This is a genomic window from Pseudomonas sp. CIP-10, from assembly GCF_020911845.1.
Classification (GTDB): Bacteria; Pseudomonadota; Gammaproteobacteria; order Pseudomonadales; family Pseudomonadaceae; genus Aquipseudomonas; species Aquipseudomonas alloputida.
The window spans coordinates 5,332,744-5,446,315 of record NZ_CP087160.1; the positions used below are offsets into that span (position 1 = coordinate 5,332,744).

107 protein-coding genes, 2 tRNA genes and 1 pseudogene (2 of these 110 running past the window's edge) are annotated in these 113,572 nt (G+C 62.3%); 48 read left to right on the plus strand and 62 right to left on the minus strand.

What is annotated here, in order from left to right:
• The 12 genes from lipA to LMH93_RS24105 all read right to left on the minus strand — a co-directional run.
• Window positions 1-215, minus strand: the 5' end (the start) of a protein-coding gene (lipA, locus tag LMH93_RS24050) for a lipoyl synthase (RefSeq protein WP_003249742.1). Its footprint begins 802 nt before the window's first position; only the first 215 of its 1,017 coding nucleotides appear in the window; its start codon is at window positions 213-215; its stop codon lies beyond the left edge, outside the window.
• A gap of 2 nt (window positions 216-217) precedes the next feature.
• Window positions 218-865, minus strand: coding sequence for a lipoyl(octanoyl) transferase LipB (gene lipB / locus LMH93_RS24055; RefSeq protein ID WP_003249738.1), 648 nt, complete (start codon window positions 863-865; stop codon window positions 218-220).
• Window positions 865-1,140, minus strand: a complete 276-nt coding sequence (locus LMH93_RS24060) for a DUF493 domain-containing protein (protein ID WP_003249736.1) — start codon at window positions 1,138-1,140, stop codon at window positions 865-867. The genes lipB and LMH93_RS24060 overlap by 1 nt, the downstream gene beginning before the upstream one ends.
• 73 nt (window positions 1,141-1,213) lie before the next feature.
• A complete protein-coding gene (locus tag LMH93_RS24065) occupies window positions 1,214-2,374 on the minus strand; it encodes a D-alanyl-D-alanine carboxypeptidase family protein (protein ID WP_003249733.1) in 1,161 nt (386 codons plus the stop codon).
• A gap of 220 nt (window positions 2,375-2,594) precedes the next feature.
• Entirely contained in the window at window positions 2,595-3,596 is a 1,002-nt protein-coding gene (locus tag LMH93_RS24070; protein WP_003249731.1) for a septal ring lytic transglycosylase RlpA family protein, read from the minus strand.
• The gene (gene mltB, locus LMH93_RS24075) at window positions 3,596-4,606 is read right to left on the minus strand and encodes a lytic murein transglycosylase B (protein ID WP_108191014.1); all 1,011 of its coding nucleotides are present in this window, start codon (window positions 4,604-4,606) and stop codon (window positions 3,596-3,598) included. The genes LMH93_RS24070 and mltB overlap by 1 nt, the downstream gene beginning before the upstream one ends.
• Window positions 4,607-4,623: 17 nt before the next feature.
• Entirely contained in the window at window positions 4,624-5,727 is a 1,104-nt protein-coding gene (rodA, locus tag LMH93_RS24080) for a rod shape-determining protein RodA (RefSeq protein ID WP_003249727.1), read from the minus strand.
• A gap of 38 nt (window positions 5,728-5,765) precedes the next feature.
• Window positions 5,766-7,655, minus strand: coding sequence for a penicillin-binding protein 2 (mrdA, locus tag LMH93_RS24085; RefSeq protein WP_003249725.1), 1,890 nt, complete (start codon window positions 7,653-7,655; stop codon window positions 5,766-5,768).
• Window positions 7,656-7,671: 16 nt separating this feature from the next.
• On the minus strand, window positions 7,672-8,139 hold the full coding sequence (gene rlmH / locus LMH93_RS24090) for a 23S rRNA (pseudouridine(1915)-N(3))-methyltransferase RlmH (RefSeq protein WP_003249722.1): 468 nt from the start codon (window positions 8,137-8,139) through the stop codon (window positions 7,672-7,674).
• A gap of 10 nt (window positions 8,140-8,149) precedes the next feature.
• A complete protein-coding gene (gene rsfS, locus LMH93_RS24095) occupies window positions 8,150-8,569 on the minus strand; it encodes a ribosome silencing factor (RefSeq protein WP_009685825.1) in 420 nt (139 codons plus the stop codon).
• A gap of 43 nt (window positions 8,570-8,612) precedes the next feature.
• Window positions 8,613-9,305 (minus strand): nicotinate-nucleotide adenylyltransferase, encoded by a 693-nt coding sequence (gene nadD / locus LMH93_RS24100; RefSeq protein ID WP_014592538.1) that lies wholly within the window; start codon window positions 9,303-9,305, stop codon window positions 8,613-8,615.
• Window positions 9,274-10,545, minus strand: coding sequence for a glutamate-5-semialdehyde dehydrogenase (locus LMH93_RS24105; RefSeq protein WP_004576854.1), 1,272 nt, complete (start codon window positions 10,543-10,545; stop codon window positions 9,274-9,276). The genes nadD and LMH93_RS24105 overlap by 32 nt, the downstream gene beginning before the upstream one ends.
• 330 nt (window positions 10,546-10,875) lie before the next feature.
• On the opposite strand from LMH93_RS24105, the gene LMH93_RS24110 reads away from it, so the two are divergent.
• Together LMH93_RS24110 and LMH93_RS24115 are read left to right on the plus strand one after the other, a co-directional pair.
• Window positions 10,876-11,544 carry a DNA-3-methyladenine glycosylase gene (locus tag LMH93_RS24110; protein ID WP_012053813.1) on the plus strand — a complete coding sequence of 223 codons (669 nt, stop codon included), beginning with the start codon at window positions 10,876-10,878 and terminating at the stop codon, window positions 11,542-11,544.
• Between the two features lie 2 nt (window positions 11,545-11,546).
• Window positions 11,547-12,863: a bifunctional DedA family/phosphatase PAP2 family protein gene (locus LMH93_RS24115; RefSeq protein ID WP_230064684.1), complete on the plus strand. Its 1,317-nt coding sequence runs from the start codon at window positions 11,547-11,549 to the stop codon at window positions 12,861-12,863.
• 111 nt (window positions 12,864-12,974) lie between these two features.
• Here LMH93_RS24115 and LMH93_RS24120 read toward each other — a convergent pair whose 3' ends face one another.
• Genes LMH93_RS24120 through LMH93_RS24130 form a run of 3 tightly spaced genes read right to left on the minus strand, consistent with a single transcriptional unit; the run spans window position 12,975 to window position 14,650 of the window.
• Window positions 12,975-13,565: an LON peptidase substrate-binding domain-containing protein gene (locus tag LMH93_RS24120; protein ID WP_003249708.1), complete on the minus strand. Its 591-nt coding sequence runs from the start codon at window positions 13,563-13,565 to the stop codon at window positions 12,975-12,977.
• 9 nt (window positions 13,566-13,574) lie between these two features.
• Window positions 13,575-14,291 carry an LrgB family protein gene (locus tag LMH93_RS24125; RefSeq protein WP_004576852.1) on the minus strand — a complete coding sequence of 239 codons (717 nt, stop codon included), beginning with the start codon at window positions 14,289-14,291 and terminating at the stop codon, window positions 13,575-13,577.
• Window positions 14,288-14,650, minus strand: coding sequence for a CidA/LrgA family protein (locus tag LMH93_RS24130; protein WP_014861016.1), 363 nt, complete (start codon window positions 14,648-14,650; stop codon window positions 14,288-14,290). The genes LMH93_RS24125 and LMH93_RS24130 overlap by 4 nt, the downstream gene beginning before the upstream one ends.
• Window positions 14,651-14,793: 143 nt before the next feature.
• Between LMH93_RS24130 and LMH93_RS24135 the strand changes: the two genes are divergently transcribed.
• The 9 genes from LMH93_RS24135 (at window position 14,794) to LMH93_RS24175 (ending at window position 25,891) form a co-directional block, all read left to right on the plus strand.
• Window positions 14,794-15,249, plus strand: a complete 456-nt coding sequence (locus tag LMH93_RS24135; RefSeq protein ID WP_019752601.1) for a MaoC family dehydratase — start codon at window positions 14,794-14,796, stop codon at window positions 15,247-15,249.
• Window positions 15,250-15,366: 117 nt separating this feature from the next.
• Window positions 15,367-16,245 (plus strand): 50S ribosomal protein L11 methyltransferase, encoded by an 879-nt coding sequence (gene prmA, locus LMH93_RS24140; RefSeq protein WP_003249700.1) that lies wholly within the window; start codon window positions 15,367-15,369, stop codon window positions 16,243-16,245.
• 42 nt (window positions 16,246-16,287) lie between these two features.
• Entirely contained in the window at window positions 16,288-17,643 is a 1,356-nt protein-coding gene (locus LMH93_RS24145) for a DUF3426 domain-containing protein (RefSeq protein ID WP_230064685.1), read from the plus strand.
• Between the two features lie 207 nt (window positions 17,644-17,850).
• Complete coding sequence (gene dusB / locus LMH93_RS24150) at window positions 17,851-18,864, plus strand: tRNA dihydrouridine synthase DusB (RefSeq protein ID WP_047604682.1); 1,014 nt, start codon at window positions 17,851-17,853, stop codon at window positions 18,862-18,864.
• A complete protein-coding gene (gene fis / locus LMH93_RS24155) occupies window positions 18,861-19,181 on the plus strand; it encodes a DNA-binding transcriptional regulator Fis (protein WP_003249693.1) in 321 nt (106 codons plus the stop codon). Before dusB ends, fis begins: the two co-directional genes overlap by 4 nt.
• A gap of 81 nt (window positions 19,182-19,262) precedes the next feature.
• Entirely contained in the window at window positions 19,263-20,870 is a 1,608-nt protein-coding gene (gene purH, locus LMH93_RS24160) for a bifunctional phosphoribosylaminoimidazolecarboxamide formyltransferase/IMP cyclohydrolase (RefSeq protein ID WP_003249687.1), read from the plus strand.
• A gap of 146 nt (window positions 20,871-21,016) precedes the next feature.
• The gene (gene purD / locus LMH93_RS24165) at window positions 21,017-22,312 is read left to right on the plus strand and encodes a phosphoribosylamine--glycine ligase (protein WP_003249685.1); all 1,296 of its coding nucleotides are present in this window, start codon (window positions 21,017-21,019) and stop codon (window positions 22,310-22,312) included.
• A 135-nt stretch (window positions 22,313-22,447) separates the two neighbouring features.
• A complete protein-coding gene (locus LMH93_RS24170; protein ID WP_004577053.1) occupies window positions 22,448-25,219 on the plus strand; it encodes a hybrid sensor histidine kinase/response regulator in 2,772 nt (923 codons plus the stop codon).
• A gap of 75 nt (window positions 25,220-25,294) precedes the next feature.
• Window positions 25,295-25,891, plus strand: coding sequence for a MarC family protein (locus LMH93_RS24175; protein ID WP_003249681.1), 597 nt, complete (start codon window positions 25,295-25,297; stop codon window positions 25,889-25,891).
• An 18-nt stretch (window positions 25,892-25,909) separates the two neighbouring features.
• On the opposite strand, the gene LMH93_RS24180 is transcribed toward LMH93_RS24175, so the two are convergent.
• The 7 genes from LMH93_RS24180 to cobG form a co-directional block, all read right to left on the minus strand.
• The gene (locus LMH93_RS24180; protein WP_230064686.1) at window positions 25,910-26,566 is read right to left on the minus strand and encodes a hypothetical protein; all 657 of its coding nucleotides are present in this window, start codon (window positions 26,564-26,566) and stop codon (window positions 25,910-25,912) included.
• Window positions 26,559-27,248 carry a hypothetical protein gene (locus tag LMH93_RS24185; RefSeq protein ID WP_185279937.1) on the minus strand — a complete coding sequence of 230 codons (690 nt, stop codon included), beginning with the start codon at window positions 27,246-27,248 and terminating at the stop codon, window positions 26,559-26,561. The genes LMH93_RS24180 and LMH93_RS24185 overlap by 8 nt, the downstream gene beginning before the upstream one ends.
• A gap of 51 nt (window positions 27,249-27,299) precedes the next feature.
• On the minus strand, window positions 27,300-27,983 hold the full coding sequence (locus tag LMH93_RS24190; RefSeq protein ID WP_003249674.1) for a hypothetical protein: 684 nt from the start codon (window positions 27,981-27,983) through the stop codon (window positions 27,300-27,302).
• Window positions 27,984-28,101: 118 nt separating this feature from the next.
• Entirely contained in the window at window positions 28,102-29,799 is a 1,698-nt protein-coding gene (gene cobJ, locus LMH93_RS24195) for a precorrin-3B C(17)-methyltransferase (protein WP_070096413.1), read from the minus strand.
• Window positions 29,787-30,518, minus strand: coding sequence for a precorrin-2 C(20)-methyltransferase (locus tag LMH93_RS24200; RefSeq protein ID WP_026031823.1), 732 nt, complete (start codon window positions 30,516-30,518; stop codon window positions 29,787-29,789). Before LMH93_RS24200 ends, cobJ begins: the two co-directional genes overlap by 13 nt.
• Complete coding sequence (locus LMH93_RS24205; RefSeq protein WP_003249670.1) at window positions 30,518-31,144, minus strand: precorrin-8X methylmutase; 627 nt, start codon at window positions 31,142-31,144, stop codon at window positions 30,518-30,520. Before LMH93_RS24205 ends, LMH93_RS24200 begins: the two co-directional genes overlap by 1 nt.
• Window positions 31,137-32,468: a precorrin-3B synthase gene (gene cobG / locus LMH93_RS24210; protein WP_047604679.1), complete on the minus strand. Its 1,332-nt coding sequence runs from the start codon at window positions 32,466-32,468 to the stop codon at window positions 31,137-31,139. Before cobG ends, LMH93_RS24205 begins: the two co-directional genes overlap by 8 nt.
• 240 nt (window positions 32,469-32,708) lie before the next feature.
• Between cobG and cbiE the strand changes: the two genes are divergently transcribed.
• The 17 genes from cbiE to LMH93_RS24295 all read left to right on the plus strand — a co-directional run bounded on the left by cbiE (window position 32,709) and on the right by LMH93_RS24295 (window position 50,524).
• Entirely contained in the window at window positions 32,709-33,920 is a 1,212-nt protein-coding gene (gene cbiE / locus LMH93_RS24215; protein ID WP_230064687.1) for a precorrin-6y C5,15-methyltransferase (decarboxylating) subunit CbiE, read from the plus strand.
• Window positions 33,913-35,007 carry a cobalt-precorrin-5B (C(1))-methyltransferase gene (locus tag LMH93_RS24220; protein ID WP_004577047.1) on the plus strand — a complete coding sequence of 365 codons (1,095 nt, stop codon included), beginning with the start codon at window positions 33,913-33,915 and terminating at the stop codon, window positions 35,005-35,007. Before cbiE ends, LMH93_RS24220 begins: the two co-directional genes overlap by 8 nt.
• Window positions 35,004-35,723 (plus strand): cobalt-precorrin-6A reductase, encoded by a 720-nt coding sequence (locus LMH93_RS24225; protein WP_014861028.1) that lies wholly within the window; start codon window positions 35,004-35,006, stop codon window positions 35,721-35,723. Before LMH93_RS24220 ends, LMH93_RS24225 begins: the two co-directional genes overlap by 4 nt.
• A 128-nt stretch (window positions 35,724-35,851) precedes the next feature.
• A complete protein-coding gene (locus LMH93_RS24230) occupies window positions 35,852-36,289 on the plus strand; it encodes an NfeD family protein (protein ID WP_012053829.1) in 438 nt (145 codons plus the stop codon).
• Between the two features lie 26 nt (window positions 36,290-36,315).
• Window positions 36,316-37,170 carry an SPFH domain-containing protein gene (locus LMH93_RS24235; protein WP_012053830.1) on the plus strand — a complete coding sequence of 285 codons (855 nt, stop codon included), beginning with the start codon at window positions 36,316-36,318 and terminating at the stop codon, window positions 37,168-37,170.
• 269 nt (window positions 37,171-37,439) lie between these two features.
• The gene (locus tag LMH93_RS24240) at window positions 37,440-37,829 is read left to right on the plus strand and encodes a DUF2946 domain-containing protein (protein WP_108191006.1); all 390 of its coding nucleotides are present in this window, start codon (window positions 37,440-37,442) and stop codon (window positions 37,827-37,829) included.
• A gap of 47 nt (window positions 37,830-37,876) precedes the next feature.
• Window positions 37,877-38,362 (plus strand): copper chaperone PCu(A)C, encoded by a 486-nt coding sequence (locus LMH93_RS24245; RefSeq protein ID WP_108191007.1) that lies wholly within the window; start codon window positions 37,877-37,879, stop codon window positions 38,360-38,362.
• Between the two features lie 22 nt (window positions 38,363-38,384).
• Window positions 38,385-38,816: a DUF2946 domain-containing protein gene (locus LMH93_RS24250; RefSeq protein ID WP_230064688.1), complete on the plus strand. Its 432-nt coding sequence runs from the start codon at window positions 38,385-38,387 to the stop codon at window positions 38,814-38,816.
• 66 nt (window positions 38,817-38,882) lie between these two features.
• A complete protein-coding gene (locus LMH93_RS24255) occupies window positions 38,883-40,949 on the plus strand; it encodes a TonB-dependent copper receptor (RefSeq protein WP_230064689.1) in 2,067 nt (688 codons plus the stop codon).
• Between the two features lie 56 nt (window positions 40,950-41,005).
• The gene (locus LMH93_RS24260) at window positions 41,006-42,373 is read left to right on the plus strand and encodes a PepSY-associated TM helix domain-containing protein (RefSeq protein WP_230064690.1); all 1,368 of its coding nucleotides are present in this window, start codon (window positions 41,006-41,008) and stop codon (window positions 42,371-42,373) included.
• Between the two features lie 221 nt (window positions 42,374-42,594).
• Window positions 42,595-44,001, plus strand: coding sequence for a D-serine/D-alanine/glycine transporter (gene cycA, locus LMH93_RS24265; protein WP_003249645.1), 1,407 nt, complete (start codon window positions 42,595-42,597; stop codon window positions 43,999-44,001).
• Between the two features lie 296 nt (window positions 44,002-44,297).
• On the plus strand, window positions 44,298-45,563 hold the full coding sequence (urtA, locus tag LMH93_RS24270) for an urea ABC transporter substrate-binding protein (protein ID WP_003249642.1): 1,266 nt from the start codon (window positions 44,298-44,300) through the stop codon (window positions 45,561-45,563).
• A 140-nt stretch (window positions 45,564-45,703) separates the two neighbouring features.
• Window positions 45,704-47,191 (plus strand): urea ABC transporter permease subunit UrtB, encoded by a 1,488-nt coding sequence (gene urtB / locus LMH93_RS24275; RefSeq protein ID WP_003249640.1) that lies wholly within the window; start codon window positions 45,704-45,706, stop codon window positions 47,189-47,191.
• Complete coding sequence (gene urtC / locus LMH93_RS24280; protein WP_230064691.1) at window positions 47,191-48,270, plus strand: urea ABC transporter permease subunit UrtC; 1,080 nt, start codon at window positions 47,191-47,193, stop codon at window positions 48,268-48,270. Before urtB ends, urtC begins: the two co-directional genes overlap by 1 nt.
• Entirely contained in the window at window positions 48,267-49,124 is an 858-nt protein-coding gene (urtD, locus tag LMH93_RS24285) for an urea ABC transporter ATP-binding protein UrtD (protein WP_010955450.1), read from the plus strand. Before urtC ends, urtD begins: the two co-directional genes overlap by 4 nt.
• Before the next feature lie 154 nt (window positions 49,125-49,278).
• Window positions 49,279-49,977, plus strand: coding sequence for an urea ABC transporter ATP-binding subunit UrtE (gene urtE / locus LMH93_RS24290; protein ID WP_230064692.1), 699 nt, complete (start codon window positions 49,279-49,281; stop codon window positions 49,975-49,977).
• A 31-nt stretch (window positions 49,978-50,008) separates the two neighbouring features.
• Complete coding sequence (locus LMH93_RS24295; RefSeq protein ID WP_003249631.1) at window positions 50,009-50,524, plus strand: GNAT family N-acetyltransferase; 516 nt, start codon at window positions 50,009-50,011, stop codon at window positions 50,522-50,524.
• Between the two features lie 143 nt (window positions 50,525-50,667).
• On the opposite strand, the gene LMH93_RS24300 is transcribed toward LMH93_RS24295, so the two are convergent.
• Window positions 50,668-50,973: a chaperone modulator CbpM gene (locus LMH93_RS24300; protein WP_003249630.1), complete on the minus strand. Its 306-nt coding sequence runs from the start codon at window positions 50,971-50,973 to the stop codon at window positions 50,668-50,670.
• Window positions 50,974-50,975: 2 nt separating this feature from the next.
• A complete protein-coding gene (gene cbpA, locus LMH93_RS24305; RefSeq protein ID WP_003249627.1) occupies window positions 50,976-51,935 on the minus strand; it encodes a curved DNA-binding protein in 960 nt (319 codons plus the stop codon).
• 164 nt (window positions 51,936-52,099) lie between these two features.
• Between cbpA and LMH93_RS24310 the strand changes: the two genes are divergently transcribed.
• Window positions 52,100-53,371, plus strand: coding sequence for an Hsp70 family protein (locus LMH93_RS24310; protein WP_003249625.1), 1,272 nt, complete (start codon window positions 52,100-52,102; stop codon window positions 53,369-53,371).
• A 351-nt stretch (window positions 53,372-53,722) separates the two neighbouring features.
• Here the strand turns inward: LMH93_RS24310 and LMH93_RS24315 are convergent, their stop codons facing one another.
• The 3 genes from LMH93_RS24315 to LMH93_RS24325 form a co-directional block, all read right to left on the minus strand.
• On the minus strand, window positions 53,723-54,730 hold the full coding sequence (locus LMH93_RS24315; protein WP_003249623.1) for an AI-2E family transporter: 1,008 nt from the start codon (window positions 54,728-54,730) through the stop codon (window positions 53,723-53,725).
• Window positions 54,731-54,799: 69 nt separating this feature from the next.
• A complete protein-coding gene (locus tag LMH93_RS24320; protein WP_003249621.1) occupies window positions 54,800-55,087 on the minus strand; it encodes a PsiF family protein in 288 nt (95 codons plus the stop codon).
• A gap of 63 nt (window positions 55,088-55,150) precedes the next feature.
• Window positions 55,151-55,939, minus strand: coding sequence for an AraC family transcriptional regulator (locus tag LMH93_RS24325; protein ID WP_003249619.1), 789 nt, complete (start codon window positions 55,937-55,939; stop codon window positions 55,151-55,153).
• A gap of 224 nt (window positions 55,940-56,163) precedes the next feature.
• On the opposite strand from LMH93_RS24325, the gene LMH93_RS24330 reads away from it, so the two are divergent.
• On the plus strand, window positions 56,164-57,045 hold the full coding sequence (locus LMH93_RS24330; protein WP_004576960.1) for a DMT family transporter: 882 nt from the start codon (window positions 56,164-56,166) through the stop codon (window positions 57,043-57,045).
• 1 nt (window position 57,046) lies between these two features.
• On the opposite strand, the gene LMH93_RS24335 is transcribed toward LMH93_RS24330, so the two are convergent.
• Window positions 57,047-57,937 carry an esterase/lipase family protein gene (locus LMH93_RS24335; RefSeq protein WP_003249615.1) on the minus strand — a complete coding sequence of 297 codons (891 nt, stop codon included), beginning with the start codon at window positions 57,935-57,937 and terminating at the stop codon, window positions 57,047-57,049.
• Window positions 57,938-58,060: 123 nt separating this feature from the next.
• On the opposite strand from LMH93_RS24335, the gene osmE reads away from it, so the two are divergent.
• Complete coding sequence (gene osmE, locus LMH93_RS24340) at window positions 58,061-58,402, plus strand: osmotically-inducible lipoprotein OsmE (protein WP_004576961.1); 342 nt, start codon at window positions 58,061-58,063, stop codon at window positions 58,400-58,402.
• A gap of 43 nt (window positions 58,403-58,445) precedes the next feature.
• Complete coding sequence (locus LMH93_RS24345; RefSeq protein ID WP_004576962.1) at window positions 58,446-58,976, plus strand: ferritin-like domain-containing protein; 531 nt, start codon at window positions 58,446-58,448, stop codon at window positions 58,974-58,976.
• A gap of 38 nt (window positions 58,977-59,014) precedes the next feature.
• On the opposite strand, the gene LMH93_RS24350 is transcribed toward LMH93_RS24345, so the two are convergent.
• The gene (locus LMH93_RS24350; protein WP_060545173.1) at window positions 59,015-61,081 is read right to left on the minus strand and encodes an AsmA family protein; all 2,067 of its coding nucleotides are present in this window, start codon (window positions 61,079-61,081) and stop codon (window positions 59,015-59,017) included.
• 340 nt (window positions 61,082-61,421) lie between these two features.
• On the opposite strand from LMH93_RS24350, the gene LMH93_RS24355 reads away from it, so the two are divergent.
• The 4 genes from LMH93_RS24355 to LMH93_RS24370 all read left to right on the plus strand — a co-directional run bounded on the left by LMH93_RS24355 (window position 61,422) and on the right by LMH93_RS24370 (window position 64,184).
• Window positions 61,422-61,919: a phage infection protein gene (locus LMH93_RS24355; RefSeq protein WP_230064693.1), complete on the plus strand. Its 498-nt coding sequence runs from the start codon at window positions 61,422-61,424 to the stop codon at window positions 61,917-61,919.
• Between the two features lie 122 nt (window positions 61,920-62,041).
• The gene (locus LMH93_RS24360; protein ID WP_003249603.1) at window positions 62,042-62,677 is read left to right on the plus strand and encodes a TetR family transcriptional regulator; all 636 of its coding nucleotides are present in this window, start codon (window positions 62,042-62,044) and stop codon (window positions 62,675-62,677) included.
• A gap of 52 nt (window positions 62,678-62,729) precedes the next feature.
• The gene (locus LMH93_RS24365; RefSeq protein WP_230064694.1) at window positions 62,730-63,830 is read left to right on the plus strand and encodes an AGE family epimerase/isomerase; all 1,101 of its coding nucleotides are present in this window, start codon (window positions 62,730-62,732) and stop codon (window positions 63,828-63,830) included.
• A gap of 105 nt (window positions 63,831-63,935) precedes the next feature.
• A complete protein-coding gene (locus LMH93_RS24370; RefSeq protein WP_010955465.1) occupies window positions 63,936-64,184 on the plus strand; it encodes a hypothetical protein in 249 nt (82 codons plus the stop codon).
• 49 nt (window positions 64,185-64,233) lie between these two features.
• Here the strand turns inward: LMH93_RS24370 and LMH93_RS24375 are convergent, their stop codons facing one another.
• The 6 genes from LMH93_RS24375 to LMH93_RS24400 form a co-directional block, all read right to left on the minus strand.
• A complete protein-coding gene (locus LMH93_RS24375) occupies window positions 64,234-64,998 on the minus strand; it encodes an SDR family oxidoreductase (protein WP_003249597.1) in 765 nt (254 codons plus the stop codon).
• Between the two features lie 593 nt (window positions 64,999-65,591).
• A complete protein-coding gene (locus LMH93_RS24380) occupies window positions 65,592-66,308 on the minus strand; it encodes an ABC transporter ATP-binding protein (protein ID WP_004576969.1) in 717 nt (238 codons plus the stop codon).
• The gene (locus LMH93_RS24385) at window positions 66,305-67,180 is read right to left on the minus strand and encodes an ATP-binding cassette domain-containing protein (RefSeq protein WP_003249594.1); all 876 of its coding nucleotides are present in this window, start codon (window positions 67,178-67,180) and stop codon (window positions 66,305-66,307) included. The genes LMH93_RS24380 and LMH93_RS24385 overlap by 4 nt, the downstream gene beginning before the upstream one ends.
• On the minus strand, window positions 67,177-68,478 hold the full coding sequence (gene livM / locus LMH93_RS24390; RefSeq protein ID WP_003249592.1) for a high-affinity branched-chain amino acid ABC transporter permease LivM: 1,302 nt from the start codon (window positions 68,476-68,478) through the stop codon (window positions 67,177-67,179). Before livM ends, LMH93_RS24385 begins: the two co-directional genes overlap by 4 nt.
• Before the next feature lie 2 nt (window positions 68,479-68,480).
• The gene (locus tag LMH93_RS24395; protein WP_003249590.1) at window positions 68,481-69,395 is read right to left on the minus strand and encodes an ABC transporter permease subunit; all 915 of its coding nucleotides are present in this window, start codon (window positions 69,393-69,395) and stop codon (window positions 68,481-68,483) included.
• A 154-nt stretch (window positions 69,396-69,549) separates the two neighbouring features.
• The gene (locus LMH93_RS24400; RefSeq protein ID WP_003249588.1) at window positions 69,550-70,686 is read right to left on the minus strand and encodes a branched-chain amino acid ABC transporter substrate-binding protein; all 1,137 of its coding nucleotides are present in this window, start codon (window positions 70,684-70,686) and stop codon (window positions 69,550-69,552) included.
• Window positions 70,687-71,198: 512 nt separating this feature from the next.
• Here LMH93_RS24400 and pncB point away from each other — a divergent pair.
• A complete protein-coding gene (gene pncB / locus LMH93_RS24405; protein ID WP_064613810.1) occupies window positions 71,199-72,404 on the plus strand; it encodes a nicotinate phosphoribosyltransferase in 1,206 nt (401 codons plus the stop codon).
• Window positions 72,405-72,407: 3 nt separating this feature from the next.
• Window positions 72,408-73,235: an ammonia-dependent NAD(+) synthetase gene (gene nadE / locus LMH93_RS24410; RefSeq protein WP_003249583.1), complete on the plus strand. Its 828-nt coding sequence runs from the start codon at window positions 72,408-72,410 to the stop codon at window positions 73,233-73,235.
• Window positions 73,236-73,337: 102 nt separating this feature from the next.
• Here the strand turns inward: nadE and azu are convergent, their stop codons facing one another.
• The gene (gene azu / locus LMH93_RS24415) at window positions 73,338-73,787 is read right to left on the minus strand and encodes an azurin (protein WP_003249580.1); all 450 of its coding nucleotides are present in this window, start codon (window positions 73,785-73,787) and stop codon (window positions 73,338-73,340) included.
• A 350-nt stretch (window positions 73,788-74,137) separates the two neighbouring features.
• On the opposite strand from azu, the gene LMH93_RS24420 reads away from it, so the two are divergent.
• Window positions 74,138-74,725: a TIGR00730 family Rossman fold protein gene (locus LMH93_RS24420; RefSeq protein WP_003249578.1), complete on the plus strand. Its 588-nt coding sequence runs from the start codon at window positions 74,138-74,140 to the stop codon at window positions 74,723-74,725.
• 137 nt (window positions 74,726-74,862) lie between these two features.
• Here the strand turns inward: LMH93_RS24420 and LMH93_RS24425 are convergent, their stop codons facing one another.
• Both LMH93_RS24425 and LMH93_RS24430 read right to left on the minus strand, forming a co-directional pair.
• Window positions 74,863-77,163: a YgiQ family radical SAM protein gene (locus tag LMH93_RS24425; protein ID WP_003249577.1), complete on the minus strand. Its 2,301-nt coding sequence runs from the start codon at window positions 77,161-77,163 to the stop codon at window positions 74,863-74,865.
• A 178-nt stretch (window positions 77,164-77,341) separates the two neighbouring features.
• A pseudogene (locus LMH93_RS24430) lies at window positions 77,342-77,524 on the minus strand (DUF3077 domain-containing protein); the annotation flags it as partial.
• Between the two features lie 630 nt (window positions 77,525-78,154).
• On the opposite strand from LMH93_RS24430, the gene LMH93_RS24435 reads away from it, so the two are divergent.
• Window positions 78,155-79,309 (plus strand): YcaO-like family protein, encoded by a 1,155-nt coding sequence (locus LMH93_RS24435; protein WP_230064695.1) that lies wholly within the window; start codon window positions 78,155-78,157, stop codon window positions 79,307-79,309.
• 1 nt (window position 79,310) lies between these two features.
• Window positions 79,311-80,966: an ATP-binding cassette domain-containing protein gene (locus LMH93_RS24440; RefSeq protein ID WP_230064696.1), complete on the plus strand. Its 1,656-nt coding sequence runs from the start codon at window positions 79,311-79,313 to the stop codon at window positions 80,964-80,966.
• A gap of 24 nt (window positions 80,967-80,990) precedes the next feature.
• On the opposite strand, the gene dnaB is transcribed toward LMH93_RS24440, so the two are convergent.
• The 7 genes from dnaB to rnr all read right to left on the minus strand — a co-directional run bounded on the left by dnaB (window position 80,991) and on the right by rnr (window position 88,157).
• Window positions 80,991-82,388 (minus strand): replicative DNA helicase, encoded by a 1,398-nt coding sequence (gene dnaB, locus LMH93_RS24445; protein WP_003249571.1) that lies wholly within the window; start codon window positions 82,386-82,388, stop codon window positions 80,991-80,993.
• Window positions 82,389-82,501: 113 nt separating this feature from the next.
• Window positions 82,502-82,948 (minus strand): 50S ribosomal protein L9, encoded by a 447-nt coding sequence (gene rplI, locus LMH93_RS24450; RefSeq protein ID WP_003249568.1) that lies wholly within the window; start codon window positions 82,946-82,948, stop codon window positions 82,502-82,504.
• A gap of 20 nt (window positions 82,949-82,968) precedes the next feature.
• Entirely contained in the window at window positions 82,969-83,832 is an 864-nt protein-coding gene (locus LMH93_RS24455) for a hypothetical protein (protein WP_012053856.1), read from the minus strand.
• A gap of 33 nt (window positions 83,833-83,865) precedes the next feature.
• Window positions 83,866-84,096, minus strand: a complete 231-nt coding sequence (rpsR, locus tag LMH93_RS24460; protein ID WP_003249563.1) for a 30S ribosomal protein S18 — start codon at window positions 84,094-84,096, stop codon at window positions 83,866-83,868.
• Window positions 84,097-84,124: 28 nt separating this feature from the next.
• Window positions 84,125-84,550 carry a 30S ribosomal protein S6 gene (rpsF, locus tag LMH93_RS24465; RefSeq protein ID WP_003249557.1) on the minus strand — a complete coding sequence of 142 codons (426 nt, stop codon included), beginning with the start codon at window positions 84,548-84,550 and terminating at the stop codon, window positions 84,125-84,127.
• A gap of 290 nt (window positions 84,551-84,840) precedes the next feature.
• A complete protein-coding gene (rlmB, locus tag LMH93_RS24470) occupies window positions 84,841-85,587 on the minus strand; it encodes a 23S rRNA (guanosine(2251)-2'-O)-methyltransferase RlmB (RefSeq protein WP_003249554.1) in 747 nt (248 codons plus the stop codon).
• A complete protein-coding gene (gene rnr, locus LMH93_RS24475; protein ID WP_003249552.1) occupies window positions 85,584-88,157 on the minus strand; it encodes a ribonuclease R in 2,574 nt (857 codons plus the stop codon). Before rnr ends, rlmB begins: the two co-directional genes overlap by 4 nt.
• 272 nt (window positions 88,158-88,429) lie before the next feature.
• Here rnr and LMH93_RS24480 point away from each other — a divergent pair.
• From LMH93_RS24480 to LMH93_RS24495, 4 genes are all read left to right on the plus strand, one after another.
• A tRNA-Leu gene (locus LMH93_RS24480) sits at window positions 88,430-88,516 on the plus strand.
• An 88-nt stretch (window positions 88,517-88,604) separates the two neighbouring features.
• Window positions 88,605-88,691, plus strand: a tRNA-Leu gene (locus LMH93_RS24485).
• 248 nt (window positions 88,692-88,939) lie between these two features.
• Window positions 88,940-89,953, plus strand: coding sequence for an extracellular solute-binding protein (locus LMH93_RS24490; RefSeq protein ID WP_003249550.1), 1,014 nt, complete (start codon window positions 88,940-88,942; stop codon window positions 89,951-89,953).
• Window positions 89,953-91,518, plus strand: coding sequence for an ABC transporter permease (locus LMH93_RS24495; protein WP_003249548.1), 1,566 nt, complete (start codon window positions 89,953-89,955; stop codon window positions 91,516-91,518). The genes LMH93_RS24490 and LMH93_RS24495 overlap by 1 nt, the downstream gene beginning before the upstream one ends.
• Before the next feature lie 84 nt (window positions 91,519-91,602).
• Here the strand turns inward: LMH93_RS24495 and LMH93_RS24500 are convergent, their stop codons facing one another.
• The 13 genes from LMH93_RS24500 to LMH93_RS24560 all read right to left on the minus strand — a co-directional run bounded on the left by LMH93_RS24500 (window position 91,603) and on the right by LMH93_RS24560 (window position 106,819).
• Window positions 91,603-92,070 (minus strand): DUF2867 domain-containing protein, encoded by a 468-nt coding sequence (locus tag LMH93_RS24500; RefSeq protein ID WP_004577528.1) that lies wholly within the window; start codon window positions 92,068-92,070, stop codon window positions 91,603-91,605.
• Window positions 92,071-92,254: 184 nt separating this feature from the next.
• Window positions 92,255-94,189, minus strand: a complete 1,935-nt coding sequence (locus LMH93_RS24505; protein ID WP_108191652.1) for a methyl-accepting chemotaxis protein — start codon at window positions 94,187-94,189, stop codon at window positions 92,255-92,257.
• Between the two features lie 341 nt (window positions 94,190-94,530).
• Complete coding sequence (locus tag LMH93_RS24510) at window positions 94,531-95,823, minus strand: adenylosuccinate synthase (RefSeq protein ID WP_003249542.1); 1,293 nt, start codon at window positions 95,821-95,823, stop codon at window positions 94,531-94,533.
• Window positions 95,824-95,879: 56 nt separating this feature from the next.
• On the minus strand, window positions 95,880-97,067 hold the full coding sequence (locus tag LMH93_RS24515) for an ATP phosphoribosyltransferase regulatory subunit (protein ID WP_003249540.1): 1,188 nt from the start codon (window positions 97,065-97,067) through the stop codon (window positions 95,880-95,882).
• A gap of 301 nt (window positions 97,068-97,368) precedes the next feature.
• Window positions 97,369-98,238 (minus strand): protease modulator HflC, encoded by an 870-nt coding sequence (gene hflC / locus LMH93_RS24520; protein ID WP_003249538.1) that lies wholly within the window; start codon window positions 98,236-98,238, stop codon window positions 97,369-97,371.
• Entirely contained in the window at window positions 98,238-99,419 is a 1,182-nt protein-coding gene (gene hflK / locus LMH93_RS24525) for an FtsH protease activity modulator HflK (protein ID WP_003249536.1), read from the minus strand. Before hflK ends, hflC begins: the two co-directional genes overlap by 1 nt.
• Before the next feature lie 96 nt (window positions 99,420-99,515).
• Window positions 99,516-100,817 carry a ribosome rescue GTPase HflX gene (hflX, locus tag LMH93_RS24530; protein ID WP_003249534.1) on the minus strand — a complete coding sequence of 434 codons (1,302 nt, stop codon included), beginning with the start codon at window positions 100,815-100,817 and terminating at the stop codon, window positions 99,516-99,518.
• 12 nt (window positions 100,818-100,829) lie between these two features.
• A complete protein-coding gene (gene hfq / locus LMH93_RS24535; RefSeq protein WP_003249532.1) occupies window positions 100,830-101,090 on the minus strand; it encodes an RNA chaperone Hfq in 261 nt (86 codons plus the stop codon).
• Between the two features lie 94 nt (window positions 101,091-101,184).
• Window positions 101,185-102,156, minus strand: coding sequence for a tRNA (adenosine(37)-N6)-dimethylallyltransferase MiaA (miaA, locus tag LMH93_RS24540; protein ID WP_003249530.1), 972 nt, complete (start codon window positions 102,154-102,156; stop codon window positions 101,185-101,187).
• A 1-nt stretch (window position 102,157) separates the two neighbouring features.
• Window positions 102,158-104,056: a DNA mismatch repair endonuclease MutL gene (gene mutL, locus LMH93_RS24545; protein ID WP_004577531.1), complete on the minus strand. Its 1,899-nt coding sequence runs from the start codon at window positions 104,054-104,056 to the stop codon at window positions 102,158-102,160.
• Window positions 104,056-105,486, minus strand: coding sequence for an N-acetylmuramoyl-L-alanine amidase (locus LMH93_RS24550; protein ID WP_003249525.1), 1,431 nt, complete (start codon window positions 105,484-105,486; stop codon window positions 104,056-104,058). Before LMH93_RS24550 ends, mutL begins: the two co-directional genes overlap by 1 nt.
• An 11-nt stretch (window positions 105,487-105,497) precedes the next feature.
• Window positions 105,498-105,971 carry a tRNA (adenosine(37)-N6)-threonylcarbamoyltransferase complex ATPase subunit type 1 TsaE gene (gene tsaE, locus LMH93_RS24555; protein ID WP_102886139.1) on the minus strand — a complete coding sequence of 158 codons (474 nt, stop codon included), beginning with the start codon at window positions 105,969-105,971 and terminating at the stop codon, window positions 105,498-105,500.
• Window positions 105,959-106,819, minus strand: coding sequence for an NAD(P)H-hydrate dehydratase (locus LMH93_RS24560; RefSeq protein ID WP_003249520.1), 861 nt, complete (start codon window positions 106,817-106,819; stop codon window positions 105,959-105,961). Before LMH93_RS24560 ends, tsaE begins: the two co-directional genes overlap by 13 nt.
• A 65-nt stretch (window positions 106,820-106,884) precedes the next feature.
• On the opposite strand from LMH93_RS24560, the gene queG reads away from it, so the two are divergent.
• Window positions 106,885-107,949, plus strand: a complete 1,065-nt coding sequence (gene queG / locus LMH93_RS24565; RefSeq protein ID WP_230064697.1) for a tRNA epoxyqueuosine(34) reductase QueG — start codon at window positions 106,885-106,887, stop codon at window positions 107,947-107,949.
• Window positions 107,950-108,080: 131 nt separating this feature from the next.
• Here the strand turns inward: queG and LMH93_RS24570 are convergent, their stop codons facing one another.
• On the minus strand, window positions 108,081-108,692 hold the full coding sequence (locus tag LMH93_RS24570; RefSeq protein WP_003249516.1) for a trimeric intracellular cation channel family protein: 612 nt from the start codon (window positions 108,690-108,692) through the stop codon (window positions 108,081-108,083).
• 91 nt (window positions 108,693-108,783) lie between these two features.
• Window positions 108,784-109,326 carry an oligoribonuclease gene (orn, locus tag LMH93_RS24575; RefSeq protein WP_003249514.1) on the minus strand — a complete coding sequence of 181 codons (543 nt, stop codon included), beginning with the start codon at window positions 109,324-109,326 and terminating at the stop codon, window positions 108,784-108,786.
• Between the two features lie 152 nt (window positions 109,327-109,478).
• Between orn and rsgA the strand changes: the two genes are divergently transcribed.
• The gene (gene rsgA, locus LMH93_RS24580; protein ID WP_003249512.1) at window positions 109,479-110,510 is read left to right on the plus strand and encodes a small ribosomal subunit biogenesis GTPase RsgA; all 1,032 of its coding nucleotides are present in this window, start codon (window positions 109,479-109,481) and stop codon (window positions 110,508-110,510) included.
• Window positions 110,511-110,817: 307 nt separating this feature from the next.
• Here the strand turns inward: rsgA and motB are convergent, their stop codons facing one another.
• Window positions 110,818-111,858 carry a flagellar motor protein MotB gene (motB, locus tag LMH93_RS24585; RefSeq protein WP_003249509.1) on the minus strand — a complete coding sequence of 347 codons (1,041 nt, stop codon included), beginning with the start codon at window positions 111,856-111,858 and terminating at the stop codon, window positions 110,818-110,820.
• Window positions 111,859-111,861: 3 nt separating this feature from the next.
• Complete coding sequence (motA, locus tag LMH93_RS24590) at window positions 111,862-112,713, minus strand: flagellar motor stator protein MotA (protein ID WP_003249507.1); 852 nt, start codon at window positions 112,711-112,713, stop codon at window positions 111,862-111,864.
• A 130-nt stretch (window positions 112,714-112,843) separates the two neighbouring features.
• Between motA and LMH93_RS24595 the strand changes: the two genes are divergently transcribed.
• Window positions 112,844-113,572, plus strand: the start of a protein-coding gene (locus LMH93_RS24595; protein ID WP_003249505.1) for an HDOD domain-containing protein. Its footprint extends 807 nt past the window's final position; the window shows 729 of its 1,536 coding nt (coding positions 1-729); it begins with the start codon at window positions 112,844-112,846; the stop codon falls past the right edge of the window.

Here is a 113,572-nt window from a genome sequence, read left to right on the forward strand (position 1 = left end):
TTGATGCGGTCTACCTCGGGCGACACCGGGATACGCACGCGAATCCAGTCGGGCTTCTTTGGCAGCTCATCGGTAGGGATGATCTTCACCGGGATGCGCGCGACTTTGTCGGCACCACGCAGCTTGACCCCAGCTTCCACCTTCTTCGGCGCTGGGCGCGGGGTGGCATCCTGGGTAGGTATCAGGTTCGGCACGGCTTCTTGCACAGTTGTCATATTCAGTCGATTCCGCCCGTGAGGGTCGTCTGCTCAGCGTAGTCGAGGTGCTTGACCAGCTGTCCGCGCAGCCTTGTCCTGACCTCGTCGAGTTCGATCGGACCTGCCAGATCGCGCAGCTGGGTCATCGCCAGCCCCGCATAGCCGCAGGGGTTGATTCGGCGGAATGGCGCAAGGTCCATGTCCACGTTCAGGGCAAGGCCGTGAAACGAACGGCCGTTGCGAATTCGCAGGCCGAGGGAGGCGATTTTCGCTCCGTCGACATAGACACCCGGGGCATCGGGCTTAGCAGACGCCTGAACAGCATAGCTGGCGAGCAGGTCGATGAGGGCCAGCTCGATACGGCTGACCAGCTCACGCACGCCAAAGCCCAGCCGGCGCACATCCAGCAGCAGGTAAGCCACCAGCTGCCCGGGGCCATGGTAGGTGACCTGGCCGCCGCGGTCGGTCTGCACCACCGGGATGTCGCCCGGCACCAGCAGGTGCTCGGCCTTGCCGGCCTGCCCCTGGGTGAAGACCGCAGGGTGCTCGACCAGCCAGATTTCATCCTGGCTGTCCGGGCTGCGCTGCTCGGTAAAACGACGCATGGCCTCCAGCACCGGTTCATAGGGCTGCAGGCCAAGCTCGCGAAAACCGAGGCAGGCGGACATCAAAGCACCATTTTCACGATGCCGGTAGCGCGCAGGGCGCTGTTGATATCGTGCAACTGGTTCTCGCTTTCGGCAACGATGTGCAATTGCACGGTGGTGTACTTGCCTTCCTTGCTCTGGCGTTCGGCCAGGGTGGAAAGGTCGACTTTGGCGTGCTTGCTGAGAATCTCGATGACCGTGTCCTTGAAACCGACAACGGTGTCACCGATGACCTTGATCGGGTAATCGTCGCAAGGGAATTCGATCTTGTGCGACTTGACGTCTGGTTCGCTCATGGCGGAAACGGCCTCGTAAGCCGTGGCAACAACAACACCCCCGCGGTAGGCGCGGGGGCATGCAGGTCACGTATCAGTTGAACAACCCGTAGAAGAATAGACGGATGCTATCCCACATACGGCGGAAGAAACCACCTTCCTCGACGCCATCAAGGGCAATCAGGTCGGCGCTGTGAACCACTTTCTCGTCCAGTTTGACTTCCACTTTGCCGATCACGTCACCTTTGGCGATCGGTGCGGTGAGCTGCGGGTTCATGGTCATCGAAGCCTGCAGGCGCTTCAATTGGCCTTTAGGCATAGTCATGGTCAGGTCGTCAGCCAGGCCAGCCTTGATCTGGCTGGTAGCGCCCTTCCAGACCGGGGCCTGGGTCAGCTCGGTGCCCTTCTGGTAGAAGGTCTGGGTTTCGAAGAAGCGGAAACCGTAGGTCAGCAGCTTCTGGGTTTCGGCAGCACGCGATTGTTCGCTGTTGGTACCGAACACCACGGCGATCAGGCGCTGGCCGTCACGAACGGCCGAAGCCACCATGCAGTAGCCGGCTTCGTCGGTGTGACCGGTTTTCAGGCCATCGACGGTCTTGTCGCGCCACAGCAGCAGGTTGCGGTTAGGCTGCTTGATGTTGTTCCAGAAAAACTCTTTCTGCGAGTAGATGGCGTAGTGGGCCGGGTCGACATTGATGATCGCACGGGCCAGGGTTGCCATGTCGTGCGCCGACGAGTAGTGCTCGGGGTTCGGCAGGCCGGTCGGGTTCATGAAGTGGCTGTTGGTCATGCCCAGGTCGGCAGCCGTCTTGTTCATCATGTCGGCAAAGGCATCTTCGCTGCCGGCGATGTGCTCGGCCAACGCGACCGAGGCGTCGTTACCGGACTGGATGATGATGCCGTGCAGCAAGTCGCTGACCGTGACCTGGCTGCCAACCTTGATGAACATGCGCGAACCGCCGGTACGCCAGGCGTTTTCGCTGACGGTAACCGGGTCGCTTTCACCGATCTGGCCGCGGCGGATGTCCAGGGTGGCGATGTAGGCGGTCATCAGCTTGGTCAGGCTGGCTGGCGGCAGGCGCTCGTCACCGTTGTTCTCGACCAGCACGTTGCCGCTGGACGCGTCCATGAGTACGTAGGACTTGGCTGCCAGTTGGGGTGGCGCAGGCGTCATCTGCTCCGCCGCGAAGGCGGCAGGCGTGATCAGCAGCAGTACAGGCAGGCAAAGTCGTTTGGCAAGGTTGGTGATGTTCATCCGTCTCTCGAAAATCGCTAATGGTCTGAGATGTTCCCTGGGCAAGATCATGTGCCCAGCGCCAGTCAGTCTAGTTTTATGGCCGTTGGCCTGGCCCGCGAACGTGCGGCTTTATGTCGCTGCGGGCAAAAGCGGTCATTGTACATGGCCGCGACCGGCAATTCATGACAAAACCGACAGTTTGGTGTTGCCGTCTTCACAGGCGCGCTCGCCCCCACAGTCAGTCTGCTGTGACCAGCTTTGCCTGCCCCAAGTTCGCCAGGCGAATGCTGTCCTGTGCTTGCTGGATCTCGCCCTGGCTGCCGATCGGCCCCAGGCGCACGCGGTGCAGGGTCTGCTGGTTACGCACGATCGAGCTGATGAACACGGGTGCATTGACCATGGTGCTGAGCTTGGCGCGCAGCAACTCGGCAGCGTCCGGGTTGGCGAACGCGCCTACCTGCAAGAAACTGCCACCGCTACCGCCGGGCACGTTATTGCCACCCACCTGCACCGGTACCACGGGCGCGGCGTGCTGCTGTGGCGGCGGGGTCCATTGCTCGACACGCCCGGTACTGGCCGGTATTGCCTGGGTCTGGGCCACTTGCGGCTCTTTCAGCACCATAGGTGGGGTCTGGCCACGCTGGGCCCACCACTGCTGCGGGTCGATGCCCTCGACGCGCACGTGCGCGGTACCGATCTCGGCATAACCGAGCTTTTTTGCCGCAGCATAGGACAAATCGATGATGCGGTCGGAATAGAACGGGCCACGGTCGTTGACCCGCAGGATCACGCTGCGGTTATTGGCGAGGTTGGTCACCTTGACGTAGGCCGGCAGAGGCAGGGTCTTGTGAGCCGCGCTCATGCCATACAGGTCGTACAGTTCGCCATTGGCGGTGTTCTGCCCATGGAACTTGGTGCCGTACCACGACGCCGTACCCTCGGCGCGGTAGTTGCGCGAGTCCTGCATCGGGTAGTAGGTCTTGCCAAGCACCGTGTACGGGTTGGCCTTGTAGTTACCGGTGTGCACGGTCGGGGTCGCATCGGGGATCTTGTTAACATCCACGTCCCACCACGGTGCTCCGTCTTTGTGCGCCCGGTTGATGTCCAGGCCCGGCTGGCTGCGCACGACGTTACCACTGCTTTTCGGGGCCGGGCGGTTGGAAGAGCAGCTGGCCAGCGCCACACCGACGGCGAGGCAGGTGAGCAGCTTGAAAGCGTTGCCAGAGATGATTGCGCGCATTACTTGACGCCCCGTACTTGAACCAGCTGTTCCGCAAGCTGATGTACCGCCATGGCATACATCACACTGCGGTTGTAGCGAGTGATCGCGTAGAAGTTCTTCAGGCCCATCCAGTACTCGGGGCCGCTCTCGCCCTCGAGACGGAAGGCGGTAACCGGCAGATCATCGCGCAGCGAATCATGAACCGACCAGCCAAGCGTACGCAACTCCCCTACCGTTTTCACCGGCTCGATGCCGGTGGTCAGGCCTTCGTCGGCGCGTATGCCTTCCACCCAGGCGCGGCTGACCACACCCTCGCCGGCCACCCAGCCGTGGCGCTTGAAGTAGCTGGCCACACTGCCGATGGCATCGTCAGGGTTGTTCCAGATATTGATGTGGCCGTCCCCGTCGAAGTCCACCGCGTAGTTGCGGAAGCTGCTTGGCATGAACTGCGGCAGCCCCATGGCGCCAGCGTACGAGCCCTTGAGCGTCAAGGGGTCGAGTTGCTCATCCCGGGCCAGCAGCAGGAACTCACGCAGCTCCTTGCGGAAGAACTCGGCCCGTGGCGGGTAGTCGAAGCCCAGCGTCGACAGGGCGTCGATCACCCGGTAGTTGCCGGTATTGCGGCCAAAAAAGGTTTCCACGCCGATGATTGCGACAATGTACTGCGCAGGTACGCCGTACTCCTGCTCGGCACGTGCCAACACAGCCTCGTGCTGACGCCAGAAATCCACACCGCGAGCGATACGTGCATCGGTGATGAACATCGGCCGATAGTCCTTCCACGGCTTGACCCGCTCGGCCGGGCGCGATATGGCGTCGAGGATCGACTGCTTGCGCTGTACCTCACGGAACACACCCATCAGTTGCTCAGGCGCAAAACCATAGTCGCGGCTCATTTCGCCAACGAACGCGGCTACCTGGGGCGAGCCGTCGTATTCGCCGGCATGGGCCAGCTGTACAGCGCCGAACAGGCCCACCGCACCGATCCAAGGCGCACAACGGGCAGCCCAGTTACGCACTGCTTGCATGAAATTGTTCACCTTATTCAAACCTGCGCGATCCATTTGCGGTGCGTATGGATCGACATCAAAACGCCAAACGCTGACAGCAGCGTCACCAACGATGTTCCGCCATAGCTGATGAAAGGTAGCGGCACGCCCACCACGGGCAGAAGGCCACTTACCATTCCGATATTGACGAACACGTATACAAAAAAAGTCATGGTCAGGCTGCCCGCAAGCAGCTTGCCGAACAGGGTCTGCGCCTGGGCGGTGATCACCAGACCACGGCCGATCAGCAGCAGGTAGACAATCAGCAGCAGGCAGATGCCAACCAGGCCGAACTCCTCGCCGAGCACGGCGATGATGAAGTCGGTGTGGCTTTCCGGCAAAAAGTCCAGGTGCGACTGCGTGCCAAGCAGCCAGCCTTTGCCAAACACCCCGCCCGAGCCGATCGCCGCCTTGGACTGGATGATGTTCCAACCGGTGCCCAACGGGTCGCTTTCAGGGTCGAGGAAGGTCAATACCCGCTGCTTCTGGTAGTCGTGCATGACGAAGAACCACATGGCCACCGCGACGGGCACGGCTGCCGCCAGCACGCTGAGGATCCAGCGCCAGCGCAAGCCGCCCATGAACAGCACGAAGGCACCGGAGGCCAGGATCAGCAGCGCAGTCCCCAGGTCGGGCTGACGTACGATCAGCATGAACGGCACGCCGATCAGCACCAGGCTGATCGCCACGTGCTTCAAATGGGGCGGCAAGGTGCGCTTGGACAGGTACCAGGCGATGGTCGCCGGCATGATGATCTTCATGAATTCCGAGGGCTGGAAGCGGATCACCCCCGGAATGTTGATCCAGCGCGTGGCACCCATGGCGTTGTGGCCCATCACGTCCACCACTACCAGCAACAGCACCCCGGCCAGGTAGGCCAGCGGCACCCAACGCGCCATGAAGCGCGGCTCCAGCTGGGCGATGACGAACATCGACACCAGACCGATGCCAAACGAGGTGGCTTGCTTGAGCAGCAGGTCCCAGTTCTTGCCACTGGCCGAATACAGTACGAACAGGCTGCCGGCCGCAAGGGTCAGCAGAATGATCAGCAAGGGGCCGTCGATATGAATGCGTTGCAGAAAGCTCGCACGCCGACGCATCACATCCTCGCTGGAGAGCATGCGATCGAAATTGTTCATCACAGGGCCGATTCCTGGGTAACGGTGGCGGGCGCGAACTCGGGTTTGAGCCGGCCGTTTTCGTCGAGCAGCCAGGCGTCCATGATCTGGCGAACCACCGGAGCGGCGACACCCGAGCCGGACTCACCGTTCTCGACCATCACCGAAACCACGATTTTCGGGGCTTCGGCTGGGGCAAACGCGACGAACAAGGCATGGTCGCGGTGGCGCTCCTGGAGTTTGTTGCGGTCATACTTCTCGCCCTGCTTGATCGCCACCACCTGGGCGGTGCCGCTCTTGCCGGCAATGCGGTACTGGGCACCGGCTGCTGCCTTGCGCGCGGTACCGCGGGCGTTGTGCATCACCTGTTCCATGCCATGGGTGACCTTGGCCCAGTCGGACTTGTCACGCAGCACGATGTCTTCCATGGGGTTGTCGTCCACCGGCGGCAGGCCTTCGATGGTCTTGGCCAGATGCGGGCGGTTCCACACACCTTTGTTGGCGATCAATGCAGTGGCCTGGGCCAGCTGCAGCGGCGTGGCCTGCATGTAACCCTGGCCGATGCCGAGAATCAGGGTTTCGCCGGGGAACCAGGCCTGGCGACGGGTGGCACGCTTCCATTCGCGCGACGGCATCAACCCGGCAGACTCCTCGAACATATCGAGGGATACCCGCTGGCCGATACCGAACTTGTTCATGTAGCTGGACAACCGATCGATGCCCATCTTGTGCGCAAGGTCATAGAAGTAGGTGTCGTTCGAGCGCATGATGGCGGTGTCCAGGTCGACCCAGCCATCACCGGAGCGGTTCCAGTTACGGTATTTATGGTCGTAGTTGGGCAACTGGTAGTAGCCAGGGTCGAACACCCTGCTGCTGGCATTCACGACGCCACTGTCCAGACCGGCAATAGCCACCGCCGGCTTGATGGTCGACCCCGGCGGGTACAGGCCACGCAGCACGCGGTTGAACAGCGGCCGATCGATCGAATCGCGCAATTCGGCATAGGCCTTGAAGCTGATGCCGGTGACGAAAAGGTTGGGGTCGAAGCTAGGCTGACTCACCATCGCCAGTACCTCGCCGGTGCGCGGGTCGAGCGCAACCACTGCACCACGCCGGCCTCCCAGGGCGGCTTCAGCGGCCTCCTGCAGCTTGATGTCCAGGCTCAGCACAATGTCCTTGCCCGGCTTCGGGTCGGTGCGCTTGAGCACCCGCAGCACACGGCCACGGGCGTTGGTCTCGACTTCCTCGTAACCCACCTGACCGTGCAGGGCGGCCTCGTAGAAGCGCTCGATGCCGGTCTTGCCGATATGGTGGGTACCGCTGTAGTTCACCGGGTCGAGCGTTTTCAGCTCTTTCTCGTTGATCCGCCCTACATAACCCACCGAATGGGCAAAATGCGCACCCTGCGGGTAATGCCGCACCAGCTGGGCCACCACCTCGACACCCGGCAGGCGGAACTGGTTTACCGCCACGCGGGCAATCTGCTCTTCGTTGAGCTCGAACAGAATCGGCACCGGCTCGAATGGCCGGCGGCCTTGGCGCATGCGCTTCTCGAACAGGGCACGGTCGTCAGCGGTGAGCTCAAGCACTTCGACGATGGTATCCAGCACTTCCTGCCAGTTACCCGCACGTTCGCGGGTCATCGACAGGCTGAAGCTGGGCCGGTTATCGGCAACGATCACCCCGTTGCGGTCGAAGATCAACCCGCGGGTCGGCGGGATCGGCTGCACATGCACCCGGTTGTTCTCCGACAGCGTGGAGTGGTAGTCGTACTGGATGATCTGCAGGTAGTACAGCCGTGCGATCAACACGCACACAAGCAGCATGATCGCGACTGCGCCGACCACGACGCGGTTGCGCACCAGGCGGGCGTCTTTCTCGTGGTCCTTGAGACGGATCGGCTGCGACATCGGACTGCTTACAGGCTCATTTGTGGTAAGGGTGCCCGGACAACACGGTCCAGGCGCGGTAGATCTGCTCGCCGATGAGTATCCTTACCAACGGGTGCGGCAACGTCAGCGGCGACAGCGACCAACGTTGCTCGGCGCGTGCGCAAACCTCAGGCGCCAGGCCCTCCGGGCCACCCACCATCAAATTCACCGTGCGCGCATCCAGGCGCCAGCGGTCCAGCTCGGTGGCCAGCTGTTCGGTACTCCAGGGCTTGCCATGGACCTCGAGGGTGACAATGCGTTCCCCAGGCTGCACCTTGCTCAGCATGGCTTCGCCCTCCTGACGGATCAGGCGGGCGACGTCGGCATTCTTGCCACGGGTATTCAGCGGGATTTCCACCAGCTCCAGCGACAGCTCGGCGGGCAGGCGCTTGGCATATTCATGCCAGCCTTCCTCGACCCACTTCGGCATGCGCGAGCCGACCGCAATCAGGCGCAGACGCACAGCGCTTTCCTTATTCGCGGTCTTTGAGCTTGTCGGAGTACTCGTGGGCATGGTCCGGGCTGTGGTGCTTGCCATCGGCGGCACGGCTTTGCTCGGCACCCTGCCACAGGCGCTCAAGGTCGTAGAACTGGCGGGCAGCGGCGGTCATCATGTGCACGATGACGTCGTTCAGGTCCAGCAGCACCCAGTCGCTGTCGCCCTTGCCTTCTTCACCCAGTGGCTGGGCGCCCTTGGCCTTGACGGCTTCACGGACCTTTTCGGCCATCGCGTTGATCTGGCGGTTGGAGGTACCGGTGGCAATGATCATGTAGTCGGTCAGGCTGTGCTTCTCGCGCACGTCGATGACCTGGATGTCCTGGGCCTTGACGTCTTCCAGCGCTGCCTTGGTCACTGCGACCAGTTCTTCGCCGTAAATTTTCTGCTTGGTCATATAAAACTCGTTCAACTCGTTGGATGAGGCGCCAGAGGCACCGTCAGTTGGGCGCACGATACAGTTCGTGCGCCTCGATATAGGCCAGTACGGCGTCCGGCACCAGGAACCTCACCGATTTGCCGCTGGCCAGCAGCTGTCGGATCTGTGTAGCCGACACCGCAAGCGGCGTCTGCCAGACGAACGAAATATTTCCCGCCGGGCCGGACATGGCGGTGGGATCGCTCTCCGAGCGCGCAGCCAACAGGTTGCGCAACTCGTCAGGGGGTTCTACGTCGGCATCCGGACGTTGCAGTACCAGGATGTGACAGTGTTGCAGCAATTCTTCCCAGCGATGCCAGGCGGGCAGACCACAGAAGGCATCCCAACCCAGCACCAGGAACAACTGGTCGTTGCCGGACAGTTCGGCGCGGATCGATTCCAGCGTATCGATGGTGTACGACGGCTTGTCACGTTCCAGCTCGCGGGCATCGACGCTCAGGCAAGCGACGCCCTGCACCGCTTCACGGACCATGGCCAGGCGATCCTGCGCGGCCACCTGTGGCGTGTCGCGGTGCGGCGGCCGGGCATTGGGCAACAGGCGTAGCTCATCCAGCCCCATGAACTCGGCCACTTCCAGCGCACTGCGCAAGTGGCCGATATGCACGGGGTCGAAGGTACCACCTAGAATGCCGATACGCCGGACTGCCTGGGCCTTGCTCAACTCAGCAGGACCCCTGGCCGCGCAACTGGCCATCGCCGATCACCACGTACTTCTCGCAGGTCAGGCCTTCCAGACCGACAGGGCCGCGGGCATGCAGCTTGTCGGTGGAAATACCGATTTCCGCACCCAGGCCGTACTCGAAGCCATCGGCAAAGCAGGTCGGGGTGTTGAGCATGACCGACGCCGAATCGACCTCAGCCATGAACTGACGGGCTTCACCCTGGTGTTCGCTGATGATCGAGTCGGTGTGGTGCGAGCCATAGTGGTTGATGTGCTCGATGGCCTGGTTCAGGCCATCGACCACGCGAATCGACAGGATCGCATCGAGGTATTCCGTGTGCCAATCGGCTTCGGTGGCCGGTTTGGCGCTGATGATAGCCTGGGTACGCTCGCAACCGCGCAGCTCCACGCCCTTCTCCACGAAGCGGCGGGCCATTTCTGGCAGGAAGCGCTCAGCCACTTGTTGGTCGACCAGCAGCGTTTCCATGGCACCGCAGATGCCGTAGCGGTAGGTCTTGGCGTTGAAAGCTACATTCCAGGCCTTGTCCAGGTCGGCATGCTGGCTGACATAGATGTGGCAGATGCCGTCCAGGTGCTTGATCACCGGCACGCGGGCATCGCGACTGATGCGCTCGATCAGGCCACGGCCTCCGCGCGGTACGATGACATCGACGAATTCAGGCATGCTGATCAGCGCGCCCACCGCTTCGCGGTCGGTGGTTTCGACCACCTGCACCACCGCCGCCGGCAGGCCGGCTTCGGCCAGGCCACGCTGAATGCAGGTGGCAATGGCGCGGTTGGAGTGGATGGCTTCGGAACCGCCCCGAAGGATGGTTGCATTGCCCGACTTGAGGCACAGGCTGGCGGCATCAATGGTCACGTTCGGGCGCGATTCATAGATGATCCCGATCACCCCCAGCGGGGTACGCATCTTGCCTACCTGAATGCCCGATGGGCGGTAGCTCATGTCGCGAATGGCACCGACCGGGTCCGGCAGGCTGGCCACCTGGCGCAAGCCGGTGATCATGCCGTCGATACGCGCCGGGGTCAGCGCCAGACGGTCGAGCAGTGCGGGCTCCAGGCCACTGGCGCGGCCGGCGGCCAGGTCCAGCTCGTTGGCAGCGGTGAGTTCGGCACGGGCAGCGTCCAGCGCGTCGGCGGCGGCTTGCAGGGCGCGGTTCTTCTGCGCGGTGCTGGCACGGCCAATCACCCGGGAAGCCTCACGGGCAGCGCGACCCAAGCGGGTCATATAGTCAAGAACGGACTCAGTCATGGGTTCGGTGTCTTGGCGAAGGGGAAATCGGCTGATTATAACTGCCGCGCAGGTGTACGCCCAGCGGCGGGTGGCGGATGGTCGAAAATGGATGGGGCAATGTGTAGGAAAGATGTAACCGGGGTTATCGAGATTTCCATCGCCTGTTGCGGCCCTTTCGCGGGCGCGCCCGTTCCCACAGGGATTTCACAAGGCCTGGACCTATGCACCACCAATGGGAGCGGGCATGCCCGCGAAAGGACCGGCACTGCCAACATCACCCTCCGATTCAGCCTCGATTAAGCCATTCATTGCTATCATCCCCGCCTCTCCAGCCACGAACTGCTCCGCATGCCAGCCCTGCCCGACAGCTTTTTCGACCGCGACGCCCAGACCCTGGCCAAGGCCCTGCTGGGCAAGGTCATCCGTCACCGCCACGGCGACCTGTGGCTGGCCGCGCGGATCATCGAGACCGAGGCCTACTACCTTTCCGACAAAGGTAGCCACGCTTCGCTCGGCTATACCGAAAAACGCAAGGCGCTGTTCCTGGATGGGGGGCATATCTACATGTACTACGCCCGCGGCGGCGACTCGCTGAACTTCAGCGCCCACGGGCCGGGCAACGCGGTGCTGATCAAGTCTGCCTATCCTTGGCAGGACACCCTCTCGGGGCCCGACAGCCTGGCGCAGATGCAACTGAACAACCCCGATGCAAGCGGCAATATCCGCCCGCAAGAGCGTCTGTGCGCCGGCCAGACCCTGCTATGCCGGGCCCTGGGCCTGAAGGTGCCGCATTGGGACGCCCAGCGTTTCGACGCCGAACGCCTGTACGTCGAGGATTGCGGCAATGCCGTGCCCCGGGTGATCCAGGCCGCCCGCCTGGGCATCCCGCACGGGCGCGACGAGCACCTGCCGTACCGCTTCGTCGATGCCGGGTACGCCCGCTTCTGCACGCGGAACCCGTTACGTCGCGGCCAAGTCGAAGGCCGTGATTTCTTCATTCTCGAACAAGGAAGCTGAACATGGGCCAATGGCTCGACAGCCTGACCGGCTGGCTCAGCGCCAACCCACAGTGGCTTGGCCTGGCGATTTTCCTGGTGGCCTGCATCGAATGCCTGGCCATCGCCGGCATTATCGTGCCGGGCACCGTACTGCTGTTCGCCGTGGCGGTACTGGCCGGCAGCGGCACGTTCAGCCTGGGCGAAACGCTGCTCCTCGGCTTTCTCGGCGGCCTGCTGGGCGACGCCTTGTCTTACACAGTGGGCAAGTACTTCCACCAGAACATTCGCCGGCTGCCGCTGCTACGCCACCATCCGGAATGGATCGGCAGCGCCGAAAGCTACTTCCAGCGTTATGGCATCGCCAGCCTGCTGGTAGGCCGCTTCATCGGCCCGCTGCGGCCGATGCTGCCAATGGTCGCCGGCATGTTCGACATGCCCCTGCCGCGCTTCATCGCCGTCAGCCTGCTGGCCGGTGCCGGCTGGTCGATCGCCTACCTGCTACCCGGCTGGGCCACCGGCGCCGCCATGCGCCTGCCCCTGCCGGAAGGCTTCTGGCTGGACGCCGGGATCATCGCCGGCGCCCTCGCGGTGCTGATCGGCCTGAGCCTGAATACCAGCCTGCGAGACCAACGCCACGGCACCCGGCTGGTTGCCGCGCTCAGCTTCATCACCCTGGCCGGTGTATTCCTCGGCTGGCCCTACCTCCATGAGTTCGACCAAGGCGTGATGACACTGGTCCAGGAGCATCGCAGCCAGGCCATCGACAGCACCGTGGTGCTGGTGACACGGCTAGGCGATTTCCGCACCCAGTTGTTCCTCGGCGGCCTGCTGACCGGCCTGCTGCTGCTTGCCCGTCAGTGGCGACACGCATTTTTCGCCGCTGGCGCGTTGATGGGTACGGCGATCGCCAACGGCACACTGAAATGGCTATTTGCCCGGGCCAGGCCGGAAGTACTGACCGACCCACTGACCAGCTACAGCATGCCCAGCGGGCACAGCTCGGCATCGTTCGCGTTCTTCCTGGTCATGGCCGTACTGGCGGGGCGTGGGCAGCCACCACGCATGCGCCTGACCTGGGTGATGCTGGGGTGCATTCCGGCGCTGGCGATTGCCCTGTCGCGGGTGTACCTGGGGGCGCACTGGCCAACCGATATCCTGGCTGGGGCCCTGCTGGCCTGTTGCGTATGCGCACTCAGCCTGACATTGGTGCAACGCCAGCAGACCCTGCCAGCCCTGCCGCTGCGGGTGTGGTGGCTGGTGTTGCCGGCAAGTGTGGCGCTGCTGACGTTCTTCGCCATGCATGCGCTGCCGCAGGCGTTGGTCAGGTATCAATATTGATGTTGCCTGTGCCGGCCTATTCGCGGGTAAACCCGCTCCTACACTGGGTATCGCGCTTGTCGTAGGAGCGGGTTTACCCGCGAAGGGGCCGGAACAGGCAATACAGAACCATCAGGCGAACAACTCACCCTGAATCCGCTCCAGCAGCTTCTGGATTTCCCCCAGCCGCTGCTGCGGCGAATCGAGGGTCAGCAGGTCCAGCTTGTCTTCTTCCATGAACGGCAACAAGTACGCCAGCTGATTGGCCAGCGCCTGACGCCCGTCCACCGGGCGCGGCATGCCCAGCGCTTCGACCATGGGGTGCTCACCCAGGGCCACCAACAGCGCCAGCAGGTCGTCATCGGCCTCCAGCAACGGGCTGTCTGCCTGCTCCGGCAGCCATTGCACCTGGCCCACCAGCAACTGGTCCTTCTGCACCTCGGAGCTTTCCAGATTGAAGCGCCGCACGCCCTCGACGCGAATACCCAGCAAGCCATTATCCTGCTGCACGAAGTCGCGGATCACCGCTTCACAGCCGATCGAGGCGACCACCGGTGGCGCCTTGCCAACTTGTTCGCCCTCAAGGATGCACACCACACCAAACCCTTCGCCCTGCTTCATGCAGCGCCCGATCATGTCCAGGTAGCGTGCCTCGAAAATCTGCAAATCGAGGAAGCAGCCAGGAAACAGCACGGTATTGAGCGGAAACAGCGGTAGCGTCATCACAATTCCTCAAGCCACCAGGCTGACTGCCAGCGGCAGGAACACCGCTGTAGCCACCCCCATCAGGCTCATCGCCAGCGCGGCAAAGGCGCCGCATTCGTCACTTTCCTGCAGGGCCACCGAAGTGCCCACTGCGTGTGCGGTCACGCCCAGCGACATGCCGCGCGCCTCAGGGCTGTGCACGCCGAAGCGGCTCAGCAACGCCGGGCCGAAGATCGCCCCGATCACCCCGGTAATCAACACGAACACTGCCGCCAGGGCCGCCACGCCGCCAATCTGCTCAGCCACCAGCATGGCGATCGGCGAGGTGACAGACTTCGGCGCCATGGTCATCAGGATCATGTGCTCGGCACCGAACCACCAACCCAGCACCAGGCAGCAGAGCGTGGCAAACAGGCCTCCGACTACCAGCGTAGTAAATGTCGGCCAGAACAGCTGGCGGATACGCCGCAGGTTGAGGTAGAGCGGCACAGCCAGGGCCACCGTAGCGGGCCCCAGCAGAATGTTCATGATTTCGGTGCTTTTGCGGTATTCGCTGTAATCGATACCGCACAGCAGCAACACACCGATCACCAGCAGCATCGACACCAGTACAGGTTGCAGGAAGATCCAGCGGGTTTTCTCGTAGGCTGCCAGCACGACCTGATAGGCCCCCAGCGTGATGCCAATACCGAACAATGGGTGGTGAATGACCGCATCGAGTGCGCCCTGCCAGTCGAGCATCATGGCTGCTCCTCACGCTTGCCCTGGCGCTGAATGAGCTTTTGCATCAGCACACCGACGAACACAAGGGTCAACAGACAGGAGATCAGCAAGGCCCCGACAATCGCCCAGAAGTCGGCGGCAATGTCCTTGGCATATACCATCACCCCGACTGCCGGCGGTACCAGCAGCAGCGGGAGATAGCGCAGCAAGCTGCTGGCGGCCTCGTTCAGCGGCTTGCCGACCTCACCGCGAGCCATGAGAAAGAGCAGCAGCAACAACAGGCCGATGATCGGCCCGGGCAAAAACGGCACAAACAGGTGATTGATCGCCGTCCCCAGCAGCTGGAACAGTACCAGCCAGGTCAAACCACGCAACAGCATAAGCATCTCCCTCGGGCATGGCCGCCATTATAAGCACGCTCAGCTATAGACCGATATTCGCCGAAAAGCGGGCAACTTGACTGAAACGGTTCGCCGTGCTGATCTTGTACTTTCGTACCAATTGACAACTCGGAGAGTCCGCGATGCCCCATGTACCGGTTACAGAGCTTTCGCAGTACGTTGGCAAGGAGCTGGGCCACTCGGAGTGGGTGAAGATCGACCAGCAGCGCATCAACCTGTTCGCCGAGGCGACCGGCGACTTCCAGTTCATCCATGTCGACCCTGAGAAGGCAGCAAAAACCCCGTTTGGCGGCACGATCGCCCATGGTTTCCTGACCTTGTCGCTGATCCCCAAGCTGATCGAGGACATCCTCGTCCTGCCGCAAGGGCTGAAGATGGTGGTGAACTACGGGCTGGACAGCGTGCGCTTCATTCAGCCGGTCAAGGTCGACAGCCGGGTTCGGCTGAAGGTAAAGCTGGGCGAGGTGGTGGAGAAAAAGCCAGGGCAGTGGCTACTCAAGGCGATTGCCACGCTGGAGATCGAGGGTGAAGAGAAGCCTGCTTATATAGCCGAGTCGCTGTCGCTCTGTTTTGTCTGATACATGCCCGGGGGGCTGCAGTGCAGCCCCCGATCCACAAATCCCCCGCACTCGCGTAAACTGCCAGCCTTCGCGCAGCCTAGGGCTGCCCCTGTCGATTTATCAAAGGTGCCCGCCATGCCCTGGCTGCAAGTACGCCTGGCCATCAGCCCGGAACAAGCCGAAACCTATGAAGATGCGCTGCTTGAAGTAGGCGCCGTCTCGGTCACGTTCATGGATGCCGAAGATCAACCGATCTTCGAACCAGACCTCAACACCACCCCGCTGTGGTCGCACACTCACCTGCTGGCACTGTTCGAGGCCGATGCCGACCCTGAACAGGTGTTCGCCCACTTGCGCCTGCTGACCGGCGCCGAGCTGCCCGAACACCAGGCCGAGGTGATCGAGGACCAGGACTGGGAGCGCAGCTGGATGGACAACTTCCAGCCGATGCGCTTCGGCCGCCGCCTGTGGATCGTGCCCAGCTGGCACGATGCCCCGGAAAAGGACGCCGTGAACCTGCTGCTCGACCCGGGCCTGGCCTTTGGCACCGGCACCCACCCCACCACGGCCCTGTGCCTGGAATGGCTCGACGGCCAGCAGCTTGAAGGCACCCAGGTGCTGGACTTTGGCTGCGGTTCGGGCATCCTGGCCATCGCTGCGCTGCTGCTGGGCGCCCGCGAAGCGGTAGGTACCGACATCGACGTGCAGGCCATCGAGGCTTCGCGCGACAATGCCCAACGCAACGGCATTGCCGACGAGAAACTGGCGCTGTACCTGCCCGAACACATGCCGGCGATGCAGGCCGACGTGCTGGTTGCCAACATCCTCGCCGGCCCGTTGGTGTCGCTGGCGCCACAGTTGTCCGGCCTGGTTCGCCCAGGTGGCCTGCTGGCGCTGTCGGGCATCCTCGCCGAGCAAGGTGAAGACGTGGCCGCCGCTTATGCCGCCGACTTTGAACTGGACCCGATCGTCGTGCGCGACGGCTGGGTGCGCATCAGTGGTCGGCGTCGCTAAGCGGGCCTAGAATACTTTTCTGCACAGCTCCCGGATCGCCGCATGACCGACAGTTTCGTCACACAGTGCCCGCATTGCCAGACCAGCTTTCGCGTCACCCACCACCAGTTGGGCGTGGCGCGTGGCGTGGTGCGCTGCGGTCACTGCCTGCAGGTATTCAATGCCGCCAAGCAGCTGCTGGAGCAAAACCGCGCCGCTACCACCAGCGCCCCCGTGGTGCCGGCACCGGTACCTGCAGTGCCTGCCGAGCCGCTGGCCGAGCTGGCGCCAGAGCCTGCCATCAGTGTACGCGGCACCCCTCCTGACCAGGACTGGGCGCTGACTGCCCAGGCGCTGGACGAGCTCGACCTCGACAAGGAACTGGAGCGCCTGGAGCGTCGCAGCCAACCGGCCCCGACCCACCCGGCCAGCCAGGATGACAAGCTGCAGGCACGGCGCGATGAACTTCACCCGGACGAGCACGCAGAAGACCTTTTCGGTACGGCTACCGATGAGCCCTACGCGCCGCAGGAACCGGCAGAGCCTACCCCGGTGCTACTGGAACCGGAACCTTTGGAGCTGGACCTGGAGCCTGCCCCCGGCGAGCGTACCGAGCCTACCCTGGGCAGCAACCTTGACCTGGACATCGATGGCGAGCCGCCTGTGCACCGTGCGGCCGAACGCGATGACCAGCCCGCATTCAGCGAACCGCTGCGTATCAGCGATGACGAAACCCCGGAAACGGGCCTGAGCGCCCGCGACGACGAGCCACTGGCGCTGCGCCTGTCGGCGCATGACGACGAGCCCGTCGAGCCGCTGCCCGGAGAGCGCTTGGAACCAGGCTTTGCTGGCAAGCCCGAGCGCCCCTCGCGCAAGGAGCCGCTGGTCGATGTGGTCGATGACCCGCTGCAGCTAGGCTGGGAAAAACCCGCACCCAACTGGGGCAAGCGCCTGCTGTGGGGCTTTCTGACCCTGCTGGCTGCCGGCCTGCTGGCGTTCCAGTACGTGTGGTTCCACTTCGACGAAATGGCCCGCCAGGACCAGTATCGGCCGATTTTCCAGCAAATCTGCCCGATGCTCGGCTGCCAGGTCCCTACCCGCGTCGATATTGCACGCATCAAGAGCAGCAATCTGGTGGTGCGCAGCCATCCAGACTTCAAGGGCGCACTCATTGTCGACGCGATCATCTACAACCGCGCACCGTTCGCCCAGCCGTTCCCGTTGCTGGAACTGCGCTTCGCCGATCTCAATGGCCAACTGATCGCCAGCCGTCGCTTCAAGCCCAGCGAGTACCTGTCGGGGGAACTGGCAGGGCGTGGCGAAATGCCCAGCCAGACGCCAATCCACATTGCCCTGGACATCCTCGACCCTGGGCCGAAGGCCGTGAATTACAGCCTGAGCTTCCGTTCGCCGGAGTAGGCGACAAGCGGCCAGCAGCAAGCGACAAGACAAGAAGCCCCAACCGCGACCGCTTTTTGTCCTGTCGCTTGCTGCTTGAAGCACAAAGGCATAAGCCGACAACTGTTCAGATTTTATCCAAATCCATCTTTATCCAGTCATCGAGAGCGGGTATCATGCCAACCCTTTTTCGAACTCCAAGATTCGGCCCCACAACAGGGATCACCTATGTCGGCGGTACGCATCGGCCAATACACACTACGTAACAACCTGATCCTCGCGCCCATGGCCGGGGTCACGGACCAGCCTTTCCGTACACTTTGCCAGCGCCTGGGCGCCGGCATGGTGGTGTCGGAAATGGTAAGCAGCGACATGAGCCTGTGGAACAGCCGCAAGTCGAGCCTGCGCCGCATCCATGAAGGTGATCCCGAGCCACGCTCGGTGCAGATCGCCGGCGGTGATGCGCAGATGATGGCAGCGGCGGCAAAGGCCAATGTCGAAGCGGGTGCCCAGATCATCGACATCAACATGGGCTGTCCGGCAAAAAAAGTCTGCAACAAAGCCGCAGGCTCTGCTTTATTGAGAGATGAAGCCTTGGTCAGCGAGATCCTCCACGCCGTAGTCAGCGCTGTGGACGTACCGGTGACCCTGAAAATCCGCACCGGCTGGGACCGGGCGAACAAGAACGGCCTGAACGTGGCGAAGATCGCCGAACAGGCTGGCATCCAGGCGCTGGCGGTGCATGGCCGCACACGTGCCGACCTGTACACCGGCGAAGCCGAATACGACACCATCGCGGCCATCAAGCAGGCGGTGTCAATCCCGGTTTTTGCCAACGGCGATATCACCTCGCCAGAAAAGGCCCGGGCGGTGCTGGAAACCACCGGGGTCGATGGCCTGTTGATTGGCCGGGCTGCCCAAGGGCGGCCATGGATCTTTCGCGAGATCGAGCATTACCTGCGCACTGGCGAACATCTGCCAGCGCCGCAACTGGACGAAGTGGAACGCATCCTGCTGGAGCATCTGGCCGCGCTGCATGCCTTCTATGGCGATGTGATGGGCGTACGTATCGCCCGCAAGCACGTTGGCTGGTACCTGGCAACACGACCCGGCGGCAAGGAGTTTCGCTCCCGGTTCAACGCTTTGGAAGACACACAAGCGCAGTGCGCCAACGTTCGCGCGTTTTTCAGCGAACGTCGACAGAGCCTTGAGACAGAGGACGGACAAGGGGTGGCCGCATGACGATGATGACCGAGAATTTTGTGAGTGGAACAACGCCCGTGAGCGACAACGCCAACCTGAAACAGCACCTCAACACGCCGAGCGAAGAGGGCCAGACCCTTCGCGACAGCGTCGAGAAGGCGCTGCACAACTACTTCGCCCACCTGGAAGGCGCGACCGTGACGGACGTGTACAACCTGGTGCTCTCCGAAGTCGAGGCGCCCCTGCTCGAAAGCGTGATGAACTACGTGAAGGGCAACCAGACCAAGGCCAGCGAGATGCTCGGGCTGAACCGAGGCACCCTGCGCAAGAAGCTCAAGCAGTACGACTTGTTGTAAGCCAGAATCCCATCCAGAAAAGGCGACTCCCTGAACAGAGGCGCCTTTTTTGCTGACTCCACCGCGTTATTGGAACCCGAAATGACCGACCAGACTACCCGCCTGCCAGTCCGCCGCGCCCTGATCAGCGTCTCCGACAAGACCGGTATCCTCGAATTCGCCCGTGAGCTGCAGCAGCTCGGTGTCGAGATCCTGTCCACCGGCGGCACCTACAAGCTGCTCAAGGACAACGGCGTAAACGCGGTGGAAGTGGCCGACTACACCGGCTTCGCCGAAATGATGGATGGCCGGGTCAAAACCCTGCACCCGAAGATCCACGGCGGTATCCTCGGCCGTCGTGGCACCGACGACGCCATCATGAACGAGCACGGCATCAAGCCGATCGACCTGGTTGCGGTCAACCTGTACCCGTTCGAAGCCACCATTTCCAAACCTGGCTGTGACCTGCCGACCGCCATCGAGAACATCGACATCGGCGGCCCGACCATGGTCCGTTCGGCAGCCAAGAACCACAAGGACGTGGCCATCGTGGTCAACGCCAGCGACTACGCCGGCATCGTCGAAGGCCTCAAGGCCGGTGGCCTGACCTATGCCCAGCGCTTCGATCTGATGCTCAAGGCGTTCGAGCACACTGCCGCCTACGACGGCATGATCGCCAACTACATGGGCACCATCGACCAGGCCAAGGACACCCTGAGCACCGAGGCGCGCAGCGAATTCCCGCGCACCTTCAACAGCCAGTTCGTCAAGGCACAGGAAATGCGTTATGGCGAGAACCCGCACCAGAGCGCGGCGTTCTATGTCGAAGCCAAGAAAGGCGAAGCCAGCATTTCCACCGCTGTCCAGCTGCAAGGCAAGGAACTGTCATTCAACAACGTGGCCGACACTGACGCCGCGCTGGAATGCGTAAAGAGCTTCGTCAAGCCGGCCTGCGTCATCGTCAAGCACGCCAACCCGTGCGGCGTGGCGGTAGTACCGGAAGACGAAGGCGGCATCCGCAAAGCCTACGACCTGGCTTACGCGACCGACACCGAATCGGCGTTCGGCGGCATCATCGCATTCAACCGTGAACTGGACGGCGAAACCGCCAAGGCCATTGTCGACCGCCAGTTCGTCGAAGTGATCATCGCCCCGAAAATCTCCCAGGCCGCCCGCGACGTAGTGGCTGCCAAACAGAACGTACGTCTGCTGGAGTGCGGCGAGTGGCCAGCCGAGCGCGCTGCCGGTTGGGACTTCAAGCGCGTCAACGGTGGCCTGCTGGTGCAAAGCCGCGATATCGGCATGATCACCGCCGATGACCTGAAGATCGTCACCAAGCGTGCCCCGACCGAGCAAGAGATCCACGACCTGGTATTCGCCTGGAAAGTGGCCAAGTTCGTCAAGTCCAACGCCATTGTCTACGCCAAGCAGCGCCAGACCATCGGCGTCGGCGCCGGCCAGATGAGCCGCGTCAACTCCGCCCGCATCGCTGCAATCAAGGCCGAGCACGCTGGCCTGCAGGTGCAGGGCGCGGTCATGGCGTCGGATGCATTCTTCCCGTTCCGTGACGGCATCGACAATGCAGCTAAAGTGGGTATCAGCGCCGTGATCCAGCCGGGTGGTTCGATGCGTGATGCTGAAGTCATCGCTGCTGCCGACGAGGCCGGCATCGCGATGGTCTTCACTGGCATGCGCCACTTCCGCCACTAATTACGCGGATCCCGAGGCGAGTCGAGATCCTGTGGGAGCGGGCTTGCCCGCGAATACGATGGTGGATTCACCGCCGCATTCGCGGGCAAGCCCGCTCCCACAGTGTTCGGCGCAAGCCACGGGATCACTTGAATCGAGGTTTTGACATGAAAGTTTTGATCATCGGCAGCGGCGGCCGTGAGCACGCCCTGGCCTGGAAAGTCGCCCAGGACCCACGCGTCGAGAAAGTCTTCGTTGCCCCGGGCAACGCCGGTACCGCCATTGAAGCCAAGTGCGAGAACGTCGCCATCGACGTGTGTGCCCTGGAGCAACTGGCCGACTTCGCCGAGAAAAACGTCGACCTGACCATCGTCGGTCCGGAAGCACCGCTGGTTATCGGCGTGGTCGACCTGTTCCGCAGCCGCGGCCTGGACTGCTTCGGCCCAACCAAGGGCGCGGCCCAGCTGGAAGGCTCCAAGGCCTTCACCAAGGATTTCCTGGCACGTCACAAGATCCCGACCGCCGACTACCAGAATTTCACCGAGATCGAGCCAGCGCTGGCCTATCTGCAGGAAAAAGGCGCGCCAATCGTGATCAAGGCCGATGGCCTGGCGGCAGGCAAGGGCGTAATCGTCGCCATGACGCTGGAAGAAGCCGAAGCCGCCGTGCGTGACATGCTGGCTGGCAACGCCTTCGGTGAAGCAGGTTCGCGTGTCGTGATCGAAGAGTTTCTCGACGGCGAAGAAGCCAGCTTCATCGTCATGGTCGACGGCCACAATGTGCTGCCCATGGCCACCAGCCAGGACCACAAGCGCGTCGGCGACCAGGATACCGGCCCGAACACGGGCGGCATGGGCGCCTACTCCCCTGCCCCGGTGGTTACCGCCGACGTGCACCAGCGCGTGATGGACCAGGTGATCTGGCCAACCGTGCGCGGCATGGCCGAGGAAGGCAACGTCTACACCGGCTTCCTCTACGCCGGCCTGATGATCGACAAGGCGGGCAACCCCAAGGTCATCGAGTTCAACTGCCGCTTCGGCGACCCGGAAACCCAGCCGGTCATGCTGCGCCTGGAGTCGAGCCTGGTACTGCTGGTGGAAGCTGCGTTCGCCAAGGCACTGGACAAGGTCGAAGCACAGTGGGACCCGCGCCCGAGCCTGGGCGTGGTCCTGGCAGCTGGCGGTTACCCGGGCGACTACGCCAAGGGCGACGTGATCAACGGCCTGGACGCTGCCGCCAAGATCGAAGGCAAGGTATTCCATGCCGGTACTGCGCTCAAGGATGGCAAGGTAACCACCAACGGCGGGCGCGTGCTGTGTGCCACCGCCATGGGCAGCACCGTTGCCGACGCGCAGCAGCAGGCTTATCGCCTGGCCAAGGAAGTCAGCTGGAACGGCAGCTTCTACCGTTCCGACATCGGCTATCGGGCCATCGCCCGCGAGCGCGGTGAGCACCAGCAGTAAATACTACCGGTATGCCGTAGCGGTTTCAGCCTGCGGCATCCGGCTCGTCGACAGGGCCCGGAATGGGCCTTGCCTTCGACTTCGCGCGCCGCGCATAGTGAGTACCCGGCACATCGGCCAAGAAGGGATTTCGTAGTGCGTCGGCTTCGGATTGCCTCAGCTCTGATCGTCAGCTTGCTGACCCTGCTCTGCATGTTTCCGGCTGCGGCCGAACATGACGGAGGCTGGACCGTTCTGCTCGACGAACAGGCCAACCTGCAACTGAGCGATGTGCGCTCCGAGCGCTATCGCAACCAGTTCAGCCCACTGCCTCTCGCCGACCTTGATGCTGCCCCGGCTGGACAGGCCTTGTGGCTGCACTATCGTCTGGCACCAGGTGACCAGGAGCAGCTGCTGCGGGTATTTGCCCCGGACCTTTCTGGCCTGGACCTCTACGCCCTCGAAGGCGAACAACTTCTGCGTCAGCTGCACCACGGGCGCCAGGCCGGCAATGCCAGCCCGACCCTGCGTGGCAGCGACCATGTATTGCCCCTGCCCAACAGCAGGCAACCGCTGGACATCTACTTGCGCCTGGCCTCAGAGCACCAGCTGCGTCCGGCCATCAGCCTTGAACCTGCGGCCGAGGCAGCCTCGGATCAACGCCAGCCGCTGTGGTTCGGCATGCTGTTCGGCGGCCTGATCATGCTGATCATGCACAACCTGATCCGCTTCCTCTACACCCGCTCCAGCACCACCCTGATCCTGGCGCTGTACCACGGCCTGATGCTGCTCAGCGGCCTGATCCTGCTGAACCTCAGCGGCCCTTGGTGGCATGTGTGGCACAGTGCGCAAACGCCTGCCGCCTATCTGACGCTGGTCCTGGCCGGCCTGTCCGGGTTGTATTTCACCCAACATTTCTTTTCGCCGTGCAATTCGCCACGGCTTAACCGCCTGCTGCAGGGTGAGATGCTGATTGTCGGGCTCAGTGGCCTGGTGCTGCTGTTCGTCGATACCCTGCCACTGAACCTGATGACCTACGCCCTGATGGCGCTGGGCAGCGTGAGCATGCTGCTGGTCAGCAGCTACCACTGGTACAAGGGCTATGCACCCGGACGCCTGTTCAGCCTGGCCATGGTGGTGTTCAACCTCGGAGGCCTGGTCCTGCTGCCAGCCCTGCTGGGCCTGACACGCACCTCGACACCCTGGCTGCTGTGCATCCTGCTGGGCCTGACCGTGGTCAGTGGCCTGCTGCTCAACCTGGCAGTCAGTGAACGGCTGCGGCGCATAAGCGAGGAGCGTTTCAGCGCCAGCCGTGCACTGGCCGCCAGCGATGCAGAAATCAACGCCAAAGCCGAGTTCCTGGCCAAGATCAGCCACGAAATCCGCACCCCGATGAACGGCGTGCTCGGCATGACTGAACTGCTGCTGGGCACACCGCTGTCGGTGAAGCAACGTGACTATGTGCAGACCATCCACAGCGCGGGCAACGAGCTGCTGACGCTGATCAACGAAATTCTGGACATTTCCAAGCTGGAATCCCGGCAAATCGAGCTGGATGATGTGCAGTTCGACCTTAACGCGCTGATCGAGGATTGCCTGAACATCTTCCGCGCCAAGGCCGAGCAACAGAACATCGAGCTGATCAGCTTCACCCAGCCACAAGTACCGCGGGTTATCAGCGGAGACCCGACGCGCCTGCGCCAGGCCTTGTCGAGCCTGCTGGAAAACGCCCTGAAAAATACCGACCAGGGCGAGATCCTGCTGGTGGTGGCGCTGGATCAACGCGGCGAGGTGCCACGCCTGCGTATCGCCGTGCAGGACAGCGGCGAGCCGTTGCCCGCTGCCGACCGTGAAGCCTTGCTGCAGGCCGAGTTGCACAGCCACCACTTCCTTTCCAGCAACAAGCTGGGCGGCCACCTGGGGCTGGTCATCGCCAAACAGTTGATCGGTCTGATGCAGGGCGAGTTCGGCATCAAGAGCAACACCGGCATGGGCAACACCCTGTGGCTGACCTTGCCGCTGGACCCTTCACGCCTGGAACAGCCACCGGCGGACCTCGACAGCCCGCTGCGCGATGCCCGCGTGCTGGTAGTGGACGACAACGACACGTGCCGCAAGGTGCTTGTACAGCAGTGCAGCGCCTGGGGCATGAACGTCAGCGCAGTGCCGTCGGGCAAGGAAGCTCTGGCCCTTTTGCGCACCAAGGCGCACCTGCGCGACTACTTCGACGCGGTGCTGCTGGACCAGAACATGCCCGGCATGACCGGCATGCAGCTGGCCGCCAAGATCAAGGAAGACCCGAGCCTGAACCACGACATTCTAGTGGTGATGCTCACCGGCATCAGCAATGCGCCGAGCAAAGTCATCGCGCGCAACGCCGGGGTCAAGCGAATATTGGCCAAGCCGGTGGCCGGTTATACGTTGAAGACCACCCTGGCCGAGGAGCTGGCCCAGCGCGGCCGCGAACAAGCGATGCCCGCCAGCCTGCCTGGCATCCCGCAGGCGCTGGACCTGCCAGGCGACTTCCGCGTGCTGGTCGCCGAAGACAACAGCATCTCGACCAAGGTGATCCGCAGCATGCTCGGCAAGCTCAACCTCAAGCCCGATACCGCCTGCAATGGCGAAGAGGCCTTGCAGGCGATGAAAGCGCAGCATTATGACCTGGTGTTGATGGACTGCGAGATGCCGATACTGGACGGTTTCTCGGCCACCCAGCAGTTGCGGGCCTGGGAAGCTGACAACCAGCGCCAGCGCACGCCGGTGGTGGCACTGACAGCGCACATACTGGCCGAACACAAGGAGCGCGCGCGGCTGGCAGGCATGGACGGACACATGGCCAAGCCGGTGGAGTTGTCGCAGTTGCGTGAGCTGATTCAATACTGGGCCAATCACCGGGAAGCCAAGGTGGACCCGGCACATACGTCCTGACCGATATCCAATGCTCTTGCAGGAGCGGCCTCGCGACACTAGGCCGCGCCGGCATAAACCCAAGGAACACTGCTCATGCTCCATGAGTTGTTCAGCGTCTACCTGAAAATGCTCGTGCTCTACAGCCCGTTCTTCGTGCTGTCGTGTTTCATCAGCCTGACCCGCGGCCACTCCAGCAAGGAGCGCAAGCAACTGGCCTGGAAGGTCGCGTTCGCAGCCTTGGTCGCCAGCGTGATGCTGTACCTGTTCGGGCGGGCGATCTTCGGAATTTTCGGCATCACCGCCGATGCCTTTCGCATCGGTGCCGGCAGCGTGCTGTTCATTTCAGCGCTGGGCATGGCCCAGGGCAAGCCGGCGGTACAGGCCGACAACGTTCAGCAGGATGTGACCATCGTACCGCTGACCATTCCGCTGACCGTTGGCCCCGGTACCATCGGTGCCCTGTTGGTGATGGGGGTAAGCCAGCCGCACTGGGATGAAAAACTGCTGGCCATCGTCAGCATTGCCTTGGCCAGCTTTACCGTAGGCCTGGTGCTGTATCTATCGCACCGTATCGAGCGCCTGCTCGGTGACCAGGGCTTGCAAATCGTCAGCCGCCTGATGGGGCTATTCGTCTGTGCCCTGGCAGCACAGATCATCTTTACCGGGATTCGCGGTTACCTGCTGCCCTGAGCTTTCCAAGCCGGGCGCCTACAATTGCAGCTCAAGGATCGCCTTGCCATTTTGCTTGTCGACACTGGCCTGGGCCCGCTTGCGGTAGTCTTCGCGGAACCCCTGCAAGTTGAAGTGGATCACTTCGACACGCATGTCCAGGAGTTTTACTTCGCTGTTCAACTGCATGAACAGGAAGTCCTTGGAGGTCTTTTTCATCGACATTTCCATGTGGACCAATACCATGTCGATGAAGCCGCTCGACTGCTGAGAGCAAGGCAGCAACTGAAAACGTCCAACAGCTTTCGAGACTGCCCGGGATTCAAACGCGGTCAAGGTCTGGCTGTGATTACGCAGTGCCTGAAGCGACGACTGGGCAGATTGATAATGACCGGCAGAGCCTTTCTGACGAACCTGGGCAAGCGCCTGCTCGGCAAGGCTGGCCCTGTCCGGTCCCGGTCGAGTCGCCGTGGGCGCGAGCTTGCCATCAAAGCCCAGAAACGCAAGGTTACGCCAGTAGTTCCTGAACCAGTCCAGCTCCAGGCCTTCGTTGAAGTCCCCCCAGGCAACTTGCTGGGCAAACGCATTGGCCAACAGGATGTCGTCACGGGCTTCGCGGTTAACACCTGGCAAGAATGACAGCAGGCTGCTGTGGACGAGTTTGCCACTGGCGGCACCTTGATTGAACTCACTCATCTTCGACTCCTGATGTTGTCGCACGTTTGACTTGGCTGCGGTACTGCAATTGCTTGACCTTGATAGCGTCATGCAAGCCCGTACTTATTGAACTGATCACTTTTTCATGGGTGAAATAATTGGCATCGAACTGCTGAGCGGCATGGGCACTTGCAAGATTCAGCGGCTGCCACAGCCAATCCATCGCCAGATGCTCTGCTGTGCTAAAGCCCAACTCGGTACTGATGACGCCTGAATCGGCCAGTATCAGGCGCAACTCCATACGTACATGGCTCATGCCTTTATCGTCCGGGGGCCGAACACATTCGGCCCATAACAACTGTTCTATGGCACCGTCGGGTTGGGCGGAATAGGCGTCGAGGCATGTGGCTACCGGCCCCTGCAGGGCGCTGGGCACACCTGCCAAGAGCTTGGCCCGCAACATGCTCCACAGTTCACAGGCCACTGCGGGGGCAGCAGTCACAGCGCTGGAATGCAAGGTCGCGACAGTGCAGCCGAAGTTACCCTGAATTCGCAGATATTCCTTGTGCCACCCAGCGTCCTGAAGGGCGTGCCCCTTGCTAGCGGTCAAGTAGGCTGCCAGCTGAACATCCAACAGTGCTTCTGCTCGTGAAGCACTGACATTGTTGTCGATCAATACCAGGCTATTGCCGTTCAACCACAACGTGTAATTGGCGTGCATCAGTATGCCCTCCAGGCCCGTCGACGCCGTGTCGACAGGCCAACTTCATCGTCAGAGTTCCAGTGCCAGCAGGACCTGCAGGGCATTGTCGTCAAGTTTGGTTTCTACAATGGCGCGAACTTTGTCGTATTGGCGCTTATCGAAATTCAACACCGCACCACAAGCAAAGTTGGAAGTACCGTTGCTTTCCCACTTGACCAGCAGATAGTTGGCAGCCTTGTCAGGCTTGGCGTCGGTCTGGATCGCACTGACCAGCATCGCCACTTGGCCGCCGTCCGTTTGCTCGCACTTGGCAAGGCTCAGCCCGGTTCGGTCATCTTCGACCGACTTGCGGTCGAGCAACTCGACGTTTTTGGTGCTGGCGGCCAAGGCTGAAACAACCGTTTTGCCGAGATTGTCCAGGGCGGTTGCCACATCGCCAGTGAAAACGCCATATGCCGCCTGCAGGCCCTTGCCCAGCAAGTTGCTGATCTCAAGGCGCATATTGCGTTCAGTGACCTGCTGTACATCGACATTGGTCGGCGCCCAGCCCATCTTCGACATCAGGTAGATGTAGTGTTTGAACCAGAGTTGCGTTTCACGGATAGGGTCATGCTGCTTGTTGGCACCTTGCGTGGCCAGGGCATGACAAGCCTTTGCAGCATCGCGGTTTTGCTCACCCATCAGGTCGGGGAACACGAACAGATTCTTGTCCGGCAGAACCTGAAGCTGCAGCTTCTCTTTATCGGTCGTCATGGGAAAGGTCTCCAGGAAGGGTACGGTTGGAGCCAAATAGCTCCAGCCGCAAACCTACCTGTGACCTTTACCTCAATCTGCCACGAAGCAGTTCCTCATCTGCCCGCGCTGCCGCCGCTTACGGCTTTGCGCCATACCAGCGCGGGGTATAGACCCAAACCCCACCCGCTGCGCGGTCGAAAGTGCAGGTAGTGGAAGACCCAACCAACACCATGGTGCGCATGTCGACCATTTCTGGCAGCAGTTCGGCCAGGGTGACTACCTTCAGTGTCTGCCCCGGCCTACCGATGTCACGGCCAAGGACTACAGGCGTGTTCCCGTCACGGTGGCGGCGCACAACCTCCAGGGCGACACCGAGCTGGTGCGGCCTGGCCTTGGAGATCGGGTTGTAGAAGGCCAGCACCAGGTCGGCCTGGGCAGCCAGGTCCAGGCGCTTTTCAATGATCGACCAGGGCTTGAGGTTGTCCGACAGCGACATCACGCAGAAGTCATGCCCCAGCGGTGCACCTGCCTGGGCGGCGGTTGCCAGCGAGGCTGAAACCCCCGGCAAGATCTGCAGGTCGACGCGATGCCAGGCAGGGTCACTGGATTCGTGCAATGCTTCGAGCACCGCAGCGGCCATGGCGAAAACGCCCGGGTCACCTGACGACACCACCACCACCGAACGGCCTTGGGCCGCCAGTTCGAAGGCATGTCGGGCGCGCTGCATCTCTTCGCGGTTGTCGGTGCAGTGCAGCACCTGGTCGTCGCGGAACGGGCCAGCCATGCGCACGTAGGTTTCGTAACCGAGCACATCTTCGGCCTGCGCAAGTTCGGCCTTGACCGCCGGCACCATCAGTTCCGCCGCACCTGGGCCAAGGCCGATGACCGCCAGGCGACCGCGACGGCGGCCGACCTGCGCCACGTCGACCGGGGCAGGCGCCACCGCGACCACGACTTCTTCAAGCGCTATCAACTCGGCATCGGGCACCGCCGCAGCGACCATGCTGGCCACATCGCCAGAGCGGGGGGCGAAGCGCAAAGGGACACCCAGGGCCTGCGCAGCTTCGTGCAACGCGCTGTCGGCCATGGTTCGCTCGTCTGCCAGCACGCAGGCTACCGAGGGCTCGGCGATGCCGGCCTGCTGCAGTGCTGCGCGAATACTGTGCAGATTGCCACCTGCAACGCCCACGACCACCTGGCGCGGGTGGATCAGCAGCTCGTCGCGGTTGGCCGGGCGCGCCTGATGCCCCACATGGATGGTGCGCTGCGCCGCTTCGCTGGCGGGCAACTGCGCCAGCTGCAGCCACGGTGCGTTTCCTTCGATACGCACGGACTCACCTGCCAGCAGGTCGGATACAAAGCGCTTGCCTTGCTCGATATCGGCCAATGCATAGCCCTGCGGCGGGTTCAGCAGGCAAGTACCGAAGCGCAGCTCGCCACTGGTGGTGATGGCCGCGGAAACGCCCAGCACATCAGCGATTTCCCGCGCCATCACGTTCACCCCACCGAGGCCTCCGAGCAACGGCACTACCGCGCTACCATCCTCGGCCACGGCCAGTACCGGCGGCTCGCTGCCCTTCTCGCAGAGCAGAGCGGCCAGGCTACGGATAACGATACCCGCGGCGCACAACGCAATGATCGGCGTGTCTTGCTGGTACAACCCGCGCAGGGTATCGCCGAACGACACGTACGACTGGTCCGCACCCTCGACACGCCCCTCGAGGCCATGGATCGTGGCCTGCGGATAACAGGCCTGGATACGCTGCGCCGTCGTCAGGCTGCCCGGGCCGAGAATGACGATGGCCGGTGCCCTGTGCAAGTTCAGCCCTGCCATTTTTCCCCCGGCACGATGATCAGCGAGAAGTACGGCGACGACTGCGGGTCGACCTGGTCCAGCGGCACGATCTTCTGGTTGGCCATGGTCGCCCGTTCCACATACAGCGCACGCCCATCCAGGCCCAGGTCGGCCAGCACTTCGCGCACCTTGGGGAAGTTGCGCCCAAGTTTCATGATCACCGCTGCATCGGCGTCGGCCAGACGGCGCTTGAGCTCTTCAGCGGGCAACACGCCAGACAACACCGACAGGCTCTGGTTGCGGTACACCAGCGGCGCCCCCAGCACCGAAGCGCCACCGAGCATGGAGCAGACACCGGGAATCACTTCTGCCTCGTAGCGCTGCGCCAGGCGGTCATGCAAGTACATGTAGGAGCCATAGAAGAACGGGTCGCCTTCGCAAATGACCGCCACGTCGCGGCCGGCATCCAGGTGCTCGGCCACCTGTACGCTGGCTTCGTCGTAGAAGTCGCTGATCACTTGCTCATAGGACAGCGGCGCCGGCAGCACTTCGGTGGTGACCGGGTAGACCAGCGGCAGCAGGGTCTGCTCGGGCTGCAGGTGCGCCTCGATAATGCCGAAGGCATTGCCACGCTTGCCCTTGGCCACGAAGTAGCCGACCACCGGCGCCTCACGCAACAGGCGCAGGGCTTTGAGGGTAATCAGTTCAGGATCGCCAGGGCCCACGCCCAGGCCAAGCAGTCGTCCGCGCGGGGCCATCATTCCACCTCCGTGGCCAGGGCGTTGACCGCCGCGGCGGCCATCGCGCTGCCGCCCAGGCGGCCTTGCATGATCACGAACGGCACGCCACGGCTGTCGGCGGCGAGCATGGCCTTGGACTCGGCAGCACCGACGAAACCGACCGGGAACCCGAGGATCAGCGCCGGCTTGGGCGCACCGGCATCGAGCATCTCCAACAGGTAGAACAACGCGGTTGGGGCATTGCCGATGACCACCACGCTGCCCTCCAGGTAAGGGCGCCACAGCTCCAGGGCTACGGCGGAGCGTGTGTTGCCGGCGTCTTTGGCCAGGCCCGGCACGCTGGGGTCACGCAGGGTGCAGATGACTTTGTTGTCAGCTGGCAAGCGCGCCCGGGTGATCCCTTCGGCCACCATGTGCGCATCGCAGAGGATCGGCGCGCCGTTGAGCAGCGCCTCGCGCCCGGCCCGGCCGGCACCGTCTGAGAACTGCAGGCCATCGATGGCGTCGACCATGCCACACGCGTGGATCACACGCACGGCGAGCTTTTCAAGGTCTGCGGGGATCCGCTCGAGTCGGGCTTCCTCACGGATGATCCGGAAGGAGTTGCGATAGATCTCCTGACCATCGCGGATGTAGTCAATCATCAAGGTGCTCCGTCGGCAGGTCGAGCATGGCGCCTGCTTCATTCAAGGTAAGGTCGGTGGCGCGCAGGGCACCGAAACCCGGCTGGCGCGCATCACGCAGGTACAAGTCGTAACGGCCCGGCGAACGGGCCAGCAAGGTGGCCGGGGCAACATGGGCCACAGCACAGGAACGGGGGCAGCCAGACAGGTGCACGCTGGCCGGCACGCCAGGGCCCAGCAGCGCGGCCAGGACAACGGCGTCAGCCTTGGTCTCGGCAAGGGCCTTGGCGCAGCCGCTGGCACCGGTGCAGGCGCTGATACGCGCCAGGGGTTCGCGGTCGTGGCACAGCAACCCCAGCGCAGACAGTTCGGCCAGGGCCTGATCGATGTGCTGCGCTTGCAGGTTGGTCAGCACCAGGCTTTGCCAGGGGCTAAGGCGCATGCTGGCATCGCCCAGTTCACGGGCAATACGTGCGGCGCCACGCAGCATCGCGGGGGTCAGGCGGCCTTGCGGCGGGGCAACGCCAAGGGCAACGCCCTGCGCCTGGGGCAACCTGCCTAACCACGAGGCGCGGTGCTGTTCACGCCGCCACGTGAGCACGGCGGCATCGCGGCGGATGTCCAGGCCGAGCCCAGCGACAAAATCAGCTGGCGGGTACACCTCAAGCAGCTGGCGCATGCGCGTCTGCGTCGGGGATGCCAGATCGAGGAAGCGCTCCAGCACGGCGCGCACCAGCATCAGGCCCTGCGCCAGCGGCACCGCACCGAGCGCCTGGCCCTCTGCCGGGCAACCTGCCAGGCCAAACGCCAGCCAGGTCTGCTGATCCAGGTGCAGGGGCGACAGCCACAGGTCATGGGGGTGTTCGAGCATCGCCAGGCGCTCGCCGGCATCCAGCTGCACAGCGAACTTGGCCGACAGCTGGTGAAAGCGCGGGGTGCCTTCCAACAGGTCGAGGATCTGCCCGGCCAGCGGCCGGGCGTCCAGCAGCATGAGCGGGTCATGCCCGGCCAGCGGGCTGAGCATCACGTTGCGCACATCGTCACCCGCGGCATCGCGTGGTCCCAGGCCGGCTGCGAGCAGTGCCTCGACCAAAGCGCGATGCTCGCTGCCAATGCCGCGAATCTGCAGGTTGCCACGGTTGGTGGCCTCGATCACGCCGCCAGCAAAACGCTCCGCCGCCGCCGCCACGGCTTCAGCCTGCTCGGCCAGCAGCAGGCCACCCGGCAGCTTGATGCGGCAGATACCGCCATCACGGGCACTGACAATGCGCCACAACCCCGGGCAGGCCGAGGGGCGGGGCGATACGTGGGGGGCATGGGCCTGCGTCAAAGGGGCATCCGGCAGTCTGTGAAAATGCGCTTGAGTGTAGAAGGCGCGGTATTATGCCTGCTTTGTCCGGCGGCATGAAAAGCCGGTGGTCGAGCATCCTCGGCGATTAAGTAGAAATTCAGGACCGCGTCGCCTTCTTCGCGGGCTCGCCCGCTTCAGGATCACTGCAGGCTGCACAGGCTGCCCTGTATCTGTAGGAGCGGGCTTGCCCGCGAAGGGGCGCGAAGCGGCCCCAAAAATGGCGGATCGAAATACATGACACCCTGGCTGACAGTAGTAGGCATCGGCGAAGACGGCTTCAGCGGCCTGGGCAAACAGGCCCGGCGCGCCCTGCTGGGCGCTGGGCGGGTCTTCGGCAGCCCGCGCCAGCTGGCCTTGCTGCCACGTTGCGTGACCGCTGAACAGTTGGCCTGGCCCAGCCCGTTCTCGCTGGCCCCGGTGTTGAACCTGCGCGGCGAGCCGGTGTGCGTGCTGGCCAGCGGTGACCCTATGTTCTACGGCGTCGGCGCCAGCCTGGCACGCCAGGTGCCTGCTGCAGAAATGCGCGTGCTGTCGCTGCCCTCTTCCTGCTCCCTGGCTGCCGCCCGCCTGGGCTGGCCGCTGCAGGACCTGCAGGTGGTGTCGCTGGTGGCCCGCCCCCTGGCGGCGCTCAATGCCCACTTGTACAGCGGCATGCGCCTGCTGGTGCTGAGCAACGATGGCGACAGCCCGGCGGCAATTGCCGCGCAGCTGCGCGAGCAAGGCTTCGGCCCAAGCCGCCTTCAGGTGTTCGAGCACCTGGGGGGTGTGGACGAACGTGCACTGGCCGGCACCGCCCAGGACTGGCCGCACACCGATATCGCGGCGCTCAACCTGGTCGTCATCGAATGCCTGGCTACGCCCGATGCGCCCCGCCTGCACCGGCTGGCCGGGTTGCCAGACGACGCATTCCGGCACGATGGCCAGTTGACCAAGCGCGATGTCCGCGCCATCACCCTGGCGCGCCTGGCACCGCAACCCGGCGAACTTTTGTGGGATGTCGGTGCGGGCTGCGGCTCGATCGGCATCGAGTGGATGCGTGCCCACCCGGCATGCCGCGCCCTGGCCATCGAGGCCGACGAAGGCCGCCAGGGTTTGATCGAGCATAACCGCGATGCATTGGGTGTACCCGGTCTGCAACTGGTTCGCGGCAAGGCGCCAGCGGCGCTGCAAGGCCTGGAACAACCGGATGCAATCTTCATCGGAGGCGGCGTTACCCGCGCAGGTGTACTGGACCTGTGCTGGGCAAGCCTGCGTCCCGGCGGCCGCCTGGTGGCCAACGCCGTCACCCTGCAAAGCGAACTGGCCCTGGCGCACTTTCGCGAACAGCACGGTGGTGAGCTGACCCGTATCCATGTCGCTCATGCCCAGCCCTTGGGTGCGTTCGACACCTGGCGCCAGGCGCTGCCGATCACCCTTCTGGAAGTACTGAAACCCGCCGATGCGTGAAGAAACCCGCGAACAGCCCGCGCCTCTGCGCAGCGGCCTTACCACCGGCAGCTGCGCCACCGCCACCAGCCTGGCAGCGGCCAAGCTGCTGCTCACCGGGCAGCGTGATGATGCGGTGGACATCACCCTGCCCAAAGGCAAGGTCGTGCAGATGCGCCTGGAATTCTGCCGCCTGATCGGCGAGTGCGCCGAAGCCGGTACCCTCAAGGATGCGGGTGACGACCCGGACGTGACCCACGGTGCCCTGCTCTATAGCCAGGTGCGCCTGCTGGCGGAACCTGGCATTGGTTTTGTCGCTGGCAGCGGCGTGGGCACGGTGACACGCCCGGGGCTGGTGCTGGCGGTGGGTGAGCCGGCCATCAACCCGGTGCCTCGGCGCATGATCAGTGAACACCTGCAACGCCTGGCCGACGCGTGCGGCTACCTTGGCGGCTTCGAGGTCACGGTCAATGTGCAAGGTGGTGAGCAACTGGCCCTGAAAACCATGAACCCGCGTCTGGGCATCCTCGGCGGGCTGTCGATCCTCGGCACCAGCGGCATCGTCCGGCCGTTCTCTTGCGCGGCCTACATTGCCTCGATCCACCAAGGCATCGACGTGGCCCACACCAACGGCTACACGCACATAGCCGCGTGCACCGGCAACGCCAGCGAAGACACCATGCGCCGCGTCTACGGTCTGCCGGAAATCGCCCTGATCGAAATGGGCGATTTCGTCGGCGCGGTGCTCAAGCACCTGCGCAAGGTACCGGTGCCGCGCCTGACCCTGTGCGGCGGCTTCGGCAAGATCAGCAAACTGGCCGCCGGGCACATGGACCTGCACAGTCGTCACTCCAGCATCGACTTGCCGCAACTGGCAGGTTGGGCCGCAGACATTGGCGCTGACGAGGCGTTGCAGGCTGCCATCAGCGGCGCCAACACCAGCCAGCAAGCGCTCGCCCTGGCTCATGCGGCCGGCATTGCCCTGGGTGACGCGGTGTGTGCCCACGCCCTGGCCTTCGCCCGTAGCGTCGTGCCGGCGCAGGTGCACGTGGAGGTGTTCGCCATCGACCGCCAAGGCGGCATCGTCGGCCAGGCGGGTGTGCAATGACTGCGCGCATCCTGTTGCTGGGGGGGGTCACTGAAGCCCTGGCGATGGCCCGCCAACTCGGGCCTCGACATGTCTACAGCCTGGCCGGTATCGGCCGCGTGCCGCAGGGCTTGCAATGCCAGGTGCGGGTCGGGGGCTATGGCGGTGTCGAGGGCCTGACCCGCTACCTGCGCGAGGCGGGTATCACCCTGCTGATCGACGCCACCCATCCCTATGCCGCGCAAATCAGCCGCAATGCCGCCAGCGCCGCACGCAACGTCGGCATCCCGTGCTGGGCCTTGCGTCGTCCCGCCTGGCAGGCGCAAGCAGGGGACGACTGGCGAGAAGTCGAGGATTGGGCAGGGTTGATCGAAGCACTGAAGCCGTTCCGCAGGCCACTGTTCACGCTAGGACGCGAGCCGCTGCAGCACCTGGACGAGATTCCGCCAGAGCAGTTCTGGACCTTGCGTGCGCTGGAGGCGTGCCCTGGCAACGAGCGCTGTGAAGTGATTGGCGCACGTGGGCCGTTCCATATCGAAGATGAGCGGGCGTTGTTCCAGCGCCGCCACATCGATGTGCTGATCAGCAAGAACAGCGGCAGTGTGGCGACCGAGCCGAAACTGGAGGTAGCGCGGGAGCTTGGCGTGCCGGTGCTTGTCCTGAAACGTCCGGCACTGCCGGAGGTAGACCGGGCATTCGACTCACTGGCGGACCTGGCAACAGCGCTCGCCCTCTAGGCGCTGCCCTTTCGCGACACACAGGCAGTCCTACAAAGATTTCAGACTTTTCTTCCAACTAACCCAGTGGCCCGTTGCCGCTCTGCTGCCTTAAACTCGACGCCCCTCCCCCGGAAGGTTTCACCCATATGGAAATGCAATGGTGGATCTGGCTGGTCTTCGGCATCGCGCTGATCCTGCTTGAACTGGTCCTCCCAACGTTCTTCATACTCTGGTTCGGCATCGGCGCCGTGCTGGTCTCGCTTATCTCGCTCGCCGCACCCAGCCTGCAACTGGACATGCAGGTCCTGCTGTGGGTACTGCTGTCGTCGGCCACCACTGTGCTGTGGTTCAAAGTGTTTCGGCGCAAGCAGCCGGATGTGCGCTGGACCGCCGACAGCGTGATCGGCGAAGTGGGCCTGCTGACCGCTCCCGTGTCGGAGTTCCAGAAAGGCCGCGTACGCTTCCAGAAGCCGATCCTCGGCAACGAAGAATGGACCTGCATCGCCGATGGCCAGATCGCTGCCGGCGAGCGGGTACGCCTGACCGCCATCGAGGGGAACACCGCCCGCGTTATCCGGGCCTGAATCCGCATTAAAAGGAATTTTGCAGCATGACCAGCCTCATCGTCGTCGGCGCCATTGCCCTGTTCGTCCTGATCACCGTGTTCAAGGGGGTACGCATCGTGCCCCAGGGCGAGGAATGGATCGTCGAGCGCCTGGGCCGCTACCACAGCACCCTCAAGCCGGGCCTGAACATTGTCATCCCCTACATGGACGTGGTCGCCTACCGCCTGCCGACCAAGGACATCATCCTCGATGTGCAGCAGCAGGAAATCATCACCAAGGACAACGCGGTAATCGTCGCCAACGCCCTGTGTTTCGCCAAGGTAGTCGACCCGCAGAAAGCCTCGTATGGCGTGCAGGACTTCTCGTTCGCCGTCACCAGCCTGACCATGACCTCGCTGCGCGCCATCGTCGGTGCAATGGACCTCGACGAGGCGCTGTCCAGCCGCGAGCAGATCAAGGCCCGTCTGCGCGATGCAATGTCCGAGCAGACCGAAGACTGGGGCGTGACCGTGCGCTCGGTGGAAATTCAAGACATCAAACCTTCGGAAAACATGCAGTTGGCCATGGAACGCCAGGCCGCAGCCGAGCGTGAGCGCAAGGCCGACGTCACCCGCGCCGAAGGGGCCAAACAGGCGGCGATCCTCGAAGCAGAGGCGCGCCTGCAGGCGGCCAGGCTGGATGCCGAGGCGCAGATCAGCCTGGCCGAGGCCTCGGCGCGGTCGATTTCGCTGGTGAAGGAAGCGGTGGGCAACGAGACCGTACCGGCGATGTACCTATTGGGCGAACGCTATGTGGGCGCGATGGAGAACCTGGCGGGCAGCAGCAATGCCAAGGTGGTGGTGTTGCCGGCTGACCTGCAAGAGACCGTGCGCGGGTTGATGGGCCGCAACAAGGTTTGAGAGTGTCGGGGGCGCTTTGCGCCCCTATCGCGACACAAGGCCGCTCCCACAGGGATCGCGCCAGCTTTTAGAAATTGAGCAAGACAGTTGCTCCCACAGGACAGCGCAGTATTCGAGGCTGCCGCAATTCTGCGGGAGCGGCCTTGTGTCGCGATGGGCTGCACAGCAGCCCCCATTACCAGGCCACCTGCGTCACTTCACCGCACCCCGGCATTTTTACCTATACTCCGCCTTACAATAGCCACCACGATTCCTGACCGGATCTCTCCATGCCCCCACGTCGGCACATTGCCTGGGTAGCCTGCCTTGCAGTGCTATTCAACTTGCTGGCCATGCCGCTGTCTTCTGCTGCGCCCAAGGGCCCGGCCGAGCAGCTGCTGTGGGGGGCTTTCTGTTCCAGCATGGCCAACAAGGCCAACGTCGACGTTCAGGCCCTGGCCAAGATCGACCTCGGCCCGCAAAGTGACGACAGCGCCGGCATGATGAACTGCTGGTGCTGCTCCGGTGCCGTGCCGTTGCTGGCCCTGCCCGGCTACCCGCCACAGTTGCACCACCCGCCGACACTGCTCAGCGGGCTGCTGCCGCCAGCTGCCAAGTACACACCCACGCCCCGCCAGCTCTGGCCTGGGCTGAATCCTCGTGCCTCTCCGCTAGCCTGAGTTCATCACGCTGTCTGCCTGAACCAGAACGGAAACGGAGATTCACCATGCTCAAGCACGCCCTCGTCATGGCCGCCCTGCTGCTGCCTGGCGCCTTTGCCAATGCCCACGAATACAGCGTGGGTGACCTGCACATTGCCCACCCGTGGTCGCTGCAATTGCCACCCAACGCGCCTAACGTCGCTGCGTATTTCGTGGTGCACAACAAAGGCCAGGCCGATGACCGCCTGCTCAGCGTCGACAGCCCCATCAGCGATGACGCGCAACTGCACGAGCATGCCATGAGCGCCACTGGCGCCATGAAGATGCAACAGGTGCGCAGTGTGGTAGTACCTGCCGGCAAGGACCTGACCTTTGCCCCTGGCGCCTACCACGTGATGCTGATGCAGCCCAAGGACCGTAGCCTGCTCAGCGACGGCAAACGCTTCCCGTTGACCCTGCACTTCGAAAAGGCCGGCGATATCACCGTCGAAGTGGCCGTGCAGAAGCAGGCGCCAGCGGACCAGCCGCAAGCCCACGAACACGCGCACTGATACCTGCTGACAGGCACGCGCCATGAGCCTGCCGCGCCACAGCATCGGCCGTACCATCCGCCCTGACCTCAGGCGCGCCGGTGGCGGATGGCTGAGCCTGTTCGCCATGTGGATGATCTTCATCGGCCCACTGATTTCCCAGTCGATGCCGATGGACCACCACGTGGGCATGAACATGCCGATGGACATGCCGATGGCGGCTGCCCATCAGCACGGCGGCGACGCCCATTACGGCCACGGCGGCGATGGCCAGCTGCATGTGATGTGGGAAAAGTGCGGTTACTGCAGCCTGTTGTTCAACTGCCCGGCCCTGCCCCAGGCCCTCAGCCCGCTCAGCGCCGGCAGCATCGTCCCCACCAGCCACCTGTTTGCGCCAACGCACCAGGGCCATGCCCGGCAGGCTGTATTCCCTGGTGCGCGCAGCCGCGCCCCGCCTTCTTCGATCAACGTCTGAAACCACATTTTGCGCACGAAGCCAGGAGGCTTCGCGCTAACTCATGACTGATCGACTGGAATCATTATGTCCGGCTGCACCCCTGTTTTTGCCTTGTCCCTGCGTGGGACCATCGCCGCCCTGTGCGGTTCGCTGCTCGCACCCATGGCCCTGGCCGCCGACCCTGGCCATGAAGGCCATGTGCACGACGCACCCGAGCTGAGCCCGACGGTGATCACCGCCGTGGCCCCGAGTTCACCGCTGACCGTGGTCACCAACCCGAAAGACCCGCGCCAGCCAGTGCCGGCCAGCGACGGCGCCGACTACCTGAAGACCATCCCCGGCTTCTCGGCAATCCGTGCTGGCGGTACCAACGGCGACCCGGTACTGCGCGGCATGTTCGGCTCGCGCCTGAACATCCTCACCAACGGTGGCTTGATGCTTGGCGCCTGCCCCAATCGCATGGACGCGCCCACGTCCTATATTTCGCCAGAAACCTACGACCGCCTGACCGTGATCAAAGGCCCGCAGAGCGTCATCTGGGGGCCCGGCGGCTCGGCCGGCACCATCCTCTTCGAGCGCGAACCGGAGAAATTCGGCACCCTCGGCAGCCGCGTCAACGCAAGCCTGCTGGCCGGCTCCAACGGCCGCTTCGACAAGGTGCTGGATGCCGCGGCTGGCAACAGTCAGGCCTATGCCCGCTTCGTCGGCAACCAGTCACGTTCGGACGACTACCACGACGGCAACAACGACACCGTGCCGTCGCGCTGGGACAAGTGGAACGGCGATGTCACCCTCGGCTGGACACCCGACCAGGACACCTTGCTGGAACTGACGGCCGGCAAGGGTGATGGCGAAGCCCGCTACGCCGGGCGCGGCATGGACGGCTCGCAGTTCAAGCGCGAAAGCCTGGGCCTGCGCTTTGAAAAGTCCAACCTCGGCGAGGTGCTCGACAAGGTCGAGGCGCAGGTCTACTACAACTACGCCGACCATGTGATGGACAACTACAGCCTGCGCACACCGTCGGGTAGCGGCATGATGGGCATGCCGATGGTCAGCAACGTCGACCGCCGCACCATGGGGGCACGCATCAAGGCCACCTGGCGCTGGGCCGACGTGCAGCTGATCAGCGGCATCGACGCGCAAACCAACGAACATCGCAAGCGTGGCGGTATGGGTGTGGACGCACACAAGGGCCAGGCCTGGACCAAGGACGCCGACTTCCACAACTACGGCGCCTTCAGCGAACTGACCTGGTACGTCAGCGGTGAGGACCGCTTGATTACCGGCGCCCGTCTGGACCGCGCCTCGGCGCGTGACTTCCGCAAAACCAGCGCCACCGAAGGCGACACCCGTGCCGACACCTTGCCGAGCGGTTTCATCCGCTACGAGCACGACCTGGCAGCCATTCCGGCCACCACCTACATCGGCCTCGGCCACGCCCAGCGCTTCCCCGACTACTGGGAGCTGTTCTCACCCAAGCTGGCACCCGCCGGGGCAGCCAACGCCTTCGACGGCATCAAGCCAGAGAAAACCACCCAGCTCGACTTCGGCATCCAGTACCGCACCGAGCGCCTGGAGGCCTGGGCTTCGGGCTATGTCGGGCAGATTCGCGACTACATCCTGTTCGACTACCGCACCGGCATGATGGGCATGAGCACCTCGCAGGCGCAGAACATCGACGCCCGCATCATGGGTGGCGAACTGGGCGCCGCCTACCAGCTGACTGATAACTGGAAGGCCGATGCCACGCTTGCCTACGCTTGGGGCAAGAACAGCAGTGACGGCAAGGCGCTACCTCAAATGCCTCCCCTGGAAAGCCGCCTGGGCCTGACCTACAGCCGCGATGTGTGGAGCGTCGGCGCACTGTGGCGGCTGGTGGCGGCGCAAAACCGCATTGCCGAAAACCAAGGGAACGTCGTTGGCAAGGACTACGACAAGAGCGCCGGCTTCGGCGTGTTCTCCCTGAACGGCGCCTACAAGGTGAACAACAACCTCAAGCTCAGCGCAGGGGTCGACAACCTGTTCGACAAAACCTACGCCGAGCACTTGAACCTGGCCGGGAACGCCGGGTTCGGCTACCCGGCTACAGATCCACAGCCGGTCAACGAGCCAGGCAGGACCTTCTGGACCAAGGTCGATTTCAGCTTCTGACAACAACGGGCGCAGCTTCGGTTGCGCCTTTCAGCTGGTCAAAAAAGGAGGTTCCCATGAGAGGAACACGCGTCTCTTTCTATAACCTGGCCTGGCGTTGGCATTTTTATGCGGGGCTGTTCGTGGCCCCGTTCATGATCCTGTTGGCAATCACCGGGATCATCTACTTGTTCAAGCCCCAGCTCGACCCGCTGCTGTACCGCGAGCTGATGGTGGTCGAGGCCGGCCAGCACCGGCAGGGCGCAGACACGATGCTGGCTGAAGTGCGCCAAGCCTACCCAAAGGGCCACATCGCCCAGTACTTGCCGCCACTGAACGCCGCGCGCAGTGCGCAGTTCGTGGTGCATGACGGCGGGCGCGAACTGAACGTGTTCGTCGACCCATACAGCGGCAAGGTCCTCGGCGAACAGGACGGCAAGCAGAACCTGCAGGCCATCGCCCGCGCCCTGCATGGCGAGCTGATGGTCGGCACGGTCGGTGACCGGCTGGTGGAACTGGCTGCGGGCTGGGGCATCGTGCTGGTGGTATCGGGCCTGTACCTGTGGTGGCCGCGCGGGCGCAGTGGCGCTGGCGTGCTTTGGCCGCGGCTGACGGCACGCGGCCGGCTGTTCTGGCGTGACCTGCACGCGGTAACCGGTTTCTGGGGTTCGGCCTTGCTGTTGTTGATGCTGGTCAGCGGCATGACCTGGACCGGCTTGTGGGGCAAGCAGTACGCTGATTTGTGGAACCGCTTCCCGGCAGCCATGTGGAACGACGTGCCCAAGTCGGACCAGCAGGCGCGTGAGCTGAACAGCGCACACCGCCAGACCGTACCCTGGGCCATGGAAAACACGCCGATGCCACAGTCCGGTGCACACGCCGAGCACGGCGGGCACCACATGATGTCGGACCTTCCCGCAGCGCCCCAGGTGAGCGTGCAAAAGGTCGAAGACATTGCCACTTCGCGCCAGGTCGAGCCGGGCTACAGCATTACCCTGCCCACGACTGCCGACGGGGTGTTCACCATTGCCGTGTTCGCCGACGACCCGCGCAACGACGCCACCCTGCATGTCGACCAATACACCGGCAAGGTTCTGGCCGATGTGCGCTGGCAGGACTACAGCCCGGTTGCCCGCGCCACCGAGCTGGGCGTGATGCTGCACGAAGGCAAGATGTTCGGGGCGCTGAACCAGATCATCATCCTGCTGGTGTGCCTGATGATCCTGCTGGGTTCGGTGAGCGGGCTGGTGATGTGGTGGAAGCGCCGGCCGGACGGCGGCCTGGGCGTACCGCCTTTGCGTCATGACCTGCCACGCTGGAAGGCGGCGGTGGCAGTGATGCTGGTGCTGGGGGTGATGTTCCCGCTGGTAGGGGTGTCGATGGTGGTGATGTGGGGGGTGGATAGTTTGGTGGTGAGGCGCCGCAGGGTCTTGGCCACCGCTTGAGCCTTGTGTTGCCTGTGCTGGCCTCTTCGCGGGTAAACCCGCTCCTACAGGGGACCGCGTTGCCTTTGTAGGGGCGGGTTTACCCGCGAAGAGGCCGGTACAGGCCAAATGCTGAGCTGCAAATGGAGAGTCGATCTGTCGCGCCCCGAACTGGAACGCGCGTGTTAGCCTAGCCGGCTACCTCTGACAAGAAGACTGGCCTTTACAAGGGAATGCAGCCTATGACGCAAACCTCACCCATAGCGACAGATGAACCGCACCTGCAACGCAACCTGACCAACCGCCACATCCAGCTGATCGCCATCGGCGGCGCGATCGGTACCGGTCTGTTCATGGGCTCAGGCAAGACCATCAGCCTGGCCGGGCCATCGATCATCTTCGTCTACATGATTATCGGCTTCATGCTGTTCTTCGTCATGCGCGCCATGGGCGAACTGCTGCTGTCGAACCTGAACTACAAATCGTTCATCGACTTTTCCGCCGACCTGCTCGGCCCCTGGGCCGGCTACTTTACTGGCTGGACCTACTGGTTCTGCTGGGTGGTCACCGGCATTGCCGATGTGGTCGCCATCGCCGCCTATACGCAGTTCTGGTTCCCTGACTTGCCGCAGTGGATACCGGCGCTGACCTGCGTAGGGCTGCTGCTGTCGCTGAACCTGGTCACCGTAAAAATGTTCGGCGAAATGGAGTTCTGGTTCGCCCTGGTCAAGATCGTTGCCATCCTCGGTCTGGTCGCGACCGGCCTGTACATGGTCATCACCGGCTTCACCTCGCCCAGCGGGCGCACCGCCCAGCTGGCCAACCTGTGGAATGACGGCGGCATGTTCCCCCATGGCCTGATGGGCTTCTTCGCCGGTTTCCAGATCGCCGTGTTCGCCTTCGTCGGCATCGAGCTTGTGGGTACCACCGCCGCCGAAGCGAAGAACCCGGAACGCACCCTGCCGCGGGCGATCAATTCGATCCCGATCCGCATCATCGTGTTCTATGTGCTGGCGCTGATCGCGATCATGGCCGTGACCCCGTGGCGCGACGTGGTGCCAGGCAAGAGCCCGTTCGTTGAGTTGTTCGTGTTGGCAGGCCTGCCGGCGGCAGCGAGCATCATCAACTTCGTGGTGCTGACCTCGGCGGCCTCCTCGGCCAACAGCGGCGTATTCTCCACCAGCCGCATGCTCTACGGCCTGTCGCAGGAAGGTGACGCGCCCAAGGCCTTTGAAAAACTGTCGAGCCGTTCGGTGCCGGCCAACGGCCTGTATTTCTCGTGTACCTGCCTGTTGCTCGGTGCGGTGCTGATCTACCTGGTGCCGAACGTGGTCGAGGCATTCACCCTGGTCACCACCGTGTCGGCGGTACTGTTCATGTTCGTGTGGACGCTGATCCTGCTGTCATACCTGAAGTACCGCAAAGACCGCGCGGCGCTGCACCAGGCATCGAACTACAAGATGCCGGGCGGGCGCTTCATGTGCTACGTGTGCCTGTCGTTCTTCGCTTTCATCCTGGTGTTGCTGAGCCTGGAAGCGGATACCCGTTCAGCGCTGGTGGTGACGCCGATCTGGTTTGTGGTGCTGGCGGTGACCTACCAGCTCGTACGCAGCAGGCGCCATCCCCGCACGGCCGTGCGTAACGGCTGATGGCCTCGGGGGCTGTTCCCACGAAGGCACGGTGTACGCCGTCCGATGTGGGAGCAACTGTCTTGCTCAATTTCTAAAAGCTGGCGCCTTCCCTGTGGGAGCGGCCTTGTGTCGCGATGGGCCGCACCGCGGCCCCAATCCTGTGCACACAATTCCATCAGGCACCAACCTGGATCCAACCAACGCCCCAACACCTCGCACAGCCCCTCTAAACCGTACCTTTTGCCACTAGGCACACCCCTTGCAACGCCCTCCCCGCTTGCCCAACACCATAAAAAACTCAGCGGAGAGAGCACATGAAGCGTCGCAGTCTGATCAAGGCCCTTACCCTCAGCGCATCGATTGCGGCGATGGGCCTGAGCTGGAGTATCCAGGCCGCCGAGACCATCAAGGTCGGTATCCTGCATTCGCTTTCCGGGACCATGGCCATTTCCGAGACATCGCTCAAGGACATGGCGCTGATGACCATCGAGCAGATCAACGCCAAGGGTGGCGTGAACGGCAAGATGCTGGAACCGGTGGTGGTCGACCCGGCGTCCAACTGGCCGCTGTTCGCTGAAAAGAGCCGCCAACTGCTGACCCAGGACAAAGTGGCCGTGGTGTTCGGCTGCTGGACCTCCGTGTCGCGCAAGTCCGTTCTACCGGTGTTCGAAGAACTCAACGGCCTGCTTTTCTACCCGGTGCAGTATGAGGGCGAAGAGATGTCGCCGAACGTGTTCTACACGGGCGCCGCCCCGAACCAGCAGGCCATCCCGGCCGTGGAATACCTGATGAGCGAGGACGGCGGCAGCGCCAAGCGCTTCTTCCTGTTGGGCACCGATTACGTCTACCCGCGCACCACCAACAAGATCCTGCGCGCATTCCTGCACAGCAAAGGCGTGGCCGACAAGGACATCGAAGAGGTGTACACGCCCTTTGGCCACGCTGATTACCAGACCATTGTCGCCAGCATCAAAAAGTTCTCCGCCGGCGGCAAGACCGCTGTCATATCCACAGTCAACGGTGACTCCAACGTGCCGTTCTACAAGGAACTGGCCAACCAGGGCCTGAAGGCCACCGACGTGCCGGTGGTGGCCTTCTCGGTGGGCGAGGAGGAACTGCGCGGCATCGATACCAAACCGCTGGTGGGCCACCTGGCGGCATGGAACTACTTCGAATCGGTGGATAACCCGGTCAACCAGAAATTCGTCGCCGACTGGAAGGCCTACGCCAAGGCCAAGGGCCTGCCGGGTGCCGACAAGGCCGTGACCAACGACCCCATGGAAGCCACCTACGTGGGCATCCACATGTGGGCCCAGGCTGTCGAGAAAGCCAAGTCCACTGACGTTGACAAGGTCCGCGAAGCACTGGCCGGGCAGAGCTTCGAGGCGCCGTCGGGCTTCACCCTGACCATGGACAAGACCAACCACCACCTGCACAAGCCGGTGATGATCGGCGAGATTCAGGATGACGGCCAGTTCAGCGTGGTGTGGGAAACCGAGCAGCCGCTAAGGGCGCAGCCTTGGAGCCCGTTCATTCCGGGCAATGACAAGCGGCCAGATTACGCCGTGAAAGGTAACTGAGTGCATGGGGCTGCTTTGCAGCCCATTCGCGAGTGAACCCGCTCCTACAAGGACCGCGCAGGTTTCAAACCTTGCACCGTCTCTGTGTAGGAGCGGGTTCACCCGCGAAGAATCCAACACCGATTTTCAGGATTGCCCGCATGCTCAGACTCCTGCTCACCCTTCTCCTGCTAATGCCCTTGGCAACCCACGCCAGCGAGGGCGAATTCTTTCTCACCGCCAAGCCCGCCGAGCAAGGCCGCCTGCTCGAAGGTTGGGCAGCACAACCCGATGCTGCGCGCCTGCCGCTGCTGGAAAACCTGCGCCAAGGCCGCATCGCTGCCGACGACACCCGCAAGGTGCGCCTGAACAACCGCCTGCGCGGCCTGATCGACAACGCCCTGGCCAGCCACCAGTTGCTCAGCGACAACAGCGACACCCGCCTGGCCGCGGCCCAGCAATTACAGAAAAGCGCACAACCCGCGCAAATGGCCTTCCTCGACCGGCGCTTCGCCGCCGAGCCGGACGCCGCTGTACAGGCCGCCCTCGGCCTGGCCCTGGCCAACCTGCAACTGGGCGCCAGCGAGCCCGCAGTGCGCCTGGCCGCCGTGCGCCTGCTGGGTGAAACCGGCGACCCGCTGGCCCGCACCCGCCTCGAAGCCCTGCTGCAGCCCGATGCAGAACTAGACCCGGGCGTGCGTACAGCCGCCGAAACGAGCCTGGCCCAGGTCAAGCGCAAACTGCTGGTAGGCGAACTGCTCGGCCAGGCCTTCAGCGGCCTGTCGCTGGGTTCGGTCCTGCTGCTGGCAGCGCTGGGCCTTGCGATCACCTTCGGCCTGCTTGGGGTGATCAACATGGCCCATGGCGAGATGTTGATGCTCGGCGCCTACAGCACCTACATGGTCCAGGTACTGCTGCAGCGCTTCGCCCCAGGCGCCATCGAGTTCTACCCGCTGATTGCCCTGCCGGTGGCGTTCGCCGTCAGTGCCGGGGTCGGCATGGCGCTGGAGCGCACGGTGATCCGCCACCTGTACGGCCGGCCACTGGAAACCCTGCTGGCCACCTGGGGCATCAGCCTGATCCTGATCCAGGCCATCCGCCTGCTGTTCGGCGCGCAGAACGTCGAGGTGAGCAACCCAGCCTGGCTGTCTGGCGGCATCCAGCTGCTGCCCAACCTGGTGCTGCCATACAACCGCCTGGTCATCATCGGCTTCGCCCTGGCCGTGGTGCTGCTCACCTGGCTGCTGCTCAACCGTACCCGGTTGGGCCTGAACGTGCGCGCAGTCACCCAGAACCGCAACATGGCCGCCTGCTGCGGCGTGTCCACCGGGCGCGTCGACATGCTCGCCTTTGGCCTCGGCTCGGGCATCGCAGGGCTCGGTGGCGTGGCCTTGAGCCAGGTGGGCAATGTCGGCCCGGACCTGGGCCAAAGCTACATCATCGATTCATTCCTGGTGGTGGTGCTCGGCGGCGTCGGGCAACTGGCCGGTAGCCTCTGGGCCGCGTTCGGCCTGGGCATCGCCAACAAGCTGCTGGAGCCGCAGATCGGTGCCGTACTCGGCAAGATCCTCATCCTTGCGTTGATCATTCTGTTCATCCAGAAACGCCCGCAAGGCCTGTTCGCCCTCAAGGGACGGGTAATCGACTGATGAACCAGCCACTGCTTGTCACTGCTACGCAAAAGGCCGGCCCACGCCTGACCCTTACCCTCGGTGCCGTCGTCGTCCTGCTGCTGGTGGCTATGCCACTGTGCTCACTGCTGCCGGCAGACCATACCCTGCACGTGTCGGCCTACACCCTGACCCTGGTCGGCAAGATTCTTTGTTACGCCATCGTCGCCTTGGCCCTCGACCTGGTTTGGGGCTATGCCGGGCTGCTGTCACTGGGCCATGGCCTGTTCTTCGCCCTGGGCGGCTATGCCATGGGCATGTACCTGATGCGGCAGGCCGCCGGCGACGGCCTGCCCGGGTTCATGACATTCCTGTCGTGGACCGAGCTGCCCTGGTACTGGGCCGGTACCCAGCATTTCGCCTGGGCCCTGTGCCTGGTGGTGCTGGCGCCCGGGCTGCTGGCGCTGGTGTTCGGCTGGTTCGCTTTCCGCTCGCGGATCAAAGGCGTGTACTTCTCGATCATGACCCAGGCCCTGACCTTTGCCGGCATGCTGCTGTTCTTCCGCAACGAAACCGGCTTCGGTGGCAACAACGGCTTCACCAGCTTCCGCACCATCCTCGGCTTCGACATTGCAGCCCAGGGCACCCGCGCGGTGTTGTTCCTGCTGACCGTGGGCCTGCTGCTGGCCAGCCTGTACCTGTGCTGGCGCCTGACCCGCAGCAAGTTCGGCCGCCTGCTCACCGCCGTGCGTGACGCTGAAAACCGCATGATGTTCTGCGGCTACGACCCGCGCGGCTTCAAGCTGCTGGTGTGGGTACTGAGCGCCGTGCTGTGCGGCCTGGCCGGTGCGCTGTACGTACCGCAGGTGGGCATCATCAACCCCAGCGAGATGTCGCCGACCAACTCGATCGAAGCCGCCGTCTGGGTAGCCTTGGGCGGGCGCGGCACGTTGATCGGCCCGCTGCTCGGTGCCGGCCTGGTCAACGGCATGAAAAGCTGGTTCACCGTGGCCTTCCCCGAGTTCTGGCTGTTCTTCCTCGGCGCGTTGTTCATCCTCGTTACCCTGTACCTGCCCAAGGGCGTGGTCGGCCTGTTGAAGAAAAGGAGCCAGCCATGAGAGGCGTGCCCCCAGTCCACCCGGAGTTCATGCTGGAACCGGTATTCGACAACCTCGGCGCCGGGCGCGATGCCATCGGCCTGGGCCAAAGCCGCAAGGCCGGCCTCGACACCCGCCACGGTACGGTGCTGAGCCTTGAAGACATCAGCGTCAGCTTCGATGGCTTCAAGGCGCTCAACACGCTGAACCTGTACATCGGGGTGGGCGAGCTGCGCTGCATCATCGGCCCCAACGGCGCCGGCAAGACCACGATGATGGACGTAATCACCGGCAAGACCCGCCCCGACAGCGGCACGGCTTACTTCGGCGATACCCTCGACCTGACCCGCATGAGCGAATACCAGATCGCCCAGGCCGGCATTGGCCGCAAGTTCCAGAAGCCCACAGTGTTCGAAGCGCTGACCGTGTTCGAGAACCTGGAACTGGCGCTGAAGACCGACAAGTCGGTGTGGGCCAGCCTGGCCGCGCGCCTGAGCGGTGACCAGCGCCAGCGTATCGAGGACGTGCTGACCACCTTGCGCCTGCTGCCGCTGGCCCAGCGCCAGGCCGGCTTGCTGTCGCATGGGCAGAAGCAGTTTCTGGAGATCGGCATGCTGCTGGTGCAGGAGCCGCAACTGCTGCTGCTCGATGAACCGGTGGCCGGCATGACCGATGCCGAGACCGAATTTACCGCCGAGCTGTTCAAGGGCCTGGCTGGCAAGCATTCGCTGATGGTGGTGGAGCATGACATGGGCTTCGTCGGCAGCATTGCCGACCATGTGACCGTGCTGCACCAGGGGAGCGTGCTGGCGGAAGGCTCGCTGGAGCAGGTGCAGGCAGATGAGCGGGTGGTCGAGGTGTATCTGGGCCGGTGACCGGATTTGAAATTTTTGGCGCCTGTGCCGGCCTCTTCGCGGGTAAACCCGCTCCTACAGGGGGCGTAATGCCATGGGGCGGTTCCCGTCGTAGGAGCGGGGTTGCCCGCGAAAAGGCCGGCTTAGGCACAGCATCCCTTTCAGGAACTCTCACATGCTCAAGATCGACACCCTGCACCAGTACTACGGCGGCAGCCACATCCTGCGCGGCCTGTCCTTCGAAGCCAAGGTCGGCGAAGTGACCTGCCTGCTGGGCCGCAACGGCGTGGGCAAGACCACCTTGCTGCGCTGCCTGATGGGCCTGGTGCCCGCCCGCGACGGCAGCATCGAATGGGAAGGCAAGCCGATCACCGCGTTCAAACCACAGCAACGGGTGCAGGCCGGAATCGCCTACGTGCCCCAGGGCCGCGAGATCTTCCCGCGCCTGACCGTCGAGGAAAACCTGCTGATGGGCCTGTCGCGCTTCCCCGCCCGCGGAGCCCGCGAGGTACCGGCCTTCATCTACGAGCTGTTCCCAGTGCTGGAGCAGATGAAACAACGCCGCGGTGGCGACCTGTCTGGCGGCCAGCAGCAACAGCTGGCCATCGGCCGCGCCCTGGCCAGCCGCCCACGCCTGCTGATTCTCGACGAGCCGACCGAAGGCATCCAGCCGTCGGTGATCAAGGAGATCGGCGCGGTCATCCGCCGCTTGGCCGAGCGTGGCGACATGGCAATTTTGCTGGTGGAGCAGTTCTACGATTTTGCCGAAGCGCTGGCTGACCAGTACCTGGTCATGGCCCGCGGCGAAATCATCCAGCGCGGCCGCGGCGAAAACATGCAAGCCGAAGGTGTACGCGGGCTGGTAACCATTTAATCTGCGAGCAACGACCTTGCGAGACGCTGTCATGAGCTACGAAATCCGCGATGCCCGGCCCACCGATGTGCCGGGCATACTGGACATCTACAACGACGCGGTGCTCAACACCACGGCGATCTGGAACGAAACCCCGGTGGACCTCGGCAACCGCCAGGCCTGGTTTGAAGCGCGGGCGCAGCAGGGCTACCCGATTTTGGTAGCTACAGATGAGACGGGCGTGCTGGGGTATGCCTCGTTTGGCGACTGGCGGCCGTTCGAGGGCTTTCGCCTGACTGTGGAGCACTCGGTGTATGTCCGTGGCGACCAACGGGGCAAGGGATTGGGGCCGGTGTTGATGGCCGCGCTGATCGAGCGTGCGAAGGGGTGCGGCAAGCATGTGATGGTGGCGGCCATCGAGAGTGGCAATGCGGCGTCGGTTCGCCTGCATGAGCGGCTGGGCTTCGTGGTGACCGGCCAGATGCCGCAGGTGGGGGTAAAGTTTGGCCGCTGGCTTGATCTGACCTTCATGCAACTGGTGCTGAACCCGGGCGCCGAACCGACCTGAAATACGGTCCATTGTGGGAGCGGCCTTGGGTCGCGAACGGGCTGCAAAGCAGCCCTGGCAATGTTGCGGTGAAGCACAGATCTGGGGCTGCTGCGCAGCCCATCGCGACACAAGGCCGCTCCCACAGATGCCGGCAAGGGAACCTACATCTGAATAAACCGGCCCAGCCGCTGCTTCAGCATGTTGTTCTCACTGCGCAACTGCTGCACTTCCTGCAGTAGCTCCAGCGCCAGCGCCACCCCTTCCCACTCCAGTTCCAGCTCCTGGTGCAGCTTCACCGCTCGTTTGGTCACCAGCGGCGCCTGATCGTCAAACAGCCAGTCCTCCGGCGTTCGCCCGGAAGGTTCGACAATGCCATGTTCGACGATTTCGATCACGCATTCAGCCGTGACATCGGCTTCCTGACACAGGGTACGCATGTCCAGTTGAACGATCAGGGTGCTGCTCATGATCACTTACTCCATTGTGTCCTCGGGTTGAACGCAGCTTTCTCGGAAAGCTTGGTCCAGAGTTCGCGGGCAGATTCGTCCGACGCAGGCGGCATCACCACCTTGAGCTGCGCATAAAGGTTGCCGCGCTCTCCCTGCTTGTTGACCAGGCCCTTGCCCGGTACACGCAGGCGCTGGCCGCTCTGGCTGTCAGGACGGATGGTCAGGTTGATCTTGCCATCCAGGGTCGGAACCGCCACCTTGGCGCCCAGGGCCGCCTCCCACGGTGCCAACGGCACAGTGATGATCAGGTCATGACCTTCGACATCGAACAGCGGGTGCGGTGCCATGCGGATGGTCAGGAACAGGTCACCGTTGGCCCCGCCACCGCTGCCCGGCGCACCCTGGCCCTTGAGGCGGATGCGCTCGCCGTCGGTCACCCCAGCCGGAATCCTCACGTTCAAGGTCTTGGTGGTGAAGCCGGTGCGCTGGCCCATGGCATTGGTTTGCGGCACCTGGAAGCTGATCTGCTTGGACTCCTTGCTCAGGGTCTCTTCAAGGAACACTGCCAGTTCAAGCTCCACGTCCTGCCCCCGCCTGCCGGCACTGCGTTGCTGCTGCCGGGCGCCACCGAAGGGGTTGCCACCCGCACTGCGCCCACCGAAGATCGAGCTGAAGAAGTCGGAGAAGTCGCCGCCTTCGAAGCCGCCGCCACCGCCACGGTTTTCCCAACCCGGTGGGGCCTGGAACGGCCGACCATGCTGGCCGCCGTACTTGCGGATTTCGTCGAACTCGGCACGTTTCTGCGCGTCGCCCAGCACCTCATAGGCCTCGTTGGCCTCCTTGAATTTCTCCTCGGCGTCGCGCTCCTTACTGACATCGGGGTGATACTTGCGCGCCAGTTTGCGGTACGCGGCCTTGATCGCCTTTTCGTCCGCAGTGGGCTCTACGCCGAGTATCTTGTAATAGTCTTTGAAGTCCATTTGTGGATCACCAATGTGAATGTGCGTGTTGCAACTGAAGATAGGGGCCAAGCATAGCCTTTCAAGACCGACTTGGGTTTGCCTCAAGGCAGACGACTGGTCTTGATTCTGTAGCCAACTGGCATACACTGCGCGGCCGTTTTGCCTCCGGAAGCCCATTTCCCATGTCTGACGTATCCCCGGCCCGCGCCCTGGGCATCGACTTTGGCACCTCCAACTCCACGGTCGGTTGGCACCGGCCTGGCGTCGAGTCGCTGATTGCCCTGGAAGACGGCAAGATCACCTTGCCCTCGGTGGTGTTCTTCAATATCGAAGAGCGGCGCCCGGTGTATGGCCGCCTGGCGCTGCACGAGTACCTGGAAGGCTACGAAGGCCGCCTGATGCGCTCGCTGAAAAGCCTGCTGGGCTCGAAGCTGATCAAGCACGACACCAGCGTGCTGGGCAGCGCCCTGCCGTTCAAGGACCTGCTGGGCATGTTCATCGGCGAGCTCAAGAAGCGCGCTGAAGCGGCCGCTGGCCGTGAATTCGACCAGGTGGTGCTGGGCCGCCCGGTGTTCTTCGTCGACGAAGACCCGGCTGCCGACCAGGAGGCCGAGGACACCTTGGCCGAAGTGGCGCGCAAAATCGGCTTCAAGGACGTGTCGTTCCAGTACGAACCGATTGCCGCAGCCTTCGACTATGAGTCGAGCATCAGCCGCGAAGAGCTGGTGCTGATCGTCGACATCGGCGGTGGTACCTCGGACTTCACCCTGATCCGCCTGTCGCCCGAGCGCCATCGAGTCGCCGAGCGCCAAAGCGACATCCTCGCCACGGGCGGTGTGCACATTGGCGGTACCGACTTCGACAAGCAACTGAGCCTTCAGGGCGTGATGCCGTTGTTTGGCTATGGCAGCCGCATGAAGAGCGGTGCGCTGATGCCGACCAGCTACCACCTCAACCTGGCCACCTGGCACACCATCAACGCCTTGTATTCGCAGAAGTCACAGTTGGCGCTGGGTAGCATGCGCTATGACATCGAGGACAGCTTCGGCATCGATCGCCTGTTCAAACTGATCGAGCAGCGCGCTGGGCACTGGCTGGCGATGGAAGTAGAAGCCAGCAAGATCGAGCTGACCGAGCATGACAGCCGCCACATCGACCTGCGGCGCGTAGAGCCCGAGCTGACTGCGGAACTGACCCGCGCGCTGTTCGAAGAGGCGATCGAAGGCCTGCTGGAGCGCGTGCGCGGTAGCGTGACCGAGCTGCTGGCCAAGGCTGGGGTAAGCGAAGACCAGGTCGATACGGTGTTCTTCACCGGTGGTTCAAGCGGCATTCCGGCGCTGCGCAACAGTGTTTCGGCGATGCTGCCGAATGCGCGGCATGTGGAAGGCAACATCTTTGGCAGCATTGGTAGCGGGCTGGCCATCGAGGCGCGCAAGCGTTACGGCGCGGCCTGATTTGTCGTTTAGCCTGTAGCCGCGAACGGGCCGGCCCTGCTGGCCAATCTCCACCCGCCTTTCACCGTTGCCGCCGCTACCGCATTCGCGGGTAAACCCGCTCCTACGCACCGATCGGGGGTGGACACACGTCGGTGATTGGCCGCAGGCCCCTGTAGGAGCGGGTTTACCCGCGAAGAGCCCGGCCCTGCTGGCCAATCTCCACCCGCCTTTCACCGTTGCCGCCGCTACCGCATTCGCGGGTAAACCCGCTCCTACGCACCGATCGGGGGGACACACGTCGGTGATTGGCCACAGGCCCCTGTAGGAGCGGGTTTACCCGCGAAAGGGCCAGTACAGGCCACTACATGATCAGACCAGCTCCGCCCGCTTCAGCTCACTCTTCAGATAGGCATAGTAGATGGGCCCCGCCACGACACCGGGCAGCCCGAACGCCGCCTCGAATACCAGCATCGCCAGCAGCAATTCCCACGCCTTGGCACTGATCTGCCCACCCACGATCCGCGCGTTGAGGAAGTACTCGACCTTGTGGATGACGATCAGGTAACCCAGCGCCGCCGCCGCCACCCAGATCGACAGCGACAGGCCGACGATGGTGATCAAGGTGTTGGACATCAAGTTGCCGATCACCGGCAGCAAGCCCAGCAGGAAGGTCAGCACGATCAGCGTCTTGGTCAGCGGCAGGTGCACGTCGAACAGTGGCATCACCACGGCCAGGAAAATGCCGGTGAAGATCGTGTTGAGCAGCGAGATCTTGATTTGCGCGAACACGATGTTGCGAAACGCCTTCACCAGCAGGCTAAGACGTTCGAACAGCGCCGCCGCCAAGGGCTTGCGCCGGGAGATATCGGGAATACGCTGCAAAGCGATGATGGCGCCGAGGATCATGCCGATCAGCATCGTCACGAACATGTGCGCCATACCCTTGCCCACCAGCTGCAAATCGCTCAGGTGGCTCTTGATCCAGTCACCGATGGCCACCTTGAACTCTGCGGCACTGGCAGGCAGGTAGCCCTCGATGAAGGGTGGCAGCTGACCGCGAGCACGCTCGACCAAGGCCATGAACTTGTCCAGCGAGGCGCCGGGGTTTTCCGCCTCGTGCAGCAGGAAGCTGAAGGCACCGGCAATCAGCAGTGTCAGGGTGCTGACCACCAGCGTGCCGAGCAGCGCCACGGCCAGCCAGCGCGCGCGTTGGCCAGCAAGCAGCGGCTGCAGGCGCGGGGTCAGCATGTTGACCAGTTCGAACACCAGCAGACCGGCCAGCAGGCTGGGCAGCAACTTCAGGGGCAAAGCCAGCAGCAGCCCAGCCATGACGATGATCAGGCTGGCCAGGGTGATCTGACGGGGAGTAAAGGTCATACAGCCTCGACGGCAGACAGCGGGAATGCCGCAGTCTGCCAGCCTTGGCGGCGCAGGCATAGGCGCAGGTCATTTCTTCTTCAGGCAATCGCTCATAAAGGCCTTGCGCTCGTCCCCCTTCAGGGCTTTGGTGGTGGCGTCAGCATTGCAGGTCTTCATTTTGTCTTGCTGGGTTTGTGGCACATCCTTTTTCAGGCAGGTGCTCATGAACGCTTTGCGTTCATCGCCCTTGAGGGCCTTGGCGGTGGCGTCAGCGTTGCAGGTTTTCATCTTTTCCTGCTGCGCGGTATTGGCAGCGAAACCTTGGGCACTGAACAACACCGCCAGGGCCAGTAACGGGATTTGCAGCACTTTCATGGAGTGGTCTCCTTGGCTCCGCGCCCGATGCACGGGGATCGAGCTGAGTGTAGCCAAGAATGTTCAGTGCCCCGCCCGCGCCTGCCGGCGGTACTGCTCGGGCGTACACCGGGCCTGACGCTGGAACATGGCGATGAACGCCGAAGCGCTGCTGTAGCCAAGGTCGAAGGCGATGGCCTGAATCGGCAGGCCGGCTTCCAGCGCTTCGATGGCACGCAGAAAACGCAGGCGCAGGCGCCATTCGCCAAAGCTGATGCCCAGCTCGCGCAGAAACTGGCGGGCCAGGGTGCGTTCGCTGACGTGCACGCGGGCGGCCCAGTCGGCCAGCGGGCGGTTGTCCCCCGGCTCGGCGCTGAGCGCGTCGAGCACCTGGCGCAAGCCATCGCTGTGGGCAAACGGCAAGTAGCAGGCCAGAGTGGGCGCCAGCAGCAACTGGTCAAGCAGTACCTGTACCAGGCGCTGGTCACGCTCGTCCTCGGCCACCTTGAGATTGCGCCGGGCGAAGTCACCGAGGATAGCCTTGAGGATGTCACTGATCATCAGGCTGCACGGGTGCGATGGCAGCGCTGCGCACAGGCTGCGGTCGAGGTAGATGGAACGGTAGACGATGGCCTGGGGGTTGTAGCAGCCATGCTCGGTGTCGGGCGGCACCCAAACGGCGTAGTGCGGCGGCGACAGGAAGCGCTGGCCGGCCACATCCAGATGCATTACGCCGTGGGCGGTGTAGTTCAGTTGGCCCCAGCCGTGTTGGTGCACGGCGCTGTGGGTGTCGGCAACGAACTCGTCGTGGCGGAAGTACACCGAGGCCGGCAGTTGGGTGAACTGGGGGATATCAAGGTATTTGCGCGGCATGCTGTCTGCTTTGCAGGGTCGATTGTCTGGATAGAAGTATAGGCTTGTTAACAGACATTCGATAATACAGGCCTATCGAGGGCCTGCCTTGCAGGCCTTCGCGGGCTCGCCCGCTCCCACAGGATCTGCGCCAGCCTCCAGGCCTGTGTATCCCCATGGGAACGGGCAAGCCCGCGAGGGCGGCAAGGCAGCCCCAATCCAGGCCCCAATGAGTGACCCGCTACATGAATTACCTGTTCCCTCTCACCGCCATCCTCATCTGGGCCGGCAACACCGTGGTCACCAAGATGTCCGCCGGCGCCATCCACCCTGCGGAGATCGGTTTCTACCGCTGGTTGCTGGCCGCCTTGCTGTTCACGCCGTTCATGCTGCCCGCCGTGTGGCGCAACCGCGCAGCCATCCGCCCGCACCTGACCCAGGTGTTCGTGCTCGGCGTGCTGGGCATGGCGATGTACCAGAGCCTGGCCTACTTCGCCGCCGGCATCACCAGTGCCACCAATATGGGCATCATCCTCTCGCTGATGCCGCTGATGTCACTGGCGCTGTCCATCGCCTGGCTGGGCCAGCGCCTGAGCTACGGTGCCCTGCTGGGCGCGGTGGTGTCATTCTTTGGCGTGCTTGAAGTGGTCAGTGCCGGCCACCCCGCCAGCCTGCTGCAGCATGGGCTGAACAGCGGCGACCTGTTGATGCTGGTGGCTACATTGGCCTATGCGCTGTACAGCTTCCTGCTGAAGAAATGGCAGCTGCGCCTGCCGCCGATGCAGCTGCTGTACCTGCAGGTTCTGGTAGCCATCGTCGTGTTGCTACCGCTGTTCTTGCTGTCGGACAAGACCGGCCTGAACAGCCACAACATCGGCCTGGTCCTGTATGCCTGCGTACTGGCCTCGATGATCGCGCCACTGGTGTGGATGCAGGCCGTGCACCGCCTGGGGCCCAGCCGCACCACACTGTTCTTCAACTTGCTGCCGCTGGTCACCGCGCTGATCGCCGCCGTGGTGCTCGATGAGCAACTGGCCAGTTACCACCTGGTCGGCGGCTTGCTGACCCTGGCCGGGGTAGTGCTGGCCGAACGCTGGACCACGCCGATCCGCCGCCAACGCACTTGAGCTAAAGCCCCGCCGCCTTGAGCCGGGCGGCATGTTCGGTGAACAGCCGCACCGGCTCCGCGCCTTTGCCCACGGCACCGAGCGACTGGTTGACGATGTCCAGGTGATCGAGCGGGTAATCGTCGCCGATCACCTGCCCCAGGTGCGAACTGAAACGCCCGACCATGCCGTCGCAATGGCCCTTTTCCTTGATGAAACTGCGTGCGAACAGGCGGCAGAAGCGGCTGCTGCCGTCAAAGCGGTTGCGCCCCTGGTCTGTCAGGCCGGGTTGCAACGTGCCGGACCAGGAGTAATAGCGGACGCCATTGACCTCATAGGCCCCTTCCCCACCCCAGGTTTGCGGCAGGCCCTGTGGATAAGCCTGGTTGAACAGCGCCACCCCGGCGCTGGTCAGCGACTGGTGCGAGGCGTGCACATCTACCGGCAGCGGGTCACGACGCCAGCCGGTTTCCAGCCACACCAGCAGCACGGCAAACCCATGCAGCACGGCCTTGAGGACGCGCCCCTGGGGTGAATGGCCCGGTGCCGTGCGTTCCAGGTGGTCGGCCAGCTCGGAGCCATGGTTGGGCCCCGCCACCGAGGTGACCGACGCCACCCGCTCCGGCCGTTTGGCCGCTGCGTAACGCGCGCTCAGGGCGCCCTGGCTGTGGCCGATGAGGTTGACCTTGTCGACGCCGGTACGTTGGCAGATATCGTCGATGATCGCCAGCAACTGCTCGCCGCGCACCTCGCTGGAATGCAGCGGCGAAACCTGCACCGGAAACACCTGCGCCCCGCCCTTGCGCAAGGCCGGCACAATGCCGAACCAGTAGGGGTAGAGCACCATCCGGACAAACCCGAGCATGCCTGGCACCAGCACCAGCGGGTATCGCGTTGCCAAATCCTGCTGCATTGCCGCAGCTCCTTTGCGTGTACGACGGGCCAACACTACAGCGGCCATCATGACCATCGCAATCGAACTCCTGGCGCGCGCTGTGGTTCAAAACCACACAGACCCTTTGCAAGGAGCGGGACCATGTACAAGCAGACCCTGGCAATCCTTCTGGCAAGCGCCACCCTGGCCGCCTGCGGCAGCCGCCCGGAAAACCCGGTGGATTACGTCACCTACCGCGATGAGCCGCTGGTCAAGCAGGTGGAGAACGGTATGACCATGCAGAAGGTCATCGCCATTGGCGGCAGCCCGTCGAACGTGATCGACCTGCCGCATGGGGGTACCTGCAACGACTACATCCTTAACCGCGACGGCAAGCAGCAGCCCTATTACGTGCGCTTCGACGCCACCGGCCATGTCGATGCCAAAGGCTTCAAGACCTGCAAGCAACGCCAAGAGGACAGTGACGCCCTGCATGGCGCGTAAGCCTGCGCCCCAACCTGACCCTGACCCCTGCTGGAGATAACCCATGAGCAATGTTGAACTGACCGATGTGAAGACCCTGCGCGAGCGTGCACGCCAGCATGTGGAGCAGGGCGCGGTGACCGAGGGTTACCACGCTGACCGTGAGCAGATCCTGCGCCTGCTTAATGAATCGCTGGCCACCGAGCTGGTCTGTGTTCTTCGCTACAAGCGCCATTACTTCATGGCCAGCGGCATCAAAGCCAGTGTGGCTGCCGAGGAGTTTCTGGAACATGCCAACCAGGAAGCCGAACATGCCGACAAGCTGGCCGAACGCATCGTGCAACTGGGCGGGGAGCCGGACTTCAACCCCGACAACCTGACCAAGCACTCGCATGCCCAGTACGTGGCTGGCAATTCGTTGAAAGAGATGGTGCTGGAAGACCTGGTGGCAGAGCGGATTGCCATCGACAGCTACCGCGAGATCATTCAGTACATCGGGGATAAAGACCCGACTACCCGTCGTATCTTCGAAGACATCCTGGCGCAGGAAGAAGAGCACGCGGACGATATGTCCGACCTGTTGCAAGGCCTTTGATTTCTGACACCCTCATGGGGCCGCTTTGCGGCCCCTTGCTATTTCCGCGCTTTCACCGCTGCCGGTGCCTTGCCTGCCTTCATCTGCTGCAACAACGGTGTGCACTGGTTCGGGTCATCCCCGCTGCTGGGCGCAATCAGCGCCAGCAACCCCGCCGCCGGCCCAGCCACCACACCCAGCGCAACCATGCCTGCGCCACGCAACGCCAGCGGCAATGCCTGCACACCGGCGTTCGGTTTGGCAAACGGTCCGCGCACATACAGGGGTGAACGCAGCGAGAACAACCGCAGCCCTTTCGATTCCGGGGTGATGTTCAAATCCAGTTGCTCGGAAGCGAAATTCGCCGTGCCGTCGATGTAGATGATCGCGTTCTCGGTATCGAAGATGAACAGCCGCGTAGTCGCCAGGCCATCCTTGATGCCCACATCGGCCGCCGCACAGTTGATCTTCACGTCCTCATCACCAAACAGCTTGCCGACCACATAGTTGCCCACGTTCAAGCCGGCAATTTCCATCAGGCTGCGGCTGATGGCGCCATCGTTGATCAGCATGCGCAAGTCGCCATTGGCTGTACCCAGCAAGGCGGCTACCGAGTTGCCACGGCCGCTGATGTCGGCGTCGCCATTGAGCTCACCAAAGCTGGTCTGCATTGGCGCGAAGGTAGGGAACAGTTGCTTGAGCTTGAAGCCACGCGCAGTCAACTTCGCGCGCCCCTGCAAGGGCACGCTGCGCCCGTCCAGGCGGATGTTGGAGGCCAGGCTGCCGCCGGCCACGCCAAAGCGCAGGGGCTCCAGGCGTAACAGGCCGTCTTCGAGCACCACATGGGCCGACAGGTCAGTGAACGGCAGTTGCGCGCTGTGCACGATGCGCTTGCCAGCAAAGGTGACATCAGCGTCCATTGCCCGCCAACGCTCGGTGCGAAACGCCTCCACTGGCAGCACCTTGCCTGCAGGCTGCTTGCTGGCACCGCCGCGGGCCTTCTGTTCGGCATTGGAGTCGGCACCGATCAGCGGCGCCAGGTCCTTGAACAGCAACTGGTTCGATACCAGGTTGCCGGACAGTCTGGGCCGTGGCTGGCTGGCAACGAAGGCCAGGTCCCCATGGATATCGCTGTCGCCGATCTTGCCGTTGAAGCCCTGGTAATTGAACGACGCCCCTTGCGCGGCCTGCAGGTTGGCGCTTAGGCGGCCGTCGGTGGAATAGGCCGGGGTGTCAGGCAAGGTGACGCCGGTCAATGGGTAGAGGTTGCCCAGGCTGGCACCCGACAAACGCAGGCGCAGGTCGAGGGCACCAAGGTTGCGCGGGTCGGTGAGGGTGCCGGCGAGCACCACATGGGTGTCGGCGATGCGCACGTCGGCCTGCAGCGGGAACGGCTGGCTGGCGTCCTGCAGGGCCAGCAGGCCGCCGATCTTGCCGGTGCCGGACACTGGCTGGCCTTTGTAGCGGCCCTGGGCCTTGAGGCCGAAGGCATAGTCCTGCGCACCGCCGGCCTTCTCGGCGCTGGCCTTGCCGACAATCTCACTGAACGGGATTGGCTTGCCAAGCGGGTCAATCTGCACCTTCATGCTGGTTTTGAGGGTCTGGTCGTCGAAGCTGACGTTGCCTTGGTCAAAGCCGATGGCGCCGATGTCCAGCTGCCATTTGGAAGGTTCAGCGTTTTCATCCTTGGGGCCGAAGTCGAAGACCCAGTTGGCGCGGCCATCGGCCAGGCGAGTGAGGCTGGCAGTGGGCTTGGTGAGGTTGATGCGGGGTATGCTGATCTGCTGGAACACCAGCGGTAGCGGCGCCAGGCGAAACTCCACGCGCTCAAGGCCGACCATCTTCGGCTCCTTGAGCCACTCGGGGTTGCCCAGCGTCAGGTCTTCGGCAATGAAGTGCGGCCAAGGCACCCAGGCACGCCAACCGCCCTCTTCGGGCTCGGTACGCCAGTGCACGGCGAGGTTGCCGTTGATCGCGAAGGGCCGATGCAAGGCTTCGGAGACCTTCTCGTTGAGCAGTGGCTTGACGCGGTTCCAGTCGAAGGTGGCAATCACTACCACCAGGATCGCCAGCACGGTAAGCAGGCTGGCGAGGGTCCAGACGAGGATTCTGGCGGGACGCGTCATTGCGTATTTCTCCTTGCGGCATGACAGAAAACAGGCGCAGCGATGGCCTCAATAACTCCGACTGATGAAAACCCGTGAGGTTTTATCGGTGGCGCCATGATAGCGAAGTTTTTCCTGGCCTCTTGCTCAGAAATTTGTCTTACCAGACTGCACATGTTACCCACCGCCAACCGGGCAAGGGGATTGCCTGCATGGCCGCAATGGCCGGAATAGACGCCCTGAAAACCTCTATCAATATGGTCGATTGTTACCATTACCCGTATGAACTTCTCTCTGGCGTTACGCGGCGTAGCATTGGCTTCGTACCCACTTTCCAGCCCCCGAGAGGAGCACCGAAATCATGAAACGCCATCTGCTGACCCTGACCCTGTCCCTTCTGGCCGCCAACGCTTTCGCCCTGCCGGCGTCCGAGCAACACCTGACGTCCGAAGCGCGCTCCAGCGCTGCCGAAATCGCCCAGCCGCTGAAAACCGTCGCTGAAGGCGGCTCCGATCGCCTGATCGAACGTTCTGGCCGTGTTGCCGAAGGTGGCGCTGATCGCCTGATCGAACGTTCTGGCCGTGTTGCCGAAGGTGGCTCCGATCGCCTGATCGAACGTTCTGGCCGCGTTGCCGAAGGTGGCTCCGATCGCCTGATCGAACGTACTGGCCGCGTTGCCGAAGGTGGCTCCGATCGCCTGATCGAACGTTCTGGCCGCGTTGCCGAAGGTGGCTCTGATCGCCTGATCGAACGTTCTGGCCGCGTTGCCGAAGGTGGCTCTGATCGCCTGATCGAACGTTCTGGCCGCGTTGCCGAAGGTGGCTCGGATCGCCTGGTTGAACTCAGCCGTGTGAGCTGATCGCCATGGCCGAAAAGAACAACTTCTGTCACAACGCTTGCTCCCCTCCAGGCCCGGTCCATTGACCGGGCTTTGTTTTTTTATCTAGAGTGCCCAGCCTGACCGTTACAGAAGCCCGCATCATGCTGCCGCGCGCCGAACAGAAGCTACAGACCCGCCAGGCCCTGCTCGATGCCGCCTGCCTGCTCATGGAGAGTGGCCGTGGTTTCGGCAGTATCAGCCTGCGCGAAGTGGCGAAGACAGCTGGCATCGTGCCGACCGGCTTCTATCGGCATTTCTCCGACATGGACGCTCTGGGCCTGGCCCTTGTCGCCGAAATCGACACCACCTTCCGCCAGACCATCCGCCTGGTGCGCCAGAACGAATTCGAACTGGGCGGCATCACCGACGCCTCGGTGCGCATCTTCCTCGACGTGGTCGCCGCCCACCGCGCGCAGTTCCTGTTCCTGGCCCGCGAGCAATACGGCGGTGCGCAGGCCGTGCGCCAGGCCATTGCCCGCCTGCGCCAGGATATCAGCGACGACCTTGCCACCGACCTTGCTCGGATGAAGCGCTGGCAACACCTGGACAGCGCCGCACTTGCGGTGATGGCCGACCTGGTGGTGAAGACCGTGTTCGCCACCCTGCCCGAGCTTATCGACAACCCGGAAGCGGGTTATCCACAGGCCCTGACGCCCCAGGAAAAGATCACCCAGCAGTTGCGCTTCATCTTTGTCGGGGCGCGGCATTGGCAGGGGCTCGGCAACCCAGGCTACTGAAAACCCCACTTCTGCTACCATGGCGCCCTGCCCGACAGCGACGAGCGCCGAAATGTCCGACCCCCGCCCCACCCTGCCCGAACTGGCCCGCTTCAACCAGCACTTCGCCGAACGCATCGTGCCGCTGTGGCAAGGCCCGGGCTGGAACGCCGACATGGCTCTGCCCTACGAAGCGCTGGACGCCCAGCACCATCCGTTGCCGGTGCAGCGCTACCGCGCCATGGCCTGTGCACGCCAGCTGTATGTGTTCAGCAGCCGTATCGGGCAACCGGGAGCTGCGGAGCGTGCCGCAGCCCTGTTTCGCTCGCTGCAAAAGCACTTCCACGATGCCGAGCACGGTGGCTGGTTCTACAGCATCGACGCCCAAGGCAAGCCGCTGGACCGGCGTAAGGACCTGTATACCCACGCCTTCATCGTGTTCGCCTGCGCGCACTACTGGGGCAAAGTGCGCGAAAGCCTGGTGGAGTCCACGTTGAATGCCGCGCTGGACATCATCGACCAGCAGTTCGCCCGTGACGATGGCCTGTACGAAGCCTGCCTGGGCGAAGACTGGGCCGACCTCGGCAGTGGCCCGCTGCAGAACCCGCAGATGCACCTGGCCGAAGCGTTCCTGCAAGTACTGGCAGTGCGTGGCGACGAACATGTCCGCCAGTCGCTGCTGCAATTGTGCCAGGCGCTCGAGGCGCATTTCATTGAACCGGTCCATGGCCTGATGCTGGAAAAGCCACACGGGGCTGTGGATAACTGGTTCGAGCCTGGGCACCAGTTCGAGTGGTTCTATCTGCTGCATACCTCCCCGCTGCTGCGTGACACGCCGCTGCATGCGTCGATAGACCGGGCCTTCGGCTTTGCCGAGCAATTCGGGGTGAAGGATGCGGCCGTACTGGCCATGCTGAATGTGGATGGCCGGGTGCTTGATGCCTCCCAGCGTATCTGGGCGCAGGCCGAGTACCTGCGGGCGCTTACATTGCGTGAAGGCAGTGAAGCAAAGCTCGCGGGGCAGTTGGGCGCCCTTTCAGCGCGGTTCCTGCGTGACGCCGGCTGGTATGAGTGCCGAGGGGGTGACGGCGCGGTGAGCAGGGATGACATGCCATCGACCACGCCTTATCACTTGGCTACCTGCCTGGAAGGGCTGAATCAGGCGAACCTCTGACTGTCCATACAACGAACCTGTCAGGGGTGAGCGTTTCCCTCTGCCGGAAGCATCTCCCCACGCCTATGTTGGTGCTTCTTTCTCGAACGTTCAGGAGTAACCAACATGGAAGCAGAAGCCTTCAAGGCATTTGTCGAAGAGCAGATCAACCGAGCGGCACAGAAGATAATCGATCACGGCCACCGCTATGACGAGCACTCCCATGGCAAACTCAGCTACCTGCTAAGCCTGCGCCGTGTCATCAATTGCGAAGCAACGGCCGAGGACATGGGCCGGCATGACGCGATCAACGATGTCCTTCAAGCGTTAGGCATCATCCCTGAAGGCAGAACCGGCTTTAGCTATATCAACTGAGCGATGCGGTTGTTTCGCGAACCGGGTCTTTCCGGTTCGCGGCGTATGCTTAGCCTTTTGATCGGTCGATCGAGAACCCTGCCCAGTCCTGGCTCACCGGCATCAGTTCCAGGCTGTTGATATTGATGTGCGCCGGCTGGTTGAGGATCCAGAAGATGGTCTCGGCAATATCCTGTGGCTGGATCGGCTCCGCACCCGCGTAGGTAGCATCGTACTTGGCCTGGTCACCCCCGAAGCGCACCAGCGAGAACTCGCTCTCGCACAGACCCGGCTCGATGTTGCTCACACGCACACCGGTACCGCGCAGGTCGCAACGCAGGCTCAGCGAGAACTGGCCGACGAAGGCCTTGGTGCCGCCATACACGTTGCTGCCCGGGTACGGGTAGTTGCCCGCCACCGACCCGACGTTCAGGATCGACGCGCCGCGGCCATGGGCGATGAGCCGTGGCAGCAGCAGGCGAGTGGTGTACATCAGGCCCTTGATGTTGGTGTCGACCATGGTTTCCCAGTCGTCCAGGCTGCAGTTCTGCGCAGCATCCACACCCAGCGCCAAGCCGGCGTTGTTGACCAGACCGCGAATCTTTTCAAAGCCGGCCGGCAGATTGGCAATAGCCTGCTCCATGGCTTTGCGGTCACGCACGTCCAGCACCAGGCCATGCACTTCGGTCTTGGCCGACAGTTCAGCGCACAGGGCGTCCAGGCGCTCTTTGCGGCGCCCAGTGAGTACCAGCTTCCAGCCGGCTTCTGCGAAGCGGCGGGCAGTGGCCTCGCCGAAACCGGAAGTCGCGCCAGTGATGAATACGGTGGACGTCATGCTGTGTTCCTCACGGTAGGTTGTCATGGCAGCTTTGCAGCATGCCCGCGCCTGGCCTTGGCAGCAAGCCGTTCAGGGGCTGTTCATTTTTTGTTCATATTCTGCAAACCCTTGCGGCAGAGGGCTCGCCGCCAGGTATACGCATGTTATCCACAAGGCTTTCCCCACAGATTGGGGGCAACTTGTCCACCGCACGGAACCCTTTCAGCGGGTTGTGGTCGGTGGATATCTTGGCGGTGATGGCGCAAGGCTTTCAAACATGCCGCCTGCAGCGGTCTGTCCAAGGTTTTTACACAGAGTTATCCACAGGATTATCGCGACACTTCAAGTGCACGCAGAGATTTTGAACGCTTGGGGAAATCATCCACAACGGGGATATGAACAAAAAATGATCAAATCGCTACAGGGCTTGATACTCAAGGGCTTGAGCGATATGCCACCATGTTTTCCACAGGCGGCTCCACACTATCCGTGGAAAAGAGTTGGCCTGTGGAAACAATGGCTTGCGAAGGAATATGGGTGTGTTTCGGGAGAAGGGAACGACAAGTTTTCCACATTGAGAAGGGGGCTGCATTGCAGCCCCTGCATACAACTCAGTGCCCGCCCAGATAAGCGTTACGCACTTCCTCATTGACCAACAGTTCCTGCCCGGTCCCGGTCATGCGAATCTGCCCGTTGACCATCACATAGGCCCGGTCCGACAGTTTCAGCGCATGGTTGGCGTTCTGTTCCACGAGGAAGATGGTCATCCCGGTCTTGGCCAGTTCTCGCAGGGTCGAGAAAATCTGCTTGACCACAATCGGCGCCAGCCCCAACGAGGGCTCGTCCAGCAGCAGCAACTTCGGCCGGCTCATCAGCGCCCGGGCAATCGCCAGCATTTGCTGCTCGCCACCCGACATGGTCATGGCCCGCTGGTTACGCCGCTCCTTCAACCGCGGGAACAGCTCATACATGCGCTGCATGTCTTCGTCGGCATGCTTGTCGCCGATGGGGATGGTACCCATCATCAGGTTTTCCTCGACGGTCATGTCGGGAAACACCCGGCGCCCCTCCGGCGACTGGGCAATGCCGTTGGAGGCGATGTAGTGCGAGGATTTGCGGGTAATGTCGGTGCCGCGGTACACGATATGCCCGGATGCCGCCCGCGGCTGGCCGAAAATCGACATCAGCAGGGTCGACTTGCCGGCACCGTTGGCGCCGATCAGGCTTACCGTCTCGCCCTCGTTGATGTGCATCGAGACTTTCTTCAGTGCCTGGATCGGCCCATAGAACACGTCCAGGTCTTTCAGCTCGAGAATGGGTGCACTCATACCAGTTCCTCTTCGTCTGCACCCAGGTAGGCGGCAATCACCGTCGGGTTGTGGCGGATGTCCTGCGGCGCACCTTCGGCAATCACATTGCCGTGGTCCAGCACCACGATATGGTCGGAGATGCTCATGACCATGCCCATGTCGTGCTCAATCAGCACCACAGTGATGTCGTGCTCGTCACGCAGCACACGGATCATGCGGCTGAGTGCTTCGGTTTCCTGCGGGTTCAGGCCCGCCGCCGGTTCGTCCAGGCAGATGATCTTCGGCCGCGTGCACATGGCCCGGGCAATTTCCAGGCGGCGCTGCTGGCCGTACGACAGTTCGCCGGCCAAGCGGTTGGCACAATCGACCAGGTCGACCACTTCCAGCCAGTAGAAGGCGTGGTCCAGCGCATCGCTCTCCGCCTTGCGATAGGCCTTGGTGTTGAACACACCTGCCAGCAGGTTTCGGTTGACCCACATGTGCTGCGCCACCAGCAGGTTCTCCACCACCGACATTTCCTTGAACAGCCGGATGTTCTGGAAGGTGCGTGCCAGGCCGGCGCGGTTGACCAAATGGGTACCGCCGAACATCTTGTAGTACATGCGGTTGGCAAAGCGCGCAGGCGAAACGAAGTCGGCCGGCTGGAAGCGCTCACCGAGCAGCTGGATCACGTTGGTATGGCTGCCGCGCACGTTCAGCTCGATGCGCCCGCCACTGGCCTTGTAAAAGCCGGTCAGGCAGTTGAACACCGTAGTCTTGCCGGCGCCATTGGGGCCGATCAGGGCGAAGATCTGGTTGCGCCGGACCTTCAGGCTGACATCGCTGAGCGCCTTGATGCCACCGAACTGCATCATCAGGTTGTCGACCGAGAGAATGATATCGTCGCTCATGGCGCCACTCCTTTACGCGGGGTCACACCGGTACGGCTGATGCGGATCAGCCCACGCGGTCGCCAGATCATCATCAGCACCATCAGCACGCCGAACAGCAGCACCCGGTATTCGGAGAAGCTGCGCAGCAGCTCTGGCGCCACGGTCAGCACGAACGCCGCAATGACCACGCCCACGGTCGAGCCCATACCCCCCAGTACGACAATGGCGAGGATCAACGCCGACTCGAAGAAGGTGAATGAAGACGGGTTGACGAAACCCTGGTAGGTGGCAAAGAACACCCCGGCCAGGCCGGCGGTAGAGGCGCCAAGGGTAAACGCCGAGAGCTTGACCAATACGTGGTTCAGGCCCATCGAACGGCAAGCGATCTCGTCTTCGCGCAGCGCTTCCCAGGCCCGGCCGACCGGCATGCGGGTCAGGCGGTGCTTGATGTACAGCACCGCCAGCACGACCATGAACAGCACCGCATAGATGAACACGAACTTGAGGTTGGCGTTGTATTCGAAGCCGAAGAACTCATGGATCGGCACCCCACCGTCCTTGGCGCGGCGGCCGAACTCCAGGCCGAAGAAGGTTGGCGATGGCGCCGGCATGCCGTTGGGGCCACCGGTGAACGACAGCCAGTTGTTCAGCACCAGGCGAATGATTTCGCCAAAGCCCAGGGTCACGATCGCCAGGTAGTCACCGTGCATCCGGAGCACCGGGAAGCCCAGGATGCACCCCGCCAACGCCGCCGCGATGGCCGCCAGCGGCAGCACGCTCCAGAAGCCCAGGCCAAGGTATTGGTACCCCAGCGCCAGGCCGTAGGCACCGATGGCGTAGAACGCTACATAACCCAGGTCGAGCAGGCCGGCCAGGCCCACCACGATGTTCAGGCCCAGGCCCAGCAGTACGTAGATCAGGCCAAGAATGACCACAGTCAGCAGGTACTTGTTGGCGAAAATCGGGAAGACGATGGCAATCACCACCAGCGCCGGGATGATGTAGCGTAGCCGCGACACATAGTTCGGCGCGCGCACATGCACGCCCGAGCCGCCACTGTCGAAGCCCTCGAGCATGCGCCGCCCGGCAGCGGTCTGCACGTACAGGCTGAGCAGGAAACGCCCGAGCATCACCCCGCCGACCAGCCAGGCAACCCGACGAGGTTCGGCGTTGAAGGTATAACCGTCGAGCACCACGCCGACGATCGGGCCGAAGACAATCAGCGCCAGCAAGCCGGCAACGATGGTCTCGAGCAGGCTGCGCTTGATATCGAAACCTTTGGTTTCAGAGGCAGAGGCAATTTTGGCAATCGACATGTTCACACCTTAGCCACGAGCGGGCGACCCAGCAGGCCTTGTGGGCGGAAGATAAGGATCATCACCAGCAGCGAGAAGCTGAACACGTCCTTGTAGTCGGAGTTGATCAGGCCGGAGAACAGCGACTCGGAAATACCCAGGATGATCCCGCCGAGCATCGCGCCAGGCAGCGAGCCGATGCCACCGAGCACAGCGGCAGTGAACGCCTTGATACCGATGATGAAGCCGGCGTAGAAGTCGAAGGTGCCGTAGTTCATGGTGATGAGCACGCCGGCCAGGGCGGCCATCACTGCACCGATGACGAACACGTAGGAGATTACCCGGTCGGTGTTGATACCCAGGATCGAGGCCATCTTGCGGTCTTGCTGGGTAGCACGGCACATGCGGCCGAGCTTGGTGTACTTGATCACGTAGGTCAGCAGGCCCATGCCGACAAAGGCCGCCACCAGGATGAAGATCTTGGTATAAGTCAGTTGCACGAAGCCGGACCCGACTTCGACACGCATAGCACCTTCCAGCAGGGTTGGCACGCCTTGCTGGCGGGCGCCCTGGCTGATCTGTGCGTAGTTCTGCAGGATCAGCGAAATGCCGATGGCACTGATCAGCGGTGCCAGGCGGGTGGAGTTACGCAGCGGTTTGTAGGCGATGCGCTCGATGGTGAAACCATAAACGCCGGTGACGACGATGGTGAACAACAAGGTGCCCAGCATCAGCAGGGGGAACGATTCGACACCGAAGTAAGCCAGCAATGCCAGGCTGATCGCCGCGAGGTAAGCGGAGATCATGTACACCTCGCCGTGCGCGAAGTTGATCATGCCGATAATGCCATAGACCATTGTGTAGCCGATGGCGATCAGGCCATAGACCGACCCGAGGGTCAGGCCGTTGACCAGTTGCTGCAGGAAAATACCATCCATAACGCAATCTCACCTGATTGAGATTGCACGAGCGCCGACCACGGCGCGGGCCACCTGTGCGGGGCCCTCGCAGCGCAGAACTGTGCAGATCTACGAATAAAGACAGGTACCGCGGGGCTTGGGCCCGAGCAACCGCCCGGGCCGCGGGCCGTTGTTATTTTTGTTTTTCCAGCTGGTGGTATTTACCGGTCTTGTCCCACTGGTAGACCACGTAGTCGGACACGGTCAGGTCGCCCTTGCTGTCCCACTTCTTCTCACCCATGACGGTCTGCACCGGGTTGGCCTTGAGCCACTTGGCAGCGTCCTCGCCCTTGTTCGACTTCGCGCCATTGAACGCGGCAGCCAGAGCCTGCAGCGAAGCGTAGGCGTACAGGGTGTAGCCCTCAGGTTCGGTGCCGGCCTTGCGGAACTCCTCCACCACCGCCTTGCTGTCTGGCAGCAGGCGCGGGTCGGCACCGAAGGTCATGTACACGCCGTCAACGTATTGCGCGCCGCCGGCGGTAGACACCAGTTCGTCGGTGACGATGCCATCATCGGACATGAACTTGACGTCCTTCAGGCCCTGCTCGCGCAACTGGCGTACCAGCGGGCCGGCTTCCGGGTGCAGGCCGCCGAAATAGACCACGTCGGCACCGGTAGAGCGGATCTTGGTGACCACAGCGCTGAAGTCTTTCTCGCCACGGGTCAGGCCTTCGTACAGCACAGGCTTCACGCCGCGTTTTTCCAGCTGCGCCTTGGTCGCGTCGGCCAGGCCCTGACCGTAGGTGTCCTTGTCGTGCAACACCGCGACCTTCTTGCCCTTGAGCACGTCGACGATGTAGTCGCCAGCGACGATACCCTGCTGGTCGTCACGGCCGCACATGCGGAACATGGCGCTCAGGCCGCGCTCCGTGACCTGTGGGTTGGTGGAGCCTGGGGTGATGGCGATTACGCCCGCCTCGTCATATACCTCGGACGCCGGGATCGTGTTGGAGGAACAGAAGTGGCCCACTACGCCGATCACCTTGTCCTGGTCGACCAGTCGGTTGGCCACGGCCACGGCTTGCTTCGGCTCACAGGCGTCATCGCCTTTGACCAGGACGATTTTCTCGCCATTCACGCCACCGGCGGCGTTGATCTTGTCGGCCGCTGCCTGCGCACCTTTCATGTACTGCTCGCCAAACGCTGCGTTGGCACCGGTCATTGGGCCCGCTACACCGATCTTGACGTCGGCCTGAACATACGAAGAAACACCCAGCGCCGTAGCTACGGCCAGAGCCAGGAAACCTTTCTTGTAAAACGTCTGCGACATGAGGTGGTGCTCCTAGAGTTTTTTTGGTTGGCACTACAACTACTCAGCCCTGTGCTCAGAGCAAGGGCCGTGCCATCGGTTTTGTCTTCCGGGAAAACACACTGTGCAGGATGCCTGTAGGCGACGGGCGGCCTTTTCTTTATTGAGCGTGCAACCGTCTGCCACGCGGCAGGCGCCACCACACGTACAGACAAGGAGCAACCGTCGAGTGCCATCATTGCAACCCTGGCAAGTGTTTACGTGCAACCGCCCTGTAACAGCGGACGTCACCGAACTGCACACCGCTGGTGCGCGACTGCTACAGGCGGCACCGTTTCAAGGCTAGCTGGTGCACGGAAAAACACCTCTGTTTTGGCTGTTTCGGCCTCTTCGCGGGCACGCCCGCGCCTAAAATAGGAACAAGGCCCCGCACCGTGTAGGGGCGGGCTTGCCCGTGAAGAGGCCGGAACAGCCACACAAGGGGTAAAAGGCTGGCACAATGGCCGCCAATCGCCGCTTCCGGAGCCCCCTTGATGAGCGAAAGCGCATTCGCCGAGCGCATCGTGCACAACTTGCTCGACACCGACTTCTACAAACTCACCATGATGCAGGGAGTGCTGCACAACTACCCGGACGCCGACGTCGAATGGGAATTCCGCTGCCGCAACGGTGAGGATCTGCGCCCCTACCTCGGCGAAATTCGTAATGAGCTCGAACGGCTTGGCGACCTCACCCTGGACGATGGCCAGCTGGCCTTCCTCGAACGCATCAGCTTCCTCAAGCCCGACTTTTTACGCTTTCTGCGACTGTTCCGCTTCAACCTGCGCTACGTGCACGTCGGCATCGAAAACGACCAGCTGTTCCTGCGCCTGAAAGGTCCGTGGCTGCATGTGATCCTGTTCGAAGTGCCGCTGCTGGCCATCATCAGCGAAGTACGCAACCGCAATCTGCACCCGCACATGCGCCTGGCCGAGGCGCGGGATCAGTTGTACCGCAAGTTTGACTGGCTGCGTGCACATGCCAGCGACGACGAGCTGGCCGAACTGCAGGTGGCCGACTTCGGCACCCGCCGGCGCTTTTCCAGCCGCGTGCAGGAGGAAGTGGTAAGGGTGCTGCGCGACGACTTCCCCGGCCGTTTTGTCGGCACCAGCAACGTCGACCTGGCATGGAAACTGGATATCAAACCGCTGGGCACCATGGCCCACGAATGGATCATGGCCCACCAGCAGCTCGGCCCCCGGCTGATCGACAGCCAGATCGCCGCGCTGGACTGCTGGGTACGCGAGTACCGCGGCTTGCTCGGCATCGCCCTGACCGACTGCATCACCATGGATGCCTTCCTCGGCGATTTCGACCTGTACTTCGCCAAGCTGTTCGACGGCCTGCGCCATGATTCGGGCGAGCCGGTAGCCTGGGCGGAAAAGGCCATTGCCCATTACCAGAAACTGGGTATCGACCCGATGACCAAGACCCTGGTGTTTTCCGACGGCCTCAACCTGACCCGCTCGCTGGAAATTTTCCGCGCCCTGCGCGGCCGCATCAACGTCAGCTTTGGCATCGGCACCAACCTGACCTGCGACATCCCTGGTGTGGCACCCATGAGCATCGTGCTTAAAATGACCGACTGCAACGGCGCGCCGGTGGCCAAGATCTCTGACGAAGCCGCCAAGACCCAGTGCCGCGACGAGAACTTCGTCGCCTACATGCGTCACGTATTCAAAGTCCCCAGCAAGGAGTAACCCATGCAAGCGGTTCAGCAAGAGATTGCCCAGGCGCTGAAGGTACAGCCGCCGTTCGCCGACGCGGCAGCGCTCGAGGCCGAAGTCGCCCGACGGGTGGCGTTCATCAAGGACTGTCTGGCCAATGCTCGACTCAAGACCTTGGTGCTGGGCATCAGCGGTGGCGTCGACTCACTGACTGCCGCCCTGCTCGCCCAGCGCGCCATCAACGAGCTGCGCGCCGAGACCGGCGACAAGGCCTACACCTTCATTGCCGTGCGCCTGCCGTACCAGGTACAGCATGACGAGCATGACGCCCAGGCATGCCTGGATGTGATCAAGGCAGATGAAGTTCACACGGTGGATATCGCCCCGGCAGTGCGTGCATTGGCAGCTGAAGTGGCGGCGTTGAAGAATGGCTCGCCGACGTTGGTGGACTTCGTGGTTGGCAACGTCAAGGCACGTACCCGAATGGTCGCCCAGTACACCATCGCTGGCGCCCGCGCAGGTCTGGTGATCGGAACCGACCACGCCGCCGAGGCGGTGATGGGCTTCTTTACCAAGTTTGGTGATGGTGCCTGCGACCTGGCGCCGTTGAGTGGGCTGGTGAAGAATCAGGTGCGGGCGATTGCGCGCAGCTTCGGTGCGCCGGAGTCACTGGTGGAAAAGGTGCCAACGGCCGACCTGGAAGACCTGGAGCCGGGCAAGCCGGACGAGGCGTCACATGGCGTGACCTACGCGCAGATCGATGCCTTCCTGCATGGGCAGCCGGTTGACCAGGCAGCGTTCGACATCATCGTCGCCACCTACCGCAAGACCCAGCACAAGCGCGAACTGCCGTTCGCTCCTTGATAAGTGGCCTGCAGGAGCGGGTTCACCCGCGATTACGAGGGTGAACCCACTGACGCATTCGCGGGTGAACCCGCTCCTACAGGGTTCGCCGTCAGCCTTTGATTACTTGACGATGACCTTGCCTTTCATCATCGAGATGTGGCCCGGGAAGGTGCAGAAGAAGCTGTAGTCACCACCGGCTTCCAGCTTGGAAGTGTCGAACTTCACTTCGGTTTCTTTCTCAGGCGCGCCGATCATCTTGGTGTGGGCGATGATCGCGGCGTTGTCAGCCTTCAGGTAGTCCTTATCCAGACCCTGGCTCATGCCTTCGGTGGCAATGGCCTGCATGTCGGCAGTCTTGCTGATCACCAGGTTGTGGCCCATGACGTTCTTCGGCAGGTTGCCAGAGTGGGTCAGTTTGACGGTGAATTCCTTGCAGCTCTTGTCGACAGTGAATTCCTTGCTGGTGTAGGACATCTGGTCAGTCGAGTCGACAGTGACCGAGCACTCGGCGGCGAAGACAGAAGCGCTGGCGAGGGTCAGCAGGGATACCGCTACAGCTTTCGCAAACATCATGAATCTCCTTGGCAGGGTTTTATCAATTGCGAGACTGCCTGAAACCGTTCAGCCCCTTGCTGATATGGGTCAAGGGGGGTGTCAAGCGATCAGCCAGTAGAATTGTTCAATGGATTGTATACAACCAATCTAAGGGCACATCATGCCCTTTTATTAGACGATGGGACAACCTCTCATTTAGGAGCAATACCAAATGCCCATCTCCAACTTCCTCAATAGCCTGCTCGCTGCCTACGCCCACGGCGCCACAGGAGCCATCTGCGAATTCTCCCGACCAGAATGAACCCGGCCTTGGAAGCGACGGGCATGCGCCGTACCCTGTGCGCCTGAGTGACAGGAGATGAGCAATGCCCGTACGTTCCGTTTGTGTGTTCTGCGGCGCCAGCATGGGCGCCAACCCTGCCTACCGTGAAGCAGCCGTCGCGCTAGGCCAGGCCATTGCCCGCCGTGGATTGACCCTGGTGTATGGCGGTGGCGCGGTCGGCTTGATGGGCGTGGTGGCCGACGCGGCCATGGCGGCCGGCGGCGAAGTGGTCGGGATCATTCCGCAGAGCCTGCTGGACGCTGAAGTCGGCCACAAAGGCCTGACCCGCCTGGAAGTGGTGGATGGCATGCATGCGCGCAAGGCCCGCATGGCCGAGCTGAGCGATGCCTTCATTGCCTTGCCGGGAGGGCTGGGTACGCTGGAGGAACTGTTCGAAGTGTGGACCTGGGGGCAACTGGGCTATCACGCCAAGCCACTCGGGCTACTGGATGTGAACGGTTTCTACGACAAGCTGGGCGGGTTCCTCGACCATATCGTCGAAGAAGGCTTCGTGCGCCCGCAACACCGGGCGATGTTACTGCTGGGGCAGCAGCCGGACGAGCTGCTGGACGGGATGGACAGCTTTGTGGCGCCGGTCGCGCCTAAGTGGGTCGACAAGCAGCCTGATTGAAGCTGAGACTTTTGGGACCGCTTCGCGGTCCTTTCGCGACACAAGGCCGCTCCCACAAAAGCACTGCGTACAGCCGATCAATATGGGAGCGGCCTTGTGTCGCGATGGGCTGCAAAGCAGCCCCAATAGTCGATCAGTTAACGCGGAATGACAGGCTGACGCGGCTTCTTGTTGCCCTTGCCGCCCTTGCTCGCCTCTTTGCGCTCCTTGGCCGCCTGCTGGTTGCGCGCAAACGCTTCGGCCTTGGCCTTCTCGCGCTTGTCCCACGGCTTGCTGCCATCGCTGCCACGCGGCGGCAGGCCGGTGTGCTGGGTCAGGATCTTCTGGTCCTTGCCCACCTTGTGGCTCCCGGCCGGGGTCGAGTTCTTGCGGCGCGCACTCTGGTAGCTGTCGGTCTGCGGCTGGTGCGCCGGAATCAGCTGGTGCTTGCCCGGCCCGATCAGGTCGGCGCGACCCATACGCTGCAGCGCTTCACGCAGCATCGGCCAGCCCTTCGGGTCGTGGTAGCGCAAGAACGCCTTGTGCAGACGGCGTTGCTCGTCGCTCTTGACGATCTCCACCCCTTCGCTCTTGTAGGTCACCTTGCGCAGCGGGTTCTTGCCTGAGTGGTACATGGCCGTAGCCGAGGCCATTGGCGACGGGTAGAACGCCTGTACCTGGTCGGCACGGAAGCCATTGCCCTTCAGCCACAGGGCCAGGTTCATCATGTCTTCGTCGGTGGTACCGGGGTGCGCGGCAATGAAGTACGGGATCAGGTACTGCTCCTTGCCCGCTTCTTTCGAGAATTTCTCGAACATGCGCTTGAAGCGGTCATAGGTGCCGATACCCGGCTTCATCATCTTGTCCAGCGGGCCACGCTCGGTGTGCTCCGGGGCAATCTTCAGGTAGCCGCCAACGTGGTGGGTGACCAGTTCCTTGACGTACTCCGGCGATTCTACCGCCAGGTCGTAGCGCAGGCCGGAAGCAATCAGGATCTTTTTCACACCCGGCAAGGCACGGGCCTTGCGGTACAGCTCGATCAGCGAGCTGTGGTCGGTATTGAGGTTTTCGCAGATACCCGGGAACACGCACGACGGCTTGCGGCAGTGCTTCTCGATCTCGGGGCTTTTGCAGGCGATGCGGTACATGTTGGCAGTCGGCCCGCCAAGGTCCGAGACCACGCCAGTGAAGCCCGGCACCTTGTCACGCATCTCTTCGATTTCGTGCAGGATCGACTCGTGCGAGCGGTTCTGGATGATGCGGCCTTCGTGTTCGGTGATCGAGCAGAAGGTACAGCCACCGAAGCAACCACGCATGATGTTCACCGAGAAACGGATCATCTCGTAGGCCGGGATGCGCTCCTTGCCATAGGCCGGATGCGGCACACGGGCGTAAGGCATGCCGAACACGTAGTCCATTTCCTCGGTGCTCATGGGGATGGGTGGCGGGTTGAACCACACATCCACTTCGCCGTGCTTCTGCACCAGCGCGCGAGCGTTGCCTGGGTTGGTCTCCAGGTGCAGCACGCGGTTGGCATGGGCATAGAGCACCGGGTCGTTACGCACCTTTTCGAACGATGGCAGGCGGATCACCGACTTTTCCCGGGTCACGGCCGGGCTGTCGAGAATCTGCACCACCTTGGCTTCGTTCGGGTCTTCCTGGTCGCCCTTGGCCTGTTCGATGGCGCAGGCCTGGGTGTCCTGGGTGTTCACGTACGGGTTGATGATCTTGTCGACGCGCCCTGGGCGGTCGATACGGGTGGAGTCGATCTCGTACCAGCCCTGCGGGGTATCGCGGCGCACGAAGGCGGTGCCGCGTACGTCGGTGATGGTCTCGATCTTCTCACCGTTGGACAGGCGCTGGGCCACCTCGACCACCGCACGCTCGGCGTTGCCGAACAGCAGGATGTCGGCGCTGGCGTCGATCAGGATCGAGTGACGAACCTTGTCCTGCCAGTAGTCGTAGTGGGCGATGCGGCGCAGCGAAGCCTCGATGCCGCCGAGCACGATCGGCACATGCTTGTAGGCCTCCTTGCAGCGCTGGCTGTACACCAGGCTGGCACGGTCCGGACGGCTGCCGGCCAGACCACCCGGGGTGTAGGCATCGTCGGAACGGATCTTCTTGTCCGCGGTGTAGCGGTTGATCATCGAGTCCATGTTACCGGCGGCCACGCCGAAGAACAGGTTCGGTTCGCCGAGCTTCATGAAGTCGTCTTTTGACTGCCAGTTCGGCTGGGCGATGATGCCCACGCGGAAGCCCTGGGCCTCCAGCAGACGGCCAATGATGGCCATGCCGAACGACGGATGGTCGACGTAGGCATCACCGGTCACGATGATGATGTCGCAGGAATCCCAGCCGAGCAGATCCATCTCCTCCCTGCTCATTGGCAGGAAAGGTGCTGGCCCGAAGCATTCGGCCCAGTACTTGGGATAGTCGTAGAGTGGTTTGGCTGCTTGCATGTCAGTGACCGGTTCTGGTGTGCAGGGAAATCGCGGGCGCGGAATATAGCACAAATTTTGACCAAATCCGACTGGATTCGTGGGGATTGGTGGGCGGGGCGACGGTTGGGGGATGGACGTGGCAGGTGGTTGGCTTGAGGGGTGTAGTGGGGTTGCCAGGTGTTCGACAGAATCCTTGCAGCGCCTTGGCCATCGCACTCAGGTAATGGGCAGCCCAGATCATCATCGGCTTCTCATCCATCAACCCAGTGATGGTCAGTTCGCGCACATAGCCCATCAACTCCGAAGACTGCTCGCGGGCGTCTCTACACTGGATCCCGGGCTCGATGCGGAACAACGGGTGGGGTAAACCCGCTCCCACAGGTACGGTGCAACTCTTGAAGCCTATGGTGAACCTGTAGGAGCGGGTTCACCCGCGAAAGGGCCAGCCCAGGCAACACATCAACGAATCTTTACAGCAGGCCCCTGCCCCTGCATCGGGTTGTCTTCAAGAAAAGGGGATCGTGGGGTGGATCGGGGCAAGGCGATTACTCACAGGAATACCTGAGCCTGCTTACACCAATGGCGATCGCGCCCCCTGCTGAGCGATCGCAATTCCTTCAGATTTTTACTGAATGTTTAGCCTACCCCACCCTGAGAAAGTGCTAACCAGCTAATTATTGGTGCTTTTTTCTTTATCTCTTAAGAATTGTAGGAATCGACCTTCTAGTCTTAGTAAAAAATCCTACATTAACTTTCCTCAACAAATCCCGAGAAGTTCTTGAACCCCCAAAAAAACAAGTGCTACAACAATGACGCGCTGAAAGGCGCACTCAAACCAACTCTATAGGAGCACTAGCCATGGGACGTCGTCGTTCTGAAATCCACACTCTGCAGATCCCACGCGTGATGAGCTACACATTCACCGAGTCCGAGGTTGAATTTCTCAATCTTCTGTAAGTGACAAACCAGAAGGGGCTTAGCCCCTTCTGGCTCTACCAAGGAGCAGAACATGATTACCGAACGCGAGCTGAACATAGAAGAGGCCTACAACCGGCTGACAAGGCTGCATCATCACTTAGGGCTTCAATCGAAAACAGCACTATCAAAAAAGAGTATCCTGGTCGCCACATGCCACTTATACGACAGCGCCTACAAAGAAGTTTCTTGCGGGGCAGGAAAAGGGGAACATTGCGAACTAGGAGCCCTTGCTGAGAGCCTAGAGCACTACTTCGTCGACAAGAGCACTCCACCACTCATCGAAAGCGACCAAATTTTGCAATCGATAGCCCCATTTGACGATTGGCTCCTAAAATCCATTCCCCCGGATTGCCGAATACCTTATTTCAGTCTTCAGGCATTGAACAGCTACGACGAAATAGCCATTCCCGCGATATTGATAGCACCTTCCTCCAGAAACATTGATGAAATCGAAAAAACTGCAGCGGGCTTTCTTTCCAAATACTCGACCAACTCTGGTACAGCACTTGGCTGCACGGAGAACGAGGCTCTGCTCCACGCCATCAATGAAGCTATCGAACGTCACGCACTTTCTATGTACTACCTATCACTTTGCGGCCTGACTTCCCCACCCAAACTTTACCAACCTTCGAGTTCTTTTCTGGAAGAAACATTTGCCCATGATACCGAGCTTCTCCGTCGGGCCAAAAAACTAGAAATATACTTGACGCACGACTTTTACGAAGTTTCATTTTGCATTGCTGTTTCTCGTAGTAAAAAAGAAGGTGCACTCAGCAGCATTGGCTCCGGCAGCTCCATCAACCCCTCCATTGCAATGTACCGCGCCGTAACGGAGCAGGTTCAGTGCGAGCAGCTTTCTGGGGCCACAGAAAAACAAGAAGATCTCTCTGCTGAAAAAATGCTTACTCATTCAACCCGCCTTTCAGCACTTATACACCCATGCCCCACATATGCTGTACCCGCCTTTCACCCTCCGCATACCGATCTCAGCGTGCGCGGGCAAGTCAAGCGAACACTGATCAACCTGGAAAAACATAATAAGGTCGCATTCTATCGCACACTTTATGAGCACCCGAATCTCGCTACGGTTGTTCAGGTGTTCATACCCGGACTTGAACGCTTCCACCTGATCAGATCAGGTATTCCAGTCGCGCCACAGCGTGCACTCAAAGGCATAAGGCAATGACATGCAAATCTATAGAGGAATTCTCGCCGCCCTCGGCGCGACACTGCTCCTGAAAATCACGACCGTCGTACCTGCTCTAGTCTTGGCCGACATCATTGACAACCTGGCCACCTCAGCCGCGTCTTCCCAGCTTCTGCTCGGAGCTTTCATATGCCTCGTCGCATTACAAGCCTCAATGACCCCTCTACAAGCCTGGTGCCTGGCGCGGCTTTGCCAGGAACGCGTGAAGCAACTTTCCATCCGCTGGTGCCGCGAATTGCTGGACAAGCGCTTCGAGGCCTATGGACAACTCCATGGCGGAACACTGGTAAAAGTACTGGATAGGGGCATTACTGCACAGGAGCGGTGGTTAGGCTTTTTGATTGGCTCGGCATGGCCGGTGCTAGCCGAAGCTGCAGTGCTGATAACGCTCTTCGCTTACCTGGGGGCTACTTCGGTATTGATCGGCCTCATCCCTTTGAGCCTGGCCTACCTGTGGGCCAACGATCGCCTGGTGCGCTGGCGCCGGCCACATATCGAGGCAGTGAACGCGCGCGAGGATGAACTGGCGGAACAATGGGTCGATACCTTCGCCAGCGCGGCAACGGTCAAACTGGAAAAGGCCGAGGATGCCGCAATGCTCCCGGTCAACCAGACACTTTCGCACTATGCCGACTCAGCAGTGCAGGTAGCTCACAGTGGGGGTTGGATTCAGAGCCTGCGTACCCTGTTCATAGGCCTGGGCAGTAGCGGTTTGCTCATGTGGGGTATCCATGATCAGGCTCTGGCAACACCGCAATTGAGCCTGGGCGAGCTGGTTGCTCTCTTCACCTTGGTGAGCGGATTGCTGGCAGGGGTTGCGCAACTTGCTGAGGCCTGGCGATTGCTAGACCAGTTTCGGCTAGACAAACGCAAACTCGAACACTGGCTCCAGCTCCCCTCGTTCGGCCCAGCATGCACTACTGAGGCGAAGTCCCAAGACCAGGACGCTGGCCTAAGCATCGCCCCGTGTCAGTTGAGCGCTCGAGATACTGTACAACTTCACATCGAAGAACCCTTGGTACTGCACAAAGGAGAACGGGTCGCACTGATCGGGCCCAGCGGATGTGGTAAATCGACACTTCTGCATACGCTGGCGGGAACGATATTCCCGTTGCGCAAGGATGTGCACCTGCACGGCAGGTGCCTGGCGTCGCTCGACGCTAGTGAACAATTCAGTCGATTACGACTCTGCCCTCAGGATGCGCATTTCATACCCGGCCCCCTGCCCCGCGCAGTGCTGTTCGAGCAAGCTCATGATCGCGCTCAAATCGAACGATGGCTTGAACGGTTGGGACTGAGCAAAGACTGGTACGAACTTGATCTGGATGCACGCGCAGAATCGATATCGGGCGGCGAAGCACGCAGGCTGACGCTGCTACGCCTTCTTAATCAGCCTGGGGAATTCAATTTCTTTGACGAACCCACAGCCGGGCTCGATGCCGCGTCGGCAGAGCGAACCTGGGACCTGTTGTTCGAAGCATTTAAAGGGCGAGGGCTGATTTGCGTGACGCATGATCAGAGCGCACTGTTGCGGTTTGACCGGGTGATCACCCTGAGCGAGGGGCGGATCATCAGCCAAGGGCAAACGAACATCGCTCAGATTTCAGAGCTAGCAGGCGCACCGCAAACCTTGTAGGAGCGGCCTTGCTAGCTCAATGGGTTATTCATCATCATCAAAGTTGTACATCCCCGGCGCCAAGTTCTCGAACCGGGTGTACTTGCCGATAAACGCCAAACGCACGAAGCCGATGGGGCCGTTACGCTGTTTGCCGATGATGATTTCCGCCACGCCCTTGTGCTCGGTCTCGGGGTGGTACACCTCGTCGCGGTACACGAACATGATCACGTCGGCGTCCTGCTCGATTGCACCGGATTCACGCAAGTCGGAGTTCACCGGGCGTTTGTTCGGGCGCTGTTCCAGCGAGCGGTTCAGCTGCGAAAGGGCAATGACCGGGCAGTTGAATTCTTTGGCCAGGGCCTTGAGCGAGCGGGAAATCTCGGAAATTTCGTTGGTACGGTTGTCACCGGCCGACCCCGGAATCTGCATCAGCTGCAGGTAGTCGACCATGATCATGGCGATTTCACCATGCTCACGGGCCAGGCGGCGGGTACGTGCGCGCATTTCCGAGGGGCTGATACCCGCCGTATCGTCGATGAACAATTTTCGGTCGTTGAGCAGGTTCACTGCCGAGGTCAGGCGCGGCCAGTCGTCGTCATCCAGCTGGCCGGAACGGACCTTGGTCTGGTCGATACGCCCCAGAGACGAGAGCATACGCATGATCAGCGACTCACCTGGCATCTCGAGGGAGAACACCAGCACCGCCTTGTCGGTCCGCAGTACGGCGTTTTCTACCAGGTTCATGGCGAAGGTGGTCTTACCCATCGACGGACGGCCGGCGACGATGATCAGGTCGGCTGCCTGCAGGCCGCTGGTCTTCTCGTCCAGGTCGGTGTAACCGGTGGAGATACCGGTGATGTCACTGTCGGAGTTGAACAGCGTATCGATGCGGTCGATGGCCATGGTCAACAGCTCGTTGACGCCTACCGGGCCGCCGGTTTTAGGCCGTGCCTCGGCGATCTGGAAGATCTGCCGTTCGGCATCGTCGAGAATCTCGGCAGCGTTGCGCCCCTGGGGGTTGAACGCGTTGTCGGCGATGTCGGTACTGATGCTGATCAGCTGGCGCAACGTGGCCCGCTCGCGAATGATCGCGGCGTAGGCCTTGATGTTGGCCACCGAAGGGGTGTTCTTGGCCAGCTCGGCCAGGTAAGCCAAACCGCCGATCTGCGAGGACAGGCCTTCCTTGTCCAACTGCTCGTGCAGGGTCACCACATCGAATGGCTGGTTGGCGTCGGCCAACTTGTGCACAGCGCGGAAGATCAGCCGGTGGTCATGCCGGTAGAAATCGCCGTCCGACACCTGGTCCAGCACCCGCTCCCAGGCATTGTTGTCCAGCATCAGGCCACCGAGCACGGCCTGTTCGGCCTCGATGGAATGCGGCGGTACCTTCAGGGCTGCGGTTTGCAGGTCAAGCTGTTCGGAGGTGGTGATCTCGTTCATGGCCACGAAAGAATTCTGGAGGATGAAAAAGACAAAGGGCACGGCCTGTCGAAAACAGGACCGTGCCCGATGTTAACCGCCTGACTCGCAAGGAGCCAGCCAGTTAGCGCAGCTTAGGCAGCTACGACGACCACGCGTACGGTGGCTTCAACGTCGCTGTGCAGGTGCACGGCTACGTCGTATTCGCCAACCTGACGGATGGTGCCGTTCGGCAGACGAACTTCAGCCTTGGCCACTTCAACGCCGGAGGCGGTCAGGGCGTCAGCGATGTCGTGGGTGCCGATCGAACCGAACAGCTTGCCTTCGTCGCCAGCGGTGGCAGTGATGGTCACTTCCAGCTCGGCCAGTTGGGCAGCGCGGCTTTCAGCCGAAGCTTTCTTGTCAGCGGCTGCTTTTTCCAGCTCGGCACGACGCTCTTCGAACGCAGCCAGGTTGGCGGCGTTGGCAACGGTGGCCTTGCCGAATGGCAGCAGGAAGTTACGGCCGTAACCAGCCTTAACTTTTACTTTGTCGCCCAGGTTGCCCAGGTTAGCGACTTTTTCCAGCAGGATCAGTTCCATTTGGTAAAACCTCTTAACTTTTAACCTTCACCGTTCGCGGAGTCTTTCCCCGGAGGGGACTTGCGACCGCGAAAATCAATCAGGCTGTCGACAATGGCCAAAACCATCAGCAACGGATAAATCAGCTGCATGATCAGCGGTAGCGTCACGTACATCCCCACCAGCCAGAAACCGGCCAGTCGGCCCTGTGCCACCAGCCCGTGCATCAAGGCGATGCCGGCCAGCACCAGTACCAGGCTGGAAGCCGATGCCAGGATGATGAACTGCGGGCCGATAAACGGCGCCACCACCATCACTGCCACCAAGACCGCCATGGTCTGTTTCGGCAACTTCAGTTCGCGAAACTCGCGACCGAAGCCTCCAGGGTTGTACAACGCTGCCTGCCAATAGCGCGCCAGCATCAACGCCAGCACACTGAACAATTGCACCGTCACTGCTGTGGAAGCGACCAGCACAGGGCGGATCAGCTCACCGGAGAGCACCGGTTGCCCTTCGATTTGCGGCATGGCTTCGGCAAACGCCTTGGCCAGCACATCGAAGGTTTGCGCCAGCGCCAGATCAAGCACGAGGCTGAAAGCCACGGCGAACACGGCACTGGCGAGCAACACCCGGCTCCAGGGATGCTCGGCACGCAACATGGCGGCCAGGGCCAAGGCACCCGCAATCACCAGAAAGGTGATGGGATCGCCCATGACCCATACGGCCAGCCCGGCCAGCAAGCCGCCGGCGATGACCGATGTAGCATCCTTGAACCCACGCCGCAGCAGCACAAGGCTGCCGGCAGCGGCACTCAACCAGAACAGCAGCGGCAGTACCGCGCTGATGACCACCACCAGGGTGGCCTGCACACGACCGCGCATGATGAAACTTGCTAACGCTCGCATGCTAATCCCTTACTGCTTGTCGACGACCCGGTCTCAGCGGCCGTGGCTGTCGGTGTAGGGCAGCAGGGCCAGGAAGCGGGCGCGCTTGATAGCGGTAGCCAGCTGACGCTGATAACGAGCTTTGGTACCGGTGATACGGCTTGGAACGATCTTGCCGGTTTCGGATACGTAAGCTTTCAGGGTGTTGAGATCTTTGAAGTCGATCTCTTTCACGTCTTCAGCAGTGAAGCGGCAGAATTTACGACGACGGAAGAAACGTGCCATTTAATAGGCTCCTCTAAAGGTCCGTGGATTACTCGTCAGCGTTATCGCTGGAGTCGCTGTCATTGCTGTCGTCGCCTTCGGCGGAGTCAGCATGCTCAGGACGCTCGCGACGCTCACGGCGCTCGCTGCGGTTCTCTTCAGCCTTCAGCATCTCGGACTGGCCGGTAACGGCTTCGTCGCGACGGATGACCAGGTTACGGATAACGGCATCGTTGTAGCGGAAGTTGTCTTCCAGCTCGGCCAGGGCCTTGCCGGTACATTCAACGTTCAGCATCACGTAGTGAGCCTTGTGAACATTGTTGATTGCGTAGGCCAGTTGACGACGGCCCCAGTCTTCCAGGCGGTGGATTTTGCCACCATCTTCTTCGATCAGCTTGGTGTAACGCTCAACCATGCCGCCGACTTGTTCGCTCTGGTCCGGGTGAACCAGGAAGATGATTTCGTAATGACGCATGAATGCTCCTTACGGGTTAGTAGTCTGCCAGTGAATCTGGTCAGACAAGGAGTGAATGACACTGTATGTCTTGCACGGAGGGGAGGCACATGAGCGCCTGCCAGCTCGGCAAGGGGCGCAATTGTAGAGAAGCCGGGGCGCACAAGCAAGGTGATTGGTGAATATTTGAACAGCCTGAAACATATTTACAGGCTGCGGGCCTCTTCGCGGGTGAACCCGCTCCTACAGGGGAACGCAATCACCCTGTAGGAGCGGGTTCACCCGCGAAGAGGCCGGAACAGGCCTGAGAATCAGCGCTTGGCCTGACGCTGACGCACGGCTTCGAACAGGCAAACCCCGGTCGCCACCGACACGTTAAGGCTGCTGACGCTACCTGCCATCGGCAACTTCACCAGGAAGTCGCAATGCTCACGGGTGAGCCGACGCATGCCCTTGCCTTCCGCCCCCATGATCATCACCAGTGGCCCGGTCAGGTCTTGCTGGTAGATCTCCTGCTCGGCCTCGCCAGCGGTACCCACTACCCACAGGCCACGCTGCTGCAACTTCTCAAGCGTACGCGCCAGGTTGGTCACAGCCACCAGCGGAATGACTTCTGCTGCACCACAAGCCACCTTTCGCACAACCGGCGTCAACGTTGCGGACTTGTCCTTGGGCACGATCACTGCCGTGGCACCGGCCGCATCCGCGGTACGCAGACAAGCGCCGAGGTTGTGCGGGTCGGTCACGCCGTCCAGCACCAGGATCAGCGGCGGCGTTTCTGTGCGCTCAAGCAGCTCTTCGAGCATCAGCTCGCCCCACACCTGGCTCGGACTGACCTCGGCTACAACGCCTTGGTGCACGCCTTCGACCCAGGCATCCATCTCACGGCGCTCGGCCTGGCCGACCGGCACGCGGTTTTCCGCGGCCAGCGCCAGCAAGGTTTCGAGGCGTGGCTCACTGCGCCCTTCCGACAGCCAGATCTGCTTGACCCGCTTTGGATGGTGCTGCAGCAATGCCTGCACGGCGTGTACGCCGTAGATCTTTTCCAGCTGACTCATGAATTGCTCTTGTTTTTGCGTGGTGCGCCGGACTTCGGCGGGCCTTTACGGTGCTTGGTCGGTTTGCCGGACGGCTTGCCACCTTTCTCCGATTTGCTGCCAGCACTGCTGCGCGCGTCGGTCATCAGCGCTTTTTTCATCTCGCGGCTTTTACGCACTTCAGCGTTTCGCTGCACAGCATCCTTGGGGAAGTACGCTTCGGACGCTTCGCTTTTGCGGCTGCGCGGCTTGGGCGTGGCTTTCGCTTCGGTTGCTGGCTGCTGCTCGGCTTTTTCGGCAACTGGCGCGGCGCCACGCTGCTTGCGGCCGATCGGTGCGGCGAGGGTCTTTTCCGACACTTCGAAGTCGATCTTGCGCTCATCCAGATCAACACGCATGACCTTGACTTCGATGGTGTCGCCCAAGCGGAAGCTGCGACCGGTGCGCTCGCCAGCCAGGCGATGGTGTACCGGGTCGAAGTGGTAGTAGTCACCTGGCAACGCACTGACGTGCACCAGGCCCTCTACATAGATATCGGTCAGCTCGACGAACAGGCCGAAACCGGTCACCGCCGTGATCACACCCGGGAAGGTCTCGCCCACGCGATCTTTCATGAACTCGCACTTGAGCCAGTTGACCACGTCACGGGTGGCCTCGTCGGCCCGGCGCTCGGTCATCGAGCACTGCTCGCCGAGTTGCTCCAGGGTGTTTTCGTCGTACGGGTAGATACGCGCCTTGGGGATGCTCATGGCGCCGGCACGCTTGACGTGCGGGGTATCGACCTTGGAGCGGATGATGCTGCGGATGGCGCGATGCACCAGCAGGTCCGGGTAACGACGGATCGGCGAGGTGAAGTGGGTGTACGCCTCGTAGTTCAGGCCGAAGTGGCCGTTGTTCTCGGTGCTGTACACGGCCTGGCTCAGCGAGCGCAGCATCACCGTCTGGATCAGGTGGAAGTCCGGGCGACCGGCGATGCTCGCCAGCAGGGCCTGGTAATCCTTCGGCGACGGGTCCTTGCCCTTGTGCAGGCTCAGGCCCAGCTCGCCGAGGAAGGCGCGCAGTTTTTCCAGGCGCTCCGGCGGCGGGCCATCGTGCACGCGATACAGGGCCGGCACGCCGTGCTTCTGCAGGAACTCGGCCGTGGCCACGTTGGCCGCCAGCATGCATTCCTCGATCAGCTTGTGAGCATCGTTGCGCACGGTCGGGCGGATTTCGGCGATCTTGCGCTCGTCGCCGAAGATGATGCGGGTTTCCTGGGTTTCGAAGTCGATGGCGCCACGTGTGTGACGCGCCTCCACCAGCACCTTGTACAGGTTGTACAGGTTCTTCAGGTCGGGCACGACTTCCTTGTATTCCTCGCGCAGCGCCTTGCCCTCACGGGTACGCGAGTGCTCGAGCATGCTGCTGACCTTGTTGTAGGTCAGGCGGGCATGGGAGTGGATCACGCCTTCGTAGAACTGGTAGTCGACCATCTGGCCGGCTTTGTTCATGGTCATTTCACAGACCATGGCCAACCGGTCGACATGCGGGTTCAGCGAGCACAGGCCGTTGGACAGCTCTTCGGGGAGCATCGGCACCACGCGCTCGGGGAAGTAAACCGAGTTACCGCGCTGCTGGGCTTCGACATCCAGGGCAGAGCCCAGACGCACGTAGCTGGACACGTCAGCGATGGCCACGTACAGGCGCCAGCCACCGGAGAACAGACGCAGCTTGCCCAGCGGTTCGCAATAAACGGCATCGTCGAAGTCGCGGGCGTCTTCACCGTCGATGGTGACGAACGGCAGATGGCGCAGGTCGACACGCTTCTCTTTGTCCTTCTCCTCGACTTCGGAGCGGAACTTGCGTGCCTCCTTGACCACATCATTGGGCCAGACGTGCGGAATGTCGTAGCTGCGCAGGGCAACGTCGATTTCCATGCCCGGCGCCATGTAGTTGCCGATGACCTCGACCACATCGCCTTGCGGCTGGAAGCGCGGCGTTGGCCAGTGGGTGATCTTGATCTCGACGAACTGGCCGATCTTGGCACCGCCGTTACGCCCGGCGGTCACCAGCACTTCCTGCTGGATCTTCGGGTTGTCCGGGGTTACGTAACCGATGCCGCCTTCTTCGAAATAGCGGCCGACCACGCTTTCGTGGGCACGGGAGATGACTTCGACCAGCACGCCTTCACGGCGGCCACGGCGGTCGACACCGGAGACGCGGGCCAGGCCACGGTCGCCGTCGAACACCAGTCGCATCTGCGACGGGCTGAGGAACAGGTCTTCGCTGCCGTCATCGGGAATAAGGAAGCCGAAGCCGTCGCGGTGGCCGGAGACGCGACCGCAGATCAGGTCCAGCTTGTCTACCGGGGCATAAGTGCCGCGCCGGGTATAGATAAGCTGGCCATCGCGCTCCATGGCACGCAGGCGGCGGCGCAGGGCTTCGATCTGGTCTTCTTCATACAGACCGAACTCTTTTGCCAGCTCCTCGCGGGCAGCAGGTTCGCCTCGGTCGGCGAGACGCTGCAGGATCAGCTCACGGCTGGGAATGGGGTTGTCGTATTTTTCCGCTTCGCGAGCGGCCTCGGGATCGAGGGATTGCCAATCGGCCATCAGAAGGGGTTCACCTTGGGGTATATAGATATGAATTCTGGCATAGGCGTATTGAAACCGGAAATGTCTGCCTTGGACAGCCCCCGCTGCAGTGCATAAACAGCAGAAATAGGCTTGTGGAATCAACAAGTTGAATTTTTTGAATTTTTTTTCGATTGGGGGCTTTACAGCCTTGGGGAGCGTCCGTATAGTGCGCACCACAACGACGGACAACCCCGAAGTTGTAGTAGAGATGAACGACGCTGTAAAGCATCAAGTAACCTCGAATGTGTGCCCAGGTGGCGGAATTGGTAGACGCGCTGGTTTCAGGTATCAGTGACCGCAAGGTCGTGGAAGTTCGAGTCTTCTCCTGGGCACCAAGTATTTTCAAGTAGCAGATGACCAAGGATCTGTTACTACTGTGTGAAAGCGAACGATAGTCGCCTTCTGCAGATGATGTAAAGCTTTGCCCAGGTGGCGGAATTGGTAGACGCGCTGGTTTCAGGTATCAGTGACCGCAAGGTCGTGGAAGTTCGAGTCTTCTCCTGGGCACCATACAAAAACCCACTAGCTTGCTAGTGGGTTTTTTCTTGCCTGCGATTTTTGTGCCCCCTCCCCCGATACCCGCACGTCGTAGGAGCGGGTTCACCCGCGAAGAGGCCCGTACAGGCAACACACGCCCAGCGCCCCCCCCCCCCTTGCACCATGGTCTGACCATGAATTTCTCGTCACCCGGCCACTTGAGAAACAATTTCGTTTACCATTGTTTCCAAATATGTAGCCGTAAGCGAGGAAGTACCCGCATGACGATCCGCCCGCAACCGCTGATGCGTACCCTGGCCGCCGCAGTGCTGAGCCTGGTCATCGGCGCTCCGGCCGCCATGGCAGACGCACCGGTCACGCTGACCATGTACAACGGTCAGCACAAGGAAATCGGCGAAGCCATTGCCAAGGCCTATGAGGCCAAGACCGGCATTCACATCGACATCCGCAAAGGCAGCAGCAACCAGCTGGCCAGCCAGATCATCGAGGAAGGCGACCGTTCGCCAGCCGACATCATCTATACCGAAGAGTCCCCGCCCCTGAACAACCTGGGCGAGCTGGGCCTGCTGGCCAAGATTGACGACGCCACGTTGAACATGATGCCCAAGGAGTACGTTGGCGCCAACGGCACCTGGATGGGTATCACCGCCCGTACGCGCATCGTGGTGTACAACCCCAAGAAAGTCGACGAGAAAGACCTGCCAACCACGGTGATGGACTTCGCCAACCCTGAGTGGGAAGGCCGCGTCGGCTACGTCCCTACCAGCGGTGCGTTCCAGGAGCAGGCCGTGGCCATCCTGAAGATGCACGGGCGTGAAGCCACCGAAGAATGGTTGACCGGCCTGAAAGCCTTCGGCAAGACCTACACCAACAACATGGTCGCCCTGAAAGCCGTGGAAAAAGGTGAAGTGGCTGCGGTACTGGTGAACAACTACTACTGGTACGCGCTTGAACGCGAACGCGGCAAGCTGGACACCAAGCTCTATTACCTGGCCGACGGCGATGCTGGCAACCTGGTCACTATCTCCGGCGCAGGCGTGGTCAAGGCCAGCAAACACCCGAAGGAAGCCCAGGCCCTGCTCAACTGGATGGCCAGCGAAGAAGGCCAGCGCGTGATCACCCAGACCACCGCCGAGTACCCGCTGCACAAGGGTATGGTTTCTGACCGGGGCCTGAAGCCGTTCGACGAACTGCGCCCGCCGAAGATCTCGCCAGCTGACCTGGGCAATGCCGAGGAAGCCATCGAACTTGAGCGTGAGGTCGGCCTGCTCTGATGACTGCCGCCCTGTCCGAACCGGTGCCGGTACGCTTCGTACCGCGCCGCAAGCGCCCTTCCATCTGGGTAGTGCTGCCTGTGCTGTTCCTTGTGGCAATGAGCTTGCTGCCACTGGCTTATGTCGCCATCAAAGCCTGGGAGGCCGGCTGGCGCGAAGCTTTGCACCTGCTGTGGCGGCCCTTTGTCTGGGGGCTGATGCGCAACACCCTGATGCTGATGGTCGGGGTGACGCTGACCTGCATGGTGGTCGGCCTGGCACTGGCCTGGCTGCTGGAGCGCAGCAACCTGGCCGGCCGCCGGTTGTGGGGCGTGGTGCTGTGCCTGCCATTCGCCGTGCCGTCGTTCGTCAGCAGCTTCACCTGGGTGTCGCTAAGTTCGGACTTTGAAGGCCTGGGCGGCGCGATCATGGTCATGGCCCTGTCCAAATACCCACTGGTGTTCCTGCCCGTTGCCGCGACCCTGCGCAACCTCGACACGTCGCTGGAGGAGTCGGCACGCACCCTGGGTTGCAGCCGCTGGGGGGTGTTCAGCAAAGTCACCCTGCCGCTGCTGTGGCCGTCGATGCTCGGCGGTGCGCTACTGATTGCCCTGCATATGCTGGTGGAGTTTGGCGCATTGTCGATCCTCGGCCTGCAAACCTTTACCACGGCGATCTACCAGCAGTTCGAACTGGAGTTCAGCAACGCCAACGCGGCCATGCTGTCTGCCGTGCTGCTGGCGATGTGCCTGGCAATGCTGTGGCTGGAACTGCGGGTGCGCGGTAAAGCCCGCCATGTACGCATCGGCCAGGGCGTAGCACGCCGTGCGCAACCGGTGCGGCTGCGCGGCTGGGCGGTGCTGGCGCAGCTGTTCTGCGTGGGCCTGGCGGTGCTGGGCAGCGGCATTCCGCTGGCGATGCTCGGTTACTGGCTGAGCGTGGGTTCGTCGGCGGCATTCCCGGTGGCGGCCATCTCGAAGGCGTTGTTCACGTCGCTGTCGGTGTCGCTGGGCGGTGCCGGCTTCTGTGTGCTGCTGGCTCTGCCTATCAGCTTCCTGGTGGTGCGCTACAAAGGCCGCCTGGCGATTTGGGCCGAGCGTCTACCCTATCTGCTGCACGCCCTGCCCGGCCTGGTGATTGCCCTGACGTTGGTGTTCTTCGCCCTGCACTACGTGCCGGCGCTGTACCAGACCACGGCCTTGCTGCTGTTGGCCTATGCGCTGCTGTTCCTGCCGTTGGCGCAATCACCGGTGCGCACCGCGCTGAACAAGGCTTCGCCGACGCTGGAAGAAGCCGCGCGCACGCTTGGCGCGAGCAGCTTTGCCGCGTTCTGCCGGGTGACCTTGCCGATCATCTTCCCGGCCATGGCGGCAGCCTTTGCGCTGGTGTTCCTGGATGCCATGAAAGAGCTGACGGCTACCCTGCTGCTCAGCCCGACCGGCATGACCACCTTGGCCACCGAGGTGTGGGCACACACAGCCAACGTCGAGTTCGCGGCAGCGGCGCCTTATGCTGCGTTGCTGATCGTGGTGTCGGGGTTGCCGGTTTACTTGCTGACTACGCGGATGTATCTGAACAAGGCATGAACTTCTTCGCGGGTTTGCCCTCAGGTACAGCACCGGTCTCAGGGCCTGCGCTTTACCTGTGGGGGCTCGCCGGTGATCAGGCCATCAGATGTTACGCAGCATGCGCCGCACAATTGGCCCGTGGGCCTTGCCGACCGGCAACATGTAAAGCCGGCCGAAGGTGTTGAAGCACTGCACCGAGGTGGTCACGCCCAAGCGCTGACACCCCTCCCCCTGATCATCTAGATCCACACTCACCATTACAGCCAGATGCGTATCACGCGAGGTCAGGACCAATTGCTGGTCGCTGATGGCCTCGACAGTGAAGAAGTCCAGGCGCTCACCGACGGCTGGCACATGCGTTGGATCGCCGCGAGTGAAGCCGTGGATATCGGCGACATTGAAACGGCGTGAGATAAAGTCGCGAATGCGGAAAGCCCGGGCCAACCAGCCGGGGACGTCCGAGGTCATGGCGCAGTAGGCTTGCAGGGCGGTCATCGGGTCAGTGAGCTGTACGCTGTCACTGTGCAGGAAATTCAGGTCGGCCTGGGCAGCGATTAGTTGGGCGGACATGAGCAACTCCTTTTGTCATGTGTCGCCGACAGCATAGCAACGCCGCTCAGGCGTGGGAGCGGCCTTGTGTCGCGAAAGGGCCGCATAGCGGCCCCGGCAATTTCCGCGTTTATGCAACAAACTTGGGGCTGCTATGCAGCCCTTTCGCGACACAAGGCCGCTCCCACAAAGGACCGCGCAGGATTCAGGCCCGGAACTGGCCCAGGCTGGCCCGCAGCTGCGCCGCCAACTCGTCCAGCACCTTGCTGCTGGCCGTAGTCTGCATCACCACCTCAGCCGAACGCTCAGCCTGAGCATGGATAGTCTCCACTCGCCCACGCACTGCCTGCGCGCCATTCGCCTGCTGCTCGGCCGCACGGGTGGCCAAGCCAATGGCCGCATGCACCTGCTCCACCGCCGCCTGCACTGACTGCTGCCGACGCTCGTTGTCACGCAGCACCAGCAAGCCTTCGCTAGCCTTGAGCCCAGCCTGGCTGATGGTGGCCACAGCTTCCTTGGCGCCCTTCTGCAATGCTGCGATGTGCGCCTGGATATCGCCCGTCGAGCTTTGCGTCTTGCTCGCCAGTGCCCGTACCTCATCGGCCACCACGGCAAAACCACGCCCGGTTTCACCCGCACGGGCTGCCTCAATGGCAGCGTTCAGGGCCAGCAGGTTGGTCTGTTCGGCAATCCCGTGAATCACCGTCAGCACCACTTCGATCTGCTCGCTCTGCTTGGCCAAGCGCTCGATCACCTGAGAGCCGGCATCCACCTGCCCGGCCAGGTTCTCGATCAAACCCGCCAGTTGGGTCGAAGTGCGGCTGTTTTCATCCGTGGCCTGGCGGATATCCACCACCTGCTGCAACGCCGCCTGCATCGCATGGCTTTCGGCCTGGGCTTCGTCGGCCATGCTCGACAGGTCGCGCAGGCTCGCCGCTACTTCGTCGCGCTGCAACGCGGCGGCAGCATCGGCACCGGCATTACGCTGGGCCATCGCGCCAATCTCGACACCGGTGCGCTGCGCCACTTCACCCGCCTCGCGCACAATCGGCTGTAACTTGTCGACAAAGCGGTTCACTGCTGAGGCCATGTCGCCGATTTCATCTCGGCTGTCGAGCGGCACGCGCTTGGTCAAGTCACCTTCGCCGGCTGCCAGGTCATCGAGGGCGGTAATCAACAGGCGCAGCTTGCTCAGTACCCGTCGACCAAGCACCAGGGCCACCACCAGCAGCACCCCAAGGCCGACCAGCACCAGGCCCAGACCGATACGCCAGCGCAGCTCTGCAGCGGCATCGCGCACAGTTTGCGCGGTATTGGCCTGCATGGCGGCAGCACTGCCCTGCGCCTTCTCCAGGCGCTCACGCAGGGTTTTGCCGCTGTCGGCTGCGGCACCCACCAGGCTGTCGCCAACCAGTTGCTCACCGCTGGCAATCAGCGCCGCGAAGCGCTGGTCCAAGGCCTTGAGCTCCTGGTCGATGCCCGCCGTGGAAACCCCCATCACCACCTTGCCGATTTCTGCGCCATTGGGGTTGATCGAAGCTTCGACAAAGTACACCGCCGGGTCTTGTCGGGCGGCATTGATCACCTTGTCCAGCGCACGCTCGCCCTGGCCCTTGTCCATCAAAGCCTGGTTGATCGGGTTTTGCCGGTTCAGGTAACGGGTCAGGTGCTGGCCCTGTGCATCGTCGTAAACCACGAACAGCACGTTGGGGTTGCGCTGGGCACGCCGGGCAAAGTCGGAGAGCACTGGCACATCGTTGTCCCAGATCGCCCGCGGGGCAACCGAAGCCAGCAGTTCGGCCATGTCGTTGGCGGAGTCCTTGAGGTTCTTCTCTAGGGTGCTGCGCAGTTGCTGCTGTTCGCTTTGCAGGCGCTCCGACAACCCTGCGCTCAGGCGCTGGCGGGTACTGCTCGACAGGCCGTCGAGCCCAGAGCGCACATCTTGCCCGGCTTGCTCCAGATCGCTTGCGAGTTGGCGACTGTCATTACCCAGTCGCTCGCCAAGGTCAGCCTCCAGGGCGGTGACTGTGCTTCGGGTGAGCGCAACGGCAACCAGCACCTGCACCAAAAGAGCGATACCAAGGGCAACAAACACAGGCCGCAAGAGGCGGCTTCGTAACAGTGAGAGGATGGCAGACACGGTGTAACCCTCGTGTTTTCTGGCGCCACTATTTTGATGGCATCTACAGAAACTTCTTACAGCAAGGGTTGTGCCGTAGGCAGCGGGGAAATGCGCCAAGGTCTAGCAATGGGGTTTCGTGTGCCGGCCCATTCGCGGGTAAACCCGCGCCTACAACGGCCTGCGCCCAACCGCCGTTGTGTGCCCACACCCAACCAGTGTAGGAGCGGGTTTACCCGCGAATACGGTAGCGGCGGCAACGGTGGATTGCCGGTGGATATTGGCCAGCACAGACATGCCCACAAATGAAAACGCCGCGGCCCTTCTCAGGGCCGCGGCGTCAGATCAGCCTGGAGGGCAGATCAGGCGAACGGGTGACGCAGCACGATGGTCTCGTTGCGGTCCGGGCCGGTCGAAATGATGTCGATCGGCGCGCCAACCAGCTCTTCGATGCGCTTGATGTAGTCACGCGCAGCTTGCGGCAGCTCTTCCAGGGTTTTCACACCCAGAGTCGACTCGCTCCAGCCTGGCATCTCTTCGTACACAGGCTCCAGGCCAATGTAGCTGTCGGCATCGGAAGGCGCGTCGATGACGGCACCGTTCTCGTTCTTGTAGCCAACGCAGATGTTGATGGTTTCCAGGCCGTCCAGTACGTCCAGCTTGGTCAGGCAGATGCCCGAGATGCTGTTGACGTCGATGGCGCGACGCAGGATCACGGCATCGAACCAGCCGCAACGACGGGCACGGCCGGTGGTGGAGCCGAACTCGTGGCCACGCTTGGCCAGGGTAGCACCAGTCTCGTCGAACAGTTCGGTCGGGAACGGACCGGAACCTACGCGAGTGGTGTAGGCCTTGGTGATGCCGAGGATGTAGTCGAGGTACATCGGGCCAACGCCGGAACCGGTGGAAATACCGCCAGCCGTGGTGTTGGAGCTGGTGACGTACGGGTAGGTACCGTGGTCGATGTCCAGCAGCGAGCCCTGGGCACCCTCGAACATGATGTCCTTGCCGGCGCGACGCAGGTTGTGCAGCTCGGCGGTGACGTCGAGCATCATCGGCTTGAGCTGTTCGGCGTAAGCCATGCACTCGTCCAGCGTCTGCTGGAAGTCGATGGCTGGCTCTTTGTAGTAGTTCACCAGCTGGAAGTTGTGGTAATCCAGCAGCTCACCCAGCTTGGCGGCGAAACGCTCGCGGTGGAACAGATCACCCACGCGCAGGCCGCGACGTGCCACCTTGTCTTCGTAAGCTGGGCCGATACCACGGCCGGTGGTGCCGATCTTGGCTTCGCCACGGGCTTTTTCGCGGGCCTGATCCAGGGCCACATGGTACGACAGGATCAGCGGCGCAGCCGGGGAAATGCGCAGGCGCTCGCGCACCGGTACGCCTTTCTCTTCCAGCTTGGTGATTTCACGCATCAGTGCATCCGGGGCAACGACCACGCCGTTACCGATCAGGCACTGTACGCCTTCACGCAGGATGCCGGATGGAATCAGGTGCAGAACGGTCTTTTCACCGTTGATCACCAGGGTGTGACCCGCATTGTGGCCACCCTGGTAGCGCACTACGGCGGCAGCATGTTCGGTCAGCAGATCGACGATCTTGCCTTTGCCCTCATCACCCCACTGGGTGCCCAGGACGACGACATTCTTACCCATTACATTGGTCCTCATTCACGCAAACTTGGTTGCCGGCCTGTTGCCGACGCAGAAACTCACTGGGCCAGCGGCAGAACCTGCCAGCGCCCGTCTTGCTGAATCAATTGCCGATCACAATCCGCCTCGAGAGCAGCACTCAACGGCTGGCCAGGCAGAGCCTGAACCACACGCTGGCCCTCGTTGCGCAACTGGCAGACTTGCTGCCAGAGGGCCGCATCGCCACTGTCAGGCATCCAGATGCCGCCAGTTGGCAATACGACCTCCGCTCGCCCCAGTGTGACCAGGGTCTTCAAATCCGTGGAGAAACCAGTGGCCGGGCGCGCCCGGCCAAAGTCGGCGCCGATATCGTCGTAGCGCCCGCCCTGGGCGATCGATTGGCCTTCGCCTGGCACGAACACGGCGAACACCACGCCCGTGTGATAGTGGTAACCACGCAGCTCGCCGAGGTCGAAGTACAGCGGCAGGTCCGGGTAGCGCGACGCCAGGCGATCAGCGATCGCCAGCAGGTCGTCCAGCGCCGCCAGCACGCTGGCCGGGGCGCGACCGAGGCGCACGCGGGCTTCAGCCAGTACTTCACGACCACCGCACAGCTCGACCAGGGCGCGCAGCATGTTGCCCAGGTCTTTCGGCAGGTCGGCGGTCAGCGCCTGCACTTCATCGACAGCCTTGCGTTGCATGGCGTCGAACAGCTGCTGTTCGACCGCGCCAGACAGGCCGGCGGCACGGGCCAGGCCGCGGTAAATACCGACGTGGCCCAGGTCCATGTGCACATCCGGCACATCGGCCAGTTGCAGCGTGGCGAGCATCAGGCTGATGACTTCGACGTCGCTGGTAGGGCTGGCATCGCCGTACAGCTCGGCACCCAGCTGGATCGGGCTGCGCGAGGTGGACAGGGCACGCGGCTGGGCGTGCAGCACGCTGCCGGCATAGCACAGGCGGCTCGGGCCCTCACGGCGCAGTGTGTGCGCATCGATACGCGCTACCTGCGGGGTGAAGTCGGCGCGGAAGCCCATCAGGCGGCCGGACTGCGGGTCCACTACCTTGAAGGTGCGCTGATCCAGGTCCTGGCCGGCGCCGGTAAGCAGCGACTCCAGGTACTCGATATGCGGGGTGACGACCAGTTCGTAGCCCCAACTCTGGAACAGGTCCAACACCTGGCGGCGCGCGATTTCGATGCGCGCAGCCTCAGGTGGCAGTACTTCCTCGATGCCATCTGGCAGCAGCCAGCGGTCTACCGTTGCCATTACGCCATTTCCCCTCTGGTCCGGGCGGCTTGCCAGCAGGCAAACCGTCAGAAAAGCCGGTATCGCGCACAGCAGCGGGCAGCACTGATCCCAGCGCAGCCACCGTACCCGACACCCTCAAATTGCCTTGCGAGCTGACCAAACTGTCAACCGGCGCTGTGCCAATCAACCTTGCAGACGCAAAAAAGCCGGGAAATTTCCCGGCTGCCTCATCATACACCCCTTTTCATTCAGGATGCACCCCGCCTGGTGCATTAGCTGCCAGGCGGGGTGCCGCTGCATGAAAATCAGGGCCTGAGCATCACGGTCTGCTCTTGTCCAGGTAACGGAAGAATTCGTTCTTCGGGTCCAGGACCATCACGTCGCTCTTGCTCGAGAAGCTCTCGCGGTATGCCTGCAGGCTACGGTGGAACGCATAGAAATCAGCGTCCTGGCTGTAAGCCTTGGCATAGATAGCGGCCGCTTGGGCATCGCCATCACCACGGGTTTCTTCTGCTTCGCGATAAGCCTCGGCCAGCAGCACACGGCGCTGACGGTCGGCATCGGCACGGATACCCTCAGCCAGCTCGTTACCCTTGGCACGGTGCTCGCGGGCTTCACGCTCACGCTCGGTGCTCATGCGGTCGAACACGCTGCGGTTGACTTCCTTCGGCAGGTCGATGGCCTTGACGCGCACGTCGACCACCTCGATGCCCAGTTCCTTGCTCGCCATGCGGTTCAGCGATGCAGTGATGTCAGCCATCAGTGCATCACGTTCACCGGAAACCACTTCGTGCAGGGTACGTTTACCGAACTGGTCGCGCAGGCCACTTTCCAGACGACGCGACAGACGCTCGTCGGCGATCTGCTTCATGCCGGACGTGGCGGTGTAGAAGCGTTCAGCGTCCTTGACGCGCCACTTGGCGTAGGCGTCGACCATCACCGCTTTCTTTTCCAGGGTCAGGAACCGCTGGGTAGGCGCGTCGAGTGTCATCAGCCTAGCGTCGAACCTGCGCACCTGGTTCACGTACGGAATCTTCACGTGCAGGCCTGGCTGAACATCCGCCTGGACCACCTTACCGAAACGCAGCAGTACCGCCCGCTCGGTCTGGGACACGATGTAGAAGCTGTTCCAGGCCACAATGGCCAGGACCACGGCGGCAATCAGGGCGATCAGCGATCTATTGCTCATCAGCGGCTCTCCCTAGTACGCAGCGGCTGCTGTTGCTGTTGCATGTCCTGCGCGGCACGAGCGGCCGCATCGTTAGCCGATGGCGACGCGCTGGTGGTTGGCACGGACGGCTTGCGGCTGCCTTCGACCATCTTGTCCAGCGGCAGGTAGAGCAGGTTGCTCTGCCCGTCCTTGGTTGCCACCATGACCTTGCTCGAGTTGCTGTAGACCTCTTGCATGGTCTCCAGATACAGACGCTCACGGGTTACGTCAGGTGCCTTGCGGTACTCGGCAAGCAGCTTGGTGAAGCGGTCTGCCTCACCCTTGGCGCGGGCAATGACTTCGTCGCGGTAACCATTGGCATCCTCGATGATGCGCTGGGCCTGACCACGGGCTTCCGGCACCACGCCATTGGCATAGGACTCGGCCTGGTTGCGGGCACGCTGCTCGTCTTCGCGGGCGCGGATCACGTCGTCGAAGGCTTCCTGCACTTCACGCGGGGCTGCCGCGCTCTGTACGTTGACCTGGGTAACGGTGATACCGGTGCGGTAGTTGTCGAGGAAGCGCTGCAGGCGTTCGCGGATATCCACGGCCATCTGCTCACGACCTTCGGTCAACACCTGGTCCATCGAAGTGGAACCCACCACGTGGCGCAGGGCGCTGTCGGTCGCGTGCTGCAAGCTCACCTCAGGCTGGTCGACGTTGAGCACGAAGTCCTGCAGGTTGCTGATCTTGTACTGGACGGTCAGCGGCACCTCGACGATGTTCTCGTCTTCGGTCAGCATCTGGCCCTGCTTGGTGTAGGCACGCTCACGCGTGACGTTTTCCATGTACTTGCGATCAATCGGCGGGAAGTAGATGTTCAGGCCGGGACCGACCGTCTCATAGTACTTGCCGAAGCGCAGCACAACCGCCTGCTCCTGCTCGTCGACCACATACACGGCGCTGTACAGCCAGATTGCAGCCAGCACCGCCAGGCCGATGCCCAGCAGGCCCAGGCCACCGCCCTTGCCGACATTGCGATCACCGCCGCCACGTTTCTTGCTGCCGCCGAACATGCCATTCAGGCTGTCCTGCAGTTTGCGGAAGGCCTCGTCCAGATCCGGTGGACCTTTCTTGTCACCACCGCCGCCACCGCCACCGCGGCGGCCGCCCCAGGGATCCTGATTGTTCGAGTTGCCACCCGGCTCGTTCCAAGCCATAGCGCTCTCCATCTGATAAAGCAAAGACGCGCCCACGGCGCGCCGTCCAATGCTACAGAATGCCTGTCACTGCTGCCCGGCGACCTCGACGAGCATTTATTGCAAAGTGTGTTGCTGGACAAACACTTGCGGCTCCATGCCTTCGCGGCTGACCAGGCGATTCAGTTCGACCATGGGCAGTCGCACGCTCAGCAGGCTGCGCCCTTCTTCATCATGCTCTTCACTCTGCACGGCACCCAAGGCAAAGAATTGCGCGCGCAAGCGGGCAAAACGCTGCTCCAGGCACAGGGTACCGACAAACAGATCATCCCCCAGCAACTCGGCAACCGCCTGGCCAACCAGCTCCAGGCCACGCCCATCGCGTGCCGATACCCAGACCCGTTCCGGCTTGCCATCGGCATTGCGCTGGATCTGTGGCTCGACATCTTCGAGCAAGTCGAGTTTGTTGTACACCTCCAGGATCGGCAACCCCTCGGCACCAATCTCACCCAACACCGCCAGCACCTGCTCGATCTGCTCCATGCGCTCTGGCTCATGGGCGTCGATCACATGCAGCAGCAGGTCGGAGTTGCTCGACTCTTCGAGCGTAGCCCGAAATGCCTCGACCAGCTTGTGCGGCAGGTGGCGAATGAAGCCTACGGTGTCGGCCAGCACGATCGGCCCCAGGTCGTTGAGCTCGAGCCGGCGCAGGGTCGGGTCGAGGGTGGCGAACAACTGGTCCGCGGCATACACCTCGGATTCGGTCAGGGCGTTGAACAGCGTGGACTTGCCGGCGTTGGTATAACCCACCAGCGACACCGAGGGGATATCCGCGCGCTTGCGCCCGCGACGCGCCTGCTCACGCTGGCTGCGCACTTTCTCCAGGCGTGACTTGATCTGGCGTATACGCACCCGCAACAGGCGGCGGTCGGTTTCCAGCTGGGTTTCACCCGGGCCGCGCAGGCCGATACCACCTTTTTGTCGCTCAAGGTGAGTCCAGCCGCGCACCAGCCGCGTGCTCATGTGCTCCAGCTGGGCCAGTTCGACCTGCAGCTTGCCTTCATGGGTACGCGCCCGTTGGGCGAAGATATCGAGGATCAGCCCGGTACGGTCGAGCACACGACACTCGAACACACGTTCAAGGTTGCGCTCCTGACTGGGCGTGAGGGTGTGATTGAAAATCACCAGGTCTACCTGTTCGGCATGGACCAGGTCGTGCAACTCTTCGACCTTGCCACTGCCAATCAGGTATTTGGCGGAAGGCTGATGCCTTGTCACCGTGACCAGCGAGACGATGTCGGCACCGGCCGACAATGCCAACTCCTGAAACTCCTGCGGGTCTTCGCGCGCCTCAGGGTTCTGACCTTCCAAGTGAACGAGCAACGCCCGCTCACCACCACCGTGGCGCTCAAAGAACAATGCAGGCTCCTATCAGGCGTTGCCTGGCTCGCTGTCGCCGTGCTCGCTGTCGGTCGGGCTTGGCAGGCGGACCGGACGGGCCGGAACTACGGTCGAGATGGCGTGCTTGTAGACCATCTGGCTGACGGTGTTCTTCAGCAATACCACGAACTGGTCGAACGATTCGATCGAGCCCTGCAGTTTGATACCGTTGACCAGGTAAATGGATACCGGGACCTTTTCTTTTCTCAAGGTATTCAAGTAAGGGTCTTGTAGCGAATGCCCTTTTGACATATGCCGCACTCCTGTAAGGATAAATAATAGAAAATCAATAAAAACGATAAATTAGGCCGCCCCTTCGCAAGAATAGACGGCAATCAGCAGGGACTCAGCTCAATATGGAGATGGCCCCAAGGTATTTCAAGGTGCGGGACAGATTGTCGCAGGCCAGGCTGTCAAGCCAGTGCACGTCAGGCCAGCCACGCAACCAGGTGAACTGCCGCTTGGCCAGCTGCCGGGTAGCAATGATACCGCGTTCACGCATCTCATTCTCAGTCAGCTTGCCATCCAGGTAATCCCACACTTGCCGATAACCCACTGCCCGTATAGACGGCAGCCCGGCGTGCAAGTCACTTCTGGCTCGCAGCGATCGGACCTCGTCAACGAAGCCCTGTTCCAGCATCTGCGAAAATCGTAACGCAATTCGCTGATGCAAAATGTGACGATCTGTAGGAGCAATCGCCAAACTGGCGACAGTATAGGGCAAATGTCCGCCGGCGCCTGCGTCTGCGCCGCGACTTTCCGCGAATTGACGCCGACGATGAGCTGTCATGCTCTCGCCGCTCACCCGGTACACCTCCAAGGCCCGGATCAACCGCTGCGGGTCATTGGGGTGGATACGTGCCGCGGACTCCGGGTCGACTTCGGCCAACTGGCGGTGCAGCTCGGCCAGGCCCAGGGCTTCAGCCTGCGCTTCCAGCTCGGCGCGCACCGTCGCATCGGCGGCCGGCATATCGGCCAGGCCATCGATCAACGCCTTGTAATAGAGCATGGTGCCGCCGACCAGCAGCGGGATCTTGCCGCGCGCGGTGATCTCGGCCATGGCCTCCAGCGCGTCGGTACGGAACTGCGCGGCGGAATAGCTCTGGGCCGGGTCGCGAATGTCGATCAGCCGGTGCGGGTGGGCAGCGAGGACTTCTTTCGACGGCTTGGCCGAACCGATATCCATGCCACGGTACACAAGTGCCGAATCGACGCTGATCAGTTCACACGGCAGCACCGTGGTCAGTTCAATGGCAAGGTCGGTCTTGCCGGCCGCCGTCGGACCCATCAGGAATATTGCAGGGGGCTTGCCGCTCATTTCATCGACCGCGCAGGAAAAGTTTGTCCAGATCATCCAGGCCCATCTGAGTCCAGGTAGGACGGCCATGGTTGCACTGGCCGCTGCGCTCGGTGTTTTCCATGTCGCGCAGCAGGGCGTTCATCTCGGGAATTGCCAGGCGCCGGTTGGCGCGCACGGCACCGTGGCAGGCCATGGTACCGAGCAGTTCGTTGAGATGCGCCTGAATGCGATCACTGGTGCCGTACTCCATAAGGTCGGCAAGCACGTCCTGCACCAGGCGGTTGGCTTCAGCCTGCTTGAGCAAGGCCGGGATCTGGCGAATCGCCAGGGTCTCAGGGCCCAGGCGCTGCAATTCGAAGCCCAGGCGCTGAAACCACTGTGCATGCTCTTCGGCACAGTCGGCTTCACGCTGGCTAAGGGCCAAGGTTTCGGGCACCAGCAGCGGCTGGCCACTCAGGCCCTCGCTGGCCATGGCCACCTTGAGGCGCTCGTACATTATCCGCTCGTGGGCAGCGTGCATGTCCACCAACACCAGGCCAACAGCGTTCTCGGCCAGGATGTAGATACCCTTGAGCTGCGCCAGGGCATAGCCTAGCGGTGGAATGTCGCCTTGGCTTTCGGGCAGTGCCGTCGCAGGCGCAGCACCGGTTTCCAGCGGCTTATAGAACTCGCGGTACACCGCCTGTGCCTCTGCGGCCGGCAGCGGCTGTGAGGGACGTGGGGTGTATTGATACTGGTAACCGGCGCCACTGCCACCATTGGAAAACGACTGTTGTGGGGCTCGAGGCTGTTCAAGCACCGGCGAGGCCAGGCGCATTTCACCCTGGGGCCCGAACTCACCGGCCTGCTGGCCCGTGGGACGAACCAGCTCAGGTACGGCAGCAGGTGCGGCCAGCTGGTCTTCCGGACGTACATCGGCCAAGGCACGGTGCAAGGTGCCATACAGGAAGTCATGCACCGAGCGCCCTTCACGGAACCGTACTTCATGCTTGGTAGGGTGCACGTTCACATCGACGCCGTTGGGCTCTAGCTCCAGGAACAGCACGAACGTGGGGTGGCGACCGTTGAACAGCACGTCCCGGTAGGCCTGACGCACGGCATGGGCGACCAGTTTGTCGCGCACTGCCCGGCCATTGACGAAGAAGTACTGCAGGTCTGCCTGGCTGCGCGAGAACGTCGGCAAGCCGACCCAGCCCCAAAGGCGCAGGCCGTTGCGCTCGACGTCGATCGGCAGTGCCTGCTCCATGAAGCCCGGGCCGCAGATGGCACCCACCCGCCGTGCACGGGCGGTTTCGTCGTGGGCCTCGTGCAGGCTGAGGATGCTCTTGCCATTGTGGCGCAGGTGGAAGCCGACATCGAAACGGGCCAGCGCCAGCCGCCGGATCACTTCCTGCAAGTGATCGAATTCGGTTTTCTCGGCTTTGAGGAACTTGCGCCTGGCCGGGGTATTGAAGAACAAATCGCGCACTTCCACCGAGGTACCGACCGGGTGCGCCGCCGGCTGCACGCGCGGCGTCATGTCACGGCCTTCGGTTTCTACTTGCCAGGCCTCACTGGCACTGGCGGTACGCGAGGTCAGGGTCAGGCGCGCCACCGAACTGATCGAGGCCAAGGCCTCGCCACGGAAGCCCAGGCTCAATACCCCTTCAAGGTCTTCCAGCTCGCGGATCTTGCTGGTGGCGTGTCGGGCCAGGGCCAGCGGCAGGTCGTCGGCAGAAATACCGCTGCCATCGTCCCGCACCTTCAGCAGTTTGACGCCGCCCTGCTCGACTTCGATATCGATGCGCCGGGCACCGGAGTCCAGGCTGTTTTCCAGCAGTTCCTTGGCTACAGACGCCGGCCGCTCGACAACCTCGCCGGCGGCAATCTGGTTGGCCAGCCGCGGGCTGAGCAGCTGAATTCGCGAACCGCCACTCATCATTGCGCGGCCAAGGTTGTGGCGGGTACATCGAGGCGCTGGCCAACCTTCAGCTCATCGGTCTTCAGGCTGTTGATGCTGCGCAGGCTGGCCACGCTGACCTGGTAACGCACGGCGAGCATCGCCAGGGTTTCGCCAGGGCGCACGGTGTGTTCACGCGGGCCGGCGGCGATCTTGCCGGTGTCACGCAACCAGGCGATGTAGGTGCCAGGTGGCGGGTTCTGCTGGAAGTACTGGTGCACCCCAGTGCGGATCGACCGGGCCAGCGCCTGCTGGTGGCTGGAGGAGGCTAGTTTGGCTGCTTCGTTGTTGTTCGAGATGAACCCGGTTTCAACGAGGATCGACGGAATATCCGGCGACTTCAGCACCATGAACCCGGCCTGTTCCACACGCTGCTTGTGCAACGAAGTGACACGCCCCATGTTGCCCAATACCTTTTGCCCCACGTTGAGGCTGGAGCTGAGCGTAGCGGTCATCGACAGATCAAGCAGCACGCCCGCGAGCATGCGGTCCTTGTCGTCGAGGCTGACATTACCCGCACCACCGATCAGGTCAGAACGGTTTTCCGTGTCGGCCAGCCAGCGCGCCGTCTCGGAGGTGGCGCCACGATCGGACAGGGCGAACACCGAGGCGCCAAAGGCTGCGCGCGACGGGGCCGCGTCGGCGTGAATCGAAATGAACAGGTCGGCGCCTTTCTTGCGGGCGATTTCCGTACGCTTGCGCAGCGGAATGAAGTAATCACCGGTGCGGGTCAGCTCTGCACGGAAACCTTTTTCGCTGTTGATCTGACGCTGCAGCTCCTTGGCGATCTGCAACACGATGTCTTTTTCGTGCTGGCCACGCGAGCCGGAAGCGCCAGGGTCTTCGCCGCCGTGCCCGGCATCGATGGCAACCACGATGTCACGCTTGCCACTGGGTACCGGTGGCAGCTTGATCGCCGGCTGGGTCGGCGTCACTGGCACCGCGGGCGTTGTCGCAGGCGTTTGTACCGGGGCCGGCGCAGGTGGCGGCGTGCTGGCCGCGATAGCGTCAGCCTCCTGGTCATACAGGTCGACCACCAAGCGGTTGCCGTACTGTGCGTTGGGCGCCAGGGTGAAGCTTTTCGGGGTAACCGACTTTTTCAGGTCGACCACAACCCGAAGGTCGGTTGGCGTACGCTGAGCCGAACGCACACTGCTTATCGGCGTGTTGGAGGTGGCCACATTCAGTGGCGCGGCCAGTGTTGCGCCATTGATGTCGATGACCAGGCGATCGGGTGCGCTCAGGGTGAAGACACTATGCTGCACGGGGCCAGACAGGTCGAAGACCAGCCGCGTGTTGTCCGGTGCGCGCCACAGGCGCATGCTCTTGACTTGAGTGACGGCCAGAGCCTCAACGGTCACCGTTGTCAGCAGCAGCCCAACGATGGCGACCAGTGCGCGTATGCGCATACCTACCCCACTTACTGTTTATAGTGTTCGGCCAGTGCCACGCACCAGGCCTCGCCGCGAGCCCCCTGCGGCGAAAGGTTCAGCGAGCGTCCACTCGCTTGGGGGCTTATGGTAATGGTCAGGTCAGGCTTTGGCAAAACGCCCGCACCCTTTTGTGGCCATTCGAACAGGCACAGCGGGTCGCCCTCGAAATAGTCACGAATGCCCATGAACTCAAGCTCCTCCGGGTCGACCAGGCGATACAGGTCGAAGTGAAAGGCTCGGACCTCGCCGATTTCATAGGGTTCGACCACGGTGAACGTCGGGCTTTTCACAGCCCCAGTATGGCCCAGACCGCGGATCAGGCCACGCGACAGGGTTGTTTTACCCGCGCCCAGGTCGCCCTCAAGGAAAATCACGCCGCGACCGCCGGTCACCTCGGCCAGTGCTGCACCGAATGTGACCGTGGCCTCTTCATCGGCCAGAAACAGATTTAAGCCAGACACGCAGAATGCTCCTCCAACAACTCACGAATGACCGGCGCCAGATCACTGGCCGCCAGGCCTCTACCTTTTTTGCCAAGGCGCTCGCCGGCACAGGCGTGCAGCCACACCCCCAGGCAGGCTGCGCCCCAGGCATCCAGGCCTTGGGCCAACAGGGCTGCCAGCACGCCAGTCAGCACATCGCCCAGGCCGGCGCCGGCCATCGCCGGGTGCCCGCGCTCGCACAACGCCAGCTGCCCGCTCGGGGCTGCCACCAGTGTGCCAGCCCCTTTGAGTACACAGACGCTGTTATAACGCCGCGCCAGCTTGCGCGCAGCGCCAGGGCGGTCGGCCTGCACGGCCTCAGTGGCAATGCCCAGCAGCCGCGCCGCCTCCCCCGGGTGCGGAGTAAGGATGCTGCCACTGGGCAGGGCCAGCGGGGTTCGCGCCAGCAAATTCAAGGCATCGGCATCCCACACTTGCGGCCGCTCGGCGTTGGCCACCGCCGACAACAGGCTGCAGCCCCACGCCGCCTGCCCCAGGCCGGGCCCGACCACCAGGACCGAGGCGCGCTCCAGCACACCCATCAGTTGGTTGGCCGAACGGACACCCAGGCACATGACCTCGGGCAGGCGCGCCAGGCTGGCCGACACGTGCTCGGGCCGGGTTGCCACGCTGACCAGCCCGGCGCCGCAACGCAGGGCGGCTTCGGCACTGAGCAACACAGCGCCTCCGGTACCCAGGTCGCCACCGACCACCAGTACATGGCCGAAGTCGCCTTTGTGGGCATGCGCCTGCCGCGCCGGCAGGCGGGCAACCGTCACGCTGCTGAGCAATTGTGGGGCATTACTGGGGTGTTTGGTCTGCGGCATGGGGTCAAAGGCTCCAATGTCTGGCAGAATTATACGCACCTGAGCCCGTATTGCCTTGCCCATCCATGTCCGCCTCTATACCTGACCTCGCCCAACTGGCCCAATCGATCAAGATTTGGGGCCAGGAACTCGGTTTTGCCCATGTTGGCATCGCCGGGGTCGACCTTGGCGAACACGAACACCACCTGCAGCGTTGGCTCGACGCCGGTTATCAGGGTGAAATGGAATACCTGGGCGCCCACGGCAGCAAAAGGTCACATCCCGACCAGCTGATCCCCGGCACGGTACGCGTGGTCTCGCTACGTATGGACTACCTGTCCGGCGACACGCAGATGGCGCAGCGCCTTGCCCAGCCCGAGAAGGCCTACGTGTCACGCTATGCGCTTGGCCGGGACTACCACAAGCTGGTGCGCAAGCGCGTGCAGTTCCTCGCCGACCGCATCCAGGAAGCCATCGGCCCGTTCGGCTACCGCGCCTTTGTGGACAGCGCCCCGGTGCTGGAAAAAGCCCTGGCCGAACAGGCTGGGCTGGGCTGGATCGGCAAGAACACGCTATTGCTCAACCGCAAGGCGGGTAGCTACTTCTTCCTTGCCGAACTGTTCGTCGACCTGCCGTTGCCGGTGGACGAAGCCACCACCAGCGAGCACTGTGGGCGTTGCCAGGCCTGCCTGGACATCTGCCCGACACAAGCGTTTGTCGGGCCCTATGTGCTGGATGCGCGACGCTGCATCTCATACCTGACCATCGAGCTGAGGGGCGCGATCCCTGTCGAGTTACGCGCAAAGATGGGCAACCGAGTGTTCGGTTGCGACGACTGCCAGATCGTCTGCCCCTGGAACCGCTTTGCCAAGCACAGTCAGGAGCAGGATTTCCAGCCACGGCATGGGCTGGAAAATACCGACCTGGCGGCGATGTTCCTGTGGGATGAACGCACCTTCCTGCGCAAGACCGAGGGCGGGCCTTTGCGGCGTGCGGGGTACGAGCGGTTCTTGCGCAACCTGGCGGTGGGGTTGGGCAATGCGCCCTCCACGATTCCAGTGATCGAGGCGCTGAAGGCCAGGCGTGACGATGAATCGGAATTGGTGCGCGAGCATGTGGAGTGGGCGCTGGCCCGACACGATATTTCCTAGCCACACAATCTTTGCAGGAGCGGGTTCACCCGCGAATGCTGTGGCGGCGGCACAATTGAACGCCTGGTAGAAATTGGCCGACAGGCCCGGGCCTTTCGCGGGTAAACCCGCTCCTACAGGGCTGCATCAGGCTACTGCTGGTCGTTATAGTGGAACTTGGGCATTTCCCAGTGGAAGCGTATCGCCAACAGGCGCACCAGGAAGCCGCCAAACAGAGTCAGCAACATCGCCTGCTCCGCCGGCACCTTGAAATACACGCATCCCAGATAGAACCAGGCCGCCGCAAATGACACACTGGCATACAGCTCACGGCGGAACACCAGCGGGATGTCGTTGCAGAAGATATCCCGCAGGATCCCGCCAAACACCCCAGTGATCACCCCGCTGATCGACGCCACCAGCATGCCCTGCCCCATCTCCAGCGCCGTCATGCAACCTATCAGGGTAAACGCCACCAGCCCCAGGGCATCAAGCACCAGGAACAGCGAGCGAAGGCGGCGCATCATTGGCGCAATGAAAATGGTCAGCAGCGCCGCAAAACTGGTCAGCACCAGGTACTCAGGGTGCTTCACCCAGGTCAGCGGGTAGTGCCCGAGCAGCACATCACGCACCGAGCCACCCCCAAGCGCAGTGACGCAGGCGATCAGCACCACGCCAAACCAGTCCATGCCGCGACGCCCGGCAGATAGCGCGCCAGTCATGGCTTCGGCGGTAATGGCGATAAGGTAGAGCATCAACAACATGGTGCGGGTCCGTGCAGGAAAGGCGCGCAGTCTAACCAGTTGCCCAAGGCACCAAAAGGGGGCGCAGATACAATATCTGCGCCGTTTCGACTCACAGCTTGATGAAGTGCTCGCGATAGTGACGCAGTTCGGCGATCGATTCGCGGATATCGTCCAGCGCCAGGTGGGTATTGCCCTTCTTGAAGCTGTCACGCACGTCCGGCGCCCAGCGCGCGGCCAGCTCCTTGAGGGTGGAGACATCCAGGTTGCGGTAGTGGAAGTAGTTTTCCAGGTTGCGCATGTGGCGGTAAAGGAAACGACGATCCTGGCAGATGCTGTTGCCGCAGATCGGCGACTTGCCTTTAGGCACCCACTGCTCGAGGAAGGCGATGGTCTGTGCCTCGGCTTCGGCCATGCTGACCTTGCTCTCGCGCACGCGCTGGGTCAGCCCCGAAGCGCCATGGGTGCGGGTGTTCCACTCGTCCATGCGCGCCAGCACTTCGTCACTGTGGTGGATGGCGATCACCGGGCCTTCGGCCAAGGTATTGAGCTCGCTGTCGGTGACGATGGTGGCCATTTCGATGATGACGTCGCTGTCCGGATCCAGGCCGGTCATTTCCAGGTCGATCCAGATCAGGTTCTGTGGGTTTTGCATGCAGGGGCTCCTCATATAGGCGGTCATATTAGCCTAGTGGCCAAGGCACGCCCATTCACGGCACAAAGGTGAGCAGAATAGTCCAGCGGCTGGCGTGCTAAACTGCCTGCCGTTTTCAATGCCCCACGCCGGGCCTCTCTTACGGTACCTTCATGGCCAAACGCCAGCTCAATCGCCGCCAAAACTGGCGGATCGAAAAAATCCAGGGCGAGCGCGCCGCTCGCGCGGCCAAACGCGAGCAGCATGCACTGCAGGAACTGGAAGGTGGCGACCTGGGGCCGGAGCAACTGGGCCTGGTGATCGCGCACTTCGGCGTGCAGGTAGAAGTTGAAGCTCAGGATGGCGAAACCGCAGGCCAGGTGTTCCGCTGCCATTTGCGCGCAAACCTGCCAGCACTGGTCACCGGCGACCGTGTCGTGTGGCGTGCGGGTAACCAGGGCATCGGCGTAATCGTGGCGCAGATGCCGCGCAGCACCGAGCTGTGCCGGCCGAACAACCATGGTCAACTCAAGCCGGTGGCAGCCAACGTCGACCTGATCGTGATCGTGTTCGCCCCGGCGCCGGAGCCGCACCCGAACCTGATCGACCGCTATCTGGTAGCGGCCGAGCACGCCGGCCTGCGCCCGCTGCTGCTGCTGAACAAAGCCGACCTGATCAACGACGAGAACGGCCCCGGCCTGCATGCGCTGCTGGAGGTCTACCGCGAACTGGGCTACCCGCTGCTGGAAGTTTCGGCACACCACGGCGATGGCATGCAGCGCCTGCAGCAACAACTCGACGGCCATATCAGCGTGTTCGTCGGCCAGTCGGGGGTGGGCAAGTCGTCGCTGGTCAACAGCCTGCTGCCAGACGCTGGCACCCGCGTCGGCGACTTGTCGGAATGGTCAGGCCAGGGTACCCACACCACCACCACGGCGCGGCTTTACCACTTCCCCAACGGCGGGGACCTGATCGACTCGCCGGGTATCCGCGAGTTCGGCCTTGGCCATGTCAGCCGCGACGACGTGGAGGATGGCTTCATCGAGTTCCGCGACCTGTTCGGCACCTGCCGCTTCCGCGACTGCAAGCATGACCGCGAACCGGGCTGCGCCCTGCTCAAGGCGCTGGAAGAGGGGCGCATCAAGCCGCAGCGCATGAACAGCTACCGCTCGATCATCGCCAGCCTGGCAGAAGACAGCTACTGAAACGCTCGAAATGAAAGTTGCCGCGCCCCCTTGTAGGAGCGGGTTTACCCGCGAATACGGTGGCGACTGCAACGGTGAACGGCGGGTGGAAATTGGCCAGCAGGTCCGGCCCTTTCGCGGGTGAACCCGCTCCTACGACGGCCTGCGCCCAATCACCGATGCGTATGTAGGAGCGGCTTTAGCCGCGAACACCGGCAACGCCGGTGCCATTCACCGCACTGGCGGCTTCGCGGGTAAACCCGCTCCTACAGTGATCGCGCCAGCGTTCAGGTGGTGGGTAGCACAGTTGCCCACCCCCAAAAGCCGCTTACTGATCCTTGGCTTCATCCATCTTCAGCGTGCCATCTTCAAAGATGTTCAGCTTCTGGCGCAGCTCGCGCGGTTGCATCGGTGCCTGTTCAGTTGCCCCTGGGTCAGCCGGTGCCGAAGCCCCTGGCGCAGCACCACTGGCTGGCGCTGCAGGTGCCGTTGGCGCAGCTGGCGGTGTTTCCGGCGCACCCTGCTCACCTTCGATATTGCGCTGGGCTTTCTTGGTCAGCACGATGATGTCGATACGGCGGTTGACCGGGTTGAACGGGTCCTTGCGGTCGAACAGTGACGACGAGGCGTACCCCACCACCCGTGCCACCTGGCCGTCGGGGTAACCACCCGCCACCAGGGCACGCCGCGCGGCGTTGGCGCGGTTGGCCGACAGCTCCCAGTTACCGTACTCGCCAGTGCCAGCATACGGCTTGGCATCGGTATGGCCGCTGATGCTGATCTTGTTCGGCACCGCCTTGATGGTGTCGGCCATGGCCAGCAGGATATCTTCGAAGTAAGGCTGCAGGCGCGCGCTACCGATGTCGAACATCGGTCGGTTCTCAGCATCCATGATCTGGATGCGCAGGCCGTCCTGGGTGATCTCGAACAGGATCTGGTCCTTGAACTTCTGCAGCTGCGGGTTCTCTTCCACCTTGTTCTGCAGTTCCTGCAGCAACAGCTCCAGACGCTCGCGCTCGACCTGCTCGGCCATGGTCTCGACCTGGTCCTTGTTCAGCTGAGTGGGGGACTGCTGCGTCGGCTCGGTCTTCACTTCCGGATTGATGGTTTTGTCCGGCGCCATCTCCGGGGAACCCCCCAGGTCGATGACATAAGGCGTGCCACTCTCGGAGAAACCAATAGGGTCCTGGAAGTAGCCGGCAATGGCGATCTTCTGCTCAGGCGTGGCCGTGGACAACAGCCACAGCACCAGGAAGAACGCCATCATCGCCGTGGCGAAGTCGGCAAAGGCGATTTTCCAGGCGCCACCATGGTGGCCGCCGCCAAAGCGCTTGACGCGCTTGACGATGATGGGCTGATTGTTCTCCATGACTCAGCGACCGCGAACCGCTTGTTCCAGTTCGGCGAAGCTTGGGCGGTGCTTGGGGTACAGCACCTTGCGCCCGAACTCGACCGCCAGCGAAGGTGGCATGCCCGACGCCGAGGCCACCAGCGAAGCCTTGATCGATTCGTAGAGGTTCAGTTCTTCCTTGGCATCGTGCTCCAGGCACTTGGCCAAAGGGCCGAAGAACCCGTAAGCCGCCAGAATACCGAAGAAGGTACCCACCAGCGCCGCACCTACGTGCATGCCGATAGCCGCCTGATCGCCATCGCCCAGCGAGGCCATGGTCACCACGATACCCAGTACCGCCGCAACGATACCGAACCCGGGCATACCGTCGGCGATGCCGGTCACCGCGTGGGACGGGTGCTCCAGCTCTTCCTTCATGCTCAGCAGTTCCATGTCGAACAGGCCCTCGAGTTCGTGCGGGGCCATGTTGCCGGTGGACATGATGCGCAGGTAATCGCAGACGAAGGCGGTCATGCGCTCATCGGCCAGTACCGTCGGGTACTTGGCGAAGATCGGGCTGGCTGCGGCGTCCTCGATGTCGGCCTCGATGGCCATCATGCCTTCGCGACGGCTCTTGTTGAGGATTTCGTAAACGAGGCCCAGCACCTCCAGGTAGAAGGCATGGCTGAAGCGCGAGCCGAACATCTTCATCGACTTCTTGATGACGTGCATGGTCATGTGGCCAGGGTTGGCCTGCAGGAATGCACCAAAGGCCGCACCGCCGATGATCAGTACTTCGAACGGCTGGATCAGCGCTGCGATCTTGCCGTGGGAGAGCACGTAGCCGCCGAGCACGCTCGCGAATACGACGATGATGCCGATAATTTTAGCCATAGGTTCAAAGCACTTGCTGTCGTGGTCAGGGGAAGAGACGGGAGCTTTAAAACTCTTCTTCTACTTATCGGCAGAACTGCGCCAGACTATAGCCACTCAATGCGAAAAGCCAGTTCGGACTGATGTCAAAATGCCAATTGAAACCAAGGTGCCCACTCAGGCCCCGCGTACGCTAGAGGCCTGGGTAAAGCTGCTCGAGAGTGTTCGCATCCCCGTGCCGAAGCACAGCTACGACCGGGTCATGGCTGCCATCCACGATAGCCGTCGCTCGCTGCGCGATATCGCCGAACTGATGCAGGATAGCCCGGCACTGGTGCTGTCAGTGATGCGCGAAGCCAATCACCCCACCAATGCCAGCCTTGCCGAACCCGCCGAAAGCCTGGAGGTCGCTCTCAACCGCCTGGGCCTGGAGCGCAGCGAGCAGCTTCTCAAACGCCTGCCGGCGCTGCCCGTGGAGGAAATTCCGCCGGTACTGTGCCAGTTCCAGATGATCAGCCAGCATGCGGCACAGCAGGCCAGCGGCCTGTTCGCCAGCCGCCTGGCACGGCTGTGGCAAGAGATTCACTGGGGCAGCCTGCTGTTCCTGTCGCCACTCTGGCCACTGGCACTGGCCTACCCCAAGCTGCTCGACACTTGGGAGCTGCGGGTTATCCACAAAGGTGAAGACGCCGCCCACGTCGAGGAAGAACTGTTTGGCGTGCGCATCATGGCGCTGTGCCAGACCATGGCCGAGTATTGGCGCCTGCCCCAATGGGTCACCCAGGGTTATCGCCTGCTACTGGAAGAGCGCGAACAACTGGCCCAGGTGCTGAATATCGCCCGCGACGAAGACCTGCTCAGCCAGCAACACCGCCTGGAC

Coding starts and splice junctions, on each gene's coding strand:
- lipB (WP_003249738.1), bottom strand. CDS start 865: ATGTCCGCCTGCCTCGGTTTTCGCGAGCTTGGCCTGCAGCCCTATGAA.
- LMH93_RS24060 (WP_003249736.1), bottom strand. CDS start 1,140: ATGAGCGAACCAGACGTCAAGTCGCACAAGATCGAATTCCCTTGCGAC.
- LMH93_RS24065 (WP_003249733.1), bottom strand. CDS start 2,374: ATGAACATCACCAACCTTGCCAAACGACTTTGCCTGCCTGTACTGCTG.
- LMH93_RS24070 (WP_003249731.1), bottom strand. CDS start 3,596: ATGCGCGCAATCATCTCTGGCAACGCTTTCAAGCTGCTCACCTGCCTC.
- mltB (WP_108191014.1), bottom strand. CDS start 4,606: ATGCAAGCAGTGCGTAACTGGGCTGCCCGTTGTGCGCCTTGGATCGGT.
- rodA (WP_003249727.1), bottom strand. CDS start 5,727: ATGCGTCGGCGTGCGAGCTTTCTGCAACGCATTCATATCGACGGCCCC.
- mrdA (WP_003249725.1), bottom strand. CDS start 7,655: ATGTCGCAGCCGATCCGTCTCAAGGACCACGAGAAAGACGCCCGCCTG.
- rsfS (WP_009685825.1), bottom strand. CDS start 8,569: ATGACCAAGCAGAAAATTTACGGCGAAGAACTGGTCGCAGTGACCAAG.
- nadD (WP_014592538.1), bottom strand. CDS start 9,305: ATGGCCAGTTGCGCGGCCAGGGGTCCTGCTGAGTTGAGCAAGGCCCAG.
- LMH93_RS24105 (WP_004576854.1), bottom strand. CDS start 10,545: ATGACTGAGTCCGTTCTTGACTATATGACCCGCTTGGGTCGCGCTGCC.
- LMH93_RS24110 (WP_012053813.1), top strand. CDS start 10,876: ATGCCAGCCCTGCCCGACAGCTTTTTCGACCGCGACGCCCAGACCCTG.
- LMH93_RS24115 (WP_230064684.1), top strand. CDS start 11,547: ATGGGCCAATGGCTCGACAGCCTGACCGGCTGGCTCAGCGCCAACCCA.
- LMH93_RS24120 (WP_003249708.1), bottom strand. CDS start 13,565: ATGACGCTACCGCTGTTTCCGCTCAATACCGTGCTGTTTCCTGGCTGC.
- LMH93_RS24125 (WP_004576852.1), bottom strand. CDS start 14,291: ATGATGCTCGACTGGCAGGGCGCACTCGATGCGGTCATTCACCACCCA.
- LMH93_RS24130 (WP_014861016.1), bottom strand. CDS start 14,650: ATGCTGTTGCGTGGTTTGACCTGGCTGGTACTGTTCCAGCTGCTGGGG.
- LMH93_RS24135 (WP_019752601.1), top strand. CDS start 14,794: ATGCCCCATGTACCGGTTACAGAGCTTTCGCAGTACGTTGGCAAGGAG.
- prmA (WP_003249700.1), top strand. CDS start 15,367: ATGCCCTGGCTGCAAGTACGCCTGGCCATCAGCCCGGAACAAGCCGAA.
- LMH93_RS24145 (WP_230064685.1), top strand. CDS start 16,288: ATGACCGACAGTTTCGTCACACAGTGCCCGCATTGCCAGACCAGCTTT.
- dusB (WP_047604682.1), top strand. CDS start 17,851: ATGTCGGCGGTACGCATCGGCCAATACACACTACGTAACAACCTGATC.
- fis (WP_003249693.1), top strand. CDS start 18,861: ATGACGATGATGACCGAGAATTTTGTGAGTGGAACAACGCCCGTGAGC.
- purH (WP_003249687.1), top strand. CDS start 19,263: ATGACCGACCAGACTACCCGCCTGCCAGTCCGCCGCGCCCTGATCAGC.
- purD (WP_003249685.1), top strand. CDS start 21,017: ATGAAAGTTTTGATCATCGGCAGCGGCGGCCGTGAGCACGCCCTGGCC.
- LMH93_RS24175 (WP_003249681.1), top strand. CDS start 25,295: ATGCTCCATGAGTTGTTCAGCGTCTACCTGAAAATGCTCGTGCTCTAC.
- LMH93_RS24180 (WP_230064686.1), bottom strand. CDS start 26,566: ATGAGTGAGTTCAATCAAGGTGCCGCCAGTGGCAAACTCGTCCACAGC.
- LMH93_RS24185 (WP_185279937.1), bottom strand. CDS start 27,248: ATGCACGCCAATTACACGTTGTGGTTGAACGGCAATAGCCTGGTATTG.
- LMH93_RS24190 (WP_003249674.1), bottom strand. CDS start 27,983: ATGACGACCGATAAAGAGAAGCTGCAGCTTCAGGTTCTGCCGGACAAG.
- cobJ (WP_070096413.1), bottom strand. CDS start 29,799: ATGGCAGGGCTGAACTTGCACAGGGCACCGGCCATCGTCATTCTCGGC.
- LMH93_RS24200 (WP_026031823.1), bottom strand. CDS start 30,518: ATGGCCCCGCGCGGACGACTGCTTGGCCTGGGCGTGGGCCCTGGCGAT.
- LMH93_RS24205 (WP_003249670.1), bottom strand. CDS start 31,144: ATGATTGACTACATCCGCGATGGTCAGGAGATCTATCGCAACTCCTTC.
- cbiE (WP_230064687.1), top strand. CDS start 32,709: ATGACACCCTGGCTGACAGTAGTAGGCATCGGCGAAGACGGCTTCAGC.
- LMH93_RS24220 (WP_004577047.1), top strand. CDS start 33,913: ATGCGTGAAGAAACCCGCGAACAGCCCGCGCCTCTGCGCAGCGGCCTT.
- LMH93_RS24225 (WP_014861028.1), top strand. CDS start 35,004: ATGACTGCGCGCATCCTGTTGCTGGGGGGGGTCACTGAAGCCCTGGCG.
- LMH93_RS24230 (WP_012053829.1), top strand. CDS start 35,852: ATGGAAATGCAATGGTGGATCTGGCTGGTCTTCGGCATCGCGCTGATC.
- LMH93_RS24235 (WP_012053830.1), top strand. CDS start 36,316: ATGACCAGCCTCATCGTCGTCGGCGCCATTGCCCTGTTCGTCCTGATC.
- LMH93_RS24240 (WP_108191006.1), top strand. CDS start 37,440: ATGCCCCCACGTCGGCACATTGCCTGGGTAGCCTGCCTTGCAGTGCTA.
- LMH93_RS24245 (WP_108191007.1), top strand. CDS start 37,877: ATGCTCAAGCACGCCCTCGTCATGGCCGCCCTGCTGCTGCCTGGCGCC.
- LMH93_RS24250 (WP_230064688.1), top strand. CDS start 38,385: ATGAGCCTGCCGCGCCACAGCATCGGCCGTACCATCCGCCCTGACCTC.
- LMH93_RS24255 (WP_230064689.1), top strand. CDS start 38,883: ATGTCCGGCTGCACCCCTGTTTTTGCCTTGTCCCTGCGTGGGACCATC.
- LMH93_RS24260 (WP_230064690.1), top strand. CDS start 41,006: ATGAGAGGAACACGCGTCTCTTTCTATAACCTGGCCTGGCGTTGGCAT.
- cycA (WP_003249645.1), top strand. CDS start 42,595: ATGACGCAAACCTCACCCATAGCGACAGATGAACCGCACCTGCAACGC.
- urtA (WP_003249642.1), top strand. CDS start 44,298: ATGAAGCGTCGCAGTCTGATCAAGGCCCTTACCCTCAGCGCATCGATT.
- urtB (WP_003249640.1), top strand. CDS start 45,704: ATGCTCAGACTCCTGCTCACCCTTCTCCTGCTAATGCCCTTGGCAACC.
- urtC (WP_230064691.1), top strand. CDS start 47,191: ATGAACCAGCCACTGCTTGTCACTGCTACGCAAAAGGCCGGCCCACGC.
- urtD (WP_010955450.1), top strand. CDS start 48,267: ATGAGAGGCGTGCCCCCAGTCCACCCGGAGTTCATGCTGGAACCGGTA.
- urtE (WP_230064692.1), top strand. CDS start 49,279: ATGCTCAAGATCGACACCCTGCACCAGTACTACGGCGGCAGCCACATC.
- LMH93_RS24295 (WP_003249631.1), top strand. CDS start 50,009: ATGAGCTACGAAATCCGCGATGCCCGGCCCACCGATGTGCCGGGCATA.
- LMH93_RS24300 (WP_003249630.1), bottom strand. CDS start 50,973: ATGAGCAGCACCCTGATCGTTCAACTGGACATGCGTACCCTGTGTCAG.
- cbpA (WP_003249627.1), bottom strand. CDS start 51,935: ATGGACTTCAAAGACTATTACAAGATACTCGGCGTAGAGCCCACTGCG.
- LMH93_RS24310 (WP_003249625.1), top strand. CDS start 52,100: ATGTCTGACGTATCCCCGGCCCGCGCCCTGGGCATCGACTTTGGCACC.
- LMH93_RS24315 (WP_003249623.1), bottom strand. CDS start 54,730: ATGACCTTTACTCCCCGTCAGATCACCCTGGCCAGCCTGATCATCGTC.
- LMH93_RS24320 (WP_003249621.1), bottom strand. CDS start 55,087: ATGAAAGTGCTGCAAATCCCGTTACTGGCCCTGGCGGTGTTGTTCAGT.
- LMH93_RS24325 (WP_003249619.1), bottom strand. CDS start 55,939: ATGCCGCGCAAATACCTTGATATCCCCCAGTTCACCCAACTGCCGGCC.
- LMH93_RS24330 (WP_004576960.1), top strand. CDS start 56,164: ATGAATTACCTGTTCCCTCTCACCGCCATCCTCATCTGGGCCGGCAAC.
- LMH93_RS24335 (WP_003249615.1), bottom strand. CDS start 57,937: ATGCAGCAGGATTTGGCAACGCGATACCCGCTGGTGCTGGTGCCAGGC.
- osmE (WP_004576961.1), top strand. CDS start 58,061: ATGTACAAGCAGACCCTGGCAATCCTTCTGGCAAGCGCCACCCTGGCC.
- LMH93_RS24345 (WP_004576962.1), top strand. CDS start 58,446: ATGAGCAATGTTGAACTGACCGATGTGAAGACCCTGCGCGAGCGTGCA.
- LMH93_RS24350 (WP_060545173.1), bottom strand. CDS start 61,081: ATGACGCGTCCCGCCAGAATCCTCGTCTGGACCCTCGCCAGCCTGCTT.
- LMH93_RS24355 (WP_230064693.1), top strand. CDS start 61,422: ATGAAACGCCATCTGCTGACCCTGACCCTGTCCCTTCTGGCCGCCAAC.
- LMH93_RS24360 (WP_003249603.1), top strand. CDS start 62,042: ATGCTGCCGCGCGCCGAACAGAAGCTACAGACCCGCCAGGCCCTGCTC.
- LMH93_RS24365 (WP_230064694.1), top strand. CDS start 62,730: ATGTCCGACCCCCGCCCCACCCTGCCCGAACTGGCCCGCTTCAACCAG.
- LMH93_RS24370 (WP_010955465.1), top strand. CDS start 63,936: ATGGAAGCAGAAGCCTTCAAGGCATTTGTCGAAGAGCAGATCAACCGA.
- LMH93_RS24375 (WP_003249597.1), bottom strand. CDS start 64,998: ATGACGTCCACCGTATTCATCACTGGCGCGACTTCCGGTTTCGGCGAG.
- LMH93_RS24380 (WP_004576969.1), bottom strand. CDS start 66,308: ATGAGTGCACCCATTCTCGAGCTGAAAGACCTGGACGTGTTCTATGGG.
- LMH93_RS24385 (WP_003249594.1), bottom strand. CDS start 67,180: ATGAGCGACGATATCATTCTCTCGGTCGACAACCTGATGATGCAGTTC.
- livM (WP_003249592.1), bottom strand. CDS start 68,478: ATGTCGATTGCCAAAATTGCCTCTGCCTCTGAAACCAAAGGTTTCGAT.
- LMH93_RS24395 (WP_003249590.1), bottom strand. CDS start 69,395: ATGGATGGTATTTTCCTGCAGCAACTGGTCAACGGCCTGACCCTCGGG.
- LMH93_RS24400 (WP_003249588.1), bottom strand. CDS start 70,686: ATGTCGCAGACGTTTTACAAGAAAGGTTTCCTGGCTCTGGCCGTAGCT.
- pncB (WP_064613810.1), top strand. CDS start 71,199: ATGAGCGAAAGCGCATTCGCCGAGCGCATCGTGCACAACTTGCTCGAC.
- nadE (WP_003249583.1), top strand. CDS start 72,408: ATGCAAGCGGTTCAGCAAGAGATTGCCCAGGCGCTGAAGGTACAGCCG.
- azu (WP_003249580.1), bottom strand. CDS start 73,787: ATGTTTGCGAAAGCTGTAGCGGTATCCCTGCTGACCCTCGCCAGCGCT.
- LMH93_RS24420 (WP_003249578.1), top strand. CDS start 74,138: ATGCCCGTACGTTCCGTTTGTGTGTTCTGCGGCGCCAGCATGGGCGCC.
- LMH93_RS24425 (WP_003249577.1), bottom strand. CDS start 77,163: ATGCAAGCAGCCAAACCACTCTACGACTATCCCAAGTACTGGGCCGAA.
- LMH93_RS24435 (WP_230064695.1), top strand. CDS start 78,155: ATGATTACCGAACGCGAGCTGAACATAGAAGAGGCCTACAACCGGCTG.
- LMH93_RS24440 (WP_230064696.1), top strand. CDS start 79,311: ATGCAAATCTATAGAGGAATTCTCGCCGCCCTCGGCGCGACACTGCTC.
- dnaB (WP_003249571.1), bottom strand. CDS start 82,388: ATGAACGAGATCACCACCTCCGAACAGCTTGACCTGCAAACCGCAGCC.
- rplI (WP_003249568.1), bottom strand. CDS start 82,948: ATGGAACTGATCCTGCTGGAAAAAGTCGCTAACCTGGGCAACCTGGGC.
- LMH93_RS24455 (WP_012053856.1), bottom strand. CDS start 83,832: ATGCGAGCGTTAGCAAGTTTCATCATGCGCGGTCGTGTGCAGGCCACC.
- rpsR (WP_003249563.1), bottom strand. CDS start 84,096: ATGGCACGTTTCTTCCGTCGTCGTAAATTCTGCCGCTTCACTGCTGAA.
- rpsF (WP_003249557.1), bottom strand. CDS start 84,550: ATGCGTCATTACGAAATCATCTTCCTGGTTCACCCGGACCAGAGCGAA.
- rlmB (WP_003249554.1), bottom strand. CDS start 85,587: ATGAGTCAGCTGGAAAAGATCTACGGCGTACACGCCGTGCAGGCATTG.
- rnr (WP_003249552.1), bottom strand. CDS start 88,157: ATGGCCGATTGGCAATCCCTCGATCCCGAGGCCGCTCGCGAAGCGGAA.
- LMH93_RS24490 (WP_003249550.1), top strand. CDS start 88,940: ATGACGATCCGCCCGCAACCGCTGATGCGTACCCTGGCCGCCGCAGTG.
- LMH93_RS24495 (WP_003249548.1), top strand. CDS start 89,953: ATGACTGCCGCCCTGTCCGAACCGGTGCCGGTACGCTTCGTACCGCGC.
- LMH93_RS24500 (WP_004577528.1), bottom strand. CDS start 92,070: ATGTCCGCCCAACTAATCGCTGCCCAGGCCGACCTGAATTTCCTGCAC.
- LMH93_RS24510 (WP_003249542.1), bottom strand. CDS start 95,823: ATGGGTAAGAATGTCGTCGTCCTGGGCACCCAGTGGGGTGATGAGGGC.
- LMH93_RS24515 (WP_003249540.1), bottom strand. CDS start 97,067: ATGGCAACGGTAGACCGCTGGCTGCTGCCAGATGGCATCGAGGAAGTA.
- hflC (WP_003249538.1), bottom strand. CDS start 98,238: ATGAGCAATAGATCGCTGATCGCCCTGATTGCCGCCGTGGTCCTGGCC.
- hflK (WP_003249536.1), bottom strand. CDS start 99,419: ATGGCTTGGAACGAGCCGGGTGGCAACTCGAACAATCAGGATCCCTGG.
- hfq (WP_003249532.1), bottom strand. CDS start 101,090: ATGTCAAAAGGGCATTCGCTACAAGACCCTTACTTGAATACCTTGAGA.
- miaA (WP_003249530.1), bottom strand. CDS start 102,156: ATGAGCGGCAAGCCCCCTGCAATATTCCTGATGGGTCCGACGGCGGCC.
- mutL (WP_004577531.1), bottom strand. CDS start 104,056: ATGAGTGGCGGTTCGCGAATTCAGCTGCTCAGCCCGCGGCTGGCCAAC.
- LMH93_RS24550 (WP_003249525.1), bottom strand. CDS start 105,486: ATGCGCATACGCGCACTGGTCGCCATCGTTGGGCTGCTGCTGACAACG.
- LMH93_RS24560 (WP_003249520.1), bottom strand. CDS start 106,819: ATGCCGCAGACCAAACACCCCAGTAATGCCCCACAATTGCTCAGCAGC.
- queG (WP_230064697.1), top strand. CDS start 106,885: ATGTCCGCCTCTATACCTGACCTCGCCCAACTGGCCCAATCGATCAAG.
- LMH93_RS24570 (WP_003249516.1), bottom strand. CDS start 108,692: ATGTTGTTGATGCTCTACCTTATCGCCATTACCGCCGAAGCCATGACT.
- orn (WP_003249514.1), bottom strand. CDS start 109,326: ATGCAAAACCCACAGAACCTGATCTGGATCGACCTGGAAATGACCGGC.
- rsgA (WP_003249512.1), top strand. CDS start 109,479: ATGGCCAAACGCCAGCTCAATCGCCGCCAAAACTGGCGGATCGAAAAA.
- motB (WP_003249509.1), bottom strand. CDS start 111,858: ATGGAGAACAATCAGCCCATCATCGTCAAGCGCGTCAAGCGCTTTGGC.
- motA (WP_003249507.1), bottom strand. CDS start 112,713: ATGGCTAAAATTATCGGCATCATCGTCGTATTCGCGAGCGTGCTCGGC.